Source organism: Sphingobacterium populi (assembly GCF_001586775.1).
GTDB classification, from domain to species: domain Bacteria; phylum Bacteroidota; class Bacteroidia; order Sphingobacteriales; family Sphingobacteriaceae; genus Sphingobacterium; species Sphingobacterium populi.
Genome location: NZ_LQXS01000003.1, coordinates 115,344 through 230,686, shown reverse-complemented (window position 1 = coordinate 230,686; position 115,343 = coordinate 115,344). Strand labels below are relative to the sequence as shown.

Sequence of the window (115,343 nt, the reverse complement as noted above, 5' to 3'; positions counted from 1 at the left end):
ACTTAGGATTCGGATCACCGATGAACGTACGGTCGCTCGGTGAGATTCTGCCATCGCCGTTTAGATCGCGGTAGATCATATCACCTGTTTCAGGATCAACACCATCTGAGATGTAGCCATAAAAGCTTCCAAGTGGACGCCCTGGCGTATTACGAACTACAGGTTCATTCACCACTTCGGAGGTATTTGCAGTATTGTAAATCTGCTGTAATTCCAGCTTCTCTAAGCGGTTTCTATTGAACGAGATATTAAAATCTGTCGTCCACATAAAATTCTGCACGAGATTACGGCTGCTCACATTGAATTCCATACCGCGGTTCAGCATTTCGCCTTCGTTTCTCACTAAGGAGTTCGCTACTGAAGCTCCAGCTGGCAAGGTTACATACATCAACATATCGCGGGTGTACTTGTGGTACAAGTCAAAATTCACCGTCAATCGGTTGTCGAAACCTGTAAAGTCAATACCCAAGTTGGTTTGTGTCGTAGTTTCCCAGGTCAAATCTCTGGTTCTAAGATTCGCTTGATTGATAAGCGGCAAAGCATTCTCGCGACCAGTTTCAAACCAAGGTTGGCGCTGGATATTGTACAATTGCAAGTACGCATAATCTCCTACGCCCGATTGGTTACCCGTTTGTCCCCAGCCACCGCGGATTTTTAAATCATTCAACCATGAAACGTCAGCTAGAAAATCTTCAGCTGATAATCTCCAAGCGGCCGACATGGATGGGAATACGCCCCATCGATAATCTGGATGTAGTTTGGAAGACCCATCCGCACGGATATTTCCGGTTACGATATATTTACCATCGTAATTGTAGGTAGCCCGCGCAAAGTAAGACATGATTCCCCATTGCGAAGCGCCGGTACCCGTATTGTCCCAAGCGATTCTGTTTGCTGCATTTAATGTCTGGATGTAATCATTGATGAAGTGTGAACCATTGATCCAGCTATTTTGGTATTGCGAGCTCGTCCATGAACTTCCGGCCATGGCCTCAATCTGGTGTTTGTCAAAACGTTTGTTGTAGTTCAACACATTGTCGAACGTGAGCACCGTATTCATATTACGCGAGTCCGACGCTGTACCGAATTGGTTACGCCCCCATTGCGTCGTGATTGGATCTAAGAAGGTAGTAGTCAATCCATTTCTACGATCAATCGCAAAAAGCGATTTAAACGTGAGATCCGGAGTAAATAAGATAGTAGCACTACCCGATCCCACTAAGCGGTTTTCACGGGTTTTGTTGTTACGCGTACGCTCCATATTCTCCAACGGATGGGTGATATTGCCCACACCGTAGAAGTTGTTGTAGTATTGATTTGGAAAATCTGGATTCCAGATCGGTGCATAGGTCGGCGTATTGATGACCGATAGAATCACACCGCCGCGATTAGCACCTGTACCGCTGATAATGCCATTATCGGTATTGTCCGAATAGCTTACATTGGCATTAATCTTCAACCAATCACGTACATTGTTTTCAATGTTGGCCCGGAAGTTATAGCGTTTGAAAAATGCCGTGTTCAACACACCTTTTTCGCCCAAGTAACCACCAGAAAGGTGATAACGCAACTTTTCCGTACCATCAGAGATGGAAAGCTGATAGTTTTGTGTCAAGCCATTTTTATAGGTTTCGTTGAACCAATCCGTCTGATCGGTAAGACCAGATGGCACATTGACGACACCAATCTCTTGTTGCAAATCGCGGTATTGTGCTGCATTAAGCACATCAATGCGGCTGGTGACTTGATTGATTGTCCCTAAGGCATTCAATGCAATCTTTGCTTGGCCAGCTCGACCTTGTTTGGTGGTGATTAAGATGACCCCATTCGCTGCGCGTGATCCATAGATCGCTGCCGAAGAGGCATCTTTCAACACCTGCATATCCACAATATCGGTGGGCGCTAGAAAGTTGATATTATCCACCGGTACATTGTCTACCACATATAATGGATCATTACTTCCGTTGAATGAAGTAGCTCCACGAATACGAATGGATGTTTGTCCGCCAGGCGTACCGCTGGTTTGCACGACCGATACACCGGCCGCTCTACCTTGGATCGCTTGTGCTGCAGATACGATCGGACGCTCTTCCACATCTTCTAGTGATACGGAAGAAATCGCGGTGGTTACGTCTTTACGTTTGACCGAGCCATAGCCAATCACGACGATATCTTCTAATGCCGTCTCGCCAACCGCTAGTGTGATTGTCATCATATTACCGGAAATCGGTAATTCTACCGATTGGAATCCCATGGCCGTGACAGATACGCGTGCCGAATTTCCGGGACTGGTAAAACGGAAATTACCGGTTTCATCTGTGCTGGTCGATCTTCCGCCAGGCAGCAAAGAAACGGTAGCACCTGAAATGCCAGAACCATCCGCCGCGGATACGACCCGCCCTTCCAATGCCGGACGATCCTGCGCCTGCACGGAAAGGAAGATCCATATCCCAATAAAGGAAAGAATAAGTCTTGTTACTTTGAACGATAACATAAGTATGAATTAAATGGTCTTGTAGTTTATAATATGAAAAGCTTGTGTTGCCACTTCCCTTTTCTGGTTATGACAAAGGTATCCACAAAAGGAGGCAGATATTACCCATTGCGTGAGTGCGCAACATAAAAAGTAACCAAAAGTAAATTTTAAGTGATTTATTATCAGATATTTAAAAAATTATGACTCAGCAAAAAAGTAACTCGATATTATCGCGAAGAAGTGGTATTGAGCTCATCATTACCGATATTCATGAGCAGTTTTTCAAATTGATCTTTGTCGCCGGCCACCTTATTTCTGGTCTTCACCCTATAGTTGTACACGGTACGTAGGGAGTAACGTAGGAAACCTGCAATCTTCGCATTATCGGTAATGCCGAGGCGAATCAGCGCATAGATGCGCAACTCCGAGTTGAGGTGTTCGTTGTCCTTCAACACAATCTGCTCTGGAGGCAATAGTAACTTGTTGAATTCGGCCACAAAGGTGGGATATAGATTGATGAAGATAATGTCGAAGTTGGTATACAGATCTTCCAGCTCTGCTTTGAGATAATCGCTGGATTGCAATTCTTTTTTAAGATCTCGCGTATCTTGTTGCACGACTTTTTTCAAAATCTCTTTGCGCATCACATCCATCTTGTGGATGTAGGTGGAGCAGATATCGAAAAACTGCGCAATGTAGGCTTCCTTAATATGATCGGACTCCTGCAATCGCGTGTTGGACGATAGGAGTTGGAGATTGAGCTCCCGCAATTGGTCATTGGTTTGATCCAATGCTTTTCGAACGCGCCGCAGGCGAATCATTTGTCGGTAAATGAATAGCACACCGCCCAGCAGCACGACAGAAAGTAAGCTGATGGCGATCAACAGCTGGAGCAGTTGTCGCTGTTGCTCTTTCTCTTTATCAATAAATGCGGCGTGGATAATGGGATAAAATGTGGAACTTTCGATGGTGCGGAATCGCACATTGCTGAATACCGCATCATTAATAGCGCGTTCGATATACAATCGCGCGCGATCTACATCGCCTTGCTCATAATAGCTCAACGCCAGACTTTGCATGGACGCATTATCACGGATCACATTTTTGATATCGGCAATGCCCGACATGGCAAAATAAGCTGTTTGTGCTTTCATATCGCCCGTTTCGCGGTAGATCAATCCTAGCAAATAGGTAATCAAAGCACGATCTTGGTGCGCATCATCCAAGCTATCGCATAAATGATGCAAAACTGGCTTGGCCGCGGCATAATCTTTAGCATACACCGTTTTGGTAACCCAAGCTACCTGATACGGGAGCGATTGCGGTTCCATAACAGAAAGCATGGAATCGCGGTAACGCTCGCTTTCCTGAAAATACGCGCGGTTGTTGCTGCTCAATCCATAATTACTGTAGAATGTCAGCATGGCTTGATAATAGCGTTCCGCTAAGTTTTGAGGTACGCCGCGCTGAGATAACTCGTCTAGCAGTTTTTTGGCTTCGACAAACTTTCCACCTGCGGACAACAATGTAGACATCGCAATTTGCGATTCTTGCCGTTTAAACTCGTCGTCCAATTTTTCGGCGATAGCTACATTCTGCTTTATGTACAGCGCCGCAGAATCGATCTGATATTTCCGATAGGCTTCGTATAGGCGTGTATTATAATCATACTGCTTGGATAAGTCATTGCCCGCACGAGATAAATCCTGCTGAATAGCTTGAATATGCTTCTTCTTGATGGCTTCATAATGGTCGGCACGCAGCATCACCTCATCTAAAGCCGACTGCACGGAGTCTAGGTTTTGGCTTTTTGCCTGTCCGACAAAAAGCAGTATCAGAAAAATAAACCCAAACCCTTTCATGGCTATTCCGCTGTTTTTGTCCAATCGTTCATTCCTCCAAAATACACTTTCAGGTTCGTAAATCCCTTTGCTTGCAAGAAAGAAGAAGCAATCGCTGCGCGGTCACCACTTTGGCAATGTAGCGCAATAGGACGCTCTTTTGAAATTTGTGTCAATTGTTTAGCCATCGTGCCTACAAATATATGTTGTGCCCCGTCAATATGTCCTTTTTTATATTCATCGGCATTGCGCACATCCAGCAATTGCAAGTTCGGTTCGGCATCAATCAATTGCTTCAGCTGCGCTTTATCTATTACTTCTGTCTTTGCCGTGGCCAGTGATGCTACCTCCGACGGTTCAATAAATCCTGCGACGTGATCCATACCAATGCGCATCAGTTTGCGAAGCGCGTCTTCCAATTGTTCTTCTGTGATGATTAAGACAATAGGTTGCTCATAATTCAACATCCAACCACACCAAGTAGCAAAGGAATTATTAAGCTGTATGTTCAACGTCTTCGGCACGTGAGCTGCTGCAAATTCAAGCTTATTGCGCACATCTACTATTTGCGCATCTTGCTTTTGATACGTTTCGAATTCTTCCAGAGAAAGTTTCGGTATTGCAGGCACTTCTAGTAGCAAAGGGCGTTCGCCTTTGTTGCGCATCTTCATTTCTTTGAAATAAGTCGGCGCGGCTGGTTGACCATCCAGTAATCTTGTAACGAAGTCTTCTTCACTGGATTCTTCCAAAGCCCAGTTCCGCAATTTCTCATATCCAACAGTGCTGTTCGGCACCGCGCCTAAAGCTTTTCCGCAAGAAGAACCGGCACCATGGCCAGGCCATACCTGCACAAAATCTGGCAGGTTGACGAAACGTTGTAAAGAAGCGTACATCTGGGCTGCGCCCCATTCTTTTGTTCCGGCAATTCCAGCAGCCACTTCCAATAAATCTGGCCGTCCAACATCACCCACAAATACAAAATCGCCAGTGAAGATCATCACTGGATGAGTGGTAGCAGGATGATCAATGAGCAGTAAGCTAATACTTTCTGGGGTATGACCCGGCGTATGAAGTATTTCAAACGTCAGGTTGCCCAACGTGATGACATCGCCATGTTTCAAGCCGTGATGTGGAAATTGGTATTGCCAGTCAGCTCCGCCTTCATCCGAAAGATACATGGTAGCGCCAGTAATGGCGGCCAGCTCCCGCGTTCCACTCAGGAAATCGGCATGAATATGGGTCTCTACCAATTTGGTAATTCGGAGATTATTTTGCTTCGCAATCTCCACATAGGTATCTACATCCCGCTTAGCATCGATCACGATCGCCTCGCCATTGACTTGACAACCTATTATATAACTGGCCTGCGCCAGACTCTTATCATAAACCTGCTGAAAAAACATACCAGATTCCCTTAATTATAAAACCATTTCTCTAACAAATATATAGATGCCCATGCAGAGTACAAACCATCCAAAGCCTACCTTCAACTTTTGACCATCGATTTCTTTTGCAATCCGTGCTCCGATAAAAATACCTAAGATGGATAGAAAGGAGAATAACAGTAACAGCGGCCAATTGATGGGATGATCGTCGATCTCCCAATAACCCAAAAATCCTATCAAGGAATTAAAAGCAACAATAAACAACGAAGTACCAATCGCGCGTTTCATCTCCATCCGAGCGGAAACTACTAAGGTGGGAATAATCAAAAATCCGCCTCCAGCACCGACCATTCCGGTCACCAAACCTAAGACAATGCCTTTGAAGAATACGGTCAGGTAATTGAATTGCTGATGCTGTACGAAATCTTCCTGTGGCCGATTGCGAATCATGGAAAACGATGCCAACAACATCACCAATGAAAACAAAACCATCACAAAAGTTTCTTTGGACAGCGCGCATAGCGTATCTGCAAATAATACCGGTGGAATGCTGGGCATGATGAAGGTACGCGTAGCTAAGACCATGAAGATGGAAGGAATGCCAAAATACACGACGGTTTTATAATCGACCATGCCCTCAAAGGCCTTGCGTAGTCCACCGACTAAAGCACTCGTACCCACGATAAACAGGGAATACGCCGTGGCCGTAAGCGGATCGATTCCAAGGAAATAGACTAAAATCGGTATCGTTAATATTGATCCTCCGCTACCTATAAGACCCAGCGAAACCCCAATTAAAATAGCTAAAGCATAGGCGAAAAACTCCATCATCAACGGCGAAGTTATTTCTTTTTTGCGCAATCAACTAATTAACTATCAAATATTTAAAATGATAAACTATATAGATTTGGTGGGGTAAGACCCTACTCCGACGAATCACTTTCTTTCCAATCATCTTGCAAGTCATCTATTTCCCGACGATCTTTTTTGGTCGGACGCCCCGTTCCGCGATCTCGCTTTAATATCGGCGCATGGAAAGCCGATTTGTACGCGTACGTTTCTTCTTCTGGCGTATGATCTTCGTAATGTTTCTGAGCGGTTGTGGCATCGGCGCGTCGCTCCAATAATCCGGTCACGAGGATGACCTTGCGTTCGATTCCTTTTTGGATAGAAAACGTTTCTCCTACTTTCACTACGTACGAAGGTTTCACATTCTGCCCTTTCAGCTTCACGCGCCCAGCCTTACAAGCCTCTGTCGCCAAACTTCTGGTTTTGAAAATGCGAATCGCCCACAGGTACTTATCAATACGTAATTTTTCGGATGCTTCTGCCATATGCAAACTTACTTATCCTATGATTTAAATGCAAGCAAGCCATTACCTCTTCCCAATCACAGCACAACAAGCGTAAAATGAGAGGATCGTTAACCTATTTTGACAGATCGCTTAGCACAATTTTTCGCTAAAATTTGACATCTTTGTAGTACAAGTAATAATATAGTTTTAGAATACGACAATCCATGTTAGAGAATTACAAAAAATTAGTTGAGGAGGCTTGGGAAAACAGACAGCTTCTGGAGTATAAAGAATATTTTGAAGCCATTCACACCGTGATTCAGCGTTTGGATTTGGGTGAATTGCGCGTGGCAGAACCAATTGGTACGCGTTGGCATGTGAATGACTGGATCAAGAAGGCCGTAATTTTGTACTTCCCGATTCGTGAAATGAGCGTGATCGAAAACGCTCCATTTATCTACCACGATAAAATGGCGTTGAAAACGAATTATAAAGAGTTAGGCGTGCGCGTCGTACCTGGAGCTTCGGCACGTTATGGTGCTTACTTAGCCAAAGGTGTGATCATGATGCCTTCTTACGTAAACATTGGTGCTTATGTAGATGAAGGTACGATGGTAGATACCTGGGCAACGGTTGGTTCTTGTGCTCAAATTGGCAAAAATGTACACTTATCTGGCGGTGTTGGTATTGGAGGCGTTTTAGAGCCGGTACAAGCAGCTCCTGTCGTGATTGAAGACAACGTATTTATTGGATCTCGCGCCATTGTAGTAGAAGGTATTCGCGTTGAAACGGAAGCAGTTTTAGGTGCTAATGTGGTATTGACCGCATCGACCAAAATCATTGATGTATCTGGCGATGAGCCGGTAGAATACAAAGGTTTCGTTCCTGCGCGTTCAGTGGTGATTCCAGGATCGTACACTAAGAAATTCCCAGCAGGCGAATATCAAGTACCTTGTGCTTTGATCATCGGTAAGCGTAAGGAGTCTACAGACAAGAAAACTTCGTTGAACGATGCTTTGCGCGATCACAACGTAGCGGTATAAGTAATACATGCGACAAAATAATACATATGTAGATCGGGATGATGTCTCCAAAGCATTGGAAACTTTGCAGGCTGGCGGCATCATCTTGTATCCTACAGATACCATTTGGGGAATTGGTTGTGATGCGACCAACCCAGAAGCGGTAGAAAAGGTGTTTGCGCTGAAAGGACGCGATCAAGCCAAAAGCATGATCTTGCTATTACACAATGACAACCAATTGGCGGGATATGTCAACGATATTCCAGACGTGGCGTATCAATTGATCGAGGTGACGGATCGTCCGCTCACGATCATCTATTCCTTGGCAAAGAACTTGCCCGCGAATGTAATGGCTGCCGATGGCACAGTGGGTATTCGCGTAGTAGATCATCCGTTTTGCCAACAATTATTACAGCGCTTTCGCAAACCGATCATTTCTACCTCAGCAAATCTTAGCGGTCAACCTTCTCCGCGCAATTTCATGGATATATCTCCCGAAATTACCGACGGAGCAGATTATGTGGTGCAGTTTGGTCAGCAAGATACGGAAGAGCGTGAGCCTTCCATGATTATTAAACTGGATCCTAGCGGCAAATTTGAGTTCATTCGCAAATAGTACTTTTTAACATCACGAAATATGAGAAAGTTATTCACCTTATTATTCAGCGTTGTGGCATTCGCCACGATCGGATCTGCGCAACAAGCCGATATTCTGGCTGCACAGCCAGGCGTACAGTATGGTAAAAAAGTAGAATCTAAGGGCGCGATCTCTGTAAAAGCCTTAGAAACGGCGCTGGCCAAATCCAATGATTTCAGCGGAAAAGTGCAAGGCGAAGTCGTGCAGGTGTGCAAGAAAAAAGGCTGCTTTATCACGTTGAAACGGGAAGGTAATGCTGAACCCATCATGGTTCGCTTCACAGATTACGGTTATTTTATGCCGCAGGATATCGTCGGCAAAACTGTTGTATTGGAAGGCAAAGGTAAAGTAAAAGAAACCACCGTAGCGAAGCTGCAGCACGATGCAAAAGATTTGGGCAAAAGTGACAAAGAAATCGCTGCGATCAAAAAACCAAAACGCGACATTACATTTATTGCAGATGGCGTCGTGGTGGTCAAATAAACGATGAAGCATTTCTCCACACATCTCGCTCCGAGCATTCGTATAGGCGGCCAGTTGATGAGTTTCGAACTTCCCAAAATTATGGGAATTCTTAACCTCACGAGCGATTCCTTCTACGATGGCGGACAAAATACCACCATAGCCGCTGCATTGCACCATGCGGAAAAGCTCTTAAATGACGGCGCAGACATCATCGATATTGGTGGACAATCCACGCGCCCCGGCGCAGCGCTCTCGCTCGAGGAGGAAGAGTTGAATCGCGTCGTTCCAGTGGTTTGCGCTATTCGTCAAGCATTTCCAGAAGCAATTATGTCGGTCGATACCTATCGTTCGCGCGTAGCCGAGGAAGCGATCGGCGCAGGAGCACACATCATCAACGATGTATCGGGCGGACAATTAGATGAGCGCATGTTTGCCACCGTGGCCAAACTGCAAGTGCCTTATATATTAATGCACATGCGTGGCACACCAGATACGATGCAGCAGCACACCGATTATAAGGACATCGTGAATGATGTTGCCGTGGAACTAGGAAATGCTATCACATCCCTACGCGCTTTAGGCGTGCGCGACATTATTCTTGATCCGGGATTTGGCTTCGCCAAAACATCCGCTCAGAATTACGAATTGCTATTGCGCGTGGCAGAATTACATTATCATGGATTACCCATCTTAGGCGGTATTTCTAGAAAATCGATGATCTATCGCAGATTAGGTCTTTCACCAGCGGAAGCACTCACTGGCACCATTGCACTCAATACTTTACTGCTGGAACGCGGTGTACAATTGCTCCGCGTACACGATGTGCAGGAAGCCAAACAATTGGTCGACTTGCTGTATTGACTTATTTATGCACTTGTAGATAAATCGCTCCAAAAATGTAAGCAACTAATAAACAGTGCATTCTTGTCGTTTTATTTAATTATATTTATAGGTAATTAAATAAAATTATGAAAAAACATTAAAACCTTTCTTTGGGCTAGCTGTAGCAGCTGGTTTAATTGCTTTCGGGACTATTCAGTCAGAGGCTCAAGCTAAAGTCATCAACGCGAGTGATCTTCATGTTACTATGGAAGACGATTTAATCAATATGACTGCTGCTGATTGGTATTTCGCTTTTGGTTCAGATTATGTTTTGGTAGTACATTACTAAACCACCTAAAGCAACTAAAATTTGAAGGTATTCTTGTGCGAATACTTGATTCAAAAAGCCGATATATATACATATATCGGCTTTTATTAGTGTTATAAAGGAAAAAGATATGAATAGAACAAAAATCGTTCTGCTAGCACTTATAATATTTCATTTGATATCGTCAATCAGGTTTAATATTTTAGGATTAACAGCTTTAAAATTAAACAATGAAGAAAATAAAATAAATAGCTTTGGAAAGCTATTCATAGGAGAAAATGGAAAAAAACTGGAGAAAAATCTCACAATTCTCCCCCTACAAGCAACAAACTTATACGGAGTTTATACAGGCACAAATAGGGGATATTCCTTTTTCTCACCTAATGTCTCTTCAGTAACAGCTTGTCTTTCTTTTTACAATGGGAAACAAAAGTTAGAAATCCCTATAAAGAATGTTGAAACAAAAAGCAAACTGCTAGTTATGACTTACTTCCTTTTACTTCATTTAGAGAGTGAAGAAATTAGGAACCAAATAGTATTACCAACTGCATCAAGACTGTTTACACAGCACCCTGAATTATCCAAAATAGAGGCATTTATTGAATATGAGAAGATGCCGAGTCTTAAAAATAAAAAAGAACCATCGCTATATAAAAACATAAAAGCATTCACTATTATAAATCCTACTCATGAATAAAGTATCAAACACCAAAATTTATAAAGACTTAAATGCTTTCCTATTTTGTTACACTACGAAAATACCTGTAAGTATATATTCGAAATCGATCGCACTAGTTTGCCTTTTCAACATCTACCTTATAAAGGATGACATATTTGAACTTTATAGTAAAAATGGATTAATAAGCTCTAAACTTTCGACCGGAATTACAGGCAAATATACACCTTCTATATCAGACATCACTGATCTGCTATCAGTAATAGGCATGAATAACAGTCAGTCATTATGGATAATCATGTCTGTTTACATTTTCTCCCTAGCCATGATCTTAATAAATTACAAAGTATTTACTTTTGCAATAATAGCCTACTTAGGACAGCTAATTATCAATTCATCATCTTATCTGGCAAGTCATGGAGGAGATTCGCTAACAACCTTTGTACTCTTTTTAAATGTTTTGTTTTGTACAAAGACAATTCTACAAAAAAAATATTTCGAAGTGCTTTTCTCTTTTACCCTCAGGTTAACTCAAATACACCTTTGCATTATCTACTTTTTTTCGGGTTTTGGAAAACTTTTGGGAACTGATTGGTTTAATGGTGAAGCCGTATGGACTGTATTTAACGTTTACTCACCCCAATTGCTAAAATACGTAATAAACTATAACATCTTTTTTATATTCTCAGGATTGTTAATTGTAGCTACAGAAGTGTTGTTCCCCTTGATGGTATATACAAAAAAGCCTTACAAAAGTCTCATCATACTCTTTGCTTTGATAATGCACACATTTATAGGTATTTATATGCAACTACAAACGTTTGCCCTCATAATGATTCTACTGAATTTCATAGCTTGGCTTAATTACTTTATTCCTTTAAATTATGTTAATAAACCAAAGATTACTCCAGAAATAAAATATCACTCACACTGAAATACACGCCTCCCAAATCACCAAACATTTCTTTATTAAATATTTTAAAATTATTATAGATAATAAAATACATTGTATTATAATATATTTCTTTATATTTGATTCATGGACAATGAATACGTACTAAATTGGTTCTCGCAATTTAAAAAAGGGATCGTTCCCTATCTAGTTCTTAAGCAATTGAGAGAAAATGAGAAATACGGATATGAACTTTTAAAATCCATTAACAACTCATATTCTTTGGACATCACAGACGGAACATTATACCCAATGCTCATCAGAATGTATGAGGCAAATCTTTTAGAGTTTAAATGGATCGAGCAAAATCACGGAATACCTAGAAAATATTATAAGATGACTCAGGAAGGTGAAAGGGTACTAATGACAATGGATGAATATTACAATAAATTTTCGCACTTGAACAAAAAATCATGAAGAGTATACAATTTGATGATAGCAAGGCTCTAAAGATGTATATAGCTTATCTAGAGAATGTTTCTTTGTCATTAAAAGACATTAAAAAAGACATTAGAGATGATATTATGATGCAAATAAATAATCATATTTATGAATCCTTTACAAATGATACTGGTACAGAGATAGAAAGGTTACAAAAAACACTGTCTGAGTTAGGAGATCCAGGTGCGTATCTACACGAATTTACTGAGCTCAATAAACTTGACCATGCACTTAACAAGAACAGGTTATTCGGCATCACAAAGCATTTGTATCGATTAGCAAAAAAAAGCATACTTTTTACTAGTTTTTTCGTGATTTATATCGTGATATTTTCTACATCAATCTTACTATTTGTTAAGCTCTTTTTTCCAGATAAAACAGGTTTATTTCATAACGGACATAGATTTGTATCTTTTGGCTTCACCTCTAAAACTGAAGGATTAACGGAAGTTCTCCACTTTTGGTTCTATCCACTTGTAATCTTTTTAATAGCAATATTATACTTTACATTAAGATTCATACTACTTAAAATAGCCAACAAATCTTTTAGGATAATGTAGCTAGGCAATTAAAAAAAGCTCTAAGCATCAATTAATTTCAATCCATTTCTATAAAGTGAAAACAAAAAGCACAAGGAAATAGTGAATCACTGTTATAATATATTACATTTTTTGACATTAGTACTCATTACTAATTCGGGTTTCGCTCAAAGCTACACTGAAATCCGTGGTAGTATTAAAGATCTCAAAGGTAATCCTATAGCAGGGGCTACAATTATAATTTCTAAGAACGATGATAAAATTATTCAGCATACAATAAGTAATAAAGATGGTGCTTACTTTGTAAAATTTATGACTATCGATAAAATTAAAATCACCGTCGGATCTGTTGGATTTTTAGCACAAAAGCACGCCTTAGAAATAGATAGTCATAAAAACTTCGTAAAGGATTTTGTACTATATCTAGATGTTAAAATTATGGAGGAGGTTATAGTGCAAAGATTCAATACGGAACCTGATTCTGTAGCTATTGAGATCGAAGACCTCGGATTAAACGATAACAGCACCTTGCAGGAGATTTTATCTAAGCACCCTGCTTTCTCAGTTAATGATGAAGGCGCTATTTTATACAAAGGAAAAAATATAGATAAGATAAACATCAATAACAGGCCTGCCTTCATCAACCAAAATAAAATTGCATTAGAATCTTTAGAAAAACGCATGGTAGAAGATATCAGCGTACGCAATAACTTTCAGGATCAATTTACATTGGGATTTGAAGATAAAAGAGAAACGCTCCTAAACATAAACACGCAAGAAGACATGAGAAATATAGCCCTTGGAGAAGCGGAAGGAGCGTATGGTATATCCGACAAATACGAAGCACGAGGGCGATTAATGTATTTCTCCAAACCAATCAATACCTTTTTCACACACAGTACCAATAATTTCGGAGCTCAAAACCTTGAATTGAATGAGGTCAACCAAATGTTCGATAGCAACGATGTTTATTCTGAAATTGAAAAAAGTCTGATAAACAAATTATTTGATGGTAACATCGCGCGGTCTAAAGATTTCAGATCTACTTCTACGGCGACATTTCGGCATCAAAAAGAGAATTACCGCATACATACCGTTACTTATTATTTATCAAATAATCGCAGCGCGACACAGAGTGTTAATAACATAACTCCAGAAGGCAATCTGTTACTGTCTCAGGAGAATAACAGCTTAGATAATTTTGACGCTATTTTGAATAAGAGTTATATAGATTGGAAAGCTAGAGACAACATGTTGTTGGGCTATCGTATAAATATCAACGCAATATGGCAGCAAGATGAGCGGAATAGCCTGTCCAGCTTATACAACAATGGCATCTCGGCTACTAATCTATTAAGCGCTAATGGAAATACGAACAACGTGCGGGTCTTTCAAGAAGTGTATCATTCGCAGCGGTTTGGGCAAAATGTATTGTTAGACAATAGTTTCGTATTTGAACATGTCAATACCAATGACCGGCGCGAAATTTTTCAACCCAACGAATCGCTACTTTTTAGACAGCCAGAATTCGTGACATCTGACTGGACAGCTTCTTCAAAATTACAATACAAACACCGACAGTATTTTATGCCTTGGCTGGATTACCAAACGAGATACTCCAATCAAAGTGCATCTGAAATTCAATCGGATAGAAGATACCACCGTGATATATTTTTACAGCAGGTCAATTTGGGAGCTTCTGGGCAAGAGCTAGCAAAGTATATCAATTACTACGCGGCGTTCAGTCTTAATATATATACAATTAATAACACATCGCAATTCATTAGGCCATATAGCATAACGGTGAGTTATGACAAAAGATTGTATCGCTGGTCTGCAAACGTAGAAAGAAAATATCGAGTAAATGACTTTGCTTTTGCTACAGATCGGATCGAAAACTATATGGACTTAACCTTGGGAAATAGTGCCTTGCTCGATCGTATAAATTTTCAAGATAAATACAAGATCGGCTACAACTATACCAACTTATTTACGGGAAGGTTTTGGGGATTTGTACTTAGTCATGACAATTATCAAAACAACTTAGGGCAAAATTTTTTGAGGGTAGATGATACTGGAATTCGCTATTTCGAAACACGTATAATACCACGAGTACAGTCGACTGCCGTTAGTGTTAATATAGCAAGACGCGTATTGTCTAGTAGCTATCCTCTGACGTTGTCCGGAGATCTTGGTTATCAAAGCATGCGAAACACCGCTTTTAATGCGGAACAAGAATTTGTCATGACTCAGCGCGGTCCCAAAGTGGCCGTAAAGCTCGAGTCGCTAAGTCCGGGATGGTTCAATTTTGCGATTAAGAGCAACGGGAACTTGTTCTCCGTGTCGTCATTAGATCAGGTTTTTGACGCGCAATCCTTCAAATCTTCCTTAGAATTAATCACTAGAAAAGGAAACTTTGAAGGTCGAGTTGATTTTCTGTATTGGATAGACAACCTGTATGGCAATCGGTTTGATCGCAAGAATGTCGCGATACATCTAGAATATCGCAAACAAAAATATAGCGTCGGTTTGCGGGGGAGAAACATCGACGATTTTTTACCGGTTTTTGATAACGCAGCTTTTAACAATTACGTCACCATTAATCAGGGTATTAATACAGTCGTGACTAATAACCAAGCCATCAGATATATGTTGGCATTCTTCAAATATAGATTCAATTAACCAATAATTTTTCACTTTTAATAACAGTATGATTATGAAAAAACGATCAAAAGTATTCCACAGTCTTTCAGTCTTAGGATTGTTACTAACTATCTTTTCGGCACTTTCCTTAAAAGCTCAAGAACACCGTTTTCTAATTGCCAAATACATTACAAATCCAGCTTCTACGGTAGTGGTGGATATGCTGAAAAAGCAAATTTCTGATAAAGACGAATTTAATAAAGCCATGAATCAAATAAGTAAACATAATTACTACTTTACCTTGATTTACGACACAGAAAACAACACCTCTTTGTACCGTTTAGATTCTGCCTCTACCATAAAAGGCGTAAATGCAGGAGGGAATTTTGATTTTGCAGCTAAAGACAAAGAGGGATCGATTTTTGGCAAAGAAAATTTCGTAGGTAATACACACTATTTCAATGGAAAAACGAATGAGGTAAAATGGGAAATAACAAATGAAAAGCGCAAAATTGGAAATTACGAATGCATTAAAGCCATTTCTAAAAATTTAAGAAAATGTGAGGTTTGGTTCACGGAAAAAATTCCAGTCAACTCTGGTCCAGAAATATTTGGCGGACTTCCTGGTCTTATTATCAAAGTCGAAAGCGCATTTGACCAAACCAGCTTGCAAAGTTTAAAATTTGTAAATGACTTTAAAGAGTTTGAACCAGCCTTCGAAAAAGCACAATCTGAAGCAATTAAGAATAAAAAGCTGCCATTAGATAAAATATTTGAATCTAAAAACAACACAATAACAATGCTACTTAATGCTAACAAATAAGCTTTTTGTATCCTACTGAAAAAGACAACGGAATAAAAGCACAGGAAACTAATAATTATAGTGTAAAAAACTACCAATCCATATTAAAACAAGAAAGCTCCCGAATCGGGAGCTTTCTTGTTTTAATATCGCTTAATTAATCAGCCGATCCTCATCGGACGATTTTAAGATGTGTGCTTTCAAGTCGTTTTCAGCTTGCACCAATTCGCCTTCGGCAACTTTACGTTTCTCGCGGCCCTCGCGCTGAATACGCAACACCTCATCGATCGTAGCAATAATATCCTGATTAGCTTTCTTGATCGTGTCTATATCTACGATGCCACGCTCGGTTTCGCGCGCGATCTGAATCGTCGATTCTTTGAGCATCTCACTGTTACGTCGCAATAATTCATTGGTGGCATCGGTCACCGCCTTTTGTGCTTCCAAAGCGCGCTGCGAATGCGCAATACCTAAGGTAAGCACCATTTGGTTCTTCCACAATGGCAAGGTATTGACCAAACTAGACTGAATTTTTTCCATCAAAGCGCTACTGTTGCTCTGAATCATGCGGATCTGCGGTGCATTTTGCAACACGACCATACGTGTTAATTTCAGGTCGTGCACTTTGCGTTCGAAGCGCACAATATGCTGCTCCATATCTTTATATTCTTGGATCTTGTGCTGATCATTGCTGCTTTCCGCTTCTTGGCGCAATTTCGGCAAGATCACCTCATGCGCTTCTTGCAACTTCTCCGTTCCGGCCTGAATATGCAAAGAAAGATCTTTGAAATATTGCTGATTTTGGGTGAATAGTTTATCGAAGATCACTACATCTTTGGCTACATTCTTATAATGCCCTTCCAATTTCAGTTCGATCTGGTGAATATTCTTCTCCACCGATGCATATTCCGTCTTGATCCGGCTGATGCGTTTCTTCAAATTGTCAAAAAAAGGAATCAACGGTTTTTGCGGGTATTCTCATCAAATGATCGAATATCCGACCGCAGGTTAATCAATATATCTTCTGCACCACCCATATCTTTGGTACGCACCTGCTTTAGTATTTCGCTGGAGAAATTACCCACTTGCGACTGACTGCCGACACCATACTGGATGATATCCATCGTGGATGTCAGGTTAATTTTATCCTTATACTGTGCTATTTTGGTGCGTTCTTCGTCCGAAAAGTTCACCGACATATCCATCGACGTGTCTTTCGGCTTTTCGCTATCACCGCCGTACTGTGCTAAATCCAATTCTGCCATAATTATACTTTTTTAATCTTTTAATAGATTTCTGCTTTTCAATGTTTGTAGATACACATCCGTCTCGGCGGATATTTCCAGCATGCCCATTCGGAACTGCTCGGTTACCTCCTGTTCGATCGCTATTGCAGCTTGCCGCACCACATGTACCAGCTTTTCTTTCGATTTATCCGTTACTGCGTTGCGCAGGTTCGAGTTTTCCAATTCATCGTATTGGATCAATACATTGACCACGGTCGAGTGCCGTACGAGAAATTTTTCCGCTTCGCGCATGTCTTTCTTTTCCATCAGATGAAACAGACGAATGATCTTGTCAATATCCTGATGCAGCACGCGATTATTGATCTGCTTGCGCCAATACAATAGTCGTTCGATGAACAACTGCGGTGTATCGAGCACCGGAGCTTTCAACTCGCGTTGCTTTTGCCCGTTCGGGCTACTGATCCATTTTAGTGGGCGCACTTCACTCAGCTCCAATCGCTGTAGAAAAGGTTTTGCCTGATTGAGCAACATCCCATTTCCCACAATATAAGAAACAGAAGATCCCGCGATGGTGAGCAACATGCCTCGGCTAAACGAACCGAAAAAGTAAATGAAAGAACCAAAGAGCGCCACTTCAACGGCCAGAAGCACCCAAGCCATCGCATACCAAACGCGTACTTTGCTCTTCGACGCTTGGCTCATCATCACAAACGGATGGATGTGTAAGAACGGTACAAACATCAGGATAGATAGGAAAGTCAACGTAAGTTGCCTTAGCTCCCATACCCTACTTTTTTTTGTCGCCCATCCCATAGTATTTGCTATTATTTTTATATAAATATACTGGGTAAATATCCAAGTCTAAAATTTATGTTGATGCAAGATACGTCCTGTTGGTGATTTTCAAGAAGCCGAATCGGTCACGCGGTAGAAAAGATCGGTGAAGCACCCAAAAAAAAAGGCGAATATCGTGGGATATTCGCCTTTTTATCAATTTGCCTTCCTTAGAATGGCAAATCATCGTCGTCCGAGCCGGAAGAAGAAATGTCTACTGGAGGCATATCACCAACATTGTGCTGAGGCGCAGCGGCTGCTGTTCCTGCCAATTTGGTTACGCGCCATGCGACCAAGGAGTTAAAGTAGGTTGTTACGCCTTCTTTATTTGTCCAAGGACGTCCACGTAGATTAAATGATACCTCAATATCCTCTCCCACTGTCAGGTTATCAAAGATGTTTACCCGATCTTGTGTTGCCTCAAAACGTATGTATTCCACAAACTGTGGATTTTCCGCATGTGCAACGATCAAATCTCTCTTCTTAAACGACTCCGTTACTTGCTGAATGCCACCAATTTCGTGAACTTTTCCTCTTATTTCCATAGTCAAAATTATTAAACCCTAAAATTACACATTTTTTACGTCTTAGAATCCCTAACTTTGCACAAATATGATGGAAGTTTTCAACACACCGGCTAAGATAATAATCACTTGTAATCGTCGTTTATCGCCCTATTTACAAGAAGAAGTAGAAGAATTGGGCTTTAAAGTAGTACGTCCTTTCAACACCGGCGTGGAGATCAAAGCCTCTATCAATGAGTGCATTAAACTCAACCTCAACCTACGCGCTGCCAGCCAAGTGCTGTACCAATTACGCTCTTTCAAAGCTAGCGATCCGAAGGAATTGTACGACGAATTGGTGAAGATTGCCTGGGAAGAAATCCTGCCTTTTGATGGCTACTTTACCGTCACTTCGCACGTGCATAATGAGACCGTTACGACGCCATTATTTGCCAATGTAAAAGTAAAAGACGCGATCGTAGATCGTATCAAGGATAAGAAAGGCATGCGCCCTAATTCTGGGCCGGGCTTGGACAAAGCCGTGATCCACCTACACTGGATGGAAGAGCGTGCAGAAATATTTATTGATACTTCCGGTGAAACATTAGCGAAACACGCTTACCGTAAAATCCCTGGAAAAGCGCCGATGTTGGAAGCCTTGGCTTATTCGACCATCGCGGCCAGCAAATGGGATGGAAAATCGCCTTTCATCAATCCAATGTGCGGATCAGGTACTTTGGCCATCGAAGCGGCGTTAATTGCGCAAAATCGCAGACCGGGATTATTGCGCATGAACTATGCCTTTATGCACCTGATTGGTTATAATGAAGAAGTATTTTTTCAGGAACGCCGCATACTGAAAGAACAATCGGACAAAGCGATCATGCCGGTGATTGTGGCTTCTGATATCTCTGCCGAAGCGGTGGAAGTATCGCGCCAAAATGCGCGCACAGCTGGTGTGGAGCACTTGATTCAGTTTGAGACGGGAGATTTTGAAAAAACCACCGTCCCAGAAGAAAAAGGCGTCATCATGTTCAACCCTGAATACGGCGAACGTTTGGGAACGCATTTCAAACTGGAAGCAACTTACAAACGCATTGGCGATTTCTTAAAACAATCCTGCAAAGGATACCGCGGTTATATTTTCACCGGAAATCCCGATCTAGCCAAAAAAATTGGCCTGAAAGCTTCCCGTAGATTTGAATTCTTCAACGGAAAGTTGGATTGCCGCTTGTTGCAGTACGAATTGTACGAAGGTTCTAAAGATTAATTCGCAACTCACCGTTATATATGGATATCATCGAAAGAACGGTTGCCTTCGTGCAACACACCTTGTCAGGCGCAGAGTCTGGCCACGATTGGTGGCATATATTGCGCGTGTGGAACAATACCAAATTGATTCTGCAGACGGAACAAGCTGATCCATTGATCTGCGAATTGGCGGCGCTGTTGCACGATATTGCCGACAGCAAATTCCATAACGGCGATGAAAGCATTGGTCCGCGCATTGCTGGCGAATTCCTCCGTAAAGAAGGTGTGGATGCGGCGATTATCGAGCATGTGCAGCAGATCATTCTCAATATGTCTTTCAAAGCTTCATTGGGCGAGATCACCTTTGATTCGCCCGAGTTGCGTGTGGTGCGCGATGCGGATCGCCTGGATGCGATCGGCGCGATTGGCATTGCTCGTGCATTTAATTATGGCGGTTTTAAGAATCGGGAAATCTATAACCCCACGATTCCAGTAGAACAAAACATGAGTAAAGAGGCGTACAAAAATACGACGGCGCCGACGATCAATCACTTCTACGAAAAATTGCTGTTGTTGCAGGATAAGATGCATACCGAAACTGCCAAACGCATTGCCGCTCAACGGCACCAGTATATGGAAGGATTTTTGCAACAATTTTATGCAGAATGGGATGGTTTGGCTTAAGCGCCGCCTGATTTAATATGCTTTTAATATGGGATTGTTATCTTAGCAATCATCGGGATGCCAAACCCTGATGCATAAAACACAATCACATGAAAAAACACTTTTTATCCTTATTGGTCATGACGGTAATGGGATTATCTGCGATCGCGCAAACGAAAGTAATTGCCCATCGCGGAGCTTGGAAACAAGATAATTTACCTCAAAACTCCATTGCTTCGCTGCAAAAAGCTGCTGCGCTGAAAGTTTGGGGATCTGAATTTGATGTACACCTCACCAAAGATGATGTATTGGTGGTAAACCACGATGCTGACTTCTACGGAATGGACATCGCCGGAGCCACGCACGCCGAATTGCGCACAAAAACACACCCGAATGGCGAATACATTCCTACGCTAGAAGAATACCTAAAAGCGGGACTGAAATTAAAAGGTTTGAAACTCATCTTGGAGTTAAAATCAAGCAGTTTGGGCAAAGCGCGTACACAAGATGCTGTGCCGATGGTATTAGCGGTGATTAAAAAACTAAAAGCACAAGATCGTATCGAAATCATCTCTTTCGACTATGAAGCCTGTCTGAAATTTCGCGAACTGAATGCGACGATCCCGGTACATTATCTGACGGGCGACAAATCTCCACAGCAAATCAAAGATGCAAAACTGACGGGCGTAGATTATCATTACAGCTTATTCCAAAAAAATCCAACTTGGATTCAGGAGTTTAAAGCTTTGGGACTGAAAACCAATGCCTGGACAGCTAATAAGCAAGAAGATATCCAATTCTTGATCGATCAAAAGATCGATTTCATCACCACCGATGAGCCAGAATTGGCGTTGAAAATGGTGAAGTAAACGAATATACATTAACGGGAAGGCTGCCAGAGGAAAAGACTCCGGCAGCCTTTTTCATTTCACGGCAGATGACCTGTTTTCCGTTATAAAATCTTAATTTTGAAAGCAGCGCATTTATTCTGCCGATAGCAATTATCGGTGGCAAAACAGGGATTGACAAAACGGCATTTTGCATCCGCTGAAAGCGCGCATCAGACAATAAAAACACATGACAATAAACGACATTACCACCTATGAAGTTGCGGATCGCTTCACGCGATACGTACAGATAGATACACAATCCGATCCTTATGCGACAAGCTTTCCATCTACGGAAAAGCAGAAAGATTTGAGTAGGATATTAGTGCAAGAATTGTTGGATCTGGGCATCAGCGATGCGCATTTGGACGAGTTTGGCTATGTGTATGCGACCATTCCAAGCAATACAGACAAGCAAATTCCTGTGATTTGTTTTTGCTCGCACGTAGATACTTCGCCTGATAGTTCGGGTACACAGGTAAAACCGCTAATTCATACCAATTATCAAGGTACGGATTTAGTGCTTCCTGATGATCCGAGCGTGGTTATTCGCTTTGCAGATCATCCGGATTTGGCGAATCAGATCGGCAACGATGTGATTACAGCCAGTGGCAAAACCTTGTTGGGCGCCGATGATAAAGCCGGCGTAGCCGAAATCATGGATGCCGCACGCTTGCTGATGCAAAACCCCGAAATCAAACACGGCACGATCAAAATCTTATTCACGCCCGATGAAGAGATTGGCCGCGGCGTCAACCACGTAGATATCGCCAAGCTCGGTGCCGATTTTGGCTACACGATGGATGGCGAACGTGCCGGAACAATCGAAGATGAAACATTTAGCGCAAACGGGTTGACCATCACGATTCAAGGCGTATCAGTACATCCTGGCTTCGCTAAAGGAAAGATGCAAAGTGCGGTAAAGATCGCGACGGATATTATTGCGGCGTTGCCGAATGATCGATTATCGCCGGAGACGACGCGCGGAAAAGAAGGTTTCGTACACCCGAACAGAATCAGTGGAACAGTGGAAGAAGCGACGATTGAGTTTATCATCCGCGATCATAACACGGCTTTGTTGGACAGTCACCAGAAAGAGGTGGAAGATATCGTAAAATCGGTCATCGCCAACTATCCGAAAGCTACGTACCAAATCGACGTACAGGAACAATACCGCAACATGAAAGAAGTGCTCGATCAGCATCCGCAAATCATGGAAATAGGCATAGAAGCGATTCGTCGCGCGGGTATGGAACCCGAGCGTCGTAGCATTCGTGGTGGTACCGACGGTTCTCGTTTGTCGTTTATGGGATTGCCGTGCCCGAATGTTTTCGCTGGCGGACATGCGTTTCACGGCAAACAGGAATGGGTATCGCGCCAAGATATGGAGCAGGCAGTGAAAACGATTTTACATATTGTCGCACTTTGGGAAGAGCGCGCGTAATTGATAAAATAATATTTAAACATACATACAACAACGTACGATGAGTAAAACCAATGACGTGTTGCAGGCGATCCAGAACAGAAGATCCTTGATGCAACCTAGTTTTTTAGATAAAGAAGTAAGCCGCGAAGATATCGAGCTATTGCTTGAAGCGGCAAATGCAGCACCAACGCACAAAAGAACGCAACCTTGGCGCTTTGTGGTATTCAAAGGTGCTGGCTTGGAGCGTTTAGGTACAGAGCTAGCGCGCATTTACAAACAGGTAACGCCTGCGGAGAAATATGCCGAGCAAACGGAAGTAAATATGGCCAAAAAAGCGACTACTGCTCAGGTAGCAATCGCGATCGTGGTGAACTACACCGGCGAATTGCCAGAATGGGAAGAGTTAGCTGCGACGGCTTGTGCGGTGCAAAACCTATGGTTAGCTGGCCACTCAATTGGCATCGGCGGTTACTGGGCTTCTCCAGGTTTGATCAACCACATGGGCGATTTTCTACAATTGGAAGAAAAACAAAAATGTATTGGTTTATTCTACCTTGGTTATGCGGATACAGCACATGAGCGCGAACCAGTGCGCTCTCCTATCGCAGAAAAAGTTCGCTGGGAAGAGTAAGTTTTTTGGGCTTAAGCCTGGTGATTTAAGTTGATATTTTGAAAAGGAGATGCTGAGAAGCGTCTCTTTTTTTTGTTGGGGGGGGTGATATTATGATTTTAGCACACAATACTCTTGTTTACTATTTCAACATTGGGAGCTTAGCATAAGAAAATGCAGTGTTGGCAATCAAAATAAAGACTAAACCACGACAAATCAACTTAAAAATTTTATTCAGAGAATTGATTATTAAATTTTATATATTTTACATTCTTAAATATCTCATATTGTTTTATCACGAGAAAAAAACTGTTCAATGGTCTATAATGTAGAGGAAAGAATTGGCATTTATTCCGTAGCGAAGATTTTTAGCGAAAAACTACAATGGATTTTTCGAGAGCAACCAATAAATGATTTCGGCATAGATGGATTTATAGAACTGACAAAATACGATGTGACATTAAAAATCTATGTTCCAACGGGAAAGTTATTCGGAATCCAAGTGAAATCTGGGAAAAGTTATTTTAAAGAAAAGTCAAACAATAGTTTGACATACCGAGGTTCTAAAAAACATGTCGATTATTGGAAGAACTATTCAATACCTGTGTTTGTAATCATTTATGATAAAGAACTGAACAGAGCATACTGGCAAAATGTAAATTCAAGCACAATAATACTTACCTCTAAATCATTTAAATTAAAAATACCTCTACAAAACATTGTTGATAAGAAATCTTCTGAAAGATTAGCAGGTTTAACCTTTTATAAAAACACATACGAATATAAACTATGGCAACTTCGAAATTCAATTAAGGAGGTGAAGGCTCTGGTGAAAAAGGACCAATACTTATATGTCGAAATTGAATCTTCTCATTTTTTTCAAAGCTATAGTGTCACATTAATAATAAGCGATGAAAACTGTAACAATCCTGCCGAGGTAGTACACAGGTTATACGAATACAATTCTTATCGATTCGAATATCGATTTCTAATTTCGAAGGACAATAGTTTAAAAGAGGCAATAAATGACACATTACCTTGGGCAGACCTGTTTTTGGCTGACGAGGAGTTTTCTGACAAGCTTCTTATCCAAGCTATTTTTAAAGAGATTTTAAATTTTCATGTTGGTGAATTTAACACCGATATTATTAAGTTAAAGGATAGTGATGATCTTTTTAAACTTGCCACTTACCTTGCCGACAGCTATGCATTTCAAATAAAATTAAAGCCTAACCAGTTAGGTTATGCATTTTTAGAATTAGAAAATTTCTTAAATAAAGATCCTATCGTTAAACAAAGGGTATTTATCTAGGCTAGAATTATAATAAGTTAAGATCTTTAATATGACCTTATATCAAGCAGCAGTTTACTCATATAAACTTTCAGATTCCTTCACCAATTAACCACCCTGTAAACGCCAAGAAAAGTGTTTTAGAAACTAAAAAAAACAACAGCTAGAAGAGTACTCTATTGCAAATATATGTGTTGGTGCTGTTATTTCGAATAAAGAATCCAAATGACTAATAGGGATTATATCAAACTATCAACGACTTGGCAAAAGAAATTTACATTTTCAGTGGGCTTGCGGCTATCACTTCCCCTCCACCAACTCTGAAACTGAAATTTCTAAAGCTGTAGCGATCTTCAGGAGTGTACTTAGACGAGGATTGGTTTTACCGTTTTCAATCATGTGCAGTTGGGTTCTACCGATCTCGCAATAGAAGGCAAACGACTTTTGGTCGAGCCCTTTCTCTTCCCTCAACTCTTTAATCTTGAGCCCCATACTTTTGAAGTATTTCTCTTCTATCGTGTTCACTATAACGAATATCCATATATAATCCATATCTTATGTTCGCAATAACGAACACACTTAATGAAACCCACACGAAAACTGAAAATACATTGTAAATTTCGCAGTAGGCGCTGGGATAATATTGCTGTTCCAGAAATTAGACTAGAGGGAAAATGGTTGGAAGAAGCGGGGTTCAAGCCAGGTGAGCATGTAATTGTTTGCGTCAGGAAAAACAGATTAACAATTATATTGGATAACACGAGGATTAAGTAAATAAATGAATAGTCGAAAATAATTCTGCAAGATATATTCCCTTTATATATGAGCATTGTGATAACTGCTGCTCGATGAGATCGAAAAATAATCTAAGCAATTCACGAAGTGATTTTGCCTGCACGACGTATTACATACTACAAACCCAGTGTTTCGATCAATTCACTAGCGACCACGCGTCCCGCTCTATTAGCCCCAATGGTAGAGGCAGAAGGGCCGTATCCAGCAAGATGTATGCGATGATCCTGCGCGACTTGAGTCGCCAATTTTCCCGACATCACAATTCCACCTTGATCGTTCATCAAATGTAAAGGCGCCAAATGATCCAGCGAGTGATGAAACCCCGTATTCCAAAAGATTACATCCGCATCCAGCGTGGTACCGTCGGCCCATTGCACACCACGCTCGGTAATTTTATCAAACATCGGTTTTCGATCCAAAATCCCTTTGTCCATCATACCGCGAATCGCAGGCGTTGTCGGCAAACCCGTGACCGACACGACAGAGCGCGGCGGTAAGCCATCACGCACGCGAGCTTCGACCATAGCAACCGCTTCACGACCTAAATCTGGATTGAAATCAAAATCTTTGAATTCGGGCGGTCTTCGCGTCACCCAAGTAGTTTCGGTGACTTCGGATATTTCTCGAAGTAGTTGGATGGCAGAAATTCCTGCGCCGACGACGATGACATGCTTGCCTTCAAATGCTTGCGCATTTCTATAATCTACGGTGTGCAGTTGCTGGCCTTTAAATAGTTCCGATCCTGGGTAGATTGGTATTCGTGGTGTTTTCCAAGTTCCTGTTGCATTGATGATGCCTTTGGCGCTGAACTGCACGCCATCTGTATGAATGAGAAAGCGGTCTTTTCTTTCAGTTACATTGGTTACTTTGAGTGGTCGTATGACAGGCAGTTCAAATGTTTTTTCGTACGCTGCATAATAGCGAGGCAAGGCCACAGAGGCCAGCAAAGTTTTATCTGTTGTGTTGACTGTCTCATCAAAAGATAAGCCGGGCAAATCGTTGATGCCATTGACATTATCTAGCGTTAAAGAATCCCAGCGATGTTGCCAAGCGCCGCCAGCCCCCGATTCATCATCGATGATTACGAAACCTTTGCCGGGTTCAATACCAGACTTTTTTAAATAATATGCCGCTGACAAACCGGCTTGTCCCGCACCGATAACAACAATATCCACATGGTAAAAAGCTTTTGGCTTTGTTGTATTGATTTGCGAAGTACTATTATTGTTTTTGTTTGTTGCCATACAGAATGCTTAATGGAGCGATTGTTCTTTCTGAAAAAACACTTCAATGTATGCTATTTCTGTCTTTTGTATAGCATAAGTTTGTAAAAATCCTTTCTTGCTGAATAAGTTATAGTTTGATATTGATAGGCGCGGTAGGTCGATTAATCTTGATAGGTGTAAAAGTATAGTCGATTATAATATGGGAAATACGATTCGCGATAGTCTTTTATTATATCTGCTTCTCGTATTTGCTCTTCCATGTCTTTACAAGCCTCTAAATCACCTTTATGATAGCGCACAGATGCCATCTTGCCACGATTATTAATCATGGATATCACATTTAGTCCATCACGAGTAGGCATAGCGTAATCCTCTACAAAAATTCTTTTATGATATAATTTATGTGCATACTCTTCCATCACAGGATTGCAAATCATATCAGAATCCCAATGTGTTAGGTACAAATGTGAAATCTTCTCTGGCAAAGACAATGATATACGCATACGTACCCTACGACCATGATGTATACTCGGTTTCCATGATCTTTCGGTTTTAAAAAAGGTAGATAAGATGGAGTCTGAAGGATTAGTATCGCTTAGGATAATCTTACCGTCCAGATCTAGATCGAAGCTCAACCAACGTATTTTCCCCATTGTTATGTATTTCGTAGTTGTATCTACGGACGGCATAAGTTGATGCACGTAATTGACCCATCTTCTCATGAACATCCCTGTGCCGCCTGGAGATTCTACATTCAGTGTATTGTGCCCTCCAAAAACTTTATGAATTAGATAATCATTCTGCCAAGATGTAAAAAATAGTTCACCGGTATATTCATCAAACTGGTACGAAGCACTCACACTCAAACTGTCGCGATCGATATACAAGGATGGTGGTACGGCATCAGCAATAGTGTTCAACACGGCACTATCTATTGCGTATGCTGGTACAACACGGATGAACAAGTTGCTCGATTTATTTTTATTAAATTCAAAAGTGATCCGACCGCTAAAACCCTTTTTCTCCAATATAGCCGTACGTATTTCTCTTTCAATCGTGTTAGTCAAGCTATCCATAGCGACCGGTTGTACTTGCGCATAGCTGTGCTGCATCGTCAAACTTAGGAAGGCGATGAATATTATTTTTAGTTGTTTCATATGTTAGGCGATTTTATTCTTCTGCAATATGTAAACGGAACTGTGCATACTTACCTTCCCACCGAAGTTCTTGTCGAATCGTTTCTTTGATCTTTTCAACAAATTGTGCATCATTGGTGCCGCTTATACTGATGTGTTCAGCATGCCCTTTTACGATGTCGAACTGTATATCCAACGAAATAGCACTTGCGTAGGACGACAAGCTTTCGTCGAGTTTTTGGGAAAACCGATCCCACCCTTTCAAAGGTCTTGCATCCGATTTTTCTTCGGGGACAACTTGCACACGAAGTGCAGGCGTGATAATTGTAATGCTCTCTGGTTGTGTAGCAATAGTAGGTTTTTGATGTAAATGTCTGAATACCAATAACGAACAAACAACAACAAACATAACTGCCGCTACTAAGCCAATTGCCAAGCGTTGCCAGCCGAAGAACCGCCTATTGCGCTCCAAGTCTCTCTGTTCTATGCGCGCTGCCAAGCGCTTTTGCAACAAGCTCAATGGTGCCGTTTCTACGCCTTTCTGCAACTTATAACCATCGATCGCATCTTGCAAAAAAGGATCGTTGATGGCTTCGCGTTCCAAGGCATGCATATCCTCTTGGCTCATGAGCCCAGCTACATAATTGTGAATTCGAGATAACTGATAATTATTGTCCATTACATTTTTTCCATGCACAGCTTTAGATTGCGCTTCCCATTCTGAATATAGCTTTTCACTTTATTCAGATCGAAACCCGTCATTGCTGCAATTTCTTTATAACATTTTTTTTCCAAGTAAAATAGGCGTACACATTGCTCTTGCTCTGGTATTAGCCCAACCAAGCAAACTTCCAGTTTCTCAAAATCTTGCTCCAGCCACGCTACCTCCTCCGGTACAGCCAACTGTGCTTCGGCTTCGATCAGGTACTGCTCTATCGGCACGTTGTTTTGGCGTTTGTCTTTCCGGATTTGCATGAGGCAATAATTGCGCGCATATACATAAAGCCAGCTTTTAAAATTGTCCACTTCGTGCGTCCGCAGTTTTTTGATGAGCTCTTCAAAGATGTACATCACGGCATCCTGACTATGATCCTGATCTTGCAGGTACTTGTAGCACACACCATAGAGTAGCGACATATAGGGAGTAAATAATCTTCCCAAATCTTGCAGATTTCCGGTCTGTCTATAGCGTATGAGCAGTGTGCGTTCGTCCATTAAAGTAGTTTACTTCGCTATTATAATGATGCTGGAAGATACAACTTTCCATAAACTCTCTATGGAAAAAAATAGCCCGCTACTCCTTATGTAAGAATCAGCGGGCTTCACTTGGTTTGGTTGGTTCGTTTACAAGATCATGTGCTAGCGCCACGCGTAGCGTAATGTGATGCCGTAAGTACGTGGATCGCCTAACACGGCGGCATAATGACCTGCATTACCAGCGCCTGGAAGTAATTGCTCAAAATAATTGGTATTAAACACATTGCGCGCCCACACCGTGACCGAGACGCCATCTTGCGAGCGAAAACCAATGCGTGGATTGACCAAGGTATAACCTGGGACGACTAAATAGGCAGATGGTGTCGGGTTAGACGAAAATGTAGAACGGTAAAAGCCGTCGGCCGCGAAGAAATATTCGCCGCGCTGCCCGAGAAAGCGCGCCGATTTTGATTTTACTTCTGCTCCAAACGAAGTTGCCCACTCTGAAATACCAGGCAATCGACCGCCAGACACATCGACAAAATTTGGTCCGCCTGTTCCTTCCAACGGTGGCGGCGCATTGGTAAAGGAAACATATTTGCCATCGGTATAGGCTACTGAGCCATACATGCTGAACCAATCGCTCACGCGCGCATTGGCATCAAACTCGAGGCCTTGTACACGCACGTGTTCCGCATTTGCCAAATAACCGCGGTTGACAGCAAGATCAGCCGCTTGCACTTGTGTTTGGTAATCGCGTACATCGGTATTATACACCGTTAAGTTTAGCTGCATGTTGGTGGTAGGATTGGTTTTGATGCCCAGTTCATAATGCGCAACGCGCTCGGGTCTGATCACAGCTAACTCCAACATCGGCTGCCCGTCTTGATTTGGCAATCCACCAAGATTCAAACCTACTGGCTTAAAGCCAGTAGAAAAGGTCGCAAAGGTGTTGATTTTTTCATTGGCTTTATAAGCAAGGGTGATTTGTCCCGAAAGATTTGTATCATCGACACGCGCCTCAAAAGCTTGATCAGAATATAGACCACGCTGCAAAGCGATCAGCGCAGGATCTTCCGTTTGCAAGCCGCCAAATACTTCGCGTCGAAAGTTGACCGACTTATCATCGTAATTTAACCTCAAGCCAGGTAATAATCGCAGATCAGGCAGAATTTTCCAATCAAATTGTGTAAACAAAGCCGTACTAAATGAGCGCATACTGGGATAGGAACGAATGCCTAAGCCTTCAAAAAGCCCAGGAGTTTGCCATAGTGAACTTTCCGAATTTTGTGCAAATCGCCATTGATCGACGCCTGCCATCTCCGTATGTGCGGGATCGGCATCCAATTTTTGCCCGAATGCATACAAACCAAAAACAGCACTCAATGTCGAAGAAAAATCTCCCGCCCAGCGCACTTCTTGCGACCATTGGTCATGTCGTGATGGTGCCTGCGAGAGTGCTAAAGCTTGTAAACCAGTAAAATCGCGATCATTTGAAGGGTCCCAATTCCAGAAACGCCAAGCACTTGTCGATGTCAATGTACCGCCGCCCAACTTTACGTCTACGTTGGCCGACAAACCACCAAGATCTTGATTAGATCGCCATGGCGTATCATGATCAATGATACGATCAAAGGGATTTCGAGAAGGAAGATCGTAGTTGAGATCCCGAATGATTTGTTCGAATTGCCGATAGTCCGCTCGCAAAGTGGGTGCTACACCGGCGAATACCTGCGCATAACCATCTGGTCGCTGACGAGTAAGATCGGCAGCAAACAAGACATCTACTTTCTCTGATGGTTGGTACAGGACTTGTCCACGGAAACCTAAATTATTGAGTTCATTAGTATGTTTTTGCGTAGCGACGTTATATAGTACTCCATCTCGTTGCGTACCACTAAAAGACAGTCTGGCGGCAATTTTATTCGTGATTGGTCCACTAATTGATCCTTTTGCTTGGATAAAACCATAATTTCCGTACGACACTTCGGCATCCGCTGTACTATGAAATGTAGGTTTACGTGTGGTGATGTTGAATGCTCCTGCCACCGTATTTTTACCGAATAAGGTGCCTTGCGGCCCGCGCAATACCTCAATCTGCTCGACATCGATAAAATCTAATGTAGTGACGGCATTACGCGCATAATACACTCCATCGACATAAAAACCAACGCCTGGGTCAATGCCATCATTAGTGAGGCCAAATGTAGTGCCCAATCCTCGAATGCTGATGCCGGTATTGCGCGGATTGGAAGAGTAAAGCTGCACGGAAGGCACGATTTCTTTGATCCGATTCACGTTGAAGGCGCCCGATTCTTCGACAAATTTGCCGCTCACGACGGAAATAGGAATGGGTACATCTTGTAGTTGCTCTTGACGTCGGCGCGAGGTTACGATGACTTCTTCTACTTGGTTTTCCGCTTCGAGTTGCAGCGTAATTGCCGCTTCCGATTGTCGATTATCGATGAGCAATTCGCTTGATCTGTAGCCGACCGAGGCAGCTCTAATTCGGAATGGTGGCAATTGCGTCGGTATTACAGAAAATTGCCCGTCGGCGTCGGCTGCAAAACGTTGATTCGTTTCGCGAATAGTAATGGTTGCATGTGGAACTGGCTGATTCTGCCGATCAACAACTTTGCCTTGTATAGCGGGCGCCGTGTGTTGACCAACTGCGATGGAACTGACTAATAGATAAGTGCTTAATAATAGTATGATCTTGTACATGAAATGAAATCGTATGATTGAACTTTGTTTTTAAACTTATGGATAGAAGTGCCATAAGGGCACCTAGAATGAGGAGTATTTATTTCATTACGCACTCCATCTGATGAAGATTTGCCCGAAGGCTGACCCTAATTAAATACATTTGCTTAGTGATATTGACGCTACTGACCATCAGTAATGTGCAACAAATATAGAATAATCTTTACAAAGACTATAGATTTAATAGACTTTTATTTTTAAAGATATAATACCCACGCCGTAGCATAAAAAAAGCTCCTTCATTCACTTGATCAGATGAATGAAGGAGCTTCGTACAAAGTTTGTCTTTGCTTTTAACGGATGGTGCTTCCGACTTGTATCGTGGAGCTAGGCTGCACAAAGTCCAAGCGGCCGTCGGCATCTTCGGCCATGAGAATCATTCCTTGTGACATGATACCTTTAATTTCGCGTGGCTCTAGGTTGACCAAAATAGACACCTGTTTGCCAACAATATCTTCCGGTTTGAAAAACTCGGCAATTCCCGATACCACAGTACGCTGATCGATACCTGTATCAATCTTTAGCTTCAGCAGCTTTTTCGTTTTCGCGACCTTCTCTGCCTCCAAGATGGTTCCAACCCGTACATCCAGTTTCACAAAATCATCAAAACTGATGTTTGCTTTTGCCGGCGCAGCCGGAACGACTTTCTTGGCATTATTGGCTCTTGCTTGCTCGAGCTTCTGCAATTGCAAATCGACCTGCTCATCAGTAATCTTGTCGAACAGCAAAGCTGCCTCATGTAACTGATGGCCGGACGACAGCAAGGCCGCTTGACCTGCATGCTCCCAAGGCTGTGGTTCAAGACTAAGCATATCGAAAAGTTTAGCAGCCGTTTTTGGCAAGAATGGTTGTGCCATGATCGCCAAATTGGCCACGATCTGCGAAGCCACAAATAACACCGTCTTCACGCGCTCTTCGTCCGTTTTCACCACTTTCCAAGGCTCTTCATCTGCCAAGTATTTGTTTCCTAAGCGTGCTGCATTCATAAAATGCGCCATAGCTTCACGAAAACGATACTGTGCAATTGATTGCTGGATTAGTTCGGGGTATTTTGCTAATTCCTCAAAAACAGCATTATCTTCTGGCGTCAATTTAGTACCTAAGCTCACCGCACCTTCAAAATACTTGTGCGATAAAACCATCACACGGTTGACGAAGTTGCCTAAGATGGCTACCAGTTCGTTGTTTACCCTTGCCTGAAAATCTTTCCAAGTGAATTCGCTATCCGATGTTTCCGGCAATATCGAGGTCAATACATAGCGTAGCTCATCTTGCTTGTCAGGAAATTCTTGTAAATATTCATGTAACCACACGGCGTGATTGCGTGAGGTAGATAGCTTCTCGCCTTCTAGATTCAAAAATTCATTGGCAGGCACATTTTCTGGTAAGATATAATCTCCATGCGCATGCAAAATCGCTGGAAAAATAATGCAATGAAATACGATATTATCCTTGCCGATAAAATGGATCAAAGTAGATTCTTCTTCTCGATTGTCTTTGGCTTTCCAATAATCTTCCCAGTTTTTACCCTGATCTATCGCCCACTGTTTGGTAGCAGAGATATATCCGATCGGTGCATCTAGCCACACGTAGAGTTTTTTGCCTTCAGCTTCCTGCAAAGGAACGTCTACACCCCAATCCAAATCGCGGGTCATCGAACGCGGTTGCAAACCCGACTTCAACCAAGATTGGCATTGGCCAAATACGTTGGATTTGAGTACATCCTTCTTTCCTTCGATTAGCCACTGCTCCAGCCAAGCCTGATATTTATCTAATGGCAAGTACCAATGTTTAGTTTCCTTCAATACGGGTGGTTTGCCACTCAACGTGGATTTGGGATTGATCAGATCCGTCGGACTGAGCGACGTGCCGCATTTCTCACACTGATCGCCGTACGCACCTTCGTTTTGGCAGTGCGGACAAGTACCCGTGATATAGCGATCGGCTAAAAACTGATGAAATTCTTCATCATAATATTGCGCCGAAAAACGCTCGATAAACTCCCCTTTATGATATAGGTTCAGGAAAAAATCCTGTGATAATTCGTGGTGAATCTTCTCCGATGTACGATGATAAATATCGAATGAAATACCAAACTCTTCAAAGCTATCTTTGATTTGTTTATTGTATTGATCAATGATTTCTTTGGGTGTTACTCCTTCTTTTTTTGCTTTAATCGTAATCGCCGCGCCATGTTCATCTGATCCACAAACATACACGACATCCTTACCTTGCAACCGCAGAAAACGCACGAAAATATCTGCAGGGATATAGGCTCCCGCCAAATGCCCGATATGTAGTGGTCCGTTGGCGTACGGCAAAGCGGAGGTGATGGTATAGCGTTTTTTACTTAAAATATCCAAAGTATGTCGAAAATAAATGTTAATATTAGGCAGCACATGCTAAATTGCTGAAAAGCAAAGATAACTCAAATTGCGCGATTTCATAATTGGTTTGCGCACTATATTTAGATAACAAAGGATTTGTGATGAAAACACCTCCTTACCTTAAACAAGGTGACACGGTAGCGATTGTATGTACGGCTAGCGCCGTAAAAGGCGGCATAGATGATGGTATTCGTATATTAGAAAGCTGGGGGTTGCGCGTTTTAGTGAGTCCGTCGGTTTCGGCATCGTGGAACACTTTTGCGGGTACTGACGCGTTGCGGCAACAGGATTTGCAGCAAGCTCTGGATGATATGACCGTCAAAGCTGTATTTGCAGCACGTGGCGGCTATGGTACGGTTCGTATTATTGACGCGATTGACTTCTCATCATTCGTCAACAATCCTAAATGGATAATCGGCTTTAGCGATATAACTGTACTGCATAGCCATATTCAGCGGCAAACTAATATAGCATCTATCCATGGGCAAATGCCCAAGAGCTTTGAGAAAGGGACATCTTCTTCCTTGGAGTCGCTGCGCAAAGCGCTATTTGGTGAAGATTGCACCATACGGTATACAACCGCAAGCAACGTGCATCGAGAAGGCCAAGCCGAGGGTGTGCTGATTGGCGGTAATCTTGCCATTTTGCAAAGTATCTTAGGCTCTCCCTCCGACCCCGTTTATGAAGATAAGATTTTGTTTATCGAGGATGTGGGCGAAGCCTTGTATAATACTGATCGTATGCTGCGTACATTGAAAAGAGCAAATAAGCTAGCAAAACTTCGGGGATTGATCGTCGGCGGCTTTACCGCCATTAGAGAAAGTGATCCACCATTTGGGCAGGATATATGTCAGATCGTAATGGAAATTGTAAAGGAATATGCTTATCCTGTAGCCTTTGAATTTCCTGCTGGACATATTGAAGATAACCACGCGCTAGTATTTGGCGCAAATACGATTCTTACGGTAAGCGGTAATACAGTTGAGCTCACCTACAACACATAAAATTCTACCCTACAAACCAGCTTAAAGCTAATACGCCAAACAATCCAATTAAAGACACTAATGTCTCCATCACGGACCAAGACAGGAATGTATCGCGCATGCTTAAGCCAAAGTAGGATTTAAACATCCAAAATCCGGGATCATTGACGTGTGAAAACATGAGACTGCCAGCGCCAGTAGCTAGCACCATAAGCTCAGGGCTGGTACCGGTTGCCTGCATGACAGGCAAAACAATGCCAGCGGCGGTCAATCCAGCTACAGTAGCAGAGCCTATGGCTAAGCGAATAACGGCGGCGATAGACCATGCTAATACTAATGGTGACAAGGCGAGATCTGCTGTGCTTTCGGCAATATAAACCGCCACGCCGCTATCGACCAGCACTTGCTTAAATACACCCGAAGCGCCAATGATAAACAAGATCATGGTAATGCCTCGGATTGCATCTTCAATCGCTTCTGATTGTTGTTTCAAACTTTTACCTTGGCGTATTCCCATCGTATACATGGCCAACATAGCGGCTATCATTAATGCCATCACCGGGTCACCTAAAAAACGCAAAATCGACAAAGGCGCCGACCCTTCAATCAAGAACAAATGGGCAAACGAACCAATAGCAATCAGCACAACTGGAAATAATCCGGTAAACAAACTGATGGCGAAGCTAGGCATCGGCCGACCTTCGGATGATGTGGGCACGGTAAACAACTCTGGAGGTGGGTTGGTTGCAATACCTTTCAATGTGCGCCCGAAAAATGGCCCACTAATAATAATCGCGGGAATAGCGACAATAATACCATAAACCATAGTAAGACCAATATCGGCTTGGTAGGTGATTGCGATAGCTGTAGCGCCAGGATGTGGCGGCAAATAACCGTGCGTAACGGATAGTGCGGCCAACAATGGGATACCAACATAAAGCAACGGAAGCCGGTTGGATGCACACACCATGAATACAAAAGGTACTAATACAATAAAACCAACATTATAAAATAAGGGTATACCTACCAGAAAGCCTGTAAGAACCATTGCCCAAGGCAGGTTGCGCACGCCAAAAACATTGGTCAATACGCGCGTGATGCGTTCGGCGGCACCGCCGTCGGCCATTAGCTTTCCTAAGATAGCACCAAAAGCCAGCAGCAAAGCGAGCTGCCCCATGGTGCTACTCACCCCGGCTTCTACGGATCGTACGATATCGATACTGTCCATCCCCATCGCAAAGCCCACGGCAATGGAGGTGATGAGTAGGGAGATTATCGTATTGAGTTTTACAACTGTTACTAAAAGTAAAAGCAGCAAAACTCCACAAAATACTATGATTAAAGGCATCCGTTTTTTTTATAAAGGTTAAAATTCGTCTTGTAGCTTTTGATACAAGCGCTCGAACTGCTGGAAATTTTTCCTATAAATCTGATGATGTTCTTTGTTTGGCACATAGGAATCGTCTTCATTGTCGGCAACGGCATGATCTGCTGGATTCGTATCTATACCTAGAGCTTCTAAGCCGACTAAGGCCGCGCCCCAAGCCGAACTTTCCACGGTTTCTTTGACAAAAACGGGTTTATTGAATACGTCGGCAAGAATCTGTACCCATACCGGAGAACGTGCTAATCCGCCGCTAGCATAAATAGTATGTATTGGCCCCGTGGTTTCTTCTAAAGCCAACGCTACACTATACAGCGCAAACAACATTCCTTCAATCATGGCTCGCCCAAAATGACCTTTCGTATGCTGCAATTGAATGCCAAAATATACTCCTTTGGCATTTGCATTCCAATGTGGTGCACGCTCACCGGTGAGATAAGGTAGAAAAACCAACCCATCCGAACCTGGATTTACCGCACTGATGACTTCATCAAATAAGCGAGAAGTATTGATATCTTCGGGTAAATGTGTCAATTCTGTCATAAAGGTATCGCGAAACCAATTGCGCAATACACCGCCATTGTTCACCGCGCCACCAACTACAAATTGCTTCGGATTTAGTAAGTATCGAAAGACACGTTGTTGCTGATCTGCAATAGCGCTATTACTGAGTACGCGCACGGCTCCACTTGTACCGACCGTAACGGAGGCAATACCAGGATGTGTGGCACCTACACCAAGATTGGCCAAACAGCCATCGCTAGCTCCAATCACAAATGCTGTTCCGACAGGCACGCCTAGTTTAGTGGCTTGCTCGGAATCTTGCAAATGCAGGGCATAATGTATGGATACCGGTGCCGAAAGTTGGCTGGATTTGATCCCTGCGAGCGATAAAGCTGGTTCATACCAACTTAATTTTTCGATATCGAACAACCCGGTAGTCGATGCGATAGAATGATCTATTATGTACGTGTTGAATAACCGAAAAAATAGGTATTCTTTAATACCGATAAACTTATGGGCGCGTTGAAATGTGTCTTTGGCATGCCCCTTCATCCACATGATTTTGCAGAGCACTGACATGGGGTGTATCGGTGTGCCTGTTTTTATGTAGAGATCCAATCCCTGTGCTGTTTCTTTCAAATCTGCAGCAACGGATTCGCTTCTCTGATCGGCCCAAATAATACTATTGGTAATCGGGTTACCTATCTCATCCATTGCGATAAGCGCATGCATCGCACTACTGACCGAAATTCCTTCTAGCGGTTGACTTGGATGTTCGCGAGCCAGTTGCCGCATCACTTCGGATAAAGAACCAACACAAGCCTCATAGATCTCGTTGGGATCCTGCTCGTAATAGCCCGTTTGCGGAGACAAAATCGGATAGGTGATGCCATGTTGCGCCAGTACTTCACCTTGATGATCAAAAGCCACCGCCTTTGTTGATGAGGTACCAATATCTAAACCAATAATCATATTGTTATAATTGCTCAGGCCATCATTCGCCACGGTTGACGTGCGAATAATGCCTTGTCGAAAAAGCAATATAATGATTTTATCCTACAAACTTTGACGTACCGCTACAGAATCTATGATACTGCGGCGATTAATATTTTGCAGGCGTACCGGTTGCTGGAATACTGTTGGTGATGAAGCTACGAATATCTGCATTACCTTGCTCGAGATCAGGTTTGCGCAAGTACATCATATGCCCACTACGATATCCTTTGAAAGACATCCGATCTTGCAAACGCCCCGAAGGATCCATTTGCCACATGGTATATTTTGCATTAAAATAGTCGCAGGCGCCGTCGTAATAGCCGGATTGTACCATTACATGCAGAAAAGGATTCTGCGCCATCGCTTGTCGCAAACTTTCGCCTGTCCGGTCATTGCTACGATCCCAAGGATGTACAGAGCCAAACATATTGTACTTGACATCGGTGGCGAAGTTGAGTTCATTGCGCATATAGTGATTGATCGCCGGCGTAAAGGCATGCAACCAAGCCGTAAGTTCGGCATTGAAATCCGGACGATCGCCGCCATCTTTGCGATCTATCCCGCGATAGCGGGAATCGAGACGACCGACCGTGTAGCCGCTGTCGCGCAATAATTCTTTCCAAAAAAGATTGGTGCTCACATCGAGGTTATTTTGCAAAATTACTTTCTCTGATAGACCAGAATAGCGCGCCATTTTTGTAGCTGCTGCTTGCCGCTGGTTGGGATTCAGTAAGCCACCTTTTGCCAAGGTCGGTAATAATTCATCCACCGCAAAAGCTTCTACTTCTGGCAAAATCTCTTCCAAATCCCGACTTTGCAGATCGGCTGGTAATTTTTGGTGATACCACGCAGTTGCCGCATAGTATGGTAATCGCAACGCCATATCCACAGGGCCGCCACGCTCAATACCGAGCGTGGTAGGTGATACGAGTACCACGCCGTTCAAATACATCCAATGAGCACTTTGCAACTCCAACGCCAGACCGGAGACGCGGGTCGTGCCGTAGCTTTCGCCGATGAGGTATTTAGGCGAGTTCCAACGATTGCGTCGCGTTACAAAGGTATTGATCCACGATGCTAAATATTTAACGTCAGCGTTCACTCCAAAAAAAGTGTTGGTATTTACCTCCTTATCTAAAATACGCGAATAACCCGTATTGACCGGGTTGATAAAAACGATATCAGCAATATCTAGTATGGAATAAGGATTTTTACCGATGCCATAAGGTTGAACTGGATAGCCTTCATCATCAATATTCAATAGTGCTGGCCCGGTATATGCAATCTCCATCCATACCGACGCAGAACCAGGGCCGCCGTTGAATGAAATTACTAGGGGACGGTTTTCTTTGGCTACGCCGTCGCGCTCGTAATAGGTATAATCGAGTGTTGCTATCGCATCTCCTTTTTCATTCCAAACGGGCTGTGTGCCTTTATGTGCGGTGTATTTAATGGCTTGCCCTAAGATCGTTGTGCTGTGTTTGGTGGTGACAATAGAATCTGCGGGAATGGCTATTTGCCCCAAGGAGGACAATACCGCTAAGAAAGTCAGAAAAAATGTAGTGGATAGCTGTTTTTTCATATGATTGTACTAATTGGAATTGACATTTGACAACCCAATTTACTAAAATCCTATGTGCTTCCTGTTATGTTGTAATTATATTACAAAAACTTTGGCATGCCAGCTATCTTGAAATGGTATTTCCCACTGGCTTGGGAAATCTTCGCCAGAACTTAATAAATTATTGAATACAATCGTATCAGAACTTACTTGACCTGATTGTACGAGCTGTGCAAACTCATTACGAGAAACCAGTTGTACGGCATCATTTGCGTCGCGGTAAGCTACCATCAACCGATCAAACAAACCAATGTTCAACTCTTGTTCCAGCTTCTTTAATAGATGTACCGACTTATCTACCGAGCAACCGGTAGTGCTAGCGACAGATTCGTCAACTTCTAGTACAATAAATAAATGATGAAAAATAGTTGCTTTACCTGCTAATTGATCACCGTGAGCCGTCCAACTCTGTACAAATTGTTGTAAAACAGCCGTGGCTTTAGTTTCTTCAGCTTCTGTAAAGAAGCGATTTGCTTGATAAATCCAAACTTTTTTCATCCTCTGCTATATGTATGATAATACCATCAGCAATCGCATCGCACTAGCATGGCAATGACTATTGCAGTTGAACTAATGGGTATAATATGGCGAAATCATTAGATAAACGATCACACCGGTCACCGCTACGTAAAGCCACATCGGATAGGTAATCCTCGCTAAGCGTTTGTGCCTTTCGTATGCTCCTGCTATCCCACGTACAAAAGTAAACAGTACGAACGGAATGATGATAATAGATAGTAGAATATGACTAATTAGGATAAAAAAGTACACTAAACGGATAAAACCTTCACCACCATATGGTGTGGAAACCGACGTCATATGGTAGGCCACATACATCACCAAGAATAGCGAAGAGCAAAGCATACAGACCTTTATTAAGTTTTCATGAAGCTTAACTTTGCCACTCTTGATCGCAGACACCGCCCAAACAAGTAAAATAGCGGTAAGCCCGTTGATACTGGCGTAGATAGGCGGCAAGAAACTTAACGGTTCTACATCGTAACCAAGCTTTTGTAAATTGACACCAAACAAAACAGCTACCGCAATGGGTATCACAATAGATAAGGTCCAGATAATGCCTTTATATTTTTTTTCTTCCGCGGTCATTGCCATACGTGTTTTTCTAATTTCTTTCCACCCGTCTAGGGTTGTCTCTTATTTCTTCTACCAATTGTAATTTGATTTCATCTTCTAGCCTCTTCAGCTCGGCGTGCTGACTCAATGGATAGAATCCTCGAATACGATGTTTGCCGTCAATGAGAATGATCTGATCATCGATCATAAACTTAGTAGAATCTTGCATATCTCTACTGGCATTGAGTAACATTTGCTCACGCGCATAGGTCAGCATATCGGTAGAAGGATTTGCAACAATATGCCATTTACGACGGTCAAGATCGCCAAAACGACTGGCCATTTTCGCTAAGTCGGTAACCTGATCATGCGGATCTACGGAGATGGAATACAAATGTACACTGGCTTTGCTAGCAAATTTTGTAGCCAACCGATCCATATAATCTAAGGCAATTCCCGAAAAGGCCGAATCGGCGCTATACATCAAATGCGCCACGCTGATAATAGAATCGCTTCCCATCCACGATACCGTACGCCCTGACCAATCGGTCAATTGCAGTGGCTTCAATTGATGGTAAATGGTATCTGGCCTCTCTCGGCCCATGACGCGACGCATTTCGCCAGAAAGCGATTTCTCCCCATAAATCGGCAATTTAACGTATTCATGCCGACCTAGATTCTCCATCAATAAATACAAAAATCCTGGCACAAAGAGTACAATGGCCAGGATTATAATTTTTGAAAACTTCATTGGACGAATGACTGGATTCATCTATGTATATCGTTCTATTAATTGTTCGGAAACACCGGATGCGATTGCAACGCCCCAGATAAGAAGCTACCTTCTACAAGCATCAGCACAATAAAATAGGCGATGAAGATAAAAACAATAGTGCTGCACACAATGAAACTCGATTTCTCAAACTTCAAGTGCATAAAGAAAGCCACGATATAGTATGCTTTCACTAAAGTTAGCATGATGTAGATGATATTAACAAACATGCCCTTTTGCAAAATCTGCCAGTGGTGCACAAAACCTAGTGCGATTAAAAACTCAAGTGCCGTTAATGCTAGCAAGACAAAGAATACGGACCAGATTTGCTTAGCTCCCATGCCTTCATGGTGCTCGTCGTGCGCTGCTGCTGTATGATCGTGATTTGACATCGTATATGTTGTATTACAAAGTAATTATTAAATAAATCAGATAAGGTAGAAGAAGGTAAATACAAATACCCATACCAAATCTACAAAGTGCCAGTATAAACCAACTTTTTCTACCATCAGATAAGTACCACGACGCTCGAACGTGTTGTTCAACGTCATACAAAGGATAATGATATTAAGCAAGATACCTATTGATACGTGGAAACCGTGGAAACCAGTAATAGTAAAGAATAGGTTAGAAAACTGCAAAGCTGCTGTGTACGAGATCTCGCCTGTAAAATAAGGTTTCAAGGCTTCTACAATAGCAGTTTCACCTTCTAAACCAGTAGCAGGATTGCGACCGAACCAGAAACCGGAATGATGCAAGTGCGTCCATTCGATCGCTTGACAACCTACGAACATTAAACCACCCAAAATAGTCCATAACATCCACTTAATTACGGCATTACGATCATTACGATGACCAGCATCTACCGCTAGCACCATGGTGACTGATGACATAATCAAAATAAACGTCATAATACCCACGAAAACCAATGGTTGACCGCTCTCGGCGATACCTGGGATAGATTGAAACACTTTATCAGGGTCAACCCAAGTTGCATTAGCAAACTTCTGAGCTCCATAATAGATTAAGAACGCAGAAAAAGTGAACGCATCAGATACTAAGAAAAACCACATCATGATCTTTCCGTACTCCAAATTCCACGGTGATTTACCACCACTCCAAGGTCCGTCTTTAACCTTATCCAATTGCGATACAGTCGTTGTACTCATTGTTTAGTTTTATTGATTCAAAAGTAAGAAAACATAAATATAAATCCACAATAGATCCAGAAAATGCCAAAAAATAGTGGCTATTTCCATTCTAAATTGATTTTTATCTGTCGATATACGTCTTACAGCACCGATATAACAGCGAAGCAAAACGATCAATCCGGCAATAATGTGCATTAAGTGCAACCACGTAAACACATATATAAATGATTGCGAAGCGTTAGGATTTTGGAAATAAATCCCCCGATCAATTAATGTTGACCATGCATTGATTTGCGATACAAAGAAGACAATTCCTAAGGCTATCGTAATCAGCAACATCAATTTCTGACGACCTAATTGTCCAGCTTTTGCCGCTGTGTAAGCCACATGCATCGCAACACTACTCAACACGATTGCTACGGTACTATAAATAAACGCGTAAGGCAATATCGTTTTAATCCCTTTATCGATACCACTAGCGGTGTACACAATGAAACCGCTTGACAGCGCGGCAAACATCATGAACATACCAATCATGCCTAGCCAAAGGTTGAATTTTTTGGCTTTGCGCGATTGTACTAATTGCTCATTGCTATCTATCATCTTATCCATTCCTCGTTAAAAGGGTATAAAATCTACTAATAATGCGATCTGTAAGATCGGTAAATAAGCGAAAGACGTAAACATGATCTTACGCGCGGTACTATCTTGTGGTGATTGTATATGTTGGTATCCGTACCAAGTAAACAACAATCCGCCCAGTAAAGCGACGATTGTAAATATCCAACCACCAAAACCGTAATACATCGGCAGAAATCCTACCGGGATCATTACAATACACGATAAAAAAAGCATCCATGCGGAAACCTTATCTTTCTTCGTGGTAGGCAACAACCGAAAGCCTGCCTTTTTATAGTCCTCATCTGTAACCCAAGCAATCGCCCAAAAATGTGGAAATTGCCATGCAAACTGTATGACGAAAAGAACTATCGGCGTAATAATAACAGCTGCCTCACTCACGGAACTGTACGCTAATCCAAAACCTGCCGCTTCAAACGCTGCATAATAACCAATCAATGGTGGCAATGCACCTGGAAATGCACCTACAAACACTGCAATTGGCGATTTTTGCTTCAGCGGAGTATACACGAAGGCGTATAGAAAGATCGAAAATACAGACAATAAACCTGCAATAAAATTCAACTCCACTAACACCAAGGTACCGGTAATACCCATGAATACGCTTAATACCAACGCTTGTCCATTGGTCATTCTGCCTGAAGGCAACGGACGATCTTTCGTACGCTCCATCAACTTATCCAAATCCTTCTCAATGATTTCATTGAAGCCATTTGCTGCTCCCGTGACCAAAAAGCCACCCAAAGTTAGCAAAAGCCAATTCGTCCAGATGATATTATCCTGCTGCACAGCACCAATCAAAAACGAAATAGAGGCCGAAAACACTACGGTTAACGTTAACCTCAACTTGACCAGCTTATTAAAATCCGAAATAAACGTCCCCATGGATCATCATCAAATTAATTCGCCGCAAAAATACCTTAATGCATGTAATACGCACGTCATACTTTTGCCTTTGTCGTCAACAACATTAAGTAATACTGCGCGCCAAAAAATAGGCTCGCAACGACCAAATGCGTTGTCTGCATATACGGTGGCAAAGCGTAGCGGGCTAAAATAATACCCGAACTCATTTGTATCACCGCCAATATTATAATTATCAAAGCAAACTTGCTTTGAATACTGTTATTACTAAATCTACTTTTGACAATCCAACAAACTGCCAAAGTCAACACAAATGTTATGTAACCTAGAATTCGGTGATGGTCATAAGCAGTACCAATTGCCTCGATCCATCCACTTCGTGGAATAGCTTGTCCGCGTAATACATCTACCAACTCTCTTACCTCCGTACCCAATACTATCTGTATGAATAAAATTAATAAGGAAGCACCCGCCATCCATTTGATAGCGAGAGAAGAGCGATTCACTAACAATCGCCTATTACGCTTGGTAGTAGCAAGGTAAAATGTATAAATGGCAATCGCCAATATCACCAGCGCCAATACCATGTGAATGGTAATAATCCAAGGCATCAAATTAGTAGAAACTACAATTGAACCTAACCAAGCCTGAATAATAACAACAAAAAGATTAAGAACGCTCCATATCGTAATGACTGGATTAGTTTTTCGGTAATTCAACGATAAGTAAGCCGTGGCCAACAAACAAAAACCGACAATGACACCAACTAAACGATTGATGTACTCCGTCCAAGTTTTAGCTGCATTGAAATCCTCATGTACCAAAATGGATGGATCTGTACGAATCTGCTCAGCTTCTTGTTGGAAGCCAAAGCGTTGCACCATATTTGCAAAACGTTCATTCTTTTTTTGCCTTCCCTCAATATATTGCTGTTCGTAGCCCTCGGGCAATTGCGATATATCGGTAGGAGGAATAATACGATTAAAACATTTTGGCCAATCTGGACATCCCATCCCCGACCCCGTACTTCTCACGATACCACCTGCCGCAATAACTAAAAACAAAAAGATTATTGTAACCCTGTTGGCAATAATAAATCGTTTTTCAGTGGCAGGATACATCCCTAAGTAGTCGTGGTATGATGATAATAAAGATATTTAGCCTGGAAAGTTGGAAACTGACCAGGCTAAATATGCTCTAGTGTATTATTGTTTCTTCTCGGTCATTTTCTTTATTCCAGGCTTTTTGGATGCGGATCGCTTCCTCGTCGCCCTCAAAGTCATGCAGCTGGTTAGAGCTCATTGTCTGAGAGTATGGAATATGCTGAGGAATAAAGTCCTCATCATGACCAGGTTTCGAATAATCATATGGCCAACGGTGTACTTCAGGAATTTCACCTGGCCAGTTACCGTGGAAATGCTCTACCGGAGTAGTCCACTCCAATGTATTAGAATTCCATGGATTTTGAGGAGCACGCTTGCCCAACCAGATTGAGGCAAAGAAATTCCACAAGAAAGCTACCTGTGCTAATGCTGAGATGATCGCTGCCCAAGTCACTAAGATATTTACAGACACCCACTTTTCCATGAAAGGAAAATCAGTGAATGAATAATAACGACGTGGTACACCATCTACACCCATAAAGTGCATCGGGAAAAACACGAGATAAGCACCAATAAAAGTCATCCAGAAATGTAGATAACCCAGACGCTCATCCATCATTCTTCCAAACATTTTAGGATACCAATGGTACACACCGCAAAGCATTCCGAAGATCGAAGCAGAACCCATTACCAAGTGGAAGTGAGCTACTACGAAATAGGTATCATGCAGATTGATATCCAGTGCGGCGTTACCTAAGAAAATACCCGTAACACCACCAGATACGAAGAATGAAACCATACCAATGGCGAACATCATCGCTGGAGTGAATCGAATATTACCACGCCATAAAGTAGCGATGTAGTTAAAAGCCTTTACAGCAGAAGGTACCGCAATGATCAACGTGGTGATCATAAACACACCTCCTAAGAAAGGACTCATACCTGTTACAAACATGTGGTGACCCCAAACAATGAAAGAAAGTACCGTAATACCCACTAATGAATATACCATCGCATGGTAACCAAAGATTGGTTTACGCGCATTGGTTGAGATAACTTCCGATGTCAAACCTAAAGCTGGCATTACTACGATATATACCTCTGGGTGACCTAAGAACCAGAATAAGTGTTGGAACAAGATTGGAGAACCACCTTCATTTGGCAAAATCTGACCACCAACTACTAAATCGGATAAGTAGAAAGATGTACCTGCCGATCTATCAAAGATCAATAAGACAACGGCAGAAACCAAAACTGGGAAGGATAGTAAACCAACGATCGCTGTTAAGAAGAACGCCCAAATAGTCAAAGGCATTTTCCAAAGATCCATACCTTTTGTACGCATGTTCAAGATTGTACTTACGTAGTTAGTACCACCCAATACTTGCGACGCAATAAAAAGCACCATACTTGCTAACCACAACGTCATACCCAAACCTGAACCTGCAATAGCAGTTGGTACGGCCGACAATGGTGGATAGATCGTCCAACCAGCAGAAGCTGGGCCAGACTCAATAAAGAACGATGCGATCATGATGATACAGGCTACAAAAAAGAACCAGTAAGAAAGCATGTTCATCAACGGAGACGCCATATCACGTGCTCCAATTTGATAAGGAATCAATAAGTTACTAAACGTACCTGATAAGCCGGCTGTCAATACAAAGAACACCATCATCGTACCATGAATAGTAACCAATGATAAGAAGAACTCTGGTTTAATACGACCACCCTCAGCCCATTTTCCTAGGAAAACTTCTAAGATTGGAAATTCAGCATCAGGCCACGCAATTTGAATACGAAACAAGATTGATAAGATCATAGCAAAAACGGCCATGATAATACCTGTGATCAAGAATTGCTTCGCGATCATCTTATGATCCTGGCTAAATACGTATTTAGTCCAGAACGTCTCATGATGGTGGTGATGATCGTGCGAATCGTGATCTGCTGCGCCGTGCGATATAACTGTAGTTGACATATCTAAAATTAAAACTCTTTTAAAAAATTAATTCAATGAAGCTGTTTTCAACACTTCTTCACCTTTCTCTGCCTGAGCATACTCCTGTTGAAGTGATTCGGTGAAGAACTTCGGTTGTTTAGCAAGCCATTCTTTGTATTCCGCCTCAGTTACCACTACGACTTTCTTCTGCATATTGAAGTGGCTGGATCCACAGATCTTCGCGCACAGCATCACAAAATCATACGATTGATCATTCAGCTTGTCACGCATATCACGTGTGGTCGTTGTAGGCGTAAACTGGAAGTAATTCGTCATACCTGGTACGGCATTGATCTGCACTCTGAAATCTGGCATATAGAAAGAGTGAATAATATCTTTCGAAATTATATGGAAACGTACTGGTTGATTTACTGGCAATACAATATCAGCTCCCTGAATATCATCCCACGCATTTTTGTCCGTAAAATCGATACCGTAAGGATTGGTAGGCGATGTCAATTTGTAATTACGCTTTCCAATAGCACCATCGGCACCTGGATAACGAACTGTCCACATAAATTGCTCACCCATCACCTCTACTTGAAGTGCAGAATCTTGTAATTCTTGTGGCACATTGGTAATCTTTCTCCAAGTAAAGAAACCGAACAATACCAATACCGTAAGGACAATAGCAGGTACGATGGTCCACAAACGCTCGATCGAGTCATTATGTGGGTAGAAATATGCCTTGCGGTTTAGGCGCATACGGTATAAGTATGCAAATACCAATAGTAATATGTGTACGACAATCATCACAAATGTGGTAATGATTAACGTGATGATAAACATCTGATCGATGTCTTTACCATGTTCTGTCACTGCTGCTCTCCAAGACCACACTCCCCATACTGCGTAGGAATAATAGGTACCCACCAAGAACAAAATCAGAAACACTAAAAGTAATGCTGCTTGAAGATTATTGTTGGCTAGTGGATTGTACTTACCACTTATGCGACGCGATAGTGTATAGATATGTTGAATCTTGCCAATCACTGCTACTATGATGCAAATCAATAAGAAATACATCAAATAATAGGTGATGTCTTTATACACCTGCGAATCAATTTGCTTATCTGCTTCAACAGATGATGTTGTTGCATTGGTAGTAGCTTGCTCATCTGGTGATACGACCGCCGAAGTAGTTGTATCTCCAGAAGCATCGTCGGTAGCTACCGTAACACTATCCACCTGCGCTTCATCACCCGGTGTAGCCGCTTCATCCACTTGGACATTGCTCACCACCGAATCTTGTACAGAAGCAGATACTGGCAAAGCCACCATTAAATTCAACAGGAGCAAACAGCCTATTATCGTCTTGAACTTGTTATATTTTGTAAACTTCATTTTCTATAAAAACGTTTATACGTAATGCGCTACTTAACCTTAAATCTGATGATGTAAACTTTCGTCCAAAAATGGATGATGCTTCGGCGCCAATGCATGCTTGCTCAATTTGCTAAGCACGAGGAAGGTAAACAGACCTGTAAAACCAATTGCTGTACCGATCTCAATAATACCGAAACCACGGTGCGACTCTACTGTACCCGGCATGATCATGATATAATAATCCAACCAGTGACCCAATAGAAGCAAGATAGCCACACACATCATAAATGTTTCTTTACGTTTCGCATCGCGATCAACTAATAATAGCAACGGCGCTACGAAATTAATAACAATACTTAACCAAAACCATGGTTTATATTCCGGTTCCCATCTTTTGTAGAAATATACGGTTTCTTCCGGAATGTTTGAATACCAAATCAGCATGAACTGTGCAAACCATACATAGGTCCAGAAAATCGAGAAACCGAACATCAATTTACCTAAATCATGTAAATGGTTTTCATTCACCCATGACATATATCCCGCTTTTTTCAACAAGATTAGGATCAACGTAATGGCAGAAATACCGCTTACCCACATAGCTGCGAAATTGTACCAACCAAACATGGTCGAAAACCAATGTGCCTCTAGCGACATAATCGTATCAAATGACCAGATTGGAGTAGTAAATCCAAAGATTACTAAAAATAAGGCAGATAATTTAAAGCTCTTTTTATAGCCATTCAAACCACCACTCAAATCTTCATTGTAAGACAATTTAGCTAAGATAAAAGCGAAAATGCTGTATGAACCCATGAATAGTACCTGACGAATCAAGAATCCAGGAACATTCAAAAATGCTGCTTTACCTGCTACTAAGGCGTCATAATTAGGACTTGTTGGATCTGTAAGACCATCTGCATGCCAGTGGTGATATAGATTGTGTGTGTATAATCCTAGACCAACGATAATCAATAATATGATTGATGCAATTGGTAATACACTCGCCATTGCCTGAGGTATGCGTAGTAAACCTGCTGACCAGCCTGATTGAGTGACTAATTGTAGTGCCACAAAGAATGCACCAGCGGCACATACACAAGTGAAATAATAGCCCATCAATAATAAATTGGCGTAAGTACGCTCATGGATGATGTGATCATGCGACAACAAACCCCATGCAATACTTGCTATACCAATTACAACAGCGACAATGCTCAAAATTTTGGCTACGCCACCAAATTGAAACTGCTCGCTAAAATTATAATCGTGATGATGATTGTGAGTTCCCATTTATTAACTTGATGTTTAATTATTTCTTTTGTAATTCTTGCACATACATAACAACTTTCCACCGGTCTTCTGGTGAGATCTGTGATGCGTGCGGCCCCATAGAGTTCCATCCGTATGTGATGGTGTGAAAGATCTTACCCGCAGTCAATTCAGACATTTGACCACCACGTGAGGATGGCATTCCGGCAGATTTTTGATACGATGGAGGTTCTGGAAAGTTTTCTAAAGTACGTTTACCTCTAGAATCCTCTACCGATCTGTCCTTCGTGATCGTACCATCACCATTTCCTTCTGTACCATGACATACTGCACAGTAAGTGACATACAAAGCATGTCCTTCTTTCAGATTTTGTTCGGTGACAGTTAATGGGTTGGTAGTAATCTCAGCACCCGCTAATTGATATCCTTCTACGCTATTTTCATAATCAAAGCGCGTAAAACCAACTGGTGTAGTACCAGTAGGAGGAGTTTGTGCAGTGATGCCGTTTTTAAAGTTTTTATTCGGCTGATCCGGATTGAAAGCAATCGGATCATACATATTACGAGAAAATTCCCAACCTGTACTACGAGTAGTACCGTCTCCGCAAGCAGAAACTACAGCAGCTAATGCAACCGCCGCACATACAGTTCCAAGAAAGTTCTTCTTATTCATAGCTAACATATTTCCTTTCATTGTATTTAACCTCTACTGCGCCGGCATCTTTCAACAAACCGTCAATCAGGGAGTGATCTGTGTTTTCTTTTGCATCAATAGCAATAATGAATCTATCATCAGATGCCCGTAGGTCCATCACACGTGGTGCACGACCTGGAAACAGATGATTGCGATAGAAAAATGTAGCTACCATACCCAATGCACATAATAAAATCGTTACCTCAAAAGTAACTGGCACAAAGTTCGGCAAAGGTAGCGATGGCTTTCCCCCTACGTTCATCGGCCAATCGTATGCTGTTGTATAAAACAACAAACTAAAACCTAGGATTGTACCCGTAGCACCAGCAATAAAAGCGGCAATTGGTAAGCGAGAAGGCTTTACACCTAACTTCGCTTCAATACCGTGTATTGGCATCGGTGTATAGCAATCGTAAATGCTGATATTGTTCTCTTGTAGTTTTTCGATCCCGTGCATCATCTCGTCAGGATCCGCAAAACTACCTAGTATATATTTTGTGTTGCTCATTGCTATTATTTTTTACGTAAAGCATTAATATCCTCTTCCGAAACGGAATCATACTTTGTCAACGAATCTCTAAAGTACTGTACTTGTTCTTCTGGGAATGCACCCTCTTGAACCAATTTCGTTTTTTGCTGTAGTGAAGCACTCTTCAATAGTAATTTTACCTCTGCCATGGCAATACTTGGTAAGAAACGGATGAATAATAGGAATAACGTGAAGAATAGTCCGATTGATCCGATGAAGATACCTACATCAACCCACGTTGGGTAGAACATTGCCCAAGACGATGGCAGGTAATCGCGGTGTAGCGAAGTCACGATAATTACGAAACGCTCGAACCACATACCGATGTTTACTACGATAGATAGCACCCATGAGATCGGAATACTGGTACGAATTTTCTTGAACCAGAATAACTGTGGAGAAATTACATTACAGGTCATCATCGCCCAGTAAGCCCAAGCATACGGACCAGCAACACGATTGGCAAATGCATACATCTCGTATTCAGAACCAGAGTACCATGCAATGAATAACTCAGTCAAGTAAGCGATACCTACGATAGATCCCGTTACCATGATGATCTTGTTCATAGACTCGATGTGGAACATCGTGATATAGTTCTCAAAGTTCATCACTTTGCGAAGAATCAACAATAACGTTTGTACCATCGCAAAACCAGAGAAGATCGCTCCTGCTACGAAGTACGGAGGGAAGATCGTGGTGTGCCATCCAGGGATTACCGATGTAGCAAAGTCCATGGATACAATCGTGTGTACCGAAAGTACCAATGGGGTCGAAATACCGGCTAATACTAGAGAAACGATCTCAAAGCGCTGCCAAGTTTTAACAGAACCATTCCAACCAAATGATAAGGTAGAATAGATTTTCTTTTTCAAGCCAGTAGCGCGGTCACGTACCGAAGAGATATCCGGTAATAAACCTACGTACCAGAATACTAATGATACCGTAAAGTAAGTAGAGATTGCAAAGGCATCCCATACTAATGGTGAGTTGAAGTTTACCCAAAGCGAACCATATTGATTCGGAAGTGGGAAAATCCAGTATGCTAACCAAGGACGACCCATGTGAGCCACAACGTAAGTAGCGGCACAAATTACAGCGAAGATCGTCATCGCTTCTGCCGAACGGTTAATGGAGTTACGCCAGTTTTGGCGGAAAAGTAAGAGTACAGCAGATATCAGTGTACCGGCGTGACCGATACCAACCCACCATACAAAGTCGGTAATATCCCAAGCCCATCCTACGGTCTTATTCAAACCCCAAGCACCAATACCAGTCCAAAATGTGTAACCGACACTGATAACCCAAAGCATGGCTCCGCAGACAGCCACGATAAATCCTATCCACCAAGCTTTGTTAGGCTTGTTTTCAACCGGAAGCAATACATCGTCCGTCACTTGGGCGTACGTGATCTTTTTCCCGGTTACTAATGGTTCTCTTAATATTGATTCGTTATGCGATGACATAGTTGTTTATTTCAAAAAATTGAACAAGATTAAGCTTCAAAGGTATTTCTGACTTTCGTCATATAACCTACATTTGGCTGAACGTTGATTTCTTCCAATACGTAGTAGATACGCTCGCTACGCAATGCTTTGGAAACTTCTGAATTAGGATCGTTAGCATCACCGAAGATCATAGCGTTAGCACTACAAGCGCTTGAACATGCCATTTGGATTTCTCCATCCTGCACTTTACGACCTTCCATTTTTGCATGAAGCTTACCTGCTTGAATACGTTGTATACACATCGAACATTTTTCCATCACACCACGAGAACGTGTCGTAACATCTGGATTCAACACCAATTGTGTGAATTCATTGTTCAAATAGTTATCAAAACGCGAATCGTTCCAGTAGTTAAACCAGTTGAAGCGACGCACTTTGTACGGACAGTTATTCGCACAGTAACGTGTTCCAAAACAACGGTTGTAAGCCATGTGGTTCAATCCTTCTGATGAGTGAACCGTAGCCAATACCGGACAAACCGTTTCACATGGAGCGTGCTCACAATGTTGACACATCATTGGTTGATGTACTACACTTACATTCTCGTAAGAAGCAAGATTGGCAATATCATCTTCTTTGGTGTATCCTTTTCCGCCTTCTTCGATGGTGTAATAACGGTCGATACGTAACCAGTGCATCTCACGACGACGACGTACTTCATCACGACCTACAACTGGAATATTGTTCTCTACGTTACATGCTACAATACAAGAACCACAACCTGTACATGCATTCAAGTCGATCGCCATTACCCATTTGTGACCTGGCTGCTCGAACTTGTTCCACAAGTCGTACGTTTTATGATCATCCGAGAATTTACCGGCTTCTGAAGCAGGGTTCTGCAAGAATTTCGTAAAAGTTGTTTCACGAATAATATTACGCCCTTCGATCGTATGGTGCGTTTGTGTTTGCGCCAATTCGTAAATACGAGATGCTTTGCTGATAGCTACTTTGTTCACAAATTGAATTGTTCCTGCTTTTACTTGCGCAAAAGGGAAAGCATTAACACCAACACTATTACCTGCCTTACCAACTTTGGTACGTCCGTATCCTAAAGCAACAGAAGCAGTACCCAAGGCTTGGCCTGGCTGCGCTAGCACAGGAAGCTCAATCTCTAAATCTCCTGCTTTTACAGTAGCTGTGCTTTTCTCTCCAAAACCAAGACGCTCAGCATCTTTCGGGTTAAGCGCTATATAGTTATCCCAAGTTACTTTGGAAACTGGATCCGGAAGCTCTTGCAAGTAAGCGTTGTTCGCATAGCGACCATCGCGAATATTAGCAGGTTGGTACAAGGATAGCTCGAAATCATCACCAGCTTTAATCGATTGTGCAGCTGTTGAGGCTGCTGTAGCAGCAGCACTTACATTGCCCGCAAACGTAGCAGATGTACCCGTCGTGTTGCCTTTGTATTCGAACCCTGTTTGTAGAATATCGGTCCAATTCTTAGTACTACCTGGCAGTATTTGCGATTCCCAGATATTACGTACATACGTATAGATGTCTGTATTATTTCCTGCCCACGTCAACAAGCTAACTTCTGCCTGACGTGTATTGAACACCGGGTTGATCGTAGGTTGTACAATCGTATAATATCCAACTTTCGCCGATTCATCACCCCAAGATTCTAAGAATGTACTTGCTGGAGCAATTGCTTTCAATTCTGAAGCAGTTTCATCTGCGCGGTCTGAGAAAGAAACAGTGAAGTCAATTTTTGCTAGTGCTTGTTTTACTGCTGCACTATCGTAATAATCGTATACTGGATTGCTATTCCAAAGAATAGCTGCACCGATCTGGCCTGCGTTTGCCATTCCTAAAAGGGAAGCAAAGTCACTTTCAGACCCTTGGTGTTTTTTAGAGTAATTTACTAAATCGATTGTAGTACCATAAGCACCAATCGCTGAGTTAATCGCATTCGTCAACGTTTGAATATTGACATCGTTTGATCCTGCTACGACCACCGCTTGACCACGATTCTTCAACAATTCTTGTGCTGCCAGCTTGATCGCTGTAGCTGCATTCGCTTGCTGAATACCTCCCGCTAAAGATGATCCAGTGATCTCATTATACAAAGAGATCAAGACACCAGCTTCTTCAGAAGGTTTGATGGCGATACGCACATCCGCATTGGTACCTGTCATGCTTAATCCAGTTTCGAATTGGATATGCCGTGACATTCTGCCCGCTTCTAACGATTTATAATTTCTATTTTTTATGTAGTCTTGCGTATGCTGCTCACCATCTAGCCAAGTACCCAAGAAATCTGCACCTACCGACAAAACAACTTGTGCCTGCTCGAAATTGTACGAAGGGACAACTGCTTGACCAAAGCTAGCTTCATTGGCAGCACGAATACCAGCATAAGAAATAGGATCCAATTGTACATGTATAGTACCCGGATATTTATTAGTGAATTCAGCAATAGCTGCCAACGAAGTTGGGCTATTGATCGTTCTCGAAACAATGGCAACGCGTTTTCCCGCTTGCACAGATTTGTTCAATGCTTCAGTTACCTTAGCATCTAATTTTGCCCACTCTACATCTCTCCCACCAATTTGCGGATTCTGTAGTTTGTTGGTCATGTCGTACAAGTCCAATACCGAAGCGACTGTAGCCGATTCTGTACCTTGCGTTAAACCCACACTATTTGGGTTAGCTTCTACCAAGATAGGACGACCTTCACGTGTACGTACCAAAACACTTTGCCCATTAAATGACGAAGCATAATAGTTAGGAACTCCCGGCGTTACTTCCTCAGGTTTAATAAGATAAGGAACGGCCTTATGAACAGGAGTATTTTGACAAGCAGCCAAGGATACGGCACCTAAACCAAAACCAAGAACTTTTAAAAAGTCCCGACGAGGAGTTTTGGTGCTCAATCCTTCTTCATTCAATACATCCTCTACGGGAATCGACTCAGAAAACTCTCCCTTGCTCGACTGTACGAACGCAGGAGTTTGATTTAGCTCTTCTAACCCTTTCCAATATTTTTTGTTGCTATCCATGTAAAGCTGTATATTAAGATTGCGTTTTTTCTAATTTGATTAATAGTGACACTTACCACATTCTAGACCACCGATCATAGCGGCAGTCATTTTTTCGCCTTTTTTCAATTTATCGTGTGCCTCGATTAATTGATCGTAGTACTCATTGTCTGTATTTACCGACGTTTCACGGTGACAATCGATACACCACTTCATCGTCAATGGTGAATATTGATATACTTCTTCCATTGATTCGATCGGACCGTGACAAGTCTGACATTCGACACCCGCAACGACAACGTGTTGTGAGTGGTTGAAGTACGCGAAATCAGGAAGATTGTGAATTCTGATCCATTCAATCGGACGCGTATCGTTACCGTAAGTACGTGTCTCTGGATCCCAATCTACCGCGCGGTACAATTTGGCAATCTCCGGAGAGATACCACTATCGTTATCATAGTGCTCACCAGCAGTAATGGTGTTATGACAGTTCATACAAACGTTTGCCGAAGGAATAGAAGCATTCTTCGATTTGAATGCACCACCATGACAGTATTGACACTCGATCTGATTTACACCAGCGTGAATTTGGTGCGAGAACTTGATCGGCTGTACTGGCTGATATCCTTGGTGCACACCGACATTCCATCCGGTCTTCCAACCTACTACACCTAGAAGTGCAACAATCATCAAGACCGCGAAGAACACCAACTTCTTATTACGAACGAATGCTTTAGCAAACTGACCGAACTTAGACCCACGCGCAGCATACTCTGCAGTAGCTACATCGATAGATTCTTTATTGGTATCGATTACTTTTTCTAAAGTCTTAGCGACGCGAGACAATAAAATAGATACACCTACGACAACCACAACTAAGACAGACACGATGACAATCATCAACGTACTTGCCCCTTGCTACCGCCAGCACCACCACCTTGCGCTGCCGCCTGCTCCTTTTTCGCTGCCGCTTTCACTTCTTCTGCTTGAAGATATGCGATGATATCACGAATATCGTCCTCAGACAAATGCGCGTACGGCGCCATAATTGTGTTAAAATTACTTTTCAGCTCTACCGCTTGCGGATCACCAGAATCGACCATTCCTTGTGGATTGTGCACCCACTTGATAATCCACGATTCTTCACGACGATCCGTTAACCCAGCCAAATCTGGCCCAGTCAACTGACGACCTACAGCATGACAAGAATGACATGCATTCGCTTTAAAAAGGGCACCCCCATTAGAGGCATCCTGCGCATTTGATACACTTGTAGCGGCAAACAACAACACCAAACCAACTGATATTGACTTCGCCAGTTTTCCCAAAACGGATGAGATATTTCTCATATTTAGCACTTTATACTATTTTAATGTGTATGATATATTCAAAATCTCTTTGAAAGTAGAGTTTTCACCCCACTAAACTTTGCACAAAAGTATAACTATTTAAACAATCCCTGACAATTTGGTGACTGAATAGTTTAATTTATAACCGTTCTAAATAACTCCCTTAAAATGCGATTTAAATGGGTTTATTTAGTATTTTTGTGAATAGATCTAAACAAATTAAGCATGAAATTACTTATAATTTTGGGCATCATTTGGATTTCAGTACTACAAGTAAATTGTGGAAATAAATCTATTAAAAATCGAACGGAAATGAATAACGACAAGTATAACGAATTGACGGCAGAAGAGAAATATGTCATCGAGGATAAAGGAACCGAGCGCCCATTCACCGGCGAATTGCTTGACAATAAACAGCAAGGCACATATTTGTGCAAACGTTGTGACGCGCCATTGTATCGTTCGGAAGATAAGTTTGAATCTTTTTGCGGCTGGCCCAGCTTCGACGATGAGATTAAAGGTGCCATCCGCCGGGATACGGATGCCGATGGCCGTCGTACGGAAATTTTATGCAATGCCTGTGGTGCTCATCTTGGGCACGTTTTTAACGGAGAAGGTTTTACCGCGAAAAACACACGTCATTGCGTGAATTCGATCTCAATGAAGTTTGTGCCAGAAGTGGTACAGTAAGCACCATATTTAGCTGGTAAGTAACATATAAAGACCACACTGCAGCATAAACAATGTGGTCTTTTTTATAAAAAAATGCGGATTAAAGCCTTAAAGCAGCTCCTTAATTCGAATGTTCCGAAATGAAACCGAATCAGTATGGTTTTGTAAAGCTATCCTACCTGAAGCATACTTGCCAAAGTCAGGATAAGCCGTAATCGGACTATTGTTTACCAATTCTTGGAAGGTAGGCGAATCGATTTCTCGTTCAAAAGTGAGCTTTTCATTCAACCAAAAGCTCACTTTTCCGTTATGCTGTACGATGCGTGCTTTATTCCATTGCCCGTAGGGCAATGGCAAAGAGTTTTTAGCATTACAATCTACCGAATACAAGCAGCCTGCCCAGTGCGTAGAATCCCGTTGATGCCGCGGCTCAGCAAATTGATTATCCAACAACTGCATCTCCAAGCCTGTGGCAAATGTAGCTGCATAAGCCGAATCTTCTTTCACATTAATCAGAATGCCGCTATTTCCGCCCTTATTCACTTTCCACTCCAGATCCAATTCAAAATCTTGGTATTCTTTATCCGTAATGAGGTCGCCGAAAATGCCATCCGATTTGTGCGGATCGCAGATCAGTTCTCCTTGTTGTACTTTCCATTTGGACGCCATGTTGCCAGCATTGTACAAATGCCAACCCGTCAACGAATCACTGTGCAATAAATCTACCCATTCTCCAGCTTTGCTATCTTGACTGATGGCGGCTTGTTTTTGCTCCGACTGCACACAGCTAGCGAGCGCTAGGACAAGCAAAATATTGAACACTATTCTCATAAAGTCTATATTGAGCATGCAAGATATGGATTGTCGCGAGAAAACTAAGGAAGCTATTGCGATATGTTACAAAGCAGTCAGATACTTCAGATACAATGGCACACTACGCTCGATCCAAGTTGCTTGGGTATTGATTTCAAGATCGTAATAGGCAAATAATGGACGATAATCTGCCTTTACATACTCAAACGTTAGTTCGAAAGGGCGCGTTAGCTCTTCTAAGGTATATTTATACTTTTCTGCGGCCGAATAGATATTTTCTGCCACACCGACAGAAATTGCAAGTGCTATCTTCTTGCCAGCCATCTTAAAACCACTTTTGCTACCATATGCCCAACCGTAGGTAAGCACTTCATCTTGCCAAGTCTTGAATAGCGGCGGACTGCTAAACCAATACAAAGGAAATTGAAACACGATTTTATTATACTGTTCGATGAGCTGTTGTTCCCCCGCCACGTCGATTATGCCATTAGGATATTGCTGGTACAAATCATGCACGTGGTATTGATCAGGATATTGCTCCAACTCATTGATCCATCTTTTATTGATCACCGAATTTTTTAAATCTGGGTGTATAACGATAACTAATACTTTCTCCATTCCCGTAATTCACTTTTCGTGATCCGAATATCTCGCTTTATTTTTCAACTAATGTCATCCAATGATAATAAAGCATTTTTGTAACTTCGCGGTATGACGTCGGATATCATTCAACTATTGCCAGATGCTGTGGCTAACCAGATCGCTGCTGGAGAAGTTGTACAACGACCTGCTTCGGCTGTGAAAGAACTGGTGGAGAACGCGATTGATGCTGGAGCCGATCAGATCAAATTGATCGTAAAGGATGCCGGAAAATCGCTGATCCAGGTGATCGACAATGGCTGTGGCATGAGCGTTACAGATGCGCGCCTTTGTTTTGAAAGGCACGCTACTTCAAAAATTCGGAAGGCGGAAGATCTTTTTGCCATTCGTACGATGGGATTTCGTGGTGAAGCAATGGCTTCTATTGCGGCTATTGCTCATGTAGAATTGCGCAGCAGACGTGTGGAAGACGAGTTGGGCACGATTGTGCAAATCGAAGGCTCGACAGTGATTGATCAATATCCTGAAAATATTCCTGCCGGAACTAACATCTGCATCAAGAATCTTTTCTACAATATCCCAGCTCGACGTAACTTCCTAAAGAGCAATGCGGTGGAGATGCGCCATATCATTGACGAATTTCAGCGTGTCGCTTTAGCGCATCCCGAAATTAGCTTCTCTTTGCATAGCGATGGCAACGAAGTTTTTCGACTGCCCAAAGAGGTGTTAAAACAGCGTATTGTTCACCTATTTGGGAATAATTACAATCAGCGCTTGGTCCCGGTAGAGGAAGACACAACAATTCTGCGTATTCAAGGTTTTGTAGGCAAACCGGAGTTTGCGAAGAAAACCCGTGGTGAGCAGTTTTTCTTTGTGAACAAACGCTTCGTAAAAGATCCCTATCTGAATCATGCGGTGATGAATGCGTTTGAAGATATTCTGCCCTCAGATTCTTATCCTTTTTATGTGCTATGCATTGATATTGACCCGGCAAAGATCGATATCAACGTGCACCCGACAAAGACGGAGATCAAGTACGAGGACGAAAAATCTATTTATGCGATCCTGCGCTCTGCGGTAAAGCGTTCTTTAGGAAGATATAATATTGCTCCTACCTTGGATTTTGATCAGGAAACGAGCTTTAATCATATGATCTCACAAAAACCCCTCGACGAGATCCAAGTGCCAACGATTACGTTTAACCCGAGTTTCAATCCGTTTGAATCAGACGGGGCAAGCGCAGCACGCACCTCGACTCGAAGTGCTGATTATGCGTTGGGGTTTGAAAAAAAATCGGCTATTCCGCAAAATTGGGATACTTTATACCAAATTACGGAGCAGGATAATACCGCGCAACAGTTGCCGCTATTGCCTGACGAGGATCCGGAAGAGAAAGATGACATCAAAACCAGCGTTGTAAAGCAGCCCTTTCAGCTACATCAAAGATATATTGTTTCGCAGATACATTCGGGTTTTATGCTGATCGACCAGCAGGCGGCACACGAACGCATCTTGTATGAGCAGTTTGTGGAACATCTGGAACGTCAGCAAGGGTTGAGTCAGCAGAGCTTATTCCCGCAGACGATCGAATTGAGCAATGCCGATGCCGTACTAATGCAAGAAATATTACCCGATTTGCAGTCGCTGGGATTTCAGCTGCGTCCATTTGGAAAAACAACGTATATTGTAGACGGTATTCCGGCAGATGTGGGCAACCACCTGAACGAAACAACCGTGATTGAGCAGTTGCTAGAAGATTTCAAAAATAATAAGGATGAGCTCAAGATGAGCAAACGGGAAAACTTAGCCAAAAGTCTTGCGCGTAGCGCAGCGCTAAAAATAGGCACGCCGCTGGATCACGCTTCCATGGCAGACTTGATTGATAAACTGTTTGCTTGCGCAGTACCAAACATCTCTTTGCAAGGAAAGCCAATCATCATTACATTTACGTTGCAGGAGTTAGCCGAACGTTTTGCGAAAACACTTTAACACTAAAAATTTATTTTAAGAATTGTATGAACCCGTTGAACAATTTACCACCAATCGCCAAAAACCTACTTATTACTAATGTAATATTCTTTATTGGTTCAGCGATCTTTTCAGGATCTACATTCTTCTTCGGTGTTTTTTATCCCGATTCGCCCTTGTTTAAAATTTGGCAACCCATTACCTACATGTTTATGCATGGTAACTTGATGCATATTTTCTTTAATATGTTTGCATTAGTGATGTTTGGCTCTATTATCGAGCAAGTTTTGGGCAATAAGCGCTTCCTAAACTATTACTTGATTTGCGGCTTAGGGGCATTAGTATTTCAATATGGAGTACAGGCGATCGAAGTATATCAAATTACTGGTACTGTAAGCGCACACGATTGGCTAGAAATCGATTTATATAGCAACAGCGTCCGACCAACTCGCCCGATGGACACAGAGAGTTATGACTTGCTGCGCTCCATATACACCACGCCTATGGTAGGCGCTTCGGGAGCGGTCTTTGGACTTTTGCTCGCATTTGCTTATTTGTACCCCAACATGCCTTTGCAATTTCTGTTTATCCCAGTGCCCATCAAGGCCAAATATTTTGTAGGTGGATATATTTTGATTGAGATTTATCTAGGATTTGCCAATAATAGCTCTTCTATTGCGCATTTAGCACATGTAGGCGGCGCACTTTGCGGTTTTATCTTACTTAAAGCCTGGGGAATCAGACGTACCAATTTTTATTAGAAAACGTGATGTACAACGAAGGGACATTGAAGGAATTTTTGCGGACGACCTATCGCTCAGGATCTCCTGTGCCTTATATTATCTCTGCAAAATTCTGCTATTCGTATTGATCTACATCTTTGATCTGCTACACGATACCGAAACGATTTCTACGCCACTATTCGATCGTACGCTCTCGGTACTTAGTCTTCCAAAAGATCTATCCACCTTCGTAGCACAACCCTGGTCTTTACTATCGTATTCTTTCCTTAATGAGCATTTATTAGAGTTGCTTTTTGATTGTCTGTGGCTTTATCTGACAGGGCGCATTTTCCTCAATTTATTGCAAACTCGGCAATTGCTCACCGTATATGCGGGTGCCATACTCTGTGCTGGTATTGTTTATCTTGGGTTAGGCCAGTTGCACTTTTTTTGCTACACAAGGCGCGTCATATCTTCACAGTGGTGCGGTGGCTAATGCAGCTGTTATCGGATCACTGTTGGTCCTTGTACCCGACACAGAAATTCGACTGTTTCTATTTGGGAATGTGCGATTACGCACCATTGCTCTTATATATTTGGCATTACAATTGGGTTACTATGTTTTATCGGATCAAACTGCCGTTGGTGCTTATATCGCCGCCATCATTTGGGGAGTTAGTTTCATGTATGCTTTAAAACAGGGTAGCGACTGGAGCAACATGCTTCGTAAGAAAAAAAAGAGCCCGCTAAAAGTAGTACATCATAAACCCAAAGGACCTACATACAAAAGCTACCGCGCAGATCTTCCTAATCAGGAAGTAATTGACGAGATCTTAGACAAAATATCCTTGAATGGATACGAAAGTCTAAGTGCATTTGAAAAAGAAATCCTCTTTAAAGCCAGTAAGCAGGAAAAGTAGTACCATGTCCAGATACACGAATAGCCTCGGTTTTTTTAGCAAGATTGTATTGCTACTCAATTCACTTGCTGTATTGACCTTAGTAGTAAGCTACTCTGCATCATTCATCAATCCGACCTTTTTCTGGCCTACGGCCCTCTTTGGCTTGGCTTACCCTCCCATTCTGTTGGCAAATCTCTTTTTTGTCATTTACTGGTTGTTTAGAAGACCCTTGTTTGCAACGTTCTCTTTTTTCACCATCCTGATCGGGTGGCCACTAATGAGTAAGCACGTAGCCTTTAATAGCAGTACGCCGGTCGACTCAGGAGACAGCGTTTTACGGGTCATGTCGTACAACGTCCACCTTTTTCAAGCCATTTCGGATAAGAATGTCCATACGCAAGATAGCGTGATCAAACTCGTACAGGATAACCAGCCAGATGTACTTTGCATGCAGGAATTTCAAAGTACGGTATCTGGAGATCAGAAGTTTACAGAGAAGATGAAGAAGGCTTGCAACTTCAAAGCCTACTATTTCTCACCTGCCAATGAAAATGCCTATCATGGCTACGGCCACGTTACGTTCTCCAAATATCCGATCGTGGACGCTGGCGTAATCAATGATTATTCTTATGGAATCAACCGCATTGTATTTACCGATATCGTAAAAGAGCAAGATACGATTCGAGTGTACAACGTACATCTGCGCTCCTTCTTATTGCAGGATGAAGACAAAGATTTTATTAAAAACCCATCGGGCACACCCGACGAAAAAGCGGCTAGCAAGCGCGTAGGCCGCAAACTAAAAGATGCCTTTTATTATCGCAGCCGACAGGTGGAGCATCTACTGGCTCACTTCGATGATACCACTTATCCAAAGCTAGTGATGGGAGATTTCAACGATACACCTATGTCGTACAGCGTGAATACGATTGGAAAGACGATGAACAATGCTTTTCAGAAAAAAGGTCGTGGTTGGGGTGTCACTCACTTTGAGGTGTTTCCTATTTTACAGATTGACTATATTTTTGCCGATTTCGACGTGTTGAACTACGGCATTATTAAGCGCAAATTTTCGGATCACTATCCGATATGGGCAGATGTAAAACTGTAGCAGTTGCCTTTTCATTTGCGTCTTAATACTCCCACCGTGGCTTAGGCACGCAAGTAATATCCGCCGTTTTGCGTAGCACGATAGGTCGCTGATCGAAACGACTTTCCAAGACCACATTATCTGCATCTTTTGTTACGATTCTGAATCGGGGAATATACGTTCCAGATCGATAACAACCAGAAATCTTTTGTTTAAAATTGGGTTTAGTGTACAAGCCATCTACAATCAGACTATCTCCCCGCACCACGTAAACGCCTTTGGCATATTCCTTCCAACTGCCCGAACCAAAACAGCTATCAGACATGTTTTTCACTGTAGAATTCACTTGAAAGGTAGCATAGATGGAATCACAGGTCACCTTAAAATGGTGCAATGTGTAATGCAGCATACTTTCTTGACCCGGAATAGAATCCTGCACCCATTCACCTTGAAAAAAATCGGCTCCGGTAGTCTGCATTTCGGATTGCCGCACACAGCTTGCAGAAAACAAAAGCATGCCCACTAAAAGTAGGCATGCTTGGCTACGATAGCTATTTATCATCGTAAAAATAATATACTATTTGATGTTTCCAACCATCGTTTCTGGGCGCACCCATGCATCGAAATCTTCGGCACTTACATAACCCAAGCGAACGGCTTCCTCTTTCAAGGTTGTGCCATTCTTATGTGCTGTTTGCGCGATCTCGGCCGATTTGTAATAGCCGATCTTAGTATTTAATGCCGTCACCAACATTAAGGAGTTGTCCACCAACTCTTTGATACGCGTATGATTTGGCTCGATTCCTTGGGCACAATGCTCATCAAACGACATACAAGCATCGCCAATCAGGCGTGCCGACTGCAAGAAGTTGTACGCCATCAGTGGTTTGAATACGTTCAACTCGTAATGTCCTTGCGTACCACCAATGGTGATCGCTACATCGTTGCCCATTACCTGTGCTGCTACCATCGTCAATGCTTCGCATTGTGTTGGATTTACTTTTCCTGGCATGATAGAAGATCCTGGCTCGTTTTCTGGAATTAATATTTCACCAATTCCCGAACGCGGACCTGATGCCAACATACGTACATCATTCGCTATTTTATTCAAAGAAACCGCCAACATCTTCAATGCTCCGTGAGATTCTACAATCGCGTCGTGTGCCGCCAAAGCCTCGAATTTGTTAGGAGCAGTCACAAATGGATGTCCAGTGAATTCAGCAATGTATTTAGCGACCAACACATCGTATCCTTCTGGCGCATTCAATCCTGTACCTACTGCCGTACCGCCCAATGCGATTTCTGCCAAGTGAGAAAGGCTATTATTCAACGAACGCAATCCGTAATCCAACTGCGCTACATAACCAGAGATTTCTTGTCCTAGCGTGATTGGCGTAGCATCCATCAAATGTGTTCTACCAATTTTTACCACTTCTTTGAAATCTGCTGCTTTCTTCGCTAAGGTATTGCGCAATTGCGTTACGCCTGGGATGGTTGTTTCTACTACTGCTTTGTAAGCAGCAATGTGCATTCCTGTCGGATACGTATCGTTAGAAGATTGAGATTTATTGACATCATCATTCGCTTTCAAGATAGGCTCGCCTTCACCGATCTGGCCTCCGGCCAATACTTGTGCACGATTAGCGATCACTTCGTTGAGATTCATGTTGGACTGCGTACCAGAGCCGGTCTGCCAAATCACCAATGGAAAATGCTCATCTAGCTTGCCTGCTAATATTTCATCACAAACTGCTGCGATGGCATCTCTTTTTTCTACAGGCAATACGCCCAAATCGTAGTTCGCATACGCTGCGGCTTTCTTCAAGTAAGCAAAACCATCGATCACTTCCTTTGGCATAGAAGCCGATGGACCTATTTTAAAATTGTTTCTTGAACGTTCCGTCTGTGCTCCCCAGTATTTGTCTGCAGGCACTTGGACTTCGCCCATGGTATCCTTTTCGATTCTGAATGACATAGTTAAATATTATTGTAATGTGTAAAGCAAAGTTAAAGAAAATAAGCCTTTCTTGCCGAATCATCATCGGTCGTATCCATCGTCAAATGTCACAGCAAGGTCACATACCCAACCTTCTGCTGATATGTTCTTTGATGTGATGATACAATTGTTTTGGTTTCAATGTGCGCCAAGGAAAATCATTGAGGTAATCGCCAAAACTGACATAGTAATCGATCTGATTGCGCACAAATTCTTCAATAACATGGGGTCGAAAGTTGAGTCCGGCAATCCAGCCATCTTCAATATCCTGAAACCACTCTTCGTAGTACGAATCGTCTGATGCGTGGAAGTTTAGCACATTTTCTCCGATCAGCACAAATTGCGTAATGCCCTCGTCGATCATCATATCAATTAGCTCTCGCTTCATCAGCATAATATCGTTGTAGATCGCATCGTTCCATTCGCCGATCAACTCGATAATTGCATATCCACGCTCATAATCGGCATACAAAACTTTGAGGTATAAGGTGTGTGAGCCAAACTCATCCCACTGCGGGTGTAGTAGAAAATTATAAATTTTCTTATCAAATTCAAACTCACTATATTCCATTCCAAAGAAAGGGCTACGCTCATCTTCGGACGCTATGTAATCGTCTCTCCAGTTGTAAAACGGTTCTATTTCGTGCATTTAAAGATTTTTTCAAATATTACAAATTATTTACCTTTTATAAAAACATGTTGGACTCCATTTTGTACATAAAATAATTGTTATTACATTTTCAATAGTGTGATTTTGCAAGTAATTTTGCTTTCCAAACCACGTAGATGCAGAAGGAGACTAGGAAAAATATTTTTGTTGCCGCCACCTATGGCGCTACCTTAGTGCTGGGGCTAATTTTGGGTCAAAACTATGCTGATCAGCAAGGGAATAAGCCAGGGAATACGTTAGTACCTATTGGCCTTTCTGATAACACCTACAAGATCCAACAAGTGGTAGATCTAATCTCTGCCGCCTATGTCGATAGCATCAATACCGACTCGGTACAAAACGGCGCAATCAATCATATTATTGCCCATTTAGACCCGTATTCAACGTTTCTTTCGGCAAAGGAATCACAATCACAAACCGAAATCCTCGAAGGTACTTTCGAAGGCATCGGAATGGAATACTTCAATCTTAATGACACGCTCTTGATCGTAGGCCTCATTACGAACGGACCGGCAGATAAGGCGGGCTTCAAAGTGGGGGATCGTATTTTGCGTATTGACAATAAGGAACTTGCTGGCGTGCGGGTTTCTAAAGAAGAAGTAGATAAGTTGATCCGTGGTAATCGTGGCTCAGAGGTCAGCTTCCATATCAAACGAGAGAATATTGAACTTCCGGTTCCGATCAAAGCTACGCGCGATCAGGTCAACGTTAGCTCATTAGACGTAGCTTATATGATAGAGCCTACCGTGGGATTCGTTAGGATTCGAAGGTTTGGTCAGCGTACCGCTGATGAATTTCGCTCGGCCATCATCCAGCTAAAGAAGCAAGGAGCGCAAAGTTTGATCTTAGATCTTCGCGATAACGGTGGCGGTTACTTTCATGTCGCCATACAGTTGGCAGGCGAATTTTTTTCAGACAAACGCCTTATCGTATACACAGAGGGTGCGCATGAAAAGCGGCGTGAATATTTCTCTGAACGTACCGGAGAATTTAAGGATGGCAAACTGGTTGTATTAGTCAATGATCGCACCGCTTCCGCAAGTGAGGTAGTCGCGGGTGCTATTCAAGACTGGGATCGCGGTACGATTATAGGCCGCCGCAGTTATGGCAAAGGTATCGTACAAGAGCAGTTTGATTTTGCAGATGGATCCACCATCAACCTCAGTATCGCCAAATACTACACACCTTTGGGCAGGAGCATTCAGAAAAAATACAGCGCCAACTGGTCTAATATGGTATCTTCTGCAAGTATGTATAAAGGACTTTGGGCTTTGGATACATTGTATGCACATGGACAAGCTTACAAAACGGGAATGGGACGGGAAGTATATTCTGGCGGAGGTATCGTGCCCGACGTACTGATTCCAAGAGATTATAATGAGTTGAGCCTGTTGTATCAACAGATTACCAAATCCAATTATCTAGATCAATTCGTCTACGAGCGCTTCACCAAGCAACTTCCTGCCTATTCGATCGAAAACTTTTTGCAAGGTTATAATCTGCCATACAATGAATACTTAGCCTTTATCGATTTCCTCAACAAGACAGGAGGTATTGAGGTATCTACTCAAAAGCAGCGTGATTTGCACGACCTAATACAGACGGATATTGAAGCATTAGTTGGTCGTTACTACTTCGGCCGTGAGGCTTATTTCAAAGTTAAAAACCGTGATGATAAATACATCCGCAAGGCGATGGAAGTATTAGCGCCTCAATTGATCGTACAAAAATAAGCCTTTCGAAAAATCATTTCCGAAAGGCTCATGTTTATATTTATTGGTGCTATCGCATGGTGATATTTCTCTGGATTAAAATTTCCAGCGAACGAATGCTTCAATGGCTTCGTAATTAGCAAGGCCAAGCTTGTGATACAAGCCGGCAGTTTCACTAGTACGGTCTTCAGCACGCACCCAGAATTCGCGCGGATCATCGCCCGGGAAGACCGGCACATCTTTCTGCGATTGATGTTTGAAAATCGCGATACGTTTACGCTTCACCTCTTGTGGAGAAAGCGGAACAGCCATCTCAATCTCATGGATCGGGTACTCATGCCAAGCACCGCGATACAACCACAACCAGCAATCTTTCGTCCATTCGTCAGTTTCTCTTAAGCGAAGCAACGCTTGTAGAATGATATCAAAACACACGCGGTGTGTGCCATGTGGATCTGCAAAATCGCCTGCGGCAAATACTTGATGTGGTTTTACTTGGCGAAGCAAATCCATCGTTTGTTGTATATCGTCTTCAAAATCTACCTCTTTAGAAAATTTGCCCCGATCGTAAAATGGTAAATCTTGAAAATGAATGTGCTCATCAGGCAATCCAACAAAACGCGCTCCAGCAATCGCTTCTCCTTTACGAATCAAACCTTTTACAGTGCGAATCACTTCAGGATCTACTTGATTTGGCTTTTTAGACGCGAAAAAGGTTCTGGCTTCTTCATAAATTTTTTGTTTAGCCTCTTTTTCTTCGGCGCTCGACGCAAAATCAATCACAAATTCTAAATAGCGCAATACATCATCATCCCACACTGCGGTATTGCCAGACGTCTGGTACGCCACATGCACCTGATGGCCTTGATCTGCCAAACGGATAAACGTGCCTCCCATCGAGATCACATCGTCATCTGGATGTGGCGAGAAAAGAATTACATTTTTAGAAGCAGGATTAGCTCGCTCTGGGCGGTTGGAATCGTCTACGCCGGGCTTGCCTCCTGGCCAGCCAGTAATCGTGCGTTGCAATTCATTGAATACGCGAATATTGATGCCATAAGCCGGCCCTCTCTCCGTAACCAACTGCGCCATACCGTGCGTATTATAGTCATCGTCAGTAAGCTTTAGAATCGCTTTATCCAATTCCAAAGAAAGCCATACAACCGCCTTTTTGGCCAATTCATCCGTCCAGATCACGTCTTCGGCCAACCAAGGCGTATCAAAACGCGTCAATAAAGAAGCGGCGTCTTGATCTAGGATGAATTCTACATTATCTGAAAGTTGCAAATACGTTGCAGGAATATCTGCCGAAAGTTCGCCTTCTATGGCTTTCTTAACGATTTCTGCTTTTTTCTCATTCCAAGCCATCAAGATTATTTCCTTGGCTTTGAATATAGTTCCCACTCCCATCGTAATGGCTTTGGTAGGTACATTTTCTTTACCACCAAAATCTCTGGAAGCATCTCTACGCGTCAAATCATCTAACGTGACTAAACGCGTACCCGAGTTTGGCGCTGAACCGGGCTCATTGAAACCAATGTGACCTGTACGACCAATACCTAACAGTTGAATATCTAAACCGCCATAACTGCTGATCTTGCGCTCGTACTCCTCACAGTAAGCGTGAACCTGATCTGAAGGAATGGTACCATCCGGAATATGAATATTTTCAGTAGGAATATCAACCAGATCAAACAGATGTTTTTTCATGAAAGAAACGTAACTCTGATCTGCCGTCGGGTGCATCGGATAATATTCATCCAGGTTGAATGTGACGACATTTTGAAAGCTTAATCCTTCCTCGCGGTGCAAACGCACTAGCTCACGATACACTTTGATAGGCGTAGCACCGGTAGCCAAGCCCAAAATTGCTTTTTCACCGTTGTGTTGTTTGCTTTGAATCAAGTGTGAAATACGGTGAGCTACATCGATCGACGCCTCATCTGCTGTGGGATATACCTTAACAGGCACCTTCTCAAACCGAGTTTCTTCCAATAAATTTAATCTGGCCATTTTATTAAAATAAGTTATTTACGGTAGTGATAGAATAGCAAATGTAAAGAAAAACGAAGATAAAGATGGCTGAATCGAAGAAATATCGAGCAAAAATATTCGTACATACTGCCATTAATATCTTATTATCTGGCGAACTGTAGCATTCTTAAACTTTCTTAACCTCGAACCGTCTAAGTATACTAAATTTGGATAAATAACATACTTTATGAAGTCGATAGCTATATTTATAATACTGTACCTCCCATTATTGACCTTTTCGCAATCTAAAGAAGAGTTAATCGAAAGAATAACCGCTAACCCTAAAGATGTAAGTAGCATTTCGTTGATTCAGAAAGTGGGTGGCTACGATCCTGATTATAAAGAGCTGACCGTACTATTTAAAAAGCTGGATAAGAAAGTACGCAAAAGTACGCAAGGACAAATTTTCGACCGCTATCTGAAGGCATTGGAAAACAGTTCGGTGGGCAAAAAGGCGCCAAGTATTACACAATTCGATTTAGAAGGATCTCCCTATGCGCTATCTGATCTGCAAGGACAATATGTATTAGTAGATTTCTGGGCAAGTTGGTGCCCGCCTTGCCGCGCAGAAAATCCGAAGTTAGTAGCGTTATATGAGGAGTTTAAAGGCAAAAATTTTGAAATCCTCGGCATTTCCTTCGACTCGGAATTTGAGAATTGGGCTAAAGCAGTCAAAGACGATAATTTGACGTGGAAACACATCTCGGATTTGCAGGGCTGGAATAACTACGCGAGTTTAATTTACGGTGTAAAAGCTATTCCTCAAAATATATTAGTAGATCCTCAAGGCATCATCATTGCTCGCAATCTTCACGGAGATGCGCTACGTACCAAGTTAATGGAAGTATTGTAAAGCAATCAAGGACAGACTCCGTGAATAGTCTACCATTTGAACAGACTTTTTTCTTATATTAGAAAAAAAAGAGTTTATGAGAAAGGTAGAAACGGATTTGATCCATGAGGGCGAGCATTATAATGATACAAGAGCGATAACTACACCAATTTATCAGACCGCCACTTACACGGCAAGTGCGAGCGCCGAGCAACAATTAACGGATGCTACTGGGACTAAATCACCTTACTTCTATCATCGGCATGGCAACCCGACCAACAGTCAGCTTGGAGAACTCATTGCTAAGCTAGAAAATACAGAAGATGGATTAATGCTAGCGACAGGGATGGCAGCGATATCTACCGCTGTACTTGCTACTGTCGTAGCCGGGGATCATGTCGTTGTGCAGAAAGCGCATTATGCAGCAGCACAGGTTTTCTTTCGAGAATTTCTACCTGCCTACGGCATTGAAGTAACACATGTAGACCAAACGAACATCAATGAATTTGAGCGTGCGATACAAAAAAACACGAAGCTGATTTATTTGGAGACACCTTCCAACCCAAATCTGGAGATTACGGATTTGCAGGCCGTAGCGCAATTAGCAAAGCGTAACGACATCTTTACTATCGTCGATAATACCTTCGCTTCCCCGATTAACCAGAAACCGATTGACTTTGGTATAGATGCCGTAGTACATAGTGCGACGAAATATCTGGGGGGCCATAGCGATCTGACTGCGGGCGCGATCTGTGGAAGCCAAGAATTTATTCAAAAAGCTTGGCGCAAATCATTGGTTTTAGGTGCATCACTTAGCCCGATGGACTCGTGGCTCTTGTTGCGCGGACTAAAAACACTTTCCCTACGAATCAGGCAAATCAATGAAAATGCGTTAGAATTAGCAACTTGGCTGGAAGGGCAACAGGGTATTCAGAGAGTCATTTATGTGGGTTTACCTTCGCATCCGCAGCATGCCTTGGCTACAAAGCAAATGCGCGGATTTACAGGAATGCTTTCGGTGGAGCTCGCCGGAGCTGATGAACAGGTTGCTTATCGTAATGCACAGCAGCTTTTGAGCAAGCTACAGCTATTCGGCAATGCTGTGAGTTTAGGAGGTGTCGAATCCCTGATTACTCATCCGGCCAGTTTGTGGAATTCTACTCAGCAGCCGGGAGCACAGGGCAAACCTGCTTTCCACTTAGGTTTGCTGCGCATCTCAGTCGGGATTGAGCATATTGACGATCTCAAAGCAGACTTGCAACAAGCGCTGGAATCATTAAAATAACGAGGCAACATCTTCAGCAGTGCTTTACGCCTGCCCGCGGAGCAATTCAAAAATCGTGATCTCTGGGAGGATACCTACGCGACCTGGGTATCCCAAGAAGCCAAAACCGGCATTCACGTACAATTGCTTGTTTCCTTCTTTATACAAACCAGCCCATTCTGGATAGATATATTGTGCAGGACTCCATTGAAAATGTTCGGCACGCACGCCAAATTGCATACCGTGCGTATGCCCGGCAAACATAGCATCCACATCAGTATCTAACACTTGCGCGCGCCAATGCGAAGGGTCGTGCGACATCAACAATTTAACCGCATCTTCATCCGTACCTTGCAATGCCTTGGACAAATCTCCTTTTTTAGGAAAACGACCCATGCCCCAATTTTCTACACCAAGGATAGCTATACTTTCGCCACCCATGCTAATACGACGATGCTCATCGCGAAGCAGATCCCAGCCCATGACTTTGTGCGTATCTACCAGATTTTGAAAATTTTTTCGCTTCGCGGCCGAATCTTCAAAACCATATTTATAATCACCATAATCGTGATTACCCAAGACAGAGAATACGCCCAGTTCCGCTTTTACCTTAGCGAATATATCTTGGTAATCGCGCATTTCCGAGGCTTCATTATTCACCAAATCTCCTGTGAAAAAGATCACATCAGGCTTCTCGCCCAGTAACATTTCTACACCTCCCAACACGGCTTTATGATTGTAGAATGACCCTGAGTGAACATCGGATAATTGTCCCAATTTCATACCATGAAATTCCTTAGGAAGGTTTGGAAAATATAGTTTTTGGCGGCGCACTTTATAGTCATACGCACCAGAGATCACACCCCAAGTTAGTGGAAAGAAAGGTATTGAAGCTACTGCGATACCGGATTTCAGCAAAAAATCGGAGCGGCTGATACCATGCTTTTGAGCATCAACCTGCTCTTGTTGTTCTTCGACTACAGGACTCGGCGTTCTTTGGCGAAATAGCCTTGCCAGCCAAACGCCCCCACGCCGAACATCATCGATTAGTAGAATAATGACATAAATAAGCTTGCAGACCACTGTGATAAAAAAAGCCACCAAAATGATGGATCGGTACATCAGCGGAATACTATATTTGTAGGAAATCAGTACGCCTAAAGCGAGCATCGCACTGTAACCCCACCATACCCAACTAAACCATTTTTTTTTGGCAAACTGTATTCCCGAGCTGCGCAGTGCAAAGAATATGTACAGGTCAAAAACAAACAGTAGAATGGTATTATAGATAATCATCATAATTAATTCGTTTCATTTAGCGCCATGCGCTTCAAAGATTCAATCCATTTCGGATTTAGGTTGAGGCTCTCTACCATAGCGACCTCTTCTCCACCTAACGCTTTGAATTCGTCTGCGTATTCAACTTGTATCTCATCCAGCGTCTCGATGCAGTCAGCCACGAAAGCCGGACTGAATACCAACAGGCGCTTTTTACCTACGGTCGCCAAATCATGTAACGCATCGGATGTGTAGGGCTGAATCCACGGCGTTTTGCCTAAACGCGATTGGAAGCAAACAGAATATTGCTCTTCGCGCAGCCCAAGCTTAGCAACGATCGCACGTGTTGTAGCATAACATTGCGACACATAGCAATAAGGATTGGTGTTTTCTCTACAAACGGCACAGCCATGGCTGTCACACGCTTCTTCCTTACGCGGATTGATCTTTTGTAGTTGCCTGACGGGCAATCCATGATAACTAAAAAGAATATGGTCAAAGCTATTAAGATCGTGTCGCTGCGCGTGCTCTGCAATCACCTCCACCACCAAATCATCATCGCAAAAACTATTTACAAAGCTGATTGCTGGTATGTATTGCCACTTGCGCACTATTTCCATCACGCGATCAATAACTGAGCCTGTAGTGGCAGAAGCATATTGTGGAAATAAGGGAATCACACGTATAGATTCCAATAGCATTCCTTCTAACTCCTCGAGTACATCCGCTAATGAAGGGTTTTGATAACGCATGGCCAAGGCCACGTGATATTCTTCTCCCAAGGCAGCCTGCAGCATTTCTTGCTGTTTCACGCTGTAATACATCAATGGTGAACCAGTCTCCTCATCCCAAATGGTTTTATAGGTTGCGGCAGATTTCGGTGCTCTCCGAGGTACGATTGCGCCTTTCACGAGCAAAGCTCGTGTTAGATAAGGAATATCAATAACCCGACCATCCATCAAAAACTCATCTAAATAACGACCAACATCGCGGGTAGTAGGTTTATCTGGTGTGCCCAATTGCACCAGCAATATGCCTTTTTTTGCACTCTTCTTCATGTACAAGCAAATTTAAGATTTCTTGATAATCACGGCTGCAAACGCACGCAATGTGATGTAAATATGACCTTAAAGCGTTTCAAGCGACGCCTTCACTTCCTTCATTAGCCACATCGGCGTAGAGGTAGCTCCGCAGATGCCTACCGACTCATTAGATTGAAAAACTGCAGCATCTAGCTCACTCACGTCAGACACAAAATAGCTGTTGGGATTAGCCGTTTTGCATACATCATACAACACTTTTCCATTGGAAGACTTCTTACCTGATACAAAGACAATACGATCGTAGGCTTGCGCAAAATGCAACAAGTCTTCATAACGATTCGATACTTGCCTGCAAATCGTATCGTTTGCCTTCACCTCATATCCGCGGTTAATCAATTCTTCCTTAATCGCGTAAAATTTATCGACGCTTTTGGTGGTTTGGCTATATAGGGTAAAGGACCCTGGCAGCTCTACATCATCCAACTCGGCAATATCCTGAAAAACAATTGCCTCATCATTCGTTTGCCCCTTTAATCCAATAACTTCAGCATGACCATGTTTACCAAAAATGAGTATTTTCTCCTTATTATCATGAGAGGTTTTGATCCGGTTTTGCAGCTTCAGTACGACTGGACAAGATGCATCAATCAGCGTAATATTATTCTCCAACGCTATTCGATAGGTCTCTGGCGCTTCCCCATGTGCTCGGATCAATACCTTTGCATTTTGCAATCCAGAAAGATCCTCGTGACCAATAATTTGTAATCCTTTTGCTTTTAATCGCGCGACCTCTTCGTCATTATGCACTATGTCGCCTAGGCAATAGAGCTGTCCTTCTTCTTCCAATATTTCTTCGGCCATATCTATTGCATAGACCACTCCAAAACAGAAACCGGAATCTTTGTCAATCGTAACTTGTAAATTCTTAGACATAGTATTGCAAAGGTAATCAATAGATGCGATATCCAACTCTTTGTCAATCTGCATTTACATGCAACGTTTTTGTAAACAATTTGTTCATCTTTATATATGATATGGCACAAATTTAAAATTCCAGAACAGGCGGGCGTATTTTCTATCGACATCGCCGGCAAAAAGCTTTGCTTAGTTTACCAGTCTGGCCAGCCTCATATTATGAGTTCCAAATGCCCGCACGCTGGTGCAGATCTATCTCAGGGCTGGTGCGAAGAAGGAAAATTGATTTGCCCTTTTCATCGCCACGCATTTGATATTAGATCAGGCAGAGGCAATCCCGGACAGGGTAATTATATCAAAACATATCCTACTAAAGAAGAAAATGGCATTTGGTATGTCGGAATTGTAAAACCTTGGTGGCATATTTTTTAACACAGCTACTTATCTGCTCAGTAATCATCTTATGTTATCCCATTTCGTTTCAGCACCACGTAGGTGATACAGTAGAAATTAATACCTACCTTTGCAGGTAAAATTTCGACGACTAAATAGACTTTAAATGATTAAAAAACGATTACTTCCTATCTGCATGGTGATCACGTCCATCGTAGTAGGTTGCGGAGAATCTAACCAAAAAGAAACAATGGACAACCCTTTGTTAGCATTCTTTGACACTCCATTTAATGTTCCGCCTTTTGATAAGATCAAAGACGAACACTTCCGTCCGGCCTACGCCGAAGCGCTCAGACTTCATAATCTTGAAGTCGACTCGATCGTAAATAATGAAGATGAACCAACTTTTCAAAACACCATCGTAGCTCTGGAAAATGCTGGCGCTATGTTGAGTCAAGTTGCCGTGATTTTTGGCAATCTGAATTCTGCAAACAAAACCGATTCGCTACAAGCGATTGCAGCAGATATGGCACCAGTACTGTCTGCACATCGTGATGAGATCCAATTGAACGCAAAATTGTTTGCTCGCGTCAAAGCGGTATATGATCAAAAAGACGGTTTGGGTTTGGATAATGAGGACACCAAATTACTAGAAGAAACCTACAAAGGTTTTGTGCGCTCAGGGGCCAATTTGCCAGACGACAGTAAGGAAAAACTTAAAGCAATCAACGCTAAATTATCTACTTTGACCAATTCCTTTGGCGAAAATCTACCAGCCGAAGCGAAAACCTACGAATTGGTGATCGAAGACGAAAAAGATTTGGCTGGATTGCCAGAAGGCGTTCGTGCTGCGGCTGCGGCTACTGCACAGCAAAAAGGCAAAGAAGGCAAATGGGTATTCACACTATCAAACCCATCAGTAATGCCATTCCTACAATACGCCGACAACCGCGAGTTGCGCAAGGAAATCTGGAATGCTTACCAACTGAGAGGCAATAATGGCGGCGAGTTTGATAATAAAGAAAATGCAATCGAAATTGCTAACCTCCGCTTAGAAAAAGCCAAGTTATTGGGCTATCCTTCGCATGCAGCCTATGTATTGGAAGAAGCTATGGCAGAAAATCCGGCGAATGTATTTAACTTATTAAATAAACTTTGGGGACCTGCCTTAGCGAAAGCAAAGGTAGAAGAAGCAGATTTACAGCAAGAGATTAAATTAGCTGGCGATACGTTCCAAGTAGCACCGTACGATTGGCGTTATTATGCAGAGAAAGTGCGCGTTAAACGTTTTGCTTTAAATGAAGAGGAAATCAGACCTTACTTTGGCTTAGCAGAAGTACGCGAAGGCGCATTTCAAACTGCCGCTAAGCTGTGGGGCTTGAGTTTTGTAGCATTGAACAATGTGCCTGTATACCACGAAGAGGTAGAAGTGTACGAGGTTAAGGACAAAGATGGCTCGCACCTCGGAATATTATATGCTGATTTCTTCCCACGCGATTCCAAACGCTCTGGCGCTTGGATGACCTCGTATCGCTCACAGTACACCAAAGACGGCAAACGCATTGCTCCGGTCATTTCTATCGTGTGCAACTTTACCAAACCCGTGGGCGACAAACCTGCCTTACTCACCTTTGATGAAGCAAGTACTTTATTTCACGAGTTTGGACATGCTTTACACGGACTAATGTCTAATGTAAAATACAAAAGCTTATCAGGCACTTCGGTACCACGCGATTTCGTAGAATTACCTTCTCAAATCATGGAAAACTGGGCGGCCGATCCTGCAGTCATGAAAACTTATGCTAAACATTTTGAGACAGGCGAAGCAATTCCAGATGCATTGATCGAGAAGATGGAAAAAGCAGGCACATTCGACCAAGGTTTTGCCACGGTAGAATATTTAGCAGCATCGTTGCTAGATATGAATTATCACGCTGCAACTTCTCCAATTACGGTCGATGCTATGGCTTTTGAAGATGCTGCAATGCGCAAGATTGGATTGATTGATGCGATCATCCCACGTTATAGAACTACGAACTTCCAGCATATCTTTTCAGGAGGATATTCTTCCGGTTATTACAGCTATATATGGTCCGAAGTGTTGGATTCTGATGCATTTGCTGCTTTTAAAGAAAAAGGCCTTTACGATCAATCTACAGCAAGTTCATTCCGTCGCAACATCTTGGAACGTGGCGGAACGGGTAATCCGGCAGAGATGTATCGTAACTTCCGTGGTGCCGATCCAAACCCAGTGCACTTAATGAAAAAAAGAGGCTTAAACTAATTCTTCCTCTTCCAATAAAACTAAAAGAGCCAACTCAGGAATGAGTTGGCTCTTTTAGTTTCTTATCGCTTGAGCATATTATCGCTTGATTCTACATCGGCCAATCGCTGCGTAGGATCTATGATGACTTGCTTCGGCTTCTTAGATAGCGAAATGTGGTAAGTGGGCTTTGTCCAAAACCAATCTTCCAGCACCGTACGTTTCACCCCGTTGTACATCGAGTAACCTTCAGCAGGTTTTTGTCCCCGCATTTCGCGAAGCGGAATGTAAAACAACTCTTGAGTGCCATCTTGGTATTCTACCAACACATCTAACGGCATCGCAATGTCCGACTTATTTAATAATACGATCTGTTCGTCCGTCACTTCCTGAATACCGTAATCAATCGTTCGTGTGGTATTGATGAACAGGTTGAAGTACCATTTAAGATTGATGCCCGAAACCTCTTCCGCCACACGTTTAAAATCATTCGGAGTAGGATGTTTGAACTTCCATTGGTCATAGAATGCCAAGAAGGTTTTTTCTAGGTTTTCTTTACCGATGATATAACCCAGCTGCTCAGCCAGCACTGCACCTTTGGTGTAAGAGCTTTGCGTATAACCATAGTTAGTTTTGTAGTAATCGGCTAGTAAACTCATGGGCTCTTCCTTTCCCGACAATACAAGCTTATAATATGCACGGTACGAATCAATCATTGGATTGGTTTCTACGGCACCTTTTTTCGCAAACAATTGCTGAAATGCGATATCTTGCACATAGCTTGTAAAGCCTTCGTCAAACCATTCGTCTACCGTTTCGTTGATACCGAAAAGATGTTGATACCAAGAATGCGCTGCTTCATGAAAAATTACACCAACCAATCCGTCGAGTTTGCGTCCTCCAGTAATCAGTGTGGCCGTTCCATATTCCATGCCACCATCTCCACCTTGTACAATGCTGTAGGTTGGCCAAGGGTAAGCACCAAATTTTGCGGAAGCAAAATCAAAAAACTCCGTTGCCAAACCTAGCGCCGTTTTCCAATTTTGAATGACCTCTTTGTCTGTAGGTAAGAAAACTGTGTACACGGTCACGCCGCCTTTGGTTTTCGCCGAGTCGACCATCATCTTAGGATCGGCCGCCCAAGCAAAATCGTGTATTTGATTCGCTTTGAAATGCCATGCTACCTTATTATTTTTATCGACCTTTGGTTTGGCTGTCCGATCATATCCTTTAACCTGCGTAGGATTTTGCAGTTTTCCAGATCCGCCCACGACGTAATCTTTATTTAAATGAATAGTGACGTCAAAATTGCCAAAGGGTGCTATAAACTCGCGAGCAACGTACTCATCCAAATGCCATCCATAATCGTCGAAGTGAGCCATTTTGGGATACCATTGCGTCATAGACAAAGCCACACCTTCTTTAGAATTGCGACCGCCACGGCGAATCTGCTCGGGTACTTGCGCATCCCAAGTCATCTTGAATTCGCCAACGGCACCGTCTTCTAGCGCAGCTGGTAATTCGACAGTGAGAATCGTACCACTTACCGCATAGTTTGCTGGCACACCATTGAAAGTTAATGATTTAATCTTCTGATAACCGACCTGATCGGGCTGTAGTAAAGAAATTCTACTTTGTAACGCGGCAGAATTAGCAGATTTCGCCATCATTCGCTTATCCGGATCAGCAATGTTTTGCAACCGATAATCCATCATGCTCCCCGGCTGGAAGGCATTGAAATAGAGATGAAAGTACACTTTGTGAAGTGCCTTACCAGAGTTGTTGGTATACTGCAATTTCATATCACCTGCATACTGATATGCTTTTTCGTCGACATCGATATGCATCGTATAATCCACTTTCTGCTGCCAATAACCCTTGCGCTGCGCTTGCGCATTTAGCATAAGAAGAGAAAGCCCGAGGGAAAGAAAAGTATAAAGTCGTTTCATAGTCGTCAAACATACAAAACAAAAGAAACTATTGCGGATAAGGATTCGTAAAAAATATGCGATAGATCGGGATTCGCAGTGCTTAGGCAAGCGTAATGGGCACACCTAATCCTTCCAGATGACGCAGCATCTCGGTCAAGTCATCGACAGACTGAAATAGCTTGTTTCGCCAAAAACGTGTGGGCTGGAATTTCTTTTTCTGGTGAATAGCTAAAAGATTGCCACCCGACCGCATATGATTTTGGATATACGTAATATCCTGTAGGTTGAACTCCCACGTATTATCGCCCTTAACTACGCGCAGCACACCAGGAGTAGTAGACCATGTGGATGGCTGTTGACTCCACTTGACGCTTAAAAATAATAGTACTGGTAAACAAACTAGCAGAGCAATGATTTTCGGAATCTCACCAATATGGCTATAGGACGCGCCAATACCTACTACAAATAAAGATCCTAGCAATATCTGGATAAATCTGCCGCGATGTAAGGTGTGGATCACGAATGTTGTTTCGTTCATGAGCTGTTATCGCGTGTAGATTTGGAATTAATTGGCTTTACTTTCTAACAACATGGGCTCGCGTACTTCTGCAACCGCGACGGCACCGACTAACTGACCGCCCATATCTACCGCAAATTGGCTTATAGCGACATTTCCATACAATTTGCCAACCGATTTTAAAATTAAAGTATGACACTTTACATCTCCCGTAACTCGGCCGTACACGATTAATGTTTCGCATGAAATATCGCCATCCACGTAAGCAGATTCACCAATAATGACGCCTTTATCCATGCGTACATTTCCTTGGAGCTTGCCATCAATGCGTAAGCTCTCGGTGCCGATAAGATCCCCTTCGATGGATATGCCTTCAGCAATCACCGTGTTGATCTGAAATTCTTCAGGACGGTCTATCTTGCGAACTTTATCTTGTTTGGGCTTGAACATAGCGCGAGTTGCGTGGATTTTCTAGTAATTGTATTAGAATTGGAAGTACTTTTCAGGATTGATTGTGCGGCCACCTTGCAATACTTCATAATGAAGATGTGGTCCTGTACTGCGACCTGTGCTGCCCAGCAAGCCGACCGTGGTGCCTACATCGATGCGTTGACCACGTTTTACACGAATTCTACTGAGATGCGCGTAGCGCGTTTCGTACCCATTGGCATGCCTTACAGCCACCAAGTTTCCATAGCCACCTTTATAACCCGCAAAGATGACAGTTCCTTTGGCGGTAGCTTTTATGCTTTCTCCGGTACGTCCTTTAAAATCAATACCAGAATGTTTTTCGCGACCACCTCCGGTGAATGGATTTCCTCGGTAACCATAACGGGAAGTGATACGGCCGCTATGCGGACGGCCGAAAGGCGCGCCATCCAAACGATTTTCAACGTCTTCGAGCATATTCACATAATACTTGGCGAGTTCTTCTAGATTGCCATCGTCTTCCACGATTGGTCCACCTGCGTTATTGATAGCAAGAGCTTTCAATCCTCTTTTTTTCATCTTCGCATTGATGCGATTCAAGGTGCTGTCGAAGTTATTAATGGAGCGTCTTACGTCGTCGATATTCACCTGTTTACTAGCATCATCTAGCGTAAGCTGTTGGTTTCGTTTACGTAGTTTATCGATCTTTTCTAAATACACCTCCGCATAGCGTTTCTCATTTCTGTGATTTACAAAATATACGATCCCCACCACACCCAACAGCACAACTGTAGTAAATGAAAACGCAATATGTTTCCAATAAGACAGTAAGAATGTAGGAATCTGAATCTTTTTGTTAGGATTACCGTCGGCACTAACAATCAATACAGAAGTCTTCTTCTTCAGCATAATTTTTTGCTCTTTCTATTTTTTACACAAGTCGCAAACTTAATGATTATTAAAATTTACGCCTGATATTTCACAAATTTTAACACTACATTTTGTAATTCGGCATGATATTTTCAAACTTTGGCTCCATGTCATTTTCTTCGAAACTCATCCAATGGTACGCGCAAAATGCACGCGAATTACCCTGGCGACAAACATCAGATCCTTATATCATCTGGCTATCGGAAATCATCCTTCAGCAAACACGTGTTGAACAAGGCCTGCCTTATTTTCAGACTTTTGTAACACAGTTGCCAACGGTGAGCGATTTTGCAGACGCTCCCGAAGATTTTATCCTACGACTATGGCAGGGTTTGGGTTATTATTCAAGGGCGCGCAATATGCACAAAGCGGCAAAAGCAGTCATGCATGATTATAGTGGTAGATTTCCGACTTCCTATCACGAGCTTATTCAACTACCTGGTATTGGTTCGTACACAGCAAGTGCCATCGCATCATTTTCTAGCAATGAAGTGCGCGCCGTCGTAGATGGGAATGTATATCGGGTATTGTCGCGTGTATTTGGCATCGATACTGATATTAATAGCGGCGCCGGCAAGAAACAATTTCAGGAATTAGCCGATTCGCTGATTAGTGAGAAAGAACCTGGGTTATACAATCAGGCGATTATGGATTTTGGCGCAACAGTTTGTAAGCCGAAGCAACCTTTATGCGCGAATTGTATTTTTGTTCATGAATGTGACGCTTTTGCTACAGGAAGAATTGCATTGCTGCCGAAGAAGATAAAAAAAACGAAAATACGAAAGCGTTATTTCCATTACTTCATTATTCGCCGGAGCGCAGAAGTGATGATTGCCAAACGGCCGGACGGAGATATCTGGGCAAATTTACACGAGTTCCCGATGATCGAAACGGCGGCTCCTATCTCAGTAACAGAGCTACAAGAAAACGCTGCTTTCAAAACGCATTTCGCACAAAACATACCTATACCACTTGGTGATTCTATTAAGCAAATCCTAAGCCATCAGCATATTTATGCTCAATTCTACTTGCTCCCGGAAGACATTGATATAAAAAATAAAAAAACGGATTGGCAATACATTTTGTTGGAAAAATTAGATACATTAGCTAAACATAAACTGATCTTTTCCTTCTTAAGGACGGACAATTTCCCACAATAACACCTAAATTATTCCATATGGCTAGCGTAAACAAAGTGATATTAGTAGGACATTTGGGCAAAGACCCTGAAATTCGCTATTTAGATGGCAATGTCTCTGTTGCAAGTTTCCCACTTGCCACTTCCGAGTTTTATAATAAAGACGGCAAAAAAATAGAGCAAACAGAGTGGCACAACATTGTACTTTGGCGAGCCTTGGCCGACTTGGCTGTTAAATATCTAAAAAAAGGCAAGTTAGTATATATCGAAGGAAAACTACGCACTCGCACCTACGAAGACAAAGAGGGAATACGTCGGTTTACGACGGAGATTGTTGCTGAAAGCTTCAATTTGCTTGGTCGGCGGTCAGATTTTGAGCAACAAGCAGGCGATCGCACTAGCGAACGAAGCGAAGATCAGACAGAAGAGCCGAAAGTCGATTTCCGGGAGAACGACGATGACAACGACGGACTTCCTTTCTAATCCGAAAAACGAAAAAAGCAGATGCCCATGTAATGACGGATGCAAGGAATTTTTAATATTTTCCAGTATCTTTGGCGCATGTTGCAAGATAAGATAGCGCAGTATACGCAAGAGATTAAGGAAAGCTCCTTGACAAACGCCACAGAGATAGAGGCTTTTCGTCTCAAATTTTTGGTTTCCAAAGGCATTGTCAAATCTTTGTTTGAAGAGTTCAAGTCGGTTTCTACGGAAGAGAAACGAACGCTGGGAAAAGTACTGAACGAATTCAAAATATTGGCCGAAACTACGCTGAAGAATGCACTTGATACGGTCGGCGATGCAGGCAACAACCAAGATAGCTCCTTTGACGGTGACCTTACGCTTCCGGGAGAAGGATTTCAACTTGGTTCAAGACATCCGCTTTCTTTGGTACGAAAAGAGATCGTCGAAATATTCAAGAAGCTTGGATTCATCGTGGCAGAAGGTCCGGAGATTGAAGATGACTGGCACAATTTTTCTGCCCTCAACTTCCCGCCAGAGCATCCGGCGAGAGATATGCAGGATACATTTTTCATCAAAAAACAGGATGGAAATGATATCGCATTGCGTACACACACCTCCTCGGTACAGGTACGATTGATGCAAGCCGGCCAACCGCCTTTCCGCGCGATCATGCCCGGACGAGTATTTCGCAATGAAGCTATTTCGGCTCGTGCACATTGTTTCTTTCATCAAGTGGAAGGCTTATATGTAGATGAGAACGTATCATTTGCCGACTTAAAGCAGACGCTCTTCCATTTTGTACAGGAACTTTATGGTGAAGGTACAAAAGTGCGTTTCCGGCCTTCTTACTTCCCTTTTACGGAGCCGTCGGCAGAGATGGATATCTCGTGCACGATTTGTAAAGGAAAAGGTTGCCAACTTTGTAAAAACTCGGGTTGGGTAGAAATACTAGGCTGCGGAATGGTAGATCCTAATGTGTTGGAAAACTGCGGAATCGACTCCAAAAAATATAGTGGATTTGCCTTTGGCATGGGCATAGAGCGGATCACGAATCTGAAATATGAAATCCGTGACCTACGTCTTTTCTCAGAAAATGACACACGCTTCTTAGCTCAGTTCGAAACAGAAATCTTGTAACAAAGTAGCGTGACAAACGTTATAACCATCCGCCAAAGTTAAGCGCAATCTGATGGATACGGATATCATTGTAAACAATATTAAGAAATCTGCCCGCGAGCTATTCCGGCGTTATGGCTACAACAAAACCAGCGTCAATGAGCTTGCAAAGCATGCTAATGTGGCGAAAGCTACCTTCTACAAGCATTTCAGCAGCAAAGAGCTTATCCTGCATGCAATCCTTATGGATTATATACAGGAAAATGTACAAGACATCCTAAGTAAAAATGTAGGAGAGCAGGATTTGCATACTTTTTTAGCTAAAACCATCCTCCGCGTAAGTCGCGTAACCTATACTGTATGTAATGAATTTATTGGCTGGGAATTTATACGCGAATCTGCTAACGCCCAAGAGTACCTTAAGATTCTATCAGACGATTTAGAGTTTCTTTTGCTCAGTTCCTTCATTCAGAATGAAACTATTGGTGCAGTTGTACCCGAGGAAAAGCTGACATTCTTGATCAAGTGCAGCAAAAACATCGTTTTCTCCTTTGCCTTTACCGCCGTATCTGATGCAGACGTGCGTAAGAACTTTATCTCCTTTCAGAAAGATATGCTACCACATTTAGTAGCTGCTACGTTGCAGTAGGTCACATCAAATTTGTGCCGTGCTGACATCTTTTTCAAAGACAAATTCTTACCTTTGCATAAAATTTCACCCATTATGGCAACAAATAGAACTTTTACGATGATTAAGCCGGATGCAGTAGCAAACGGACATATCGGAGCAATCTTGAACGATATCACCGCTGGCGGTTTTAAAATCGTAGCAATGAAATATGTGCATCTTACGGATGTAACCGCAGGTAACTTTTATGCAGTACACAAAGAACGTCCGTTTTACGGAGAGCTTGTACAGTTCATGACTTCGGGACCAATTGTAGCGGCTATCTTGGAAAAAGAAAATGCAGTTGAAGATTTCCGCACATTAATCGGCGCTACGGATCCTGCTAAAGCAGATGAAGGTACCATCCGTAACAAATATGCAAAATCTATCGAAGCAAATGCTGTACATGGATCGGACTCTGACGAGAATGCTGCCATCGAAGGAGATTTCTTCTTCTCTCAATTCGAGCGCTTCTAGTCACTCATCTTGATAACAAAAACAACAGGCCCGAATGCATGCATTCGGGCCTGTTGTTTTTTGGTATTGTGACATACCACCCGTATCGTCGAAGACAGCATATCTCACATCAAGAAAATGCTCTTGTGCCCAAATAGTGATCTTCTTTGGCCGTCATTAGCTTTTTATCCGCTGGCTTTTTGTCCAAATATCCACAAAGGTGTAGCACACCGTGAATAATGACGCGGTGCAATTCATCATGCTGCGGAACGCCAAATTTTTGCGCATTATCTTGGATCCGATCTACGGAAATAAATATATCTCCAGCGACCACATGCTCGTCTTCGGAGCTATCGAACGTAACGATATCGGTAAACGTATCGTGATTGAGGTACTGTTTATTAATTTCCAACAGGTACTCATCCGAGCAGAAAATGAAATTCAACTCTCCGACGCGCGCAAAGCCTTCGGCTTTGATCGTATCAGCGACCCATTGCCGCACCTTTTGCTTCTGTTTTAATGTAAAATCGATATCTTCGACGAAGAAAGTAATATCCTTTAATGCCATTACTATATGGATTTGCTATTCAAGTAGTCTTGTAAAATAATCGTGGCCGACAACGTGTCCACCGTTTCCTTGTTTTGTCTTTTTTTGCGGTTCATACCGCTCTGCGAAATGGCTGCTGTCGCCATTTTGGAAGTAAATCTTTCGTCAATCTCGACAACGGGTATACCGGGAAATTCGCGCTGCAAGCGTCGCGTGAATCCAACCACATGCTCGGCCGATTGTGAGTCAGTGCCGTCCATCTGCCTAGGCTTGCCTACGACAAAAGTCGCGACGACTTCGCTTTGCATATATTCATGGAGAAAAGGCCACAACTTGTCCGGATGCAACGTCGTTAACGGATTGGCGATGATCTGCAACGGATCCGTCACGGCTATACCTACTCGTTTGGTTCCGTAATCGAAAGCCATTATACGCATATCTTTTTTTTACAAAAATACGATTTAAAACGTAGGATGCCAGACTCCAAAAAAATCGATACATTTGGTAAACTAATCCGCACGCTATGCAACAGGCTTTTATTATCCTACTGTGCATGATCCAGACCAGCACGCTTATGGCACAAAAAACTTCCACAAAGCAAAAAATCGAATCCACTTTTGCGGCACATGAACGCAAGCTCATTACTGATGGAAAGGGAACGATGCACGTTTTTTTAGTGACAGATGAAATGGAGTTGGCTGTATTGTCCGCGACATCGAAAGATATTGATCCGGCAGATCCGCTGTTGCAAACTCTAATTGCGCGCATGCTGGCGACGGTGCAAGATGAAGCGCATGCGGGCGTCGGGATTGCAGCTCCGCAAGTAGGTATTAACAAAAATCTGATCTTGGTACAGCGATTCGACAAAGTAGGAGGACCGTTCGAAAGTTATATCAATCCCAAAATCATCTGGCGCTCTACTTTATTGCGTACTGGTGCAGAAGGCTGTCTTTCTATTCCAGATCGTCGCGAAGAAGTGGAACGCAGCTACGCCATTCGCTTGCAATACGACTTACCGAGTGGGGATGTTGTCGAAGAAAATGTAGAAGGATTTACCGCGGTGATCTTTCAACATGAGATTGACCACTTATTTGGTATTTTGTACCCCGACCGTGTGGAAGAGCAAGAAGCAACGCCGAGCACTTCGCTGAATACTTCTATAAAATTCTCCGCTAAAGATGGCGCACCGCCATTATAAATTATCTGGGCGACAAACGTACTTCGAATAGTTTTGTCCAGTCTTTACCGGTAACGTAGAACGTTTTGGTGTTGGCATTGTAGGCAATACCATTCATCTCATTGTTTAAAGGCTGACGCTCGCCGTTATACAGTCCTACAAAATTAATTTTTCCTTCTACTACGCCAGTTTCAGGATTGATAATAACTACTTCGTCGCGGTCACCATAATACAGGTTCGCGTAGATCTTTCCATCGACATATTCTAGTTCATTGAGATTCGGTACCGGTCCGCGATCGTCAAATACTTCGATAGAGCCAAGCTCACGGAACGTAGCAGGATCTACAAAATACAAGAAGGAAGATCCATCGGTTTTGATCAATCGAGTGCCATCGTAGGTAATGCCCCATCCTTCTTGATTTGGATTGGTATAATCAAATGTCTGCAGTCGCTTTAAGCTTGATTTGTCGTAGACAAATCCGACTCCGCTAGTGTAGGTCAAGAAGATAATTTTATCTCCTACAATAGTCATTCCTTCACCAAATAGTTCACCGTCTAAATCGGTTTTTTGGATTACATTGCCCGTCTTTAAATCGACTTTGCGCAGAGAAGAGCGCCCCTTCATACCAGTGGATTCATACAGAATTCCATTTTCGTACTGCAAGCCTTGAGTAAAGGCTGTGGGGTCGTGCGGATAGGTATTAATTACTTCAAATTGATATGCCGTAGGCGTTGGTGGTACAATAAGAATGTTGGTATAGGCGATATCTTCTTTGCCTCCGTAATATATTTTGGCACTCAAGCTACGATTACCATAGTTGAATTGATTGCTATCGAATTCTAAAGCGGTAGTATCTGTCTTGCTCGCCAATAGATCTCCATCTACTGAGTATACTACCGAATCAACTGTTTCATCCGGGAAACGGAGCGCTAATTGAAGCTTCTCCCCTTTTAATACAGATGTGCCTGCTTCGGGTGTCACAAATTCGAATCTTCCTTTTTGACTTTTACAACCTATCAGGAATAAACAGGCGGATAACGCTACCGCAAAAGCTTGGTATTTCATACGTGTATTTTTTATTTAATAGTGCCAAAAGGCATCTTTAATGTGTTCTATTATGACTTCGTCTTCGGAAATGATGGATACAATATCAAATCGTATTTCTCCTTCGTGTCCGTATTTTGCGAGATACACATTCGCAAGCCGAACTAAGTTCTTTTGCTTGGCATAGTTCACGGATTCTTCCGGATAACCATACCGCAACGAAGAACGAGTTTTGACTTCTACAAACACCAGAATGTCGCCATCTTTCATAATAATATCGGCTTCTACATGTTTGTGTCGCCAATTTACCGTAAGTATTTCGTAACCACAACTCCGAAGATAAGCTTGTGCGCGTTGCTCACCAAAATCGCCCTTATCTTTCTTCTCGGTCATGCAGTGATTTTATTTGACGATGGTGTTGCCTAGGTATTCGCCTAGCATCATCTCCATATCTTTGTACTTCTTGTATTTGGCCATCAATATTTCCAGATCAACCGCCGATTGAGGTGATTTTAACTCTTCGCGAATCTTCTGCAGCTCGCGCTCTACTTTCCGTTTTTTCAAGCGGTATACGGTTTCAGTTACCAAACTTTTCAGGTGATCCAATTCGGTCGTGACATAAATCTTGCGCTTGTCATCGTTCCAGTTCGGGCTCAGCTCATACCGGTTCGCAATAAGCGTAACGGCAAGATCGGAGACTCCGGGCTCTTGATCAGAAATAAAGTGCTTGGCTTCGGGTATCTCAAAGTCGACCATCTTTTTTTTGAAGACATCGAAGATATACGCGCTGGCTGGGTCTTCGAAACTAATATCGTCAAAGTTATTGATGAGATATGGCGCAATTGGCATGTTCTCCACTTCGGGATCCCAAGTGACTTGCTCGTGGCCATAGTTCAATAAGATGCGAATCAATTCTCGTTCTTGCAATACTTCGGACGACAACTTAGTGCTTTGCGGTGTCGCGGCTTGCTGTGAGGTTGTGGCAGCATCGTCCGAACCCATCATTGCGGCAAAGAATTCGGCAGGAGGCTGATCGCCAGCGCTAGCGGCCGCTTTTTTCTCTTTAGCGGCTGACTTATTGATGCGCATTTTGTTTAATTCCGACAGGAGAATCCGCTCCTCCATATCTAACAAGGTACTGCATTGACGGATGTACAATGAAACCTTGATTTCGTCTGGAATCAACGAAATACTTTCCACCACATCGCGAATAACTTCAGCTCTTTTGACGGGATCATTACCCGAATCTTTGAGTAGAATATTGGTTTTGAAAAATACAAAATCCTCGGGATGCTTAGTAATGTATTCCTTGAAATGTGCCGAGCCAAACTTCTGGACATAGGAATCTGGATCATGCCCATCTGGGAAGAGCAAGACCTTGACATTCAACCCTTCTTCGAGCAACATATCGGTACCGCGCAAAGACGCTTTGATACCGGCAGCATCACCATCATATAGAATCGTGACGTTTTTAGTATATCTGGAGATCAACCGAATCTGCCCGCTGGTGAGTGATGTACCAGAGGAAGACACCACATTTTCCACGCCTGCTTGATGCATGGAAATTACGTCGGCATAACCTTCTACGAGGTAACAAATATCGGCATCCGCAATCGCTTTCTTGGCCAGGTTAAGACCATAGAGCACATCGGATTTATGATAAATCTCACTTTCAGGTGAGTTGACATATTTCGGAACACTCTTCTCGGTCTTGAGCGTTCGCCCACCAAATCCGATAGCGCGCCCGGTGACGTTGAATATCGGAAAGATCACTCGACCGCGAAAGCGGTCGTACAAAGTCTGGTCTTCGCGTTGAATGGCTAGGCCAATCTCTTTGATATATGCTTGCTGAAATCCGGCTTTTTCGGCGGCAGTGACCAGCGCTTCCCATTTATCGGACGAATAGCCTAAGGCAAACTTGCGGATGATATCTTCGCGGTAACCGCGCTCTTTGAAATAAGACAGACCGATGGAGCGACCTTCTTCCGTATCCCACAATTGATCTACGAAATATTGACTTGCCCATTTAGTTAGCACGAATAAGCTCTCGCGCTTATCTTGCTTGGCCATCTGCTCGGGCGATCGTTCGACTTCCTCGACTTGAATGTGATACTTGTTGGCCAGATACCGAATCGCCTCTGGATATGAGAATTTCTCGATCTCCATCACAAACTTAAGCGAATCGCCACCAGCACCGCAGCCAAAGCATTTGTAGATACCTTTGGCTACCGAAACATTGAAAGATGGTGTTTTTTCATCGTGAAACGGACAATTCCCGATGAGGGAAGTTCCTCGTTTTTTGAGGGGCACAAAATCTCCTACAACCTCATCTATGCGTGCTGCATCCAGGACCTTGTCTACTACCTCCTGCTTGATCATACCCGAATGTACTAAGGATAACTAGAAAGAAAAAATTAATGTTTTGGCGAAGTCGCATTTTGCGATACGGGCTCATCCAGATCCGTAAACTTAGAATTTTGCGAAGTGAACTCCGGTACCAAATCTTTCACTTTGCTCACCAGATGCATTTGATCATTTTCTGGATCGGCGCTCTGTACGAACTGGCACAAGTCATTGATCTGAGAAATACTGGATGTTGCATCCTGCGTATTCACCAAGGCGATCATAATCTTTTTATGATGCGTCTGTAGTGTATTTTCATCGCTAGCCAACAGCTCCTCATAGATTTTCTCGCCAGGCCGTAGCCCGGTATATTGGATCTGTATATCTTCTGGATAACGATATCCTTTGAGGCGGATCATGCGCTTAGCCAAATCGGTAATACGCACGGGTTTGCCCATATCAAACACAAATACTTCACCACCTTTGCCCATGATTGCCGCTTCTTGTACCAATTGGCAAGCTTCGGGAATGGTCATAAAATAGCGAGTGATATCTTGATGAGTAACCGTAAGTGGCCCGCCACTTTTTAATTGTTTTTCGAATAATGGAATCACCGACCCGTTAGAGCCCAGCACATTGCCAAATCGTGTGACAATGTAGTTGGTCGCACTTAATCCATTCAACGCAGATACGTAAATTTCTGCAGTCCGCTTGGTCGCGCCCATTACATTGGTTGGGTTCACCGCTTTATCGGTAGATATCATCACGAACTTATCGGCGCCATATGCACTAGCTAGATCTGCGACTACTTTTGTGCCGTACACGTTAGTGCGCACGGATTCGTACGGATTACTTTCCATCAATGGCACATGCTTATATGCCGCTGCATGGAATATCACCTCTGGTCTGTACTTCTCAAATACACTCTCCATGAACTGCTTATCACGCACATTGCCCACAATAAATGCGCTATCCGAGGCGATCAGGTGTTTCAATTCTTGTTGCAAATCGTAAAGCGGGGATTCTGCCTGATCCAGCACGACGAGTTTGGCTTCGGTGTTGATGGCGATCTGTCGCACCAATTCACTACCTATCGATCCTGCTCCTCCTGTAACTAATACCATCCGGCCTGATAACGCCTCGGCCACAATCGGATTATCCAATTGAATTGCTGCTCTACCTAGCAGATCAGCAATCTGTAGCGGACGAAGCTGGTTAACTGCGATCTGGCCATGTAGGATCTTGGCTGTGGATGGTAAAATTTTGATTTTCACAGGATAATCCTCTACCATCTGTGTAATGCGGTTTAAGCGTTCTTGATAATTATCATCCAATGCGATAATTATTTCATCGACGTTCATAAATTGCAGCGTATCTTCAGTAAGCTGCTGAACGTTCAAAATTTTGTAGCCATGAATCATCTTACCGATTCTGGATGGGTTATCGTCGGCAAAGGCGACAACTTTGTATTTCTGCTTAATATCGCCTCTTAAAATATTTAGTGTGATGCCCCCCATGTTTCCCGCACCGACGATCAACACACGCGTCAGCTTACGCCCTTGTAGAAAAAGTGACTCGTAAATGGTACGATAAAACACTCGTGCTGAAACAAGGGCAACGGTGGTCAAAAACACATGCATAAATATAACTGCATACGATAATTGTAGAAATTGGGCTACTACATGCTCGCTGCTTAAAGTATTGCGTGCTACAAGAGATAATAGCATCAATAAGGCTAACGCGCTAAAAGTAGCGATCATAATTCGACCCGCATCTTGTATCCCAGCTTCACGGACAATACCGCGATATGTCCGGTAAAAAACGAAGGAAAGCGCATAAGCAACTGTGACAGTACAGGCTTTTTGCAGCATGATATCGAAATCAAAAGTGCCTTTGGAGCTATTGACTACATAACTAGAGAAAGCATAGCAAAGCAGCACAATTACTACGTCGATGAGTAATATTACCCAACGAGGATTGTCTTTACGAAACCTTTTTGCAAGTGATGGGATTGCCATGGCAAGTTAATATATGACCCTGATGGTGCTTAGTAAGAGGCTAAAAAGAATTCTTCCACATCATGCTTTCGACTGGACGAACCGTCTTGGTGTTGTATTTGGCATTTCCTTTGGTGTTGTACAACGTTTCGATATCGCCTTCCACATCAAAATAAATTAACTGCCCGATCGGCATTCCCGCATATACCCGAACTGGTTGCGCGACGGAAATTTCCAATGTCCAAGTATTACAAAAACCCACATCGCCCTTGCCAGCCGTGGCGTGAATGTCAATTCCCAACCTTCCGGTGCTGGATTTTCCTTCTAAAAAGGGAACATGCTTATGCGTTTCTGTATACTCAAGCGTTACGCCTAAATATAGGGTATTCGGTTGCAAAACAAAGCCCGCTTCAGAAATCTCAAAATGATCTATCTCATTGTGTTTCTTCGCATCCAGCACTCGGTCTCGATAGGTAGCCAGATATTTGCCCAAATGCACATCGTAGGAATTGGTACCTAGACATGTACGATCAAAAGGCTCAATGACTATCGTCCCCTCTTCAATCTCTGCTAGTATTCGCTTATCAGATAAGATCATATATTTTCTTCTTGTTAAACCCAGTAATAGGAAAATCACCGGGCATCAAAAATACATCATTGAATGATATTCAGCAAATTTCACTTTTGTTGCTTATTTTTGATTATGGGATTAGTCTATCTACGGGAGCTCGATACGGACTCTAAATTTGCAATCTGGAAAATAGAGGAGACAGCAGACGAGCTCTTAGCTTTTCTACAACTTAGTGACGCTGAGTTGCATACCTTAAAAAACTTAAATAAAGGCAAGCGAACGTTGCACTGGTTGGCTACACGCGTATTATTACGCCAATTATTACATACAGAGCAGTACATTCAATGTGTACCCGATAGCAATGGCAAACCATATCTGCCAGATTATCCACTACAAATCTCGTTAACCCACTCGTTCGACTATGCTGGTGCTATGCTAAGTAAGAAGGGCGCCTGCGGCATTGATCTGGAGCTGGTGAAAGACAAAATTGAACGTATAAAAGAAAAATTTCTCCGTCCTGAGGAACTAGCTTTTATTCCTGCGATCTCGAACCGCGTAGAGCAATTATACGCCTGCTGGTGTGCCAAGGAAGCCGTGTATAAACTACAAGGTAACAAAGGTACATCGTTCTATCATAATATGACGATTTTACCGTTTGAATACACGCCGCAAGGTGTGATGCAGGTTCGCTTGGATGTGGATGGAATTTCCAATATATATGATGTGTATTACGAGCGCTTCAACGACTACATGCTCGGCTACGTAGTTGGCACTTACTAAGCTGCAATAAAATATTTCGTATCTTTGTGCCGCTATGTCGGTAAAAATCGGAGATCATATTGATTTGGGCGCGTTCCCGCTATTACTTGCACCTATGGAAGATGTAAGTGATCCGCCATTTCGCTTCGTTTGTAAGCAAAATGGCGTAGATATGATGTATACAGAGTTCATCTCATCTGAAGGGCTAATTCGTGATGCGGCCAAGTCGCGTCAAAAATTAGACATATTTGAGTACGAGCGTCCAATTGGAATCCAAATTTTTGGCTCCGAGATCGACCATATGCGTATGGCATCTGAGATCAGCTCCCAAGCTGGTCCGGATCTTATCGATATCAACTATGGATGCCCGGTCAAGAATGTTGCTTGCCGTGGTGCAGGCGCTAGTCTGCTACAAGACATTGACAAGATGGTAGCGATGACCAAAGCTGTGGTGGAAGGCACAAATTTACCCGTAACCGTCAAAACGCGATTGGGCTGGGACGACAATACTAAGAATGTTTACGAAGTAGCCGAACGCTTGCAAGATGTAGGCATCAAAGCACTTTCTATACATGGCCGTACACGTGCACAGATGTACAAAGGCCAGGCTGACTGGACGATGATCCGTGATGTGAAGAAAAACCCTCGCGTGAAAATCCCAATTTTTGGTAACGGAGATGTGGATTCAGTAGAAAAAGCAGCTGCCTGGCGCCAAGAATATGAAGTGGATGGTATTATGATTGGTCGTGCAGCGATTGGCTACCCATGGATTTTTAGAGAAATCAAACATTTTTTTGAGACCGGCGAACATTTGGCTGGCCCCACGATCAAAGAGCGGGTGGATGTGTGTAAAACGCACTTGACAAAATCTATCGAGTGGAAAGGCGATAAAACGGGTATTTTTGAAATGCGCAGACATTATGCCAATTACTTCAAAGGTATCCCGAACTTCAAGGAATATAGAATGCGTTTGGTGAGCCTTCCTACACTAGCTGAGATTTTGGAAGTATTAGAAGAAATCGAGCATCAATTTGATGCAGAACTTATCTTCTCGTAAAACAGCACCTGACATCTTTCTTTGTTAGCCAATTGGCTTAAAACGATCGGCTATATATTGCCCCAAACGGTGATTGACCTCGCTCCAATAGGTGAGTAATTCTTCGGCCTCCGTCATCTTATCTTCCTGATTAAGCAATGCTTTTTCCAGTGGTTTGACCGGTCGAATCTCCTTGACTTTAATCTGTGCAAAGCGCGAACTGAGCTTGTGCACCAATTCACCCAAAGCAACGGCATTACGCTCGCGGAGATAACGCATGCCATCTTGCAACATCGTGCTATTGCCTGTTTGCAACTCTTCCAGCACTTCTTCAAGCATGGCATCATCTCCCATGGTAAATGCTTCCAAATCTTCTATATGAAACATAGGCTGTGCGGAACCTCTGGATATAGCGTTCGGCTCGTGTGTTCCTGAGGTATCCCAATCTACGTCTAATATTTCGGTAATTGACTTCAGAAGTTTAATCTTTAAGATTGGCTTGGATATGTAAGCATCATACGCCTCTAGTTCATTCTTTTCCTCGTCGTTGAGCAACACGTTGGCAGTAGATGCAATTACTTTCTTCGGCCGCATTCCTGCGGCTGTCAAAGCTGCGAGCAATTCATGACCTGTCATTTCCGGCATTTTCACATCGGTAATCACAAGGTCGTATTTCGCTCCTTCGGTTTTGAGATGTTGATATGCTTTTAACGGATCGTTGATGGAGGTTACTTTCGCGCCATATTCGCTCAATATCATCTCGTAGAGCCTAGTAATGAGGGGATCGTCGTCTACACAAAAGATCGCTTTACCTTTCAGCAGGGCTTTCGATAATCCTGCAATCTCATCTTTGGAAATAGGTGCTTCTGCTTTTTTTAAGGGTAAAAATAAATGGAAAGTAGACCCTTCGCCCACTTTGCTAGTTACTGAAATAGTTCCATGTAATTGTTGTACCACCTTCTTCACTAAGCCCAACCCCAATCCAATACCTTTTGACTTATTTTTGTATGTACCAATTTGCTGGTATTCTTCAAAGATCTTATTGATATTGGACTCTTGGATACCGATTCCTGAATCGGCTACATCGATACTGACTTCATAGATTCCATCGGTCTCGACTACTCCTGCTGTTAGTTTTACAAAACCTTTGTAACTAAACTTGATCGCATTATGAATCAGATTATATATAATTTGCTGAATCCGGTATGCATCCGACGAAACGTAGAACGGCTCTTCAGGAATGGTATACTGCGCATCCAATTGCGCATCGGCAATCATATTTACGGTATTGTCTTTGATCTGTTGCAATAGTTCGGCTAAGTCAAATACTTGATCGGATATCTCAATAATGCCCGACTCTATCTTAGCGCTATCCAATATTTCGTTAGCCACATTCAGCAGGTGTAAAGATGACGATTTGATCGACTTCGCTTTGATATCTGATGAGTCCAACAATTCGGCGTAACCAATGATCGAAGTGAGTGGCGTACGGAGCTCATGGCTCATTGTCGTTAGAAATTGTTGCTTCGCGATAACTTCTCTTTTGGCCTTTTCTTCATTTTTGAGAATCTGCTGCTGGTATTCTTTGTTTTTGTTGATATCTCGCCCAACTAAGAAAACCAACAAGAAACTCAACACTGCAAAAGAGACGATTACTACGATGATCGTATGCTGGAAGTTTTTGGAGAACGCCGCTGTGCGACGCGCTTGCTCCATCGTTTGGTTATTTTCTTGAAATCGTAAATCATTAAGAATCTGCTCCAGATCCATCGTGATACGTGCACTTTTTTGGTAGAGCTTAATCTCATTTTGATTGATTCGCTCCATGAGCTCCAGCTCATCCGTATAATAGTTTGCAAAAGCATCTTTTATCACCTCTGTTACGCGATCTTCGGCAGGTGGCAGATCCACTCGTTCGACTACCACTGTATCGGTGACGGTATGCACGACCGTGTCTGTTATGGTCTTGTAGGTTTGCTGTAATACTTTAGGTTCTGGCCTTGGGGGTTTGGCTTTTGAGAAAAGGCGTTGAAAAAAACCTCGTTTTTTATCGCCATTCTCCTCTTTCTGGAAAAACATGCTGTCCGGAATGTTGCGACTGCGAATCTCCAACGAGATGCGATCTATAATATTGAGCGAGTCGCTGGAGCTAAATGTATCTAACTTAGCCAATAAATCCTCTTCCAAGTTGTCCAGTACTTCGAGTTGCTTTTCGCTACGCATAGATTTAAGCACTCGAAACTCATTTTTTATCTGCTCTAAGACGCCTGGAATGGAATCCAGATCTCGAATACCAGCCGAATCTAATTCGTTCGAATAAAGCGATCGCAGTCTGCGAATATTGTCGTCAATAGAGTCAATCAGGATCACGTGTTGCCTATCAAAATCTTCTGCCGGATGTAAACTTTGTGTATAAAAGATATCATTCAGTCGATGCAAATCGGCCGTGATTTTCCGAAAAAGCTCCCACTTCTTGTTCGGATTCGACAATTGCGCTACACGATTGGTGAGTTCAAACAAGTTATTGATCGAATAAAATCCGATCCCGCCGATACAAAGTGCCGACAGCATCAATATGAAGAATATCTTGCTTTTTAATGAATTCACGGACAATGGGGTTGTGCTATTTACGTTTGATGCAGTCGCTTAAAAGCACACCGTAAACGTAAATAGCAGACTTTTTATTTCAGAAGTTCCAGAAGTTCTGATGGGTTAAATGGTTTATTAAGGAATGTGGTCACTCCGAGCGACTGTGCTTCCTGACGCAGTTGATCATCAAGCATCCGGCTCATCACGATTACTTTTGTGACCTTTGCATTTTCCTTAATCCATCGCACTAAATCTACACCATTTGTATCTGGCAGGCGATAATCCACCAATGCCACATCAAATTCGGCTCGTTGTAGTTGCTCCTTAGCAGAAGCTCCATCCGTAGCCTGTGATGCTTGATGCCCGTTTTTGTTCAAGTAATTACTCACCAGCTTACAAAACATCAAATCATCTTCTATCACCAATACATTATTCATATCTTTTCCTTCTTTAATCAAACATCTTTTTAGCCTGTTGATCGATCGTGTAAACGGCCATACAGCTTTGCACGAAACCTTCGATCAACTCATCTAGACCTAATCCTAATATACCGAAATTTTTGATATCGAACAAGATCAGGCGCACGTCATCATAGGACCATCCGTCGGTGTTTTTGACGGACAGATTGGTTCCATAAACTTCCCATGAGTCCAATCCTTCTGGCAAAGGCTGATTGAGTGGATACTTGGATTTCCGAGAATAGATGGCCAACGGTCTCATTCCTTTATCGGTAGCATGCACCATCATCCTTGCATCAAAAGCAAAGCTCCTGTTCTTGGTATCGGGTAACGTTCCTATATGATAAAAGGCATTTTCAAACTTTTCGTTTGCATTACTGAAAATTAATTCCTGAATGAGGTACTTATCATCTGGATTGGCAGACAGAGCTTGATATGCTTTATCAAATTCTGATTGCGAAGTGACGGTGTATACGCCTTGCCCAGCATTGCTATCTGGCACTTTGATGACCATGCTGCCTTCTAATTGATCGTAGTAGGAAGCCAGCTCGCTGAGCGAAACATCTAAGAAAGTTTTGGGCACGTAGATCTCTAAACCATCTTGCTTAAATTCTTGATTGAAATCTGCATACGCCTTATAAGCAGCACTTTTGTTTCGGCCACCCGCCAAGCATGCTTCGATGGGATTCAAGAGTAATGTTTTGGATTTTTCAGGAATACGATCCCACGGATGCTGTGTAACGTAGCGAAATGCCGCTCTAATTGGCACCCACTCACCTTTTTCGTCTTGTATATGTAGTTTGCCATCTTGAAACTTTACGGATTCGGCATCACTCGCCTTGTATTCTGCCAAATAAACGGGCTCACCGAATACGTCGGCAATGGCAGACGCATAACCTACATTTTCCATGGGGTTTTTATCGTAAATCAGAGCAAGTGCACCAGTCTCTTCATGTGCATCTACGATGGGCTTAAATGTGTCATTCATCAGTTTATAATAGCCGCCGCTCTCTGGATCAAACTCTGGTAGTGGCATAGATTTCTGACCTGACGGGCAGGAGTTAGTTTCAATAACTACGAGCTTTTTCTGGCCTTTGCTATTCACAACGTGCATCAAATCGGTACCAGCCCATTTGAAATATTTCGGTGTGTAGTTGATGACCTTTTCTAATGCTTTGCTCTGCACATGGGGATTTAGCCGCACGTAGCGCTCTACCAACTGATGATTATTTAAATTTAAAAAATACGACACCAATGGGTGTAGGTTGGAGTTCAAGGCGCGTGGATACCAGTGATCCGCCGGTTCGAAATCTCCCGGCTCTACCAAATGAACACCTTTTGAAATGGACAGTTTCATATTTAAAATTTGTCTTTTAAGATCTTACGTACTATTCCGACCTTCCTCATTAAGAGATAGTGGGACATAGTACTACCAACTATTTAATTTTTCAAGGTAATCATGCTTATGACTTATAGTGTTGCGTAAGCATCTTTTTTATTTTTATAGCGATACCTCCGCTAAATAAGATAATATGTATTCTTTGTTTTTAATCAGCATATAGATTCCGCTCAGCACCATACTAGATACAACGATCATGCGAAACATGTATTCTGAAATACGACCTAACAGCTTCCGGCCAAAGTAGACGCCAATCATGGAGGCTGCTCCAACAATCAAACCATATTTCACAATTTCTCCATCAATAAGGCCCAAGGCAGCGTAACTGATGATTTTAGTAATGTGTAATAATATGGCGTTGGCAGAGCGCGTTCCTAGCAATGCTTCTTTGGACATGCCGTACTTAAGGTACGCGGAATTCATTAATGGACCGACACCGCCGATTAATCCAGAAAGGAAAGAAACGATCAGTCCCATCGGTGCAAAATGCCAAGCTTTGATCGTTGTTTTTTGTTCTACCTCTACTTGCTGAGGTGCTTTGAACTGCACAACGGTAGAGACAAGAAATAATCCGATAATAACTTGTAACAGATCTGTCGGCACTTCGGCCAATAAACGAGCTCCTATGACTGAACCTATAACAGTTGAAGGAAAAAGCCATTTGAACAAATGCCAATCGATATCTTTCCAGAAGAAAAAGGTTTTTGACACGCTACTACAAGCTATTCCAATCGTCATGATTGGCGCAACGCCACGTACACCAATAAATGCCGTAATGATCGGCATGACCAACAAACTCGCTCCGCCTCCACTGAGGACGCTTAAAACAAACGTAATGATAACCCCAATGATGAGGAAGATTATGTACATATAACTAGGATTGATTCTGTCACAATGCTGACAGAGAAAACAAAAATGATGCCTTTTAGCACGGAGAACGCTTACTGAGGCAAGCTAAACAAGCTTTTAGACGACTTAAGCGACTTTCTATGCTAAATGTTAACGTTTATTAACGTATTAGGAAAATTGCGATAAAGAAATTGCCCTACTCCAGTGTCGGCGTTAACTTTCCGTCTAATGCATCTTGCAACTGGCGCTGGTCCAACTGTTTCTCCCATCGTGCAACAACTACGGTAGCTACTGCATTGCCGACTAAGTTAGTAAGCGCGCGGCATTCAGACATGAATTTGTCCACTCCCAAAATCAATGTCATACCCGCTACCGGAACTTCTGGAACCACGGCTAGTGTAGCAGCTAAAGTTATAAATCCTGCTCCCGATACGCCGGCAGCACCTTTTGAACTTAGCATGGCAACCAAGAGCAAAATAATTTGCTGATCTAACCCTAGCTCGATGTCGCATGCTTGCGCAATAAATAACGCGGCTAAGGTCATGTAGATATTGGTGCCATCCAGATTGAAAGAATAACCTGTCGGCACAACAAGTCCGACCACGGGTTTGGCACATCCAGCCTTTTCCATTTTCTGCATCAGACTCGGCAAAGCTGATTCGGAGGAACTCGTAGCTAACACCAATAACAATTCATCTTTCAGATACCGCAGCAGTTTAAAAATATTGAAGCCATTGTATCGCGCTACCGCACCTAACACGACAGAAATAAAGAAGAAAGAAGTAAAATAGAAGGTAAGTACAAGATAAATGAGATTGGACATCGAACTCAGCCCGTACTTGCCGACGGTAAAAGCCATCGCCCCAAATGCGCCCACAGGCGCGAGTTTCATCAACATGCTTACCACCTTAAAAATAGGAGCAGACAGTGCTTGAAGAAAATCGTATACTGGCTTGCTGCGATCTATAGTCGACGCAATGCCGATCCCGAAAATAATCGCTGTAAAAAGTACTTGCAAAATATTAGTACCAGTGAGTGGACTGACTAGGGTTTGTGGGATAATATTTAGCACAAACTTAACCAAAGTAGAGTCTTTAGCGCCTGCCACATATTCTGAAACTTCATCTATATTCAAGCCTTTAGGATCGATATGAAGCCCGTAACCAGGTTGCACCACATTACTTACGACCAAACCAATCACTAGGGCGAGAGTGGAGAAGAAAAGAAAATAGATAAATGATTTGCCTGCGACACGTCCTACCTTCCTCATATCACTCATAGAAGCAATCCCTAGCGTCACGGTAATGAAGATCACTGGAGCAATAATCATTTTGATAAGCTGTATAAAACCATCTCCCAGAGGTTTCAAAGATTCACCAATGCTTGGATAGAAATGTCCCAGTAACACGCCCGCAAGGATAGCAAACAATACTTGTACGTACAGTAACTCGTAAAATTTTGGCTTACGCTTAGGCGCGTCCACACGTATGGATTGCGGCTCGATTGGCATACGATTAGGTTTAAAATTCAGCGATTACTTCGATGGCTGATTGGACGCTTTAGCAGCTCCCTTCCAAAGGCGCATAATCATCGCCTTTTCACTAACCCCTATCGCAGCGACATACACTACAAGTAGAAAATTACACCACCAGAAATTACTATTTAACGGCCCTTGCATAATAGCGGACAATAGAATAGCACTTAGTAAATATAAAGAAATCTTACCAACCGTGTAAGGAATGGGATAATTTTTCTGACCCCAAAAATAGGATAACAAAACCATGCAGATGTAGGTAAACGTCGTACACAAGGCCGCTCCAACATACGAATAACGTGGGATTAAGATGATGTTGAGCACCACCGTAATGATAGCGCCGATCACGGAAATATATAAGCCGTAGCGAGTCTGATCGGTGAGCTTGTACCAGACGGAAAGATTCATATAAATCCCAAGCAGCACGTAGTTGAACAAGAGTACCGGGATGACGAATAGCCCAGACCAAAATCGCGCCTGCTCTACCGGATCATCGGATCTTAAAAAGTTCTTCAACCAATCGAGGTTCGCACATATACCTAGCATCCCAATCACCAAAAACAGCACAAAATAATGCATGATATCCGCATAGGTTTTCTTGGCATTTTCATTTTTTGCATACGAAAAAAAGAAAGGTTCGGCCCCCAATCGAAATGCAGTGACGAATAAAGAGATAAAGATAGCAAGCTTCGATACCGCGCCATAAATACCCAAATCTTGTGCGCCTTGCGCTCCGGGAAGGAGATAGGGAAAGATCATTTTATCCAAAAATTCATTGATGACAAAGGATAAATTGGCAATCAGGATCGGGAAGCTATATCCCAACATACTCTTGGTTAAAACCGTATCTAAGCGGATGCGCAATGCCATTAATTGAGGCAACAAAAACAATAAGGTGGACGCACTGGCAATCAGATTTGCCAAAAATATATTGCCCAATATCCAATCGGGTCGAAACCAACCTCCTAGCAAACTATTCCAAAACTCACTTTGAGCCATCAGTGTTGGAAACAAGTAAAGAAAAGCCAAATTACAACTCAATGTAATGAGAACATTCATCACCTTAAGCATCGCATAGCGTATCGGACGCCCCTCGGCACGCAACTTAGCAAAAGGAACCACCGCTAACGCATCCGTAATAAGCACGCCGAGCAACATCTGCACGTAAACGACATAATCGGCTACAATGCCGCCTTGGCTAAGCCAAGTCGCGATCTGTACTTGATTAAAATAGATTAGTAAACCAACGACTATAGAAGTGAATAAGGTAATCAGAAAGGCTTGATCATAAACTTTACCTTTTTCTTCGGGAGCTACTTTTTGCAGGTATCTAAAAAATGTGGTCTCCATGCCAAAAGCCAAAAGGGCATTGAGAAGTGAGATACAGGCATATAAGTGCGTAAACACGCCATAAACAGCCACACTTTTTAGGCGTTCTGTAAATATGGGTGTCAAAATGAAATTTAGTAATCGAGATACAATGGTCGTAAACCCATAAATAATCGTATCCGATACAAGTCTTTTGATGCCTGACACTAGCGCAGTTTTTTTAGTACTTCAAAATTCTGATATATTTTTGGCTCGACTTCGACTATCTCGACGTTTTCTACTGCGGAATTATCTGGACCTTCCCAGCACCATTCTTTTATGCTTTCAAGAGCAAAATCGTCGCCCACTGCCTCCAAAAAAACAGAACCATCAGCTTGATTTACGACGAAACCTTTAATACCTAATTGATCTGCCACAGCTTTAGTAGATGCCCGAAAGTGCACGCCCTGCACTTTACCGATTACGGTGATGTTCCACTGTTTCATGCTTGCAAATATAATCTGACATTCTCATTTTAACCCAATCTCTTTTGTACTATAGCCTGCGATACAGATCAACAAACAAGATTAGACAATACGTTCTACTGTTGCTTGCGCAGTAAGCGACAAACTGTCCATATTTTTGATTAAAATAAGCCCTGGAGATTTTCCAACTTCCAACGACCCATATTGATCTTCTACTCTTAACGCTTTCGCTCCATTGATTGTAGCCCAACTTAGCGTGGTCTCGAAAGACAAATCTGCAAACTCCGCATGAATGGTTTTCAGCTCTTCTAAAATATCCAGGGTATCATTAGAAGCCAAGCTATCTGTACCAAGCATAATTTTCTGCTTGCTAAGTACGAAGCTTTGAATCTTTGGCAATCGACCTTCGATATATAAATTAGCCCGAGGACATAGACAATAGTACACATCCCTGCCAATCCGAGCTACGTAGTCCATATCTTTCGGAGCAGTATAGGTATTATGAACTAATAACACCCGATTGTCTTCGGGAAGAAATTGCAAGCTATTTTGCAGGGCATTCTTCCCATTGGCTGTCATATGATCGTGCGAAATATTGTTCTCCTTATAAAAATCAAGAAATGCGCCTTGCTTGTACCTGAAAAATTTATTTTCTTCGTCGCTTTCTTGATTATGGATACTAAATATATTTTTATCGTCCACCTTATCAGAGAGTGATCTTAGCAGTTTTTTGGAGCAAGAATAGGCTGCATGAGGCGTGATAGAGGTGCGCTGAGGTTCGAATTCGTATTCGGTATCCCTTGCTTGGTCAACTCGGTCATCTGCTACTGCCGGATCAAAACCAATTAGCTCAACAAAAGTATGATAGCAAATCGGGCTTTGTGCTTTTACGGTAGCAGATACAGGCGTATTAACGTGGTCGCCTACAACCTGGATTCCGTTCGCGAACATTGCTCGGTCTGCATCTACCATTGCTTTTTCGACTTCCTCTTCCGCGGTCGATCTTTCGGCCATTACGGTACTCAAAAATTTTGGTAAGCCAATGCCTTTGGGCACCTTGCCTTTCATGTGAGAAAGCTCCAAGTGGCAATGTCCATTTACAAATCCTGGCGTGAGCACTCCGGCACATCGAATTAATTCTTTGTCATGAAGCAATGGATCGTTGGACTGGTAAAGGCCGACGATAAGTCCATTTTCATCAATAGCGACAACCCCACCTTTAATCGGAGGCGAAGTAATAGGCAAGATGTAATCTGCAGTGTAGTAAGTAGTCATTTAATGTAAAAATGAATGAAGGCAAAGACATGACCTCACCCTTGCTGTCAAACGTAAAGAAAACCGAGCGAATATAAAAATTAACATCTTGCAAAAATTTTGGACTTCTGTAATTTAAGCTTTTAAATTCTGTCAGAAAGATTTAGCTTTGCGCCATCGATTAGGGGTGCCTTGTTTTTTTATAACACAAATACAGGCTGAGATTATACCCAGTTTCACGAATGTGGAAACGTACCTGATTCGGATAATGCCGACGTAGGGAGGGAAGTTAAATAGAAGGTGTTGTAACCCCTTGCAGCACTACGTTTAACGCTAAAAAACACTTTAACATGATGAAGCACTATTTTGCTTTATGTACGCTTTGCCTGATGGCTTGCTTCAGTTTCGCACAAGAAAAAATGACTATCCAAGTAACTGATGATCAGAATCAACCGATCGTAGGAGCCACGGTAGCTATCGGGAATGTAACACAGATTACCAATGCACATGGTACAACTGTGATTACAATTCCAGTTGCTGCGCCATCCCTAAAAGTGAGTTATGTTGGATATGAAACAGTATCACAAATCATTCCGACAGAGCGATCTAGGATAACTGTTATTTTAAAGCGAGCTATGCGCCAGACAGGTGAGGTGTTCGTACAATCGACCAGAGCACGCGAGAATAGTGCGACTACTTTTCGTAATATCAGTAAAGAAGAGCTCCGAAAAACAAATTTAGGACAAGATATTCCCTTCTTACTCGATCAGACGCCAGGCGTGGTAGTGAGTTCGGATGCTGGCGCTGGAATTGGCTACACAAGCATGCGCATACGCGGATCAGATAATGAACGTATTAATGTTACTTTGAATGGCATTCCGCTAAATGATGCGGAAAGTATGGGTTCATTTTTTGTCAATCTCCCAGATTTTGCTTCTTCGGTAGAAAGCATCCAAGTACAACGCGGTATTGGCACCTCTACCAATGGCGCTGGGGCATTTGGCGCTTCCGTCAACATTCAAACCGATGTATTGGAAACCGAGGCTTATGCGGAATTGAATAATTCGTATGGATCCTTCAATTCGTGGAAAAACACGGTTAAAGTTGGATCGGGTCTACTTAAGGATAAGTTTGCATTCAACGCCCGGCTATCGCGTATTGCTACCGACGGATATGTAGAGCGCGCCTCCGCCAATATGCAATCTTTCTATCTAGACGGTGGCCTGTACACAAAAAAACACACTTTGAAAGCAACGGTATTTTCTGGAAAACAAACGACCTATCAATCATGGTATGGCACACCAGAACCACTGCTTACGGGCAATCGCGAGCAACTGCCAGCCTATGCCGATGCAATGGAATTGTATGAAGGGCCAGAACGCGAGCGCCTGCTGAATGCAGATCGCCGGTACAACTTCTATACATACGATGGACAGACGGACAACTATCAGCAAACACATGCTCATTTGCAATATACGTACACACCCGATCATAAATGGAGCCTACAAAGTGCCTTACATTATACGCGTGGTGCTGGATATTTTGAAGAATTCAGGCCGAATGACCGACTTTCGAGATATAATCTGCCTAACGTCATTCATGGCACAGATACCATTTCTCGTACTGATCTGGTGCGTCAGCGCTGGTTGGACAATCATTTTTATGGCATTACTTATGCAGCCAACTACCAAGCATCCAACAAACTACGTTTCACATTAGGTGGTGCGTATAATGAATATCTTGGCGATCACTTCGGCGAAGTGACCTGGGCGCGATATGCTTCCACAGGAAATCTAGGCGATCGATATTATTTTAATGATGCGAAGAAAACAGATTTCAACATCTATGGTAAAGCGGATTACAGAACGGAAAATTGGTTGCTTAATCTGGATCTACAATACCGCAACATCAACTACCGTGCAGAAGGTCCAGATCAACGTGGAGTTTATCTGAATTTTGATGATCAGCTAAACTTCTTCAATCCCAAGGTAGGTACGACTTATTTTATCAACGAATCTTCGAATATCTATGGTTCTTATGCGTATGCTAGCAAAGAACCTGTTAGGAAGGATTATGCAGAGAATCCGCTCAACGAATTCCCTAGACCGGAGCGCATGCACAATGCAGAGCTCGGCTACCGCGTGCGCCAATCGAACTTTAACTTGGGGGTGAATGCCTATGCGATGCTATACAAAGATCAACTTATCGCCACTGGAGCAATAAACGATGTGGGAGGAAGTATCCGCCAAAATGTACCAGATAGTTATCGTACTGGCGTGGAGTTCGATGGCGCTTGGATAATCTCTCCACAGTTCGAATGGCGCGCTACGGCGGCGTTGAGTGCTAATAAGATTCGCAATTTCGTAGAATACATCCCGATCTATGATGCTGCTTGGGAATTAGCCGGTGAGCAGGTAAACACGTATGACAAAACGAATATTGCGCTTTCGCCGAGCACAGTATTATCCAGTGATTTTACCTATCGCCCGCTAGAGCCGTTGGCTTTTAGCCTGACGAGCAAATATGTATCTCGTATGTACTTGGATAATACATCTTCTCTGGATAGAAGTATTGATCCTTCATTTGTAAACAATCTACGCGCAGTCTATTCCCTATCGCCTTGGGGTTTGGATCGAATGGACGTCAACTTAGCCGTAAACAACGTGTTCAATGCTAAGTTTGCCACAAATGGATACACGTGGGGATCTATCGACGCGACAGGTACACACAATTTTTATAACTTTTATTTCCCGCAAGCGACTACTCATTTCTTATTAGGGTTGAATATTCGCTTCTAATAAGGGCAACACCAATCTTCTGTCTGCCATTATGATTGAATCTGGCAGACAGAAGATTCATTCATTTGGAGCACTCTTATCGTCCGATTCCCATACTGAGCTGCAGATATACTGTACTAGTACGATCGCGTGGTGCATGGTGTAATTCGGTATTACCCACCCGCCAAACCGGTTGTTTTAAGCCAGTTTGATAACCCATTTTAAACTTAGCCCGATAGGTTGCGGTAAAAAGATCGTATGTTTTGAAAGTAATTCCCAAATCTACAACTGGCGCTGTATGAGTGAAACGAGTCTGATTGGAATTGTTAGTGAAAAAGTCATCAAAATTGCCCGTGAAATACTCTTTCTCAATCAGTGCAGAGGCAAATTGTGCACCGAAACCTAAGAATGGTACAATCACCCAACGATCTATATGTAATAGATTGGTAGCAACATAGATAGTCGGTGTTGTTGCACCAAACTTTTTATCTCGGCCAACACCATACATCCGCGAAACGTTTCCCCCCGCCACCACTCTTCCCAGACGATAGCCAATGCCCAGTGCTACATCGATACCAACCGGAGAAATCGCATTAAGATCTTGCTCCTGCATCATTCGAGTAAAAGATGGCGCATTGAAGTAGCTTCCCCCAACGTGCACGTTCCATTCAAAAGGAAGACTGTTAAATTGTGCATTTGCAGCAGGACATATACTCAAAAATATGCCAACGATAAAAAAAGCTTTGTACATGCAGTAAGAGGTATAAGATTTTAAGATGTGACATCAAAGAAGACTAATCGAACAAAGAGTCCCATCGCGACTTTTAATAAAATTAGATAAAACCAGAATTGTTTGATAACAATCTCCTAGCCGTTGCTCTTTACAAGATTGTGACTGGGTTTCCAGACAACGTAATATGTCAGCAAAAAATAGGGTTTAATACGCAATAATCGCTCTACAAAGAGCGAATAATGTACAGACATCCTTAGGCATCACCAAACAATAACGTGACTATCTGGTTCTTATGAATATAAAATATTAATGATATGAAAAAGACGAAATACCTTTTTGCAGGCGCTGCGGCAGCGTTTTTTATGTTGAGCGCATGTAATAGCGGGCCGCAAAATGCACATGATCAAACGATTGACCCGTCATTGGAAGAACCCTCTACGGGCGGAGACAATATGCATATCGATTACGAAGTAGCAGATCATTTTTTGGTAAAGCACACCGTAAAAGAAGTTCCCTCGAACCCCAAAATAGAAACCAAAGAAGAATTTGACGGTATCTTTTATTGCACCGAGGAGGACAAAGAAAAACATGAGATTGATTTTTCTAAAAACTATGTGATTGCCGTAATGGCACAAAGTCCTGATGTGCGCACGACAGTACAACCGATTAGCCTTCGCGATTCTGAGCCCGACGAGGTTGTATTTACGTATCGCTGGGTAAGCGGATCAGAACAGCCGGATACCACCCGTTCTAGTATAGTTCTTGTTGTCGACAAAAAACACAATGGTACGGTTATTTTAAACGAGATGGAATAACCGTCCTCACCGGAGAAGGATATTCTACTTTAAAAGCAATAGCGTCTGACAACATATTGTCAGACGCTATTGCTTTTAATATAAGTCCGGAGGCATCTCTAATATTCGGTTTGAAAGGTTCGGAATGAGGATCTCAATCCGATTGTAATAATATTTGCATTGCTTCTGCCAAAGGTACTTGACCCATCCTGAATCCTATTGATAAAACCCACTTCTGCTCGTAGATTATAGCGCGGATTGATGATATAAGCTGCCCTAATCTCATTGTAAAGCAGATTTCTCAACTCACCTTGCCCAATACGGTTTCCAATATTAGGAATATCCTGTCTAAATATATTTTGACCGACGTTACTAAGCGGGCTCGAATCCACGCCATAACGCGCAAACATACTTTGTCCGTACAAATCAATACGGTTCCAGCGGTAGGTTAGTATTGCTAAAATCTCCCGAAAATTAGCTCCATTAGGATGTGCTATTGGTTCACCATTATTACTATAATTAATCCTATTATTCTCGTTCTGATAGGTGTACGGTGCTGCTTGATTATATTCGACTGTTGCATTTAACCTGTCGACACTAAAAAGATCATGCGTTTTTACACCAAATTGATAGGACGTACGACGATCGCTATCTTTGTTGAAGCTAAATTTGGAAAGTCGATCCGCATACAATTGCCCATATACTATCCATTTAGGGATTGGACGATACTTAACGTTCAATCCTAAACCGCCATTGGCTCCCGACTTCTCCGCTCCATGATCTTGTGCCCAAATCAGCGAATGAAAAGCTCCAATTGTTAAATTGTTCGCCGCAAGGTAGTCTACATATTGAAATGCCGCGTACTTCACTCCTTCTCCCATTCGGGTGGTAAACGCATCCTCTCCTTCCGTCATACGAGGATTGAAACGGTCCAACAAAGTCCCCCAGATACTGTTGTATTGAAAACGCTTCACCGATCCAGAAAAATGAGCATGAGCAAAATTGTACGGACTTTCCGAAACCAACATCGACCGATATCCATCACCAATATGCAATTTGTCATAAGCCAACGTAACTCGAAATGCTGTATCTAGGTCGTAGGTCATATTAACTGCGGTGTTCATCCAATCATATTCTCCGGTAGCGATACCTGTCGAAAAACCCTGACCTGGCAAGCCACCGATGCGCATTGCACTACTATCGATGTGCGTGGGAAAGCGCGCTTGATTCTCAAAAAAGTTGACATAGAGAGAAAACTTATTCCCCACGGTTAATCCAGCTTGTGCCCCGCGTGTGTTGGTCCACAATCCCTTTTGAACTGTCCCTCGCTGCGTACCGATGAGTAGGTCGGGCAAGAAATCTAAATAGAACGTGTGGTCATCTTTGACAATTTGCACGAGGTGCTCATCGAATATTTTACGTAAAAACCAATTTTTGGACGTATCCGCAGGTCGCAGTGGCGTATCAGTGCTACTGAGTGCTTGCTGTACTAAAGGTTTTACAGCCGTATGCCCTAGAATCGTATCATTATATAGTTCCTTTTGATAGTATTGATAACGTTGATAGGAATACGGTTGATAAGTAATCTGCCCGACAGCAAATTGTGCCAGACTAGCAAAGAAAAGAAATAATGATAATCTTTTAGCGAAGTAGTGTGTTTTTTTAAGCGTATCCATCGATCCATCAAGTATTGAAGAGTCGAAGATACGCTTTTTAGTATAGAATGTTCGCCTAAGTTAAGTTTACCTTAGTCAATCAATTTGGATTGATGCTTTTCAAGAGTATTATATACCTTTTTAACATCTTGTGACTTTTCTTTCTGCACAAAAAGCATCGCATCAGTCGTTGATACAACGATCGTATTTTTCAGCCCCACAAAAGCCGTATATACGTCCGAGCCCAGTACCATATTGCCATTTTCGTCGACAGGATGGCCAGTCTGTACCAAGTAATCGTATAAGGACTCAAACGATCCTAGATCGGACCAAGCAAATTCGGTTGCTACTACGCGGATTTTCTTAGAACGCTCCATCACCGCGTAATCAATACTAATAGAAGGAATTTTTTTTGACAGGGACTCATCTAAATATCCATCTTTCTGACTTTTCCATGTGGCTAATGCTGTAGCGTATACTTGCGGCTCGAACTGTTGCAACTCCTGCAATAAGGTATCTGCCCGGAAGCAAAACATACCCGAGTTCCAAAGAAAGTTACCCCGCTCGATAAAATCTTCTGCCGTATCTTGATTGGGTTTTTCGCGGAAAGAAAGCACTTGGTCTTCTTGAAACTCAATATAACCGTAACCTGTTTCTGGACGTACGGGCTTAATACCAAAGGTGACGATGTAACCTTGGTGCGCCTTGGCAATTCCGGCTTGCATCGCCTGTTTATAGGCTTCCTCACCAACAATGACGTGATCGGATGGCGTTACAATTAGAATATCATCAGGATTTGCCGCGAAAGCCGCGAAGGCAATTGCTGCAGCTGTATTACGTGGTGTCGCCTCAATAATATCGGTGTAACTGATATTTTGCGCATCCATCACCTCTTGACTCAATTGATGGTTGTCACAGTTGCCCACCACGGTAACTTGGTCACACAAAGTTTGATTGCGCATTACGGTCATCGCGAAGAGCGAACCTTCTTTGAACAGCTTTAAATATTGCTTTGGATTGCTTTTTCGAGATAGCGGCCACAGTCGCTTCCTACGCCGCCTGTAAGAATTACATGGATGATATTGCTCACTAGAAATATATATTTAATAAGTTATGACCTATGCTAAGTTGTGTTTTATCTACCCTAAAGATGAAATTATTGAATAAATCAATGAATACACAGTCTACTAACATAGGTATACATATAATTGAGGAAAGATACGTATAAATACAAGATTTCTAAGCGAGTTTTTGTGGTCTTTTAAAAAAAATTAGGGTAGAATGTATTAGTATACTATTTAGTTTTGCCCCTTAACGTCGGTTTGTTATCTTTAGAGAGAACATTTACTTATGAAAGACTTCTTAATTGCCTTCATCGGCATTATTGGCTTGTGCTGTCACATGTCACAGGATTTGAATGCTCAAACCATACTCGAAAAAGACACCGTTAGGAAAGCTGGCCTGTCACTACAGCTTCAGGCAGGATATGCGGGAGATCAGATTGCTCCATTCTGGATGCGCTCCAATCAATTTGGTTCGGTGCCATTGGATGGTGGCTCTGGAAGTTTGATCGTGCGAGGTTTCAAAGAGTACCAACAACTTGGCGAATGGAAAGGACGCGCAGCGAACAACAACTCGCTATGGGACTGGGGTTATGCCTTGGAAGGTCGCGCAAATATTGGCCGCACGCTGCAAGCTCAGATTATCGAGGCATATGCAAAAGTGAGGTTTGCCATGTTTGAAGCCCGATTAGGTCGTAGCCGTGATGTAATGGGATTGAACGGGGATACGCTGTTGACTTCTGGTAATTTTGCCGTATCGGGCAATGCACTAGGCGTGCCCAAATTCGAGATAAGCATCCCCGAATACTACCGCTTACCTTGGTTTGAGGGTTTGCTTTCCTTTAAGGGAAATTTTGCGAATGGGTATATGGGGCAGTATGATATGAGCCCGGGAGCATTCAGGGTTCCTAGTGATGACTATAGACTACATACTTTTCTACATCAAAAATCTTTGTATGGTCGGCTCGGTAGAGCGGATTGGAAACTGCAACTTTTTGGTGGATTTAATCATCAGGTGCAGTGGGGTGGTGAAAACGAACGCTATGGCAGTGCCTTTGATCTCAATTTCCTACAAACCTTATCTTATGTCACTTTTGGCAAAGCCTACGGAGGACGGCAGGGCAATCCAATACCACGGTCAAAAATTGGTAATCACCAAGGATCTATAGACTTGGGTGCATCCTATAACTTTGGAAATGTATCCTTAATGGCCTATCGCCAAAATATCTATGAGGTAGGTGCACTGTCTAAATTGGCTAATATCAAAGATGGTTTAAACGGCTTGACGCTAACCAATAACCGCTTTCGAAAAACTACATCAAACTGGGACTGGAAGACCTTATTAGTCGAATTCTTCTACTCTAAAGACCAGGCGGGATATCCATGGTCTAAGCCTACTGCATCTGGTGATGAGGATTACTATAATAATTTTGAATACTTGGAAGGTTGGTCGTACAAGGGAGTGGGTATGGGTACGCCGTTAATAATCCCAGCGACCCAAGCACGCAGTGGTCAAGCCAATTTCCCAGGAGACTTCTTTATCAGTAATCGCGTAATCGCGACACATATTGGTGCAAGTGGGCATGTGTACAATTGGAACGTACTGACTAAACTAACCTATGCCAAGCATTACGGCACCTTCGCCACCAGTGAATATGGAAAATCGACTGGAAGAACTTTTTTTCCTACAGGATTACTGTTTACGCCAGTCAACCAGTTCTCTATGTTGCTGCAGGCAGAAAAGGAACTACTTCCGAAAATGATTGTTGGGGGTACATTTGCCTTAGATCAAGGCAAGATGCTGGATAGCGGTGTAGGGCTGATGATCCATGCCCGAAGAAACTTTTAGTAAAATAAAAAAGGGTTGGAAACATATTTTCCAACCCTTTTTTTATTGCTATTCTCCAATGGCGTAATAGGAGAATCCTATCTTTTGTAATTCGGCTCCATTGAGCAATTTCCTACCGTCGAAGAGGAAAGATGGTCGTTTCATACCTTCCTTAATACTTGCCCAATCATAATCTTTAAATTCGTCCCACTCGGTCAATATTGCAATGGCATGTGCGCCTGTTACTGCCTCGGTTGGCGTATTGACTACGGTGACTAAACGGCGATTCTCTTCTGCTGTACGCGTTCCCAGATAATCCAGATCACGGTAGATTTGCTCCGCCGTTACTTTTGGATCGTATACAATAATGCTGGCTTCCTCATCCAATAAATGGTCGGCTACATAAATCGCCGCAGATTCCCGTGTATCATTGGTGTCTTTTTTAAATGCCCAACCCAAAAACGCAATTTGTTTGCCATTCACGGTATTGTACATGGTTTTGATGATGCGCTCCGCGAAACGTGTTTTCTGATGATCATTCAGCAAAATCACTTGCTCCCAGTAATCGGCTACCGCATCTAAATGGTAAGAACGGGCGATATAGACTAAATTCAAGATGTCTTTCTGAAAACATGATCCTCCAAAACCAACGGATGCTTTTAAAAATTTGCTACCGATACGGCTATCTTTTCCTATGGCGTGTGCTACCTCATCCACATTGGCACCGGTTACCTCACACAATTCGGAGATGGCATTGATACTGGATACGCGTTGTGCTAGAAAGGCATTGGCTACTAATTTAGACAATTCGGATGACCATAGGTTGGTCGTCAAAATACGCTCTCTAGGTACCCAAGCTTCGTACACTTGTACTAAGGCTTCGATGGCTTCAGCATCTTCACCACCAATCAGTACACGATCTGGATTGTGTAAATCGGTCACGGCTGTTCCTTCTGCCAAGAACTCTGGATTGGAAAGAATATGAAAGTTTACCCCATTGCCGGTATGATCCAAAATACTTTTTAATGCTTCTGCA

General features: G+C 42.6%; 107 protein-coding genes (2 of these 107 cut by a window edge). 39 read left to right on the top strand and 68 right to left on the bottom strand.

Features of this window, described 5'->3' with window-relative positions; all coding sequences use genetic code 11:
• The 5 genes from A0125_RS08755 to A0125_RS08735 all read right to left on the bottom strand — a co-directional run.
• A protein-coding gene (locus A0125_RS08755; protein ID WP_066754693.1) for a SusC/RagA family TonB-linked outer membrane protein crosses the window boundary here: on the bottom strand, positions 1–2,494 show its 5' portion. It extends 479 nt beyond the left edge of the window; only the first 2,494 of its 2,973 coding nucleotides appear in the window; its start codon is at positions 2,492–2,494; its stop codon lies off the left edge, out of view.
• A gap of 209 nt (positions 2,495–2,703) precedes the next feature.
• On the bottom strand, positions 2,704–4,338 hold the full coding sequence (locus tag A0125_RS08750; protein ID WP_066754691.1) for a DUF6377 domain-containing protein: 1,635 nt from the start codon (positions 4,336–4,338) through the stop codon (positions 2,704–2,706).
• Between the two features lie 2 nt (positions 4,339–4,340).
• Positions 4,341–5,720, bottom strand: a complete 1,380-nt coding sequence (locus tag A0125_RS08745) for an MBL fold metallo-hydrolase (protein WP_066754689.1) — start codon at positions 5,718–5,720, stop codon at positions 4,341–4,343.
• Positions 5,721–5,735: 15 nt separating this feature from the next.
• Positions 5,736–6,533 (bottom strand): sulfite exporter TauE/SafE family protein, encoded by a 798-nt coding sequence (locus A0125_RS08740; protein ID WP_231863187.1) that lies wholly within the window; start codon positions 6,531–6,533, stop codon positions 5,736–5,738.
• A gap of 92 nt (positions 6,534–6,625) precedes the next feature.
• Positions 6,626–7,036 (bottom strand): RNA-binding S4 domain-containing protein, encoded by a 411-nt coding sequence (locus tag A0125_RS08735; protein ID WP_066754687.1) that lies wholly within the window; start codon positions 7,034–7,036, stop codon positions 6,626–6,628.
• A gap of 185 nt (positions 7,037–7,221) precedes the next feature.
• Here A0125_RS08735 and A0125_RS08730 point away from each other — a divergent pair, with 185 nt between their 5' ends.
• From A0125_RS08730 to A0125_RS08685, 9 genes are all read left to right on the top strand, one after another.
• Positions 7,222–8,040 carry a 2,3,4,5-tetrahydropyridine-2,6-dicarboxylate N-succinyltransferase gene (locus A0125_RS08730; protein ID WP_066754681.1) on the top strand — a complete coding sequence of 273 codons (819 nt, stop codon included), beginning with the start codon at positions 7,222–7,224 and terminating at the stop codon, positions 8,038–8,040.
• Positions 8,041–8,047: 7 nt separating this feature from the next.
• On the top strand, positions 8,048–8,635 hold the full coding sequence (locus A0125_RS08725) for an L-threonylcarbamoyladenylate synthase (RefSeq protein ID WP_066754680.1): 588 nt from the start codon (positions 8,048–8,050) through the stop codon (positions 8,633–8,635).
• Positions 8,636–8,656: 21 nt separating this feature from the next.
• On the top strand, positions 8,657–9,139 hold the full coding sequence (locus A0125_RS08720) for a DUF4920 domain-containing protein (protein WP_066754679.1): 483 nt from the start codon (positions 8,657–8,659) through the stop codon (positions 9,137–9,139).
• A gap of 3 nt (positions 9,140–9,142) precedes the next feature.
• On the top strand, positions 9,143–9,982 hold the full coding sequence (gene folP, locus A0125_RS08715) for a dihydropteroate synthase (protein ID WP_066754678.1): 840 nt from the start codon (positions 9,143–9,145) through the stop codon (positions 9,980–9,982).
• A gap of 419 nt (positions 9,983–10,401) precedes the next feature.
• A complete protein-coding gene (locus A0125_RS08710; protein ID WP_066754677.1) occupies positions 10,402–10,968 on the top strand; it encodes a hypothetical protein in 567 nt (188 codons plus the stop codon).
• A gap of 1,018 nt (positions 10,969–11,986) precedes the next feature.
• The gene (locus A0125_RS16655) at positions 11,987–12,316 is read left to right on the top strand and encodes a PadR family transcriptional regulator (protein ID WP_066754673.1); all 330 of its coding nucleotides are present in this window, start codon (positions 11,987–11,989) and stop codon (positions 12,314–12,316) included.
• Complete coding sequence (locus tag A0125_RS08695; protein ID WP_066754669.1) at positions 12,313–12,900, top strand: hypothetical protein; 588 nt, start codon at positions 12,313–12,315, stop codon at positions 12,898–12,900. The genes A0125_RS16655 and A0125_RS08695 overlap by 4 nt, the downstream gene beginning before the upstream one ends.
• An 81-nt stretch (positions 12,901–12,981) precedes the next feature.
• The gene (locus A0125_RS08690; RefSeq protein WP_231863186.1) at positions 12,982–15,561 is read left to right on the top strand and encodes a carboxypeptidase-like regulatory domain-containing protein; all 2,580 of its coding nucleotides are present in this window, start codon (positions 12,982–12,984) and stop codon (positions 15,559–15,561) included.
• Between the two features lie 34 nt (positions 15,562–15,595).
• Entirely contained in the window at positions 15,596–16,345 is a 750-nt protein-coding gene (locus tag A0125_RS08685) for a GLPGLI family protein (RefSeq protein WP_066754665.1), read from the top strand.
• A 132-nt stretch (positions 16,346–16,477) separates the two neighbouring features.
• Here A0125_RS08685 and A0125_RS08680 read toward each other — a convergent pair whose 3' ends face one another.
• The 4 genes from A0125_RS08680 to A0125_RS08670 all read right to left on the bottom strand — a co-directional run bounded on the left by A0125_RS08680 (position 16,478) and on the right by A0125_RS08670 (position 18,950).
• Positions 16,478–17,263 (bottom strand): toxic anion resistance protein, encoded by a 786-nt coding sequence (locus A0125_RS08680; RefSeq protein WP_197464837.1) that lies wholly within the window; start codon positions 17,261–17,263, stop codon positions 16,478–16,480.
• A gap of 17 nt (positions 17,264–17,280) precedes the next feature.
• Positions 17,281–17,589, bottom strand: a complete 309-nt coding sequence (locus tag A0125_RS16650; RefSeq protein WP_197464836.1) for a toxic anion resistance protein — start codon at positions 17,587–17,589, stop codon at positions 17,281–17,283.
• A 12-nt stretch (positions 17,590–17,601) separates the two neighbouring features.
• The gene (locus A0125_RS08675) at positions 17,602–18,384 is read right to left on the bottom strand and encodes a hypothetical protein (protein ID WP_156472491.1); all 783 of its coding nucleotides are present in this window, start codon (positions 18,382–18,384) and stop codon (positions 17,602–17,604) included.
• A 191-nt stretch (positions 18,385–18,575) separates the two neighbouring features.
• Positions 18,576–18,950, bottom strand: coding sequence for a DUF3127 domain-containing protein (locus tag A0125_RS08670; RefSeq protein WP_066754661.1), 375 nt, complete (start codon positions 18,948–18,950; stop codon positions 18,576–18,578).
• 70 nt (positions 18,951–19,020) lie between these two features.
• On the opposite strand from A0125_RS08670, the gene A0125_RS08665 reads away from it, so the two are divergent.
• From A0125_RS08665 to A0125_RS08640, 6 genes are all read left to right on the top strand, one after another.
• Positions 19,021–20,178: a THUMP domain-containing class I SAM-dependent RNA methyltransferase gene (locus tag A0125_RS08665; protein WP_066755688.1), complete on the top strand. Its 1,158-nt coding sequence runs from the start codon at positions 19,021–19,023 to the stop codon at positions 20,176–20,178.
• Positions 20,179–20,198: 20 nt separating this feature from the next.
• Entirely contained in the window at positions 20,199–20,843 is a 645-nt protein-coding gene (locus tag A0125_RS08660) for an HD domain-containing protein (RefSeq protein WP_066754659.1), read from the top strand.
• A gap of 89 nt (positions 20,844–20,932) precedes the next feature.
• Positions 20,933–21,691: a glycerophosphodiester phosphodiesterase gene (locus tag A0125_RS08655; protein WP_066754657.1), complete on the top strand. Its 759-nt coding sequence runs from the start codon at positions 20,933–20,935 to the stop codon at positions 21,689–21,691.
• 208 nt (positions 21,692–21,899) lie between these two features.
• Positions 21,900–23,153, top strand: a complete 1,254-nt coding sequence (pepT, locus tag A0125_RS08650) for a peptidase T (protein ID WP_066754655.1) — start codon at positions 21,900–21,902, stop codon at positions 23,151–23,153.
• A gap of 40 nt (positions 23,154–23,193) precedes the next feature.
• Positions 23,194–23,766 carry a nitroreductase family protein gene (locus A0125_RS08645; protein ID WP_066754653.1) on the top strand — a complete coding sequence of 191 codons (573 nt, stop codon included), beginning with the start codon at positions 23,194–23,196 and terminating at the stop codon, positions 23,764–23,766.
• Positions 23,767–24,061: 295 nt separating this feature from the next.
• On the top strand, positions 24,062–25,057 hold the full coding sequence (locus A0125_RS08640) for a DUF4365 domain-containing protein (RefSeq protein ID WP_066754651.1): 996 nt from the start codon (positions 24,062–24,064) through the stop codon (positions 25,055–25,057).
• Between the two features lie 279 nt (positions 25,058–25,336).
• Here A0125_RS08640 and A0125_RS08635 read toward each other — a convergent pair whose 3' ends face one another.
• Positions 25,337–25,588, bottom strand: coding sequence for a helix-turn-helix domain-containing protein (locus tag A0125_RS08635; protein WP_197464835.1), 252 nt, complete (start codon positions 25,586–25,588; stop codon positions 25,337–25,339).
• Positions 25,589–25,618: 30 nt separating this feature from the next.
• Here A0125_RS08635 and A0125_RS16645 point away from each other — a divergent pair, with 30 nt between their 5' ends.
• Complete coding sequence (locus tag A0125_RS16645; protein WP_082784976.1) at positions 25,619–25,810, top strand: SymE family type I addiction module toxin; 192 nt, start codon at positions 25,619–25,621, stop codon at positions 25,808–25,810.
• A 137-nt stretch (positions 25,811–25,947) separates the two neighbouring features.
• Here A0125_RS16645 and A0125_RS08630 read toward each other — a convergent pair whose 3' ends face one another.
• From A0125_RS08630 to metG, 6 genes are all read right to left on the bottom strand, one after another.
• Entirely contained in the window at positions 25,948–27,075 is a 1,128-nt protein-coding gene (locus A0125_RS08630; RefSeq protein ID WP_082784975.1) for an NAD(P)-binding domain-containing protein, read from the bottom strand.
• Positions 27,076–27,218: 143 nt separating this feature from the next.
• Complete coding sequence (locus tag A0125_RS08625; RefSeq protein WP_066754646.1) at positions 27,219–28,214, bottom strand: hypothetical protein; 996 nt, start codon at positions 28,212–28,214, stop codon at positions 27,219–27,221.
• 13 nt (positions 28,215–28,227) lie between these two features.
• Entirely contained in the window at positions 28,228–28,872 is a 645-nt protein-coding gene (locus A0125_RS08620) for a hypothetical protein (protein ID WP_066754645.1), read from the bottom strand.
• Positions 28,872–29,408 carry an RNA polymerase sigma factor gene (locus A0125_RS08615; protein ID WP_066754643.1) on the bottom strand — a complete coding sequence of 179 codons (537 nt, stop codon included), beginning with the start codon at positions 29,406–29,408 and terminating at the stop codon, positions 28,872–28,874. Before A0125_RS08615 ends, A0125_RS08620 begins: the two co-directional genes overlap by 1 nt.
• A 144-nt stretch (positions 29,409–29,552) precedes the next feature.
• Positions 29,553–32,114 (bottom strand): TonB-dependent receptor, encoded by a 2,562-nt coding sequence (locus A0125_RS08610; RefSeq protein WP_066754641.1) that lies wholly within the window; start codon positions 32,112–32,114, stop codon positions 29,553–29,555.
• 332 nt (positions 32,115–32,446) lie between these two features.
• Positions 32,447–34,516 (bottom strand): methionine--tRNA ligase, encoded by a 2,070-nt coding sequence (gene metG, locus A0125_RS08605; protein ID WP_066755675.1) that lies wholly within the window; start codon positions 34,514–34,516, stop codon positions 32,447–32,449.
• A gap of 125 nt (positions 34,517–34,641) precedes the next feature.
• Here metG and A0125_RS08600 point away from each other — a divergent pair, with 125 nt between their 5' ends.
• Positions 34,642–35,544 (top strand): S66 peptidase family protein, encoded by a 903-nt coding sequence (locus A0125_RS08600; RefSeq protein ID WP_066754639.1) that lies wholly within the window; start codon positions 34,642–34,644, stop codon positions 35,542–35,544.
• Positions 35,545–35,548: 4 nt separating this feature from the next.
• On the opposite strand, the gene A0125_RS08595 is transcribed toward A0125_RS08600, so the two are convergent.
• The 20 genes from A0125_RS08595 to A0125_RS16140 form a co-directional block, all read right to left on the bottom strand.
• Complete coding sequence (locus A0125_RS08595; protein WP_066754637.1) at positions 35,549–36,871, bottom strand: gluconate:H+ symporter; 1,323 nt, start codon at positions 36,869–36,871, stop codon at positions 35,549–35,551.
• Between the two features lie 18 nt (positions 36,872–36,889).
• Positions 36,890–38,452 carry a gluconokinase gene (locus tag A0125_RS08590; protein WP_231863185.1) on the bottom strand — a complete coding sequence of 521 codons (1,563 nt, stop codon included), beginning with the start codon at positions 38,450–38,452 and terminating at the stop codon, positions 36,890–36,892.
• Between the two features lie 61 nt (positions 38,453–38,513).
• Positions 38,514–39,989 (bottom strand): S10 family peptidase, encoded by a 1,476-nt coding sequence (locus A0125_RS08585; RefSeq protein WP_066754636.1) that lies wholly within the window; start codon positions 39,987–39,989, stop codon positions 38,514–38,516.
• A gap of 75 nt (positions 39,990–40,064) precedes the next feature.
• Positions 40,065–40,526 carry an ABC transporter ATPase gene (locus A0125_RS08580; RefSeq protein WP_066754634.1) on the bottom strand — a complete coding sequence of 154 codons (462 nt, stop codon included), beginning with the start codon at positions 40,524–40,526 and terminating at the stop codon, positions 40,065–40,067.
• 72 nt (positions 40,527–40,598) lie between these two features.
• Positions 40,599–41,141: a DUF420 domain-containing protein gene (locus A0125_RS08575; RefSeq protein ID WP_066754632.1), complete on the bottom strand. Its 543-nt coding sequence runs from the start codon at positions 41,139–41,141 to the stop codon at positions 40,599–40,601.
• A gap of 10 nt (positions 41,142–41,151) precedes the next feature.
• Complete coding sequence (locus tag A0125_RS08570; RefSeq protein WP_156472490.1) at positions 41,152–41,874, bottom strand: thioredoxin domain-containing protein; 723 nt, start codon at positions 41,872–41,874, stop codon at positions 41,152–41,154.
• A 17-nt stretch (positions 41,875–41,891) separates the two neighbouring features.
• Entirely contained in the window at positions 41,892–42,266 is a 375-nt protein-coding gene (locus A0125_RS08565; protein WP_066754628.1) for a cytochrome C oxidase subunit IV family protein, read from the bottom strand.
• 36 nt (positions 42,267–42,302) lie between these two features.
• On the bottom strand, positions 42,303–43,043 hold the full coding sequence (locus tag A0125_RS08560) for a cytochrome c oxidase subunit 3 (RefSeq protein ID WP_066754626.1): 741 nt from the start codon (positions 43,041–43,043) through the stop codon (positions 42,303–42,305).
• 9 nt (positions 43,044–43,052) lie between these two features.
• Positions 43,053–43,637, bottom strand: coding sequence for a cytochrome c oxidase subunit 3 (locus A0125_RS08555; protein WP_066754623.1), 585 nt, complete (start codon positions 43,635–43,637; stop codon positions 43,053–43,055).
• Positions 43,638–43,643: 6 nt separating this feature from the next.
• Positions 43,644–44,549 (bottom strand): heme o synthase, encoded by a 906-nt coding sequence (cyoE, locus tag A0125_RS08550; protein ID WP_066754621.1) that lies wholly within the window; start codon positions 44,547–44,549, stop codon positions 43,644–43,646.
• Between the two features lie 56 nt (positions 44,550–44,605).
• Positions 44,606–45,649 (bottom strand): COX15/CtaA family protein, encoded by a 1,044-nt coding sequence (locus tag A0125_RS08545; protein ID WP_066754619.1) that lies wholly within the window; start codon positions 45,647–45,649, stop codon positions 44,606–44,608.
• Between the two features lie 76 nt (positions 45,650–45,725).
• Positions 45,726–47,612, bottom strand: a complete 1,887-nt coding sequence (locus A0125_RS08540) for a cytochrome c oxidase subunit I (protein WP_082784974.1) — start codon at positions 47,610–47,612, stop codon at positions 45,726–45,728.
• A gap of 27 nt (positions 47,613–47,639) precedes the next feature.
• Positions 47,640–48,977 (bottom strand): cytochrome c oxidase subunit II, encoded by a 1,338-nt coding sequence (locus A0125_RS08535; RefSeq protein WP_231863183.1) that lies wholly within the window; start codon positions 48,975–48,977, stop codon positions 47,640–47,642.
• Between the two features lie 39 nt (positions 48,978–49,016).
• Positions 49,017–50,252 carry a quinol:cytochrome C oxidoreductase gene (locus A0125_RS08530; RefSeq protein WP_066754617.1) on the bottom strand — a complete coding sequence of 412 codons (1,236 nt, stop codon included), beginning with the start codon at positions 50,250–50,252 and terminating at the stop codon, positions 49,017–49,019.
• Positions 50,253–50,271: 19 nt separating this feature from the next.
• Positions 50,272–50,904 (bottom strand): c-type cytochrome, encoded by a 633-nt coding sequence (locus A0125_RS08525; RefSeq protein WP_317038810.1) that lies wholly within the window; start codon positions 50,902–50,904, stop codon positions 50,272–50,274.
• Positions 50,897–51,433 carry a DUF3341 domain-containing protein gene (locus tag A0125_RS08520; protein ID WP_066754613.1) on the bottom strand — a complete coding sequence of 179 codons (537 nt, stop codon included), beginning with the start codon at positions 51,431–51,433 and terminating at the stop codon, positions 50,897–50,899. Before A0125_RS08520 ends, A0125_RS08525 begins: the two co-directional genes overlap by 8 nt.
• 5 nt (positions 51,434–51,438) lie before the next feature.
• Positions 51,439–52,920 carry an NrfD/PsrC family molybdoenzyme membrane anchor subunit gene (gene nrfD / locus A0125_RS08515; protein ID WP_066754611.1) on the bottom strand — a complete coding sequence of 494 codons (1,482 nt, stop codon included), beginning with the start codon at positions 52,918–52,920 and terminating at the stop codon, positions 51,439–51,441.
• Positions 52,921–52,949: 29 nt separating this feature from the next.
• Positions 52,950–55,964 (bottom strand): TAT-variant-translocated molybdopterin oxidoreductase, encoded by a 3,015-nt coding sequence (locus tag A0125_RS08510; RefSeq protein WP_066754609.1) that lies wholly within the window; start codon positions 55,962–55,964, stop codon positions 52,950–52,952.
• A 39-nt stretch (positions 55,965–56,003) separates the two neighbouring features.
• Entirely contained in the window at positions 56,004–56,843 is an 840-nt protein-coding gene (locus A0125_RS08505; RefSeq protein WP_231863182.1) for a cytochrome c3 family protein, read from the bottom strand.
• Positions 56,843–57,292, bottom strand: a complete 450-nt coding sequence (locus A0125_RS16140) for a c-type cytochrome (protein WP_231863181.1) — start codon at positions 57,290–57,292, stop codon at positions 56,843–56,845. Before A0125_RS16140 ends, A0125_RS08505 begins: the two co-directional genes overlap by 1 nt.
• A gap of 225 nt (positions 57,293–57,517) precedes the next feature.
• On the opposite strand from A0125_RS16140, the gene A0125_RS08500 reads away from it, so the two are divergent.
• Positions 57,518–57,982, top strand: coding sequence for a methionine-R-sulfoxide reductase (locus A0125_RS08500; RefSeq protein ID WP_082784973.1), 465 nt, complete (start codon positions 57,518–57,520; stop codon positions 57,980–57,982).
• Positions 57,983–58,072: 90 nt separating this feature from the next.
• On the opposite strand, the gene A0125_RS08495 is transcribed toward A0125_RS08500, so the two are convergent.
• Positions 58,073–58,795 (bottom strand): 3-keto-disaccharide hydrolase, encoded by a 723-nt coding sequence (locus A0125_RS08495; protein ID WP_197464834.1) that lies wholly within the window; start codon positions 58,793–58,795, stop codon positions 58,073–58,075.
• Positions 58,796–58,861: 66 nt separating this feature from the next.
• Positions 58,862–59,395: an NAD(P)H-dependent oxidoreductase gene (locus A0125_RS08490; RefSeq protein WP_066754605.1), complete on the bottom strand. Its 534-nt coding sequence runs from the start codon at positions 59,393–59,395 to the stop codon at positions 58,862–58,864.
• A gap of 93 nt (positions 59,396–59,488) precedes the next feature.
• Here A0125_RS08490 and mutL point away from each other — a divergent pair, with 93 nt between their 5' ends.
• The 5 genes from mutL to A0125_RS08470 all read left to right on the top strand — a co-directional run bounded on the left by mutL (position 59,489) and on the right by A0125_RS08470 (position 64,080).
• Entirely contained in the window at positions 59,489–61,366 is a 1,878-nt protein-coding gene (mutL, locus tag A0125_RS08485; RefSeq protein ID WP_066754603.1) for a DNA mismatch repair endonuclease MutL, read from the top strand.
• A 26-nt stretch (positions 61,367–61,392) separates the two neighbouring features.
• Entirely contained in the window at positions 61,393–62,106 is a 714-nt protein-coding gene (locus A0125_RS08480) for a rhomboid family intramembrane serine protease (RefSeq protein ID WP_066754596.1), read from the top strand.
• 106 nt (positions 62,107–62,212) lie between these two features.
• Complete coding sequence (locus A0125_RS15605) at positions 62,213–62,563, top strand: rhomboid family intramembrane serine protease (protein ID WP_197464833.1); 351 nt, start codon at positions 62,213–62,215, stop codon at positions 62,561–62,563.
• Positions 62,564–62,663: 100 nt separating this feature from the next.
• The gene (locus A0125_RS08475; RefSeq protein ID WP_156472488.1) at positions 62,664–62,987 is read left to right on the top strand and encodes a DUF6576 domain-containing protein; all 324 of its coding nucleotides are present in this window, start codon (positions 62,664–62,666) and stop codon (positions 62,985–62,987) included.
• A gap of 4 nt (positions 62,988–62,991) precedes the next feature.
• A complete protein-coding gene (locus A0125_RS08470) occupies positions 62,992–64,080 on the top strand; it encodes an endonuclease/exonuclease/phosphatase family protein (protein WP_066754592.1) in 1,089 nt (362 codons plus the stop codon).
• Between the two features lie 22 nt (positions 64,081–64,102).
• On the opposite strand, the gene A0125_RS08465 is transcribed toward A0125_RS08470, so the two are convergent.
• From A0125_RS08465 to A0125_RS08455, 3 genes are all read right to left on the bottom strand, one after another.
• Positions 64,103–64,621 carry a fumarate hydratase gene (locus tag A0125_RS08465; protein ID WP_066754590.1) on the bottom strand — a complete coding sequence of 173 codons (519 nt, stop codon included), beginning with the start codon at positions 64,619–64,621 and terminating at the stop codon, positions 64,103–64,105.
• Between the two features lie 15 nt (positions 64,622–64,636).
• The gene (fumC, locus tag A0125_RS08460) at positions 64,637–66,034 is read right to left on the bottom strand and encodes a class II fumarate hydratase (protein WP_066754588.1); all 1,398 of its coding nucleotides are present in this window, start codon (positions 66,032–66,034) and stop codon (positions 64,637–64,639) included.
• A 100-nt stretch (positions 66,035–66,134) separates the two neighbouring features.
• Positions 66,135–66,704, bottom strand: a complete 570-nt coding sequence (locus A0125_RS08455) for a hypothetical protein (RefSeq protein ID WP_066754586.1) — start codon at positions 66,702–66,704, stop codon at positions 66,135–66,137.
• 137 nt (positions 66,705–66,841) lie between these two features.
• On the opposite strand from A0125_RS08455, the gene A0125_RS08450 reads away from it, so the two are divergent.
• Positions 66,842–68,458 carry a S41 family peptidase gene (locus A0125_RS08450; protein ID WP_066754584.1) on the top strand — a complete coding sequence of 539 codons (1,617 nt, stop codon included), beginning with the start codon at positions 66,842–66,844 and terminating at the stop codon, positions 68,456–68,458.
• A 75-nt stretch (positions 68,459–68,533) separates the two neighbouring features.
• Here the strand turns inward: A0125_RS08450 and nagB are convergent, their stop codons facing one another.
• Positions 68,534–70,450, bottom strand: a complete 1,917-nt coding sequence (gene nagB / locus A0125_RS08445) for a glucosamine-6-phosphate deaminase (RefSeq protein WP_066754582.1) — start codon at positions 70,448–70,450, stop codon at positions 68,534–68,536.
• 208 nt (positions 70,451–70,658) lie between these two features.
• On the opposite strand from nagB, the gene A0125_RS08440 reads away from it, so the two are divergent.
• Together A0125_RS08440 and A0125_RS08435 are read left to right on the top strand one after the other, a co-directional pair.
• Positions 70,659–71,324 (top strand): TlpA family protein disulfide reductase, encoded by a 666-nt coding sequence (locus A0125_RS08440; RefSeq protein ID WP_066754580.1) that lies wholly within the window; start codon positions 70,659–70,661, stop codon positions 71,322–71,324.
• Positions 71,325–71,400: 76 nt separating this feature from the next.
• Positions 71,401–72,588, top strand: a complete 1,188-nt coding sequence (locus A0125_RS08435) for a trans-sulfuration enzyme family protein (RefSeq protein WP_066754578.1) — start codon at positions 71,401–71,403, stop codon at positions 72,586–72,588.
• Between the two features lie 24 nt (positions 72,589–72,612).
• Here the strand turns inward: A0125_RS08435 and A0125_RS08430 are convergent, their stop codons facing one another.
• From A0125_RS08430 to A0125_RS08420, 3 genes are all read right to left on the bottom strand, one after another.
• Complete coding sequence (locus A0125_RS08430) at positions 72,613–73,866, bottom strand: metallophosphoesterase (protein ID WP_380884126.1); 1,254 nt, start codon at positions 73,864–73,866, stop codon at positions 72,613–72,615.
• Between the two features lie 2 nt (positions 73,867–73,868).
• A complete protein-coding gene (hemH, locus tag A0125_RS08425; RefSeq protein ID WP_066754576.1) occupies positions 73,869–74,903 on the bottom strand; it encodes a ferrochelatase in 1,035 nt (344 codons plus the stop codon).
• Between the two features lie 69 nt (positions 74,904–74,972).
• Entirely contained in the window at positions 74,973–75,821 is an 849-nt protein-coding gene (locus A0125_RS08420) for a 4-hydroxy-3-methylbut-2-enyl diphosphate reductase (protein ID WP_066755661.1), read from the bottom strand.
• Positions 75,822–75,917: 96 nt separating this feature from the next.
• Here A0125_RS08420 and A0125_RS08415 point away from each other — a divergent pair, with 96 nt between their 5' ends.
• Together A0125_RS08415 and A0125_RS08410 are read left to right on the top strand one after the other, a co-directional pair.
• A complete protein-coding gene (locus A0125_RS08415; RefSeq protein WP_066754574.1) occupies positions 75,918–76,235 on the top strand; it encodes a Rieske (2Fe-2S) protein in 318 nt (105 codons plus the stop codon).
• Between the two features lie 127 nt (positions 76,236–76,362).
• Positions 76,363–78,480: a M3 family metallopeptidase gene (locus A0125_RS08410; RefSeq protein ID WP_066754572.1), complete on the top strand. Its 2,118-nt coding sequence runs from the start codon at positions 76,363–76,365 to the stop codon at positions 78,478–78,480.
• Between the two features lie 62 nt (positions 78,481–78,542).
• On the opposite strand, the gene A0125_RS08405 is transcribed toward A0125_RS08410, so the two are convergent.
• The 4 genes from A0125_RS08405 to A0125_RS08390 all read right to left on the bottom strand — a co-directional run bounded on the left by A0125_RS08405 (position 78,543) and on the right by A0125_RS08390 (position 82,245).
• Positions 78,543–80,408 carry a M1 family metallopeptidase gene (locus tag A0125_RS08405; protein WP_066754570.1) on the bottom strand — a complete coding sequence of 622 codons (1,866 nt, stop codon included), beginning with the start codon at positions 80,406–80,408 and terminating at the stop codon, positions 78,543–78,545.
• A gap of 82 nt (positions 80,409–80,490) precedes the next feature.
• Positions 80,491–80,928, bottom strand: a complete 438-nt coding sequence (locus A0125_RS08400) for a hypothetical protein (RefSeq protein ID WP_066754569.1) — start codon at positions 80,926–80,928, stop codon at positions 80,491–80,493.
• 27 nt (positions 80,929–80,955) lie between these two features.
• Entirely contained in the window at positions 80,956–81,357 is a 402-nt protein-coding gene (locus A0125_RS08395) for a bactofilin family protein (RefSeq protein ID WP_066754568.1), read from the bottom strand.
• Between the two features lie 33 nt (positions 81,358–81,390).
• Positions 81,391–82,245 carry a M23 family metallopeptidase gene (locus A0125_RS08390; RefSeq protein WP_066754566.1) on the bottom strand — a complete coding sequence of 285 codons (855 nt, stop codon included), beginning with the start codon at positions 82,243–82,245 and terminating at the stop codon, positions 81,391–81,393.
• A gap of 128 nt (positions 82,246–82,373) precedes the next feature.
• Here A0125_RS08390 and mutY point away from each other — a divergent pair, with 128 nt between their 5' ends.
• The 5 genes from mutY (at position 82,374) to A0125_RS08365 (ending at position 86,129) form a co-directional block, all read left to right on the top strand.
• Positions 82,374–83,426 carry an A/G-specific adenine glycosylase gene (gene mutY / locus A0125_RS08385; protein ID WP_066754563.1) on the top strand — a complete coding sequence of 351 codons (1,053 nt, stop codon included), beginning with the start codon at positions 82,374–82,376 and terminating at the stop codon, positions 83,424–83,426.
• A 17-nt stretch (positions 83,427–83,443) separates the two neighbouring features.
• Positions 83,444–83,887, top strand: coding sequence for a single-stranded DNA-binding protein (locus A0125_RS08380; protein WP_066754561.1), 444 nt, complete (start codon positions 83,444–83,446; stop codon positions 83,885–83,887).
• A gap of 78 nt (positions 83,888–83,965) precedes the next feature.
• Positions 83,966–85,006, top strand: coding sequence for a phenylalanine--tRNA ligase subunit alpha (gene pheS, locus A0125_RS08375; RefSeq protein ID WP_066754560.1), 1,041 nt, complete (start codon positions 83,966–83,968; stop codon positions 85,004–85,006).
• A 52-nt stretch (positions 85,007–85,058) separates the two neighbouring features.
• Positions 85,059–85,634 (top strand): TetR/AcrR family transcriptional regulator, encoded by a 576-nt coding sequence (locus tag A0125_RS08370; protein WP_066754559.1) that lies wholly within the window; start codon positions 85,059–85,061, stop codon positions 85,632–85,634.
• Between the two features lie 75 nt (positions 85,635–85,709).
• Positions 85,710–86,129 carry a nucleoside-diphosphate kinase gene (locus tag A0125_RS08365; RefSeq protein ID WP_066754558.1) on the top strand — a complete coding sequence of 140 codons (420 nt, stop codon included), beginning with the start codon at positions 85,710–85,712 and terminating at the stop codon, positions 86,127–86,129.
• Positions 86,130–86,238: 109 nt separating this feature from the next.
• Here the strand turns inward: A0125_RS08365 and ybeY are convergent, their stop codons facing one another.
• Both ybeY and ruvX read right to left on the bottom strand, forming a co-directional pair.
• Positions 86,239–86,676, bottom strand: coding sequence for an rRNA maturation RNase YbeY (gene ybeY, locus A0125_RS08360; protein ID WP_066754557.1), 438 nt, complete (start codon positions 86,674–86,676; stop codon positions 86,239–86,241).
• Between the two features lie 2 nt (positions 86,677–86,678).
• Positions 86,679–87,092: a Holliday junction resolvase RuvX gene (ruvX, locus tag A0125_RS08355; RefSeq protein WP_066754556.1), complete on the bottom strand. Its 414-nt coding sequence runs from the start codon at positions 87,090–87,092 to the stop codon at positions 86,679–86,681.
• Between the two features lie 86 nt (positions 87,093–87,178).
• Here ruvX and def point away from each other — a divergent pair, with 86 nt between their 5' ends.
• Positions 87,179–87,853, top strand: coding sequence for a peptide deformylase (gene def / locus A0125_RS08350; RefSeq protein ID WP_197464832.1), 675 nt, complete (start codon positions 87,179–87,181; stop codon positions 87,851–87,853).
• A gap of 1 nt (position 87,854) precedes the next feature.
• Here def and A0125_RS08345 read toward each other — a convergent pair whose 3' ends face one another.
• The 5 genes from A0125_RS08345 to dcd are packed head-to-tail and all read right to left on the bottom strand — an operon-like array spanning position 87,855 to position 93,815.
• Positions 87,855–88,898 carry a glutaminyl-peptide cyclotransferase gene (locus tag A0125_RS08345; RefSeq protein ID WP_066754554.1) on the bottom strand — a complete coding sequence of 348 codons (1,044 nt, stop codon included), beginning with the start codon at positions 88,896–88,898 and terminating at the stop codon, positions 87,855–87,857.
• 15 nt (positions 88,899–88,913) lie between these two features.
• Entirely contained in the window at positions 88,914–89,270 is a 357-nt protein-coding gene (locus A0125_RS08340; RefSeq protein WP_066754550.1) for a YraN family protein, read from the bottom strand.
• 9 nt (positions 89,271–89,279) lie between these two features.
• Positions 89,280–91,256 carry a DNA primase gene (gene dnaG / locus A0125_RS08335; protein WP_066754547.1) on the bottom strand — a complete coding sequence of 659 codons (1,977 nt, stop codon included), beginning with the start codon at positions 91,254–91,256 and terminating at the stop codon, positions 89,280–89,282.
• 35 nt (positions 91,257–91,291) lie between these two features.
• Positions 91,292–93,238 carry a polysaccharide biosynthesis protein gene (locus tag A0125_RS08330; RefSeq protein WP_066754546.1) on the bottom strand — a complete coding sequence of 649 codons (1,947 nt, stop codon included), beginning with the start codon at positions 93,236–93,238 and terminating at the stop codon, positions 91,292–91,294.
• Between the two features lie 40 nt (positions 93,239–93,278).
• Complete coding sequence (gene dcd / locus A0125_RS08325; RefSeq protein ID WP_066754545.1) at positions 93,279–93,815, bottom strand: dCTP deaminase; 537 nt, start codon at positions 93,813–93,815, stop codon at positions 93,279–93,281.
• 105 nt (positions 93,816–93,920) lie between these two features.
• Here dcd and A0125_RS08320 point away from each other — a divergent pair, with 105 nt between their 5' ends.
• Together A0125_RS08320 and dusB are read left to right on the top strand one after the other, a co-directional pair.
• Positions 93,921–94,568: a 4'-phosphopantetheinyl transferase family protein gene (locus A0125_RS08320; RefSeq protein WP_066754544.1), complete on the top strand. Its 648-nt coding sequence runs from the start codon at positions 93,921–93,923 to the stop codon at positions 94,566–94,568.
• A 34-nt stretch (positions 94,569–94,602) separates the two neighbouring features.
• A complete protein-coding gene (dusB, locus tag A0125_RS08315) occupies positions 94,603–95,604 on the top strand; it encodes a tRNA dihydrouridine synthase DusB (RefSeq protein WP_066754543.1) in 1,002 nt (333 codons plus the stop codon).
• Positions 95,605–95,628: 24 nt separating this feature from the next.
• Here dusB and A0125_RS08310 read toward each other — a convergent pair whose 3' ends face one another.
• From A0125_RS08310 to A0125_RS08275, 8 genes are all read right to left on the bottom strand, one after another.
• On the bottom strand, positions 95,629–98,190 hold the full coding sequence (locus A0125_RS08310; protein ID WP_156472487.1) for a hybrid sensor histidine kinase/response regulator: 2,562 nt from the start codon (positions 98,188–98,190) through the stop codon (positions 95,629–95,631).
• 74 nt (positions 98,191–98,264) lie between these two features.
• A complete protein-coding gene (locus A0125_RS08305; protein ID WP_156472486.1) occupies positions 98,265–98,609 on the bottom strand; it encodes a response regulator in 345 nt (114 codons plus the stop codon).
• Between the two features lie 13 nt (positions 98,610–98,622).
• Complete coding sequence (locus tag A0125_RS08300) at positions 98,623–99,987, bottom strand: ATP-grasp domain-containing protein (protein WP_066754539.1); 1,365 nt, start codon at positions 99,985–99,987, stop codon at positions 98,623–98,625.
• Positions 99,988–100,131: 144 nt separating this feature from the next.
• Complete coding sequence (locus tag A0125_RS08295; protein ID WP_066754538.1) at positions 100,132–100,899, bottom strand: sulfite exporter TauE/SafE family protein; 768 nt, start codon at positions 100,897–100,899, stop codon at positions 100,132–100,134.
• A gap of 175 nt (positions 100,900–101,074) precedes the next feature.
• A complete protein-coding gene (locus A0125_RS08290) occupies positions 101,075–102,388 on the bottom strand; it encodes a dicarboxylate/amino acid:cation symporter (RefSeq protein WP_066754536.1) in 1,314 nt (437 codons plus the stop codon).
• 24 nt (positions 102,389–102,412) lie between these two features.
• Positions 102,413–103,948, bottom strand: coding sequence for a lipopolysaccharide biosynthesis protein (locus A0125_RS08285; protein WP_156472485.1), 1,536 nt, complete (start codon positions 103,946–103,948; stop codon positions 102,413–102,415).
• Positions 103,948–104,226 carry an acylphosphatase gene (locus A0125_RS08280; protein WP_066754534.1) on the bottom strand — a complete coding sequence of 93 codons (279 nt, stop codon included), beginning with the start codon at positions 104,224–104,226 and terminating at the stop codon, positions 103,948–103,950. Before A0125_RS08280 ends, A0125_RS08285 begins: the two co-directional genes overlap by 1 nt.
• 81 nt (positions 104,227–104,307) lie before the next feature.
• Positions 104,308–105,480: an amidohydrolase family protein gene (locus A0125_RS08275; RefSeq protein WP_066754532.1), complete on the bottom strand. Its 1,173-nt coding sequence runs from the start codon at positions 105,478–105,480 to the stop codon at positions 104,308–104,310.
• Between the two features lie 329 nt (positions 105,481–105,809).
• Between A0125_RS08275 and A0125_RS08270 the strand changes: the two genes are divergently transcribed.
• On the top strand, positions 105,810–108,257 hold the full coding sequence (locus tag A0125_RS08270) for a TonB-dependent receptor (RefSeq protein ID WP_066754531.1): 2,448 nt from the start codon (positions 105,810–105,812) through the stop codon (positions 108,255–108,257).
• A gap of 76 nt (positions 108,258–108,333) precedes the next feature.
• Here A0125_RS08270 and A0125_RS08265 read toward each other — a convergent pair whose 3' ends face one another.
• Positions 108,334–108,987: a hypothetical protein gene (locus A0125_RS08265; protein ID WP_066754530.1), complete on the bottom strand. Its 654-nt coding sequence runs from the start codon at positions 108,985–108,987 to the stop codon at positions 108,334–108,336.
• A 296-nt stretch (positions 108,988–109,283) separates the two neighbouring features.
• Between A0125_RS08265 and A0125_RS08260 the strand changes: the two genes are divergently transcribed.
• Positions 109,284–109,784 carry a hypothetical protein gene (locus A0125_RS08260; RefSeq protein WP_066754524.1) on the top strand — a complete coding sequence of 167 codons (501 nt, stop codon included), beginning with the start codon at positions 109,284–109,286 and terminating at the stop codon, positions 109,782–109,784.
• Positions 109,785–109,882: 98 nt separating this feature from the next.
• Here the strand turns inward: A0125_RS08260 and A0125_RS08255 are convergent, their stop codons facing one another.
• Positions 109,883–111,439, bottom strand: coding sequence for a hypothetical protein (locus A0125_RS08255; protein WP_066754523.1), 1,557 nt, complete (start codon positions 111,437–111,439; stop codon positions 109,883–109,885).
• A gap of 71 nt (positions 111,440–111,510) precedes the next feature.
• On the bottom strand, positions 111,511–112,416 hold the full coding sequence (locus A0125_RS08250; RefSeq protein WP_231863213.1) for a mannose-1-phosphate guanylyltransferase: 906 nt from the start codon (positions 112,414–112,416) through the stop codon (positions 111,511–111,513).
• 352 nt (positions 112,417–112,768) lie between these two features.
• Here A0125_RS08250 and A0125_RS08245 point away from each other — a divergent pair, with 352 nt between their 5' ends.
• The gene (locus A0125_RS08245; RefSeq protein WP_082784972.1) at positions 112,769–114,328 is read left to right on the top strand and encodes a capsule assembly Wzi family protein; all 1,560 of its coding nucleotides are present in this window, start codon (positions 112,769–112,771) and stop codon (positions 114,326–114,328) included.
• A 48-nt stretch (positions 114,329–114,376) separates the two neighbouring features.
• Here the strand turns inward: A0125_RS08245 and A0125_RS08240 are convergent, their stop codons facing one another.
• On the bottom strand, positions 114,377–115,343 hold the 3' portion of the coding sequence (locus A0125_RS08240) for a nucleotide sugar dehydrogenase (RefSeq protein WP_066754521.1). The gene runs 416 nt beyond the window's last position; the window shows 967 of its 1,383 coding nt (coding positions 417–1,383); the start codon falls outside the window, past its right edge; its stop codon occupies positions 114,377–114,379.

Bases quoted from the DNA above. Each gene is read 5' to 3' on its own strand.
- A0125_RS08750 (WP_066754691.1), bottom strand. From the start codon at position 4,338: ATGAAAGGGTTTGGGTTTATTTTTCTGATACTGCTTTTTGTCGGACAG.
- A0125_RS08730 (WP_066754681.1), top strand. From the start codon at position 7,222: ATGTTAGAGAATTACAAAAAATTAGTTGAGGAGGCTTGGGAAAACAGA.
- A0125_RS08280 (WP_066754534.1), bottom strand. From the start codon at position 104,226: ATGAAACAGTGGAACATCACCGTAATCGGTAAAGTGCAGGGCGTGCAC.
- A0125_RS08745 (WP_066754689.1), bottom strand. From the start codon at position 5,720: ATGTTTTTTCAGCAGGTTTATGATAAGAGTCTGGCGCAGGCCAGTTAT.
- def (WP_197464832.1), top strand. From the start codon at position 87,179: ATGCAACAGGCTTTTATTATCCTACTGTGCATGATCCAGACCAGCACG.
- A0125_RS08645 (WP_066754653.1), top strand. From the start codon at position 23,194: ATGAGTAAAACCAATGACGTGTTGCAGGCGATCCAGAACAGAAGATCC.
- A0125_RS08265 (WP_066754530.1), bottom strand. From the start codon at position 108,987: ATGTACAAAGCTTTTTTTATCGTTGGCATATTTTTGAGTATATGTCCT.
- A0125_RS08560 (WP_066754626.1), bottom strand. From the start codon at position 43,043: ATGAGTACAACGACTGTATCGCAATTGGATAAGGTTAAAGACGGACCT.
- dnaG (WP_066754547.1), bottom strand. From the start codon at position 91,256: ATGATCAAGCAGGAGGTAGTAGACAAGGTCCTGGATGCAGCACGCATA.
- A0125_RS08480 (WP_066754596.1), top strand. From the start codon at position 61,393: ATGAACCCGTTGAACAATTTACCACCAATCGCCAAAAACCTACTTATT.
- A0125_RS08740 (WP_231863187.1), bottom strand. From the start codon at position 6,533: ATGATGGAGTTTTTCGCCTATGCTTTAGCTATTTTAATTGGGGTTTCG.
- A0125_RS08580 (WP_066754634.1), bottom strand. From the start codon at position 40,526: ATGAAAAAAGTTTGGATTTATCAAGCAAATCGCTTCTTTACAGAAGCT.
- A0125_RS08300 (WP_066754539.1), bottom strand. From the start codon at position 99,987: ATGAAACTGTCCATTTCAAAAGGTGTTCATTTGGTAGAGCCGGGAGAT.
- A0125_RS08600 (WP_066754639.1), top strand. From the start codon at position 34,642: ATGAAAACACCTCCTTACCTTAAACAAGGTGACACGGTAGCGATTGTA.
- A0125_RS08695 (WP_066754669.1), top strand. From the start codon at position 12,313: ATGAAGAGTATACAATTTGATGATAGCAAGGCTCTAAAGATGTATATA.
- A0125_RS16655 (WP_066754673.1), top strand. From the start codon at position 11,987: ATGGACAATGAATACGTACTAAATTGGTTCTCGCAATTTAAAAAAGGG.
- A0125_RS08570 (WP_156472490.1), bottom strand. From the start codon at position 41,874: ATGAATCCAGTCATTCGTCCAATGAAGTTTTCAAAAATTATAATCCTG.
- A0125_RS08660 (WP_066754659.1), top strand. From the start codon at position 20,199: ATGGATATCATCGAAAGAACGGTTGCCTTCGTGCAACACACCTTGTCA.
- A0125_RS08495 (WP_197464834.1), bottom strand. From the start codon at position 58,795: ATGAGAATAGTGTTCAATATTTTGCTTGTCCTAGCGCTCGCTAGCTGT.
- A0125_RS08430 (WP_380884126.1), bottom strand. From the start codon at position 73,866: ATGATGATTATCTATAATACCATTCTACTGTTTGTTTTTGACCTGTAC.
- A0125_RS08255 (WP_066754523.1), bottom strand. From the start codon at position 111,439: ATGGATACGCTTAAAAAAACACACTACTTCGCTAAAAGATTATCATTA.
- nagB (WP_066754582.1), bottom strand. From the start codon at position 70,450: ATGGCCAGATTAAATTTATTGGAAGAAACTCGGTTTGAGAAGGTGCCT.
- mutL (WP_066754603.1), top strand. From the start codon at position 59,489: ATGACGTCGGATATCATTCAACTATTGCCAGATGCTGTGGCTAACCAG.
- A0125_RS08510 (WP_066754609.1), bottom strand. From the start codon at position 55,964: ATGGATAGCAACAAAAAATATTGGAAAGGGTTAGAAGAGCTAAATCAA.
- A0125_RS08585 (WP_066754636.1), bottom strand. From the start codon at position 39,989: ATGAAAAAACAGCTATCCACTACATTTTTTCTGACTTTCTTAGCGGTA.
- A0125_RS08450 (WP_066754584.1), top strand. From the start codon at position 66,842: ATGCAGAAGGAGACTAGGAAAAATATTTTTGTTGCCGCCACCTATGGC.
- pepT (WP_066754655.1), top strand. From the start codon at position 21,900: ATGACAATAAACGACATTACCACCTATGAAGTTGCGGATCGCTTCACG.
- A0125_RS08620 (WP_066754645.1), bottom strand. From the start codon at position 28,872: ATGGACAATAATTATCAGTTATCTCGAATTCACAATTATGTAGCTGGG.
- A0125_RS08320 (WP_066754544.1), top strand. From the start codon at position 93,921: ATGGGATTAGTCTATCTACGGGAGCTCGATACGGACTCTAAATTTGCA.
- A0125_RS08490 (WP_066754605.1), bottom strand. From the start codon at position 59,395: ATGGAGAAAGTATTAGTTATCGTTATACACCCAGATTTAAAAAATTCG.
- pheS (WP_066754560.1), top strand. From the start codon at position 83,966: ATGTTGCAAGATAAGATAGCGCAGTATACGCAAGAGATTAAGGAAAGC.
- A0125_RS08525 (WP_317038810.1), bottom strand. From the start codon at position 50,904: ATGAATAAGAAGAACTTTCTTGGAACTGTATGTGCGGCGGTTGCATTA.
- mutY (WP_066754563.1), top strand. From the start codon at position 82,374: ATGTCATTTTCTTCGAAACTCATCCAATGGTACGCGCAAAATGCACGC.
- A0125_RS08670 (WP_066754661.1), bottom strand. From the start codon at position 18,950: ATGGAAATAAGAGGAAAAGTTCACGAAATTGGTGGCATTCAGCAAGTA.
- ybeY (WP_066754557.1), bottom strand. From the start codon at position 86,676: ATGGCATTAAAGGATATTACTTTCTTCGTCGAAGATATCGATTTTACA.
- A0125_RS08685 (WP_066754665.1), top strand. From the start codon at position 15,596: ATGAAAAAACGATCAAAAGTATTCCACAGTCTTTCAGTCTTAGGATTG.
- A0125_RS08725 (WP_066754680.1), top strand. From the start codon at position 8,048: ATGCGACAAAATAATACATATGTAGATCGGGATGATGTCTCCAAAGCA.
- A0125_RS08540 (WP_082784974.1), bottom strand. From the start codon at position 47,612: ATGTCAACTACAGTTATATCGCACGGCGCAGCAGATCACGATTCGCAC.
- A0125_RS08270 (WP_066754531.1), top strand. From the start codon at position 105,810: ATGATGAAGCACTATTTTGCTTTATGTACGCTTTGCCTGATGGCTTGC.
- folP (WP_066754678.1), top strand. From the start codon at position 9,143: ATGAAGCATTTCTCCACACATCTCGCTCCGAGCATTCGTATAGGCGGC.
- A0125_RS08470 (WP_066754592.1), top strand. From the start codon at position 62,992: ATGTCCAGATACACGAATAGCCTCGGTTTTTTTAGCAAGATTGTATTG.
- A0125_RS08245 (WP_082784972.1), top strand. From the start codon at position 112,769: ATGAAAGACTTCTTAATTGCCTTCATCGGCATTATTGGCTTGTGCTGT.
- A0125_RS08410 (WP_066754572.1), top strand. From the start codon at position 76,363: ATGATTAAAAAACGATTACTTCCTATCTGCATGGTGATCACGTCCATC.
- A0125_RS08625 (WP_066754646.1), bottom strand. From the start codon at position 28,214: ATGAAACAACTAAAAATAATATTCATCGCCTTCCTAAGTTTGACGATG.
- A0125_RS08260 (WP_066754524.1), top strand. From the start codon at position 109,284: ATGAAAAAGACGAAATACCTTTTTGCAGGCGCTGCGGCAGCGTTTTTT.
- A0125_RS08400 (WP_066754569.1), bottom strand. From the start codon at position 80,928: ATGAACGAAACAACATTCGTGATCCACACCTTACATCGCGGCAGATTT.
- A0125_RS08640 (WP_066754651.1), top strand. From the start codon at position 24,062: ATGGTCTATAATGTAGAGGAAAGAATTGGCATTTATTCCGTAGCGAAG.
- cyoE (WP_066754621.1), bottom strand. From the start codon at position 44,549: ATGGGGACGTTTATTTCGGATTTTAATAAGCTGGTCAAGTTGAGGTTA.
- A0125_RS08635 (WP_197464835.1), bottom strand. From the start codon at position 25,588: ATGGATTATATATGGATATTCGTTATAGTGAACACGATAGAAGAGAAA.
- A0125_RS08610 (WP_066754641.1), bottom strand. From the start codon at position 32,114: ATGTACAAGATCATACTATTATTAAGCACTTATCTATTAGTCAGTTCC.
- A0125_RS08435 (WP_066754578.1), top strand. From the start codon at position 71,401: ATGAGAAAGGTAGAAACGGATTTGATCCATGAGGGCGAGCATTATAAT.
- dusB (WP_066754543.1), top strand. From the start codon at position 94,603: ATGTCGGTAAAAATCGGAGATCATATTGATTTGGGCGCGTTCCCGCTA.
- A0125_RS08380 (WP_066754561.1), top strand. From the start codon at position 83,444: ATGGCTAGCGTAAACAAAGTGATATTAGTAGGACATTTGGGCAAAGAC.
- A0125_RS08535 (WP_231863183.1), bottom strand. From the start codon at position 48,977: ATGAAGTTTACAAAATATAACAAGTTCAAGACGATAATAGGCTGTTTG.
- A0125_RS08615 (WP_066754643.1), bottom strand. From the start codon at position 29,408: ATGGACGAACGCACACTGCTCATACGCTATAGACAGACCGGAAATCTG.
- A0125_RS08295 (WP_066754538.1), bottom strand. From the start codon at position 100,899: ATGTACATAATCTTCCTCATCATTGGGGTTATCATTACGTTTGTTTTA.
- A0125_RS08290 (WP_066754536.1), bottom strand. From the start codon at position 102,388: ATGCCAATCGAGCCGCAATCCATACGTGTGGACGCGCCTAAGCGTAAG.
- A0125_RS16140 (WP_231863181.1), bottom strand. From the start codon at position 57,292: ATGAGAAATATCTCATCCGTTTTGGGAAAACTGGCGAAGTCAATATCA.
- A0125_RS08500 (WP_082784973.1), top strand. From the start codon at position 57,518: ATGAAATTACTTATAATTTTGGGCATCATTTGGATTTCAGTACTACAA.
- A0125_RS08395 (WP_066754568.1), bottom strand. From the start codon at position 81,357: ATGTTCAAGCCCAAACAAGATAAAGTTCGCAAGATAGACCGTCCTGAA.
- A0125_RS08390 (WP_066754566.1), bottom strand. From the start codon at position 82,245: ATGCTGAAGAAGAAGACTTCTGTATTGATTGTTAGTGCCGACGGTAAT.
- A0125_RS08710 (WP_066754677.1), top strand. From the start codon at position 10,402: ATGAATAGAACAAAAATCGTTCTGCTAGCACTTATAATATTTCATTTG.
- A0125_RS08595 (WP_066754637.1), bottom strand. From the start codon at position 36,871: ATGCCTTTAATCATAGTATTTTGTGGAGTTTTGCTGCTTTTACTTTTA.
- A0125_RS08440 (WP_066754580.1), top strand. From the start codon at position 70,659: ATGAAGTCGATAGCTATATTTATAATACTGTACCTCCCATTATTGACC.
- A0125_RS08505 (WP_231863182.1), bottom strand. From the start codon at position 56,843: ATGATTGTCATCGTGTCTGTCTTAGTTGTGGTTGTCGTAGGTGTATCT.
- A0125_RS08340 (WP_066754550.1), bottom strand. From the start codon at position 89,270: ATGACCGAGAAGAAAGATAAGGGCGATTTTGGTGAGCAACGCGCACAA.
- A0125_RS08330 (WP_066754546.1), bottom strand. From the start codon at position 93,238: ATGGCAATCCCATCACTTGCAAAAAGGTTTCGTAAAGACAATCCTCGT.
- A0125_RS08630 (WP_082784975.1), bottom strand. From the start codon at position 27,075: ATGGCAACAAACAAAAACAATAATAGTACTTCGCAAATCAATACAACA.
- A0125_RS08520 (WP_066754613.1), bottom strand. From the start codon at position 51,433: ATGAGCAACACAAAATATATACTAGGTAGTTTTGCGGATCCTGACGAG.
- A0125_RS08455 (WP_066754586.1), bottom strand. From the start codon at position 66,704: ATGCACGAAATAGAACCGTTTTACAACTGGAGAGACGATTACATAGCG.
- dcd (WP_066754545.1), bottom strand. From the start codon at position 93,815: ATGATCTTATCTGATAAGCGAATACTAGCAGAGATTGAAGAGGGGACG.
- A0125_RS08665 (WP_066755688.1), top strand. From the start codon at position 19,021: ATGGAAGTTTTCAACACACCGGCTAAGATAATAATCACTTGTAATCGT.
- A0125_RS08370 (WP_066754559.1), top strand. From the start codon at position 85,059: ATGGATACGGATATCATTGTAAACAATATTAAGAAATCTGCCCGCGAG.
- A0125_RS08405 (WP_066754570.1), bottom strand. From the start codon at position 80,408: ATGAAACGACTTTATACTTTTCTTTCCCTCGGGCTTTCTCTTCTTATG.
- A0125_RS08365 (WP_066754558.1), top strand. From the start codon at position 85,710: ATGGCAACAAATAGAACTTTTACGATGATTAAGCCGGATGCAGTAGCA.
- A0125_RS16645 (WP_082784976.1), top strand. From the start codon at position 25,619: ATGAAACCCACACGAAAACTGAAAATACATTGTAAATTTCGCAGTAGG.
- A0125_RS08545 (WP_066754619.1), bottom strand. From the start codon at position 45,649: ATGTATCCTGCCACTGAAAAACGATTTATTATTGCCAACAGGGTTACA.
- A0125_RS08575 (WP_066754632.1), bottom strand. From the start codon at position 41,141: ATGGCAATGACCGCGGAAGAAAAAAAATATAAAGGCATTATCTGGACC.
- A0125_RS08420 (WP_066755661.1), bottom strand. From the start codon at position 75,821: ATGTCTAAGAATTTACAAGTTACGATTGACAAAGATTCCGGTTTCTGT.
- fumC (WP_066754588.1), bottom strand. From the start codon at position 66,034: ATGTCATTCAGAATCGAAAAGGATACCATGGGCGAAGTCCAAGTGCCT.
- A0125_RS08415 (WP_066754574.1), top strand. From the start codon at position 75,918: ATGATATGGCACAAATTTAAAATTCCAGAACAGGCGGGCGTATTTTCT.
- A0125_RS08345 (WP_066754554.1), bottom strand. From the start codon at position 88,898: ATGAAATACCAAGCTTTTGCGGTAGCGTTATCCGCCTGTTTATTCCTG.
- hemH (WP_066754576.1), bottom strand. From the start codon at position 74,903: ATGAAGAAGAGTGCAAAAAAAGGCATATTGCTGGTGCAATTGGGCACA.
- A0125_RS08655 (WP_066754657.1), top strand. From the start codon at position 20,933: ATGAAAAAACACTTTTTATCCTTATTGGTCATGACGGTAATGGGATTA.
- A0125_RS08305 (WP_156472486.1), bottom strand. From the start codon at position 98,609: ATGAATAATGTATTGGTGATAGAAGATGATTTGATGTTTTGTAAGCTG.
- ruvX (WP_066754556.1), bottom strand. From the start codon at position 87,092: ATGCGTATAATGGCTTTCGATTACGGAACCAAACGAGTAGGTATAGCC.
- A0125_RS08465 (WP_066754590.1), bottom strand. From the start codon at position 64,621: ATGATAAATAGCTATCGTAGCCAAGCATGCCTACTTTTAGTGGGCATG.
- A0125_RS08565 (WP_066754628.1), bottom strand. From the start codon at position 42,266: ATGTCAAATCACGATCATACAGCAGCAGCGCACGACGAGCACCATGAA.
- A0125_RS08530 (WP_066754617.1), bottom strand. From the start codon at position 50,252: ATGGGAACTCACAATCATCATCACGATTATAATTTTAGCGAGCAGTTT.
- A0125_RS16650 (WP_197464836.1), bottom strand. From the start codon at position 17,589: ATGGCAGAATTGGATTTAGCACAGTACGGCGGTGATAGCGAAAAGCCG.
- A0125_RS08720 (WP_066754679.1), top strand. From the start codon at position 8,657: ATGAGAAAGTTATTCACCTTATTATTCAGCGTTGTGGCATTCGCCACG.
- A0125_RS08735 (WP_066754687.1), bottom strand. From the start codon at position 7,036: ATGGCAGAAGCATCCGAAAAATTACGTATTGATAAGTACCTGTGGGCG.
- A0125_RS08675 (WP_156472491.1), bottom strand. From the start codon at position 18,384: ATGGGATGGGCGACAAAAAAAAGTAGGGTATGGGAGCTAAGGCAACTT.
- A0125_RS08275 (WP_066754532.1), bottom strand. From the start codon at position 105,480: ATGACTACTTACTACACTGCAGATTACATCTTGCCTATTACTTCGCCT.
- A0125_RS08555 (WP_066754623.1), bottom strand. From the start codon at position 43,637: ATGGATAAGATGATAGATAGCAATGAGCAATTAGTACAATCGCGCAAA.
- nrfD (WP_066754611.1), bottom strand. From the start codon at position 52,920: ATGTCATCGCATAACGAATCAATATTAAGAGAACCATTAGTAACCGGG.